The 111628-nt window shown below is 72.3% G+C and carries 108 protein-coding genes and 2 riboswitches (1 of these 110 cut by a window edge); of the genes, 48 read left to right on the top strand and 60 right to left on the bottom strand.

The features are described 5' to 3' along the window. The first annotated feature begins 160 nt into the window (after positions 1 to 160). Complete coding sequence (locus CWN80_RS03375) at positions 161 to 613, top strand: CoA-binding protein (RefSeq protein WP_051987972.1); 453 nt, start codon at positions 161 to 163, stop codon at positions 611 to 613. A 33-nt stretch (positions 614 to 646) separates the two neighbouring features. Here the strand turns inward: CWN80_RS03375 and purE are convergent, their stop codons facing one another. Both purE and CWN80_RS03385 read right to left on the bottom strand, forming a co-directional pair. Then, positions 647 to 1174 (bottom strand): 5-(carboxyamino)imidazole ribonucleotide mutase, encoded by a 528-nt coding sequence (gene purE / locus CWN80_RS03380; RefSeq protein WP_128276889.1) that lies wholly within the window; start codon positions 1172 to 1174, stop codon positions 647 to 649. Beyond that, positions 1171 to 2343 carry a 5-(carboxyamino)imidazole ribonucleotide synthase gene (locus CWN80_RS03385; RefSeq protein ID WP_007927399.1) on the bottom strand — a complete coding sequence of 391 codons (1173 nt, stop codon included), beginning with the start codon at positions 2341 to 2343 and terminating at the stop codon, positions 1171 to 1173. Before CWN80_RS03385 ends, purE begins: the two co-directional genes overlap by 4 nt. Before the next feature lie 54 nt (positions 2344 to 2397). On the opposite strand from CWN80_RS03385, the gene CWN80_RS03390 reads away from it, so the two are divergent. Beyond that, positions 2398 to 2940, top strand: a complete 543-nt coding sequence (locus CWN80_RS03390) for a GtrA family protein (protein ID WP_007927398.1) — start codon at positions 2398 to 2400, stop codon at positions 2938 to 2940. Positions 2941 to 2961: 21 nt separating this feature from the next. Here CWN80_RS03390 and CWN80_RS03395 read toward each other — a convergent pair whose 3' ends face one another. From CWN80_RS03395 to CWN80_RS03410, 4 genes are all read right to left on the bottom strand, one after another. Continuing rightward, positions 2962 to 3969: a sensor histidine kinase gene (locus tag CWN80_RS03395; RefSeq protein ID WP_007927396.1), complete on the bottom strand. Its 1008-nt coding sequence runs from the start codon at positions 3967 to 3969 to the stop codon at positions 2962 to 2964. Continuing rightward, on the bottom strand, positions 3966 to 4634 hold the full coding sequence (locus tag CWN80_RS03400) for a response regulator transcription factor (RefSeq protein WP_007927394.1): 669 nt from the start codon (positions 4632 to 4634) through the stop codon (positions 3966 to 3968). The genes CWN80_RS03395 and CWN80_RS03400 overlap by 4 nt, the downstream gene beginning before the upstream one ends. Before the next feature lie 23 nt (positions 4635 to 4657). Beyond that, on the bottom strand, positions 4658 to 5689 hold the full coding sequence (locus CWN80_RS03405) for an adenylate/guanylate cyclase domain-containing protein (RefSeq protein WP_238148053.1): 1032 nt from the start codon (positions 5687 to 5689) through the stop codon (positions 4658 to 4660). 64 nt (positions 5690 to 5753) lie between these two features. Beyond that, positions 5754 to 6536: a biotin--[acetyl-CoA-carboxylase] ligase gene (locus CWN80_RS03410; RefSeq protein WP_040881235.1), complete on the bottom strand. Its 783-nt coding sequence runs from the start codon at positions 6534 to 6536 to the stop codon at positions 5754 to 5756. A gap of 24 nt (positions 6537 to 6560) precedes the next feature. Here CWN80_RS03410 and CWN80_RS03415 point away from each other — a divergent pair, with 24 nt between their 5' ends. The 4 genes from CWN80_RS03415 (at position 6561) to CWN80_RS03430 (ending at position 10381) form a co-directional block, all read left to right on the top strand. Further along, a complete protein-coding gene (locus CWN80_RS03415; protein WP_007927389.1) occupies positions 6561 to 8201 on the top strand; it encodes an acyl-CoA carboxylase subunit beta in 1641 nt (546 codons plus the stop codon). Then, on the top strand, positions 8201 to 8452 hold the full coding sequence (locus CWN80_RS03420) for an acyl-CoA carboxylase subunit epsilon (RefSeq protein WP_007927388.1): 252 nt from the start codon (positions 8201 to 8203) through the stop codon (positions 8450 to 8452). The genes CWN80_RS03415 and CWN80_RS03420 overlap by 1 nt, the downstream gene beginning before the upstream one ends. Before the next feature lie 103 nt (positions 8453 to 8555). Next, entirely contained in the window at positions 8556 to 9221 is a 666-nt protein-coding gene (locus CWN80_RS03425) for an MOSC domain-containing protein (RefSeq protein WP_007927387.1), read from the top strand. 77 nt (positions 9222 to 9298) lie between these two features. Continuing rightward, complete coding sequence (locus CWN80_RS03430; RefSeq protein ID WP_128276890.1) at positions 9299 to 10381, top strand: hypothetical protein; 1083 nt, start codon at positions 9299 to 9301, stop codon at positions 10379 to 10381. 12 nt (positions 10382 to 10393) lie between these two features. On the opposite strand, the gene CWN80_RS03435 is transcribed toward CWN80_RS03430, so the two are convergent. Next, the gene (locus CWN80_RS03435) at positions 10394 to 10945 is read right to left on the bottom strand and encodes a ribonuclease H family protein (RefSeq protein WP_007927385.1); all 552 of its coding nucleotides are present in this window, start codon (positions 10943 to 10945) and stop codon (positions 10394 to 10396) included. Between the two features lie 13 nt (positions 10946 to 10958). After that, complete coding sequence (locus CWN80_RS03440; RefSeq protein ID WP_007927384.1) at positions 10959 to 11756, bottom strand: methyltransferase domain-containing protein; 798 nt, start codon at positions 11754 to 11756, stop codon at positions 10959 to 10961. 82 nt (positions 11757 to 11838) lie between these two features. Here CWN80_RS03440 and CWN80_RS03445 point away from each other — a divergent pair, with 82 nt between their 5' ends. The 3 genes from CWN80_RS03445 to CWN80_RS03455 are packed head-to-tail and all read left to right on the top strand — an operon-like array spanning position 11839 to position 16376. Continuing rightward, positions 11839 to 13725 (top strand): Na+/H+ antiporter, encoded by a 1887-nt coding sequence (locus CWN80_RS03445; protein ID WP_007927383.1) that lies wholly within the window; start codon positions 11839 to 11841, stop codon positions 13723 to 13725. A 36-nt stretch (positions 13726 to 13761) separates the two neighbouring features. Next, positions 13762 to 15447, top strand: a complete 1686-nt coding sequence (locus CWN80_RS03450) for a DUF885 domain-containing protein (protein WP_128276892.1) — start codon at positions 13762 to 13764, stop codon at positions 15445 to 15447. Positions 15448 to 15494: 47 nt separating this feature from the next. Continuing rightward, on the top strand, positions 15495 to 16376 hold the full coding sequence (locus CWN80_RS03455) for a hypothetical protein (RefSeq protein ID WP_007927382.1): 882 nt from the start codon (positions 15495 to 15497) through the stop codon (positions 16374 to 16376). 69 nt (positions 16377 to 16445) lie between these two features. On the opposite strand, the gene CWN80_RS03460 is transcribed toward CWN80_RS03455, so the two are convergent. Next, entirely contained in the window at positions 16446 to 17717 is a 1272-nt protein-coding gene (locus tag CWN80_RS03460) for a lipase family protein (protein WP_007927380.1), read from the bottom strand. Between the two features lie 135 nt (positions 17718 to 17852). Between CWN80_RS03460 and CWN80_RS03465 the strand changes: the two genes are divergently transcribed. Beyond that, positions 17853 to 18485, top strand: a complete 633-nt coding sequence (locus CWN80_RS03465; protein WP_040881233.1) for a Maf family protein — start codon at positions 17853 to 17855, stop codon at positions 18483 to 18485. Here CWN80_RS03465 and CWN80_RS03470 read toward each other — a convergent pair. The 3 genes from CWN80_RS03470 to CWN80_RS03480 form a co-directional block, all read right to left on the bottom strand. Beyond that, positions 18470 to 19546 carry a S8 family serine peptidase gene (locus CWN80_RS03470; protein WP_007927377.1) on the bottom strand — a complete coding sequence of 359 codons (1077 nt, stop codon included), beginning with the start codon at positions 19544 to 19546 and terminating at the stop codon, positions 18470 to 18472. The genes CWN80_RS03465 and CWN80_RS03470 overlap by 16 nt on opposite strands. Positions 19547 to 19751: 205 nt before the next feature. Beyond that, on the bottom strand, positions 19752 to 21314 hold the full coding sequence (locus CWN80_RS03475; RefSeq protein WP_007927376.1) for an acyl-CoA carboxylase subunit beta: 1563 nt from the start codon (positions 21312 to 21314) through the stop codon (positions 19752 to 19754). A 27-nt stretch (positions 21315 to 21341) separates the two neighbouring features. Continuing rightward, positions 21342 to 22538 carry an acyl-CoA dehydrogenase family protein gene (locus CWN80_RS03480; RefSeq protein ID WP_007927375.1) on the bottom strand — a complete coding sequence of 399 codons (1197 nt, stop codon included), beginning with the start codon at positions 22536 to 22538 and terminating at the stop codon, positions 21342 to 21344. A gap of 82 nt (positions 22539 to 22620) precedes the next feature. Here CWN80_RS03480 and CWN80_RS03485 point away from each other — a divergent pair, with 82 nt between their 5' ends. Then, positions 22621 to 23049 (top strand): MerR family transcriptional regulator, encoded by a 429-nt coding sequence (locus tag CWN80_RS03485; protein WP_007927374.1) that lies wholly within the window; start codon positions 22621 to 22623, stop codon positions 23047 to 23049. 13 nt (positions 23050 to 23062) lie between these two features. Here CWN80_RS03485 and CWN80_RS03490 read toward each other — a convergent pair whose 3' ends face one another. Continuing rightward, positions 23063 to 23986: a PfkB family carbohydrate kinase gene (locus CWN80_RS03490; protein ID WP_128276893.1), complete on the bottom strand. Its 924-nt coding sequence runs from the start codon at positions 23984 to 23986 to the stop codon at positions 23063 to 23065. Positions 23987 to 24030: 44 nt separating this feature from the next. Between CWN80_RS03490 and CWN80_RS03495 the strand changes: the two genes are divergently transcribed. The 6 genes from CWN80_RS03495 (at position 24031) to CWN80_RS03520 (ending at position 33794) form a co-directional block, all read left to right on the top strand. Then, positions 24031 to 24939 carry an AAA family ATPase gene (locus tag CWN80_RS03495; protein WP_007927372.1) on the top strand — a complete coding sequence of 303 codons (909 nt, stop codon included), beginning with the start codon at positions 24031 to 24033 and terminating at the stop codon, positions 24937 to 24939. Then, entirely contained in the window at positions 24926 to 26413 is a 1488-nt protein-coding gene (locus CWN80_RS03500; RefSeq protein WP_007927370.1) for a VWA domain-containing protein, read from the top strand. Before CWN80_RS03495 ends, CWN80_RS03500 begins: the two co-directional genes overlap by 14 nt. 215 nt (positions 26414 to 26628) lie before the next feature. Next, on the top strand, positions 26629 to 27327 hold the full coding sequence (locus CWN80_RS03505; protein WP_040881232.1) for a response regulator transcription factor: 699 nt from the start codon (positions 26629 to 26631) through the stop codon (positions 27325 to 27327). After that, positions 27324 to 29918 (top strand): DUF4153 domain-containing protein, encoded by a 2595-nt coding sequence (locus CWN80_RS03510; protein ID WP_007927366.1) that lies wholly within the window; start codon positions 27324 to 27326, stop codon positions 29916 to 29918. Before CWN80_RS03505 ends, CWN80_RS03510 begins: the two co-directional genes overlap by 4 nt. Positions 29919 to 30021: 103 nt before the next feature. Then, positions 30022 to 31788, top strand: a complete 1767-nt coding sequence (locus CWN80_RS03515; protein ID WP_007927365.1) for an acetyl/propionyl/methylcrotonyl-CoA carboxylase subunit alpha — start codon at positions 30022 to 30024, stop codon at positions 31786 to 31788. Then, entirely contained in the window at positions 31788 to 33794 is a 2007-nt protein-coding gene (locus tag CWN80_RS03520; RefSeq protein ID WP_007927359.1) for an MFS transporter, read from the top strand. The genes CWN80_RS03515 and CWN80_RS03520 overlap by 1 nt, the downstream gene beginning before the upstream one ends. Here CWN80_RS03520 and CWN80_RS03525 read toward each other — a convergent pair. Next, the gene (locus CWN80_RS03525; RefSeq protein WP_007927358.1) at positions 33765 to 34088 is read right to left on the bottom strand and encodes an antitoxin; all 324 of its coding nucleotides are present in this window, start codon (positions 34086 to 34088) and stop codon (positions 33765 to 33767) included. The genes CWN80_RS03520 and CWN80_RS03525 overlap by 30 nt on opposite strands. A 79-nt stretch (positions 34089 to 34167) precedes the next feature. Continuing rightward, the gene (locus tag CWN80_RS03530) at positions 34168 to 35580 is read right to left on the bottom strand and encodes an NAD(P)H-quinone dehydrogenase (protein ID WP_040881239.1); all 1413 of its coding nucleotides are present in this window, start codon (positions 35578 to 35580) and stop codon (positions 34168 to 34170) included. A gap of 25 nt (positions 35581 to 35605) precedes the next feature. On the opposite strand from CWN80_RS03530, the gene CWN80_RS03535 reads away from it, so the two are divergent. From CWN80_RS03535 to deoC, 5 genes are read left to right on the top strand one after another with little or no spacing between them, the layout of a single operon-like run. Next, complete coding sequence (locus tag CWN80_RS03535) at positions 35606 to 36424, top strand: purine-nucleoside phosphorylase (protein WP_007927356.1); 819 nt, start codon at positions 35606 to 35608, stop codon at positions 36422 to 36424. Further along, positions 36424 to 38127 carry a phospho-sugar mutase gene (locus tag CWN80_RS03540; RefSeq protein WP_007927355.1) on the top strand — a complete coding sequence of 568 codons (1704 nt, stop codon included), beginning with the start codon at positions 36424 to 36426 and terminating at the stop codon, positions 38125 to 38127. Before CWN80_RS03535 ends, CWN80_RS03540 begins: the two co-directional genes overlap by 1 nt. An 11-nt stretch (positions 38128 to 38138) precedes the next feature. Further along, positions 38139 to 38756 (top strand): uridine kinase family protein, encoded by a 618-nt coding sequence (locus CWN80_RS03545; protein WP_128276895.1) that lies wholly within the window; start codon positions 38139 to 38141, stop codon positions 38754 to 38756. Positions 38757 to 38761: 5 nt separating this feature from the next. Then, positions 38762 to 39394 carry a YigZ family protein gene (locus CWN80_RS03550; RefSeq protein ID WP_007927353.1) on the top strand — a complete coding sequence of 211 codons (633 nt, stop codon included), beginning with the start codon at positions 38762 to 38764 and terminating at the stop codon, positions 39392 to 39394. 4 nt (positions 39395 to 39398) lie between these two features. Further along, positions 39399 to 40178, top strand: a complete 780-nt coding sequence (gene deoC, locus CWN80_RS03555; RefSeq protein WP_128276896.1) for a deoxyribose-phosphate aldolase — start codon at positions 39399 to 39401, stop codon at positions 40176 to 40178. 41 nt (positions 40179 to 40219) lie between these two features. On the opposite strand, the gene CWN80_RS03560 is transcribed toward deoC, so the two are convergent. From CWN80_RS03560 to CWN80_RS03610, 11 genes are all read right to left on the bottom strand, one after another. Continuing rightward, complete coding sequence (locus CWN80_RS03560) at positions 40220 to 41359, bottom strand: adenosine deaminase (RefSeq protein ID WP_007927349.1); 1140 nt, start codon at positions 41357 to 41359, stop codon at positions 40220 to 40222. Beyond that, positions 41356 to 41715, bottom strand: coding sequence for a cupin domain-containing protein (locus tag CWN80_RS03565; RefSeq protein WP_007927347.1), 360 nt, complete (start codon positions 41713 to 41715; stop codon positions 41356 to 41358). The genes CWN80_RS03560 and CWN80_RS03565 overlap by 4 nt, the downstream gene beginning before the upstream one ends. Position 41716: 1 nt before the next feature. Beyond that, positions 41717 to 43018: a thymidine phosphorylase gene (locus tag CWN80_RS03570; RefSeq protein WP_128276897.1), complete on the bottom strand. Its 1302-nt coding sequence runs from the start codon at positions 43016 to 43018 to the stop codon at positions 41717 to 41719. Then, positions 43015 to 43428 carry a cytidine deaminase gene (locus CWN80_RS03575; protein WP_007924502.1) on the bottom strand — a complete coding sequence of 138 codons (414 nt, stop codon included), beginning with the start codon at positions 43426 to 43428 and terminating at the stop codon, positions 43015 to 43017. Before CWN80_RS03575 ends, CWN80_RS03570 begins: the two co-directional genes overlap by 4 nt. Position 43429: 1 nt before the next feature. Continuing rightward, entirely contained in the window at positions 43430 to 44692 is a 1263-nt protein-coding gene (locus tag CWN80_RS03580; protein WP_007924501.1) for an ABC transporter permease, read from the bottom strand. Further along, the gene (locus tag CWN80_RS03585) at positions 44689 to 45792 is read right to left on the bottom strand and encodes an ABC transporter permease (protein ID WP_007924500.1); all 1104 of its coding nucleotides are present in this window, start codon (positions 45790 to 45792) and stop codon (positions 44689 to 44691) included. Before CWN80_RS03585 ends, CWN80_RS03580 begins: the two co-directional genes overlap by 4 nt. Next, entirely contained in the window at positions 45789 to 47342 is a 1554-nt protein-coding gene (locus CWN80_RS03590; RefSeq protein ID WP_007924499.1) for an ABC transporter ATP-binding protein, read from the bottom strand. The genes CWN80_RS03585 and CWN80_RS03590 overlap by 4 nt, the downstream gene beginning before the upstream one ends. A 116-nt stretch (positions 47343 to 47458) precedes the next feature. Next, the gene (locus tag CWN80_RS03595) at positions 47459 to 48490 is read right to left on the bottom strand and encodes a BMP family lipoprotein (RefSeq protein ID WP_202865220.1); all 1032 of its coding nucleotides are present in this window, start codon (positions 48488 to 48490) and stop codon (positions 47459 to 47461) included. 177 nt (positions 48491 to 48667) lie between these two features. Further along, positions 48668 to 49864, bottom strand: coding sequence for an amidohydrolase (locus CWN80_RS03600; protein ID WP_007924497.1), 1197 nt, complete (start codon positions 49862 to 49864; stop codon positions 48668 to 48670). Positions 49865 to 49931: 67 nt separating this feature from the next. Continuing rightward, entirely contained in the window at positions 49932 to 51023 is a 1092-nt protein-coding gene (locus CWN80_RS03605; RefSeq protein ID WP_007924495.1) for a mannose-1-phosphate guanylyltransferase, read from the bottom strand. Beyond that, a complete protein-coding gene (locus CWN80_RS03610) occupies positions 51007 to 51978 on the bottom strand; it encodes a glycosyltransferase family 2 protein (protein ID WP_128276899.1) in 972 nt (323 codons plus the stop codon). Before CWN80_RS03610 ends, CWN80_RS03605 begins: the two co-directional genes overlap by 17 nt. 183 nt (positions 51979 to 52161) lie before the next feature. Between CWN80_RS03610 and CWN80_RS03615 the strand changes: the two genes are divergently transcribed. Both CWN80_RS03615 and CWN80_RS03620 read left to right on the top strand, forming a co-directional pair. Next, positions 52162 to 53319 (top strand): glycosyltransferase family 4 protein, encoded by a 1158-nt coding sequence (locus tag CWN80_RS03615; RefSeq protein ID WP_040880525.1) that lies wholly within the window; start codon positions 52162 to 52164, stop codon positions 53317 to 53319. A gap of 52 nt (positions 53320 to 53371) precedes the next feature. Beyond that, a complete protein-coding gene (locus CWN80_RS03620) occupies positions 53372 to 53863 on the top strand; it encodes a MarR family winged helix-turn-helix transcriptional regulator (protein ID WP_007924489.1) in 492 nt (163 codons plus the stop codon). On the opposite strand, the gene CWN80_RS03625 is transcribed toward CWN80_RS03620, so the two are convergent. Next, on the bottom strand, positions 53832 to 54365 hold the full coding sequence (locus tag CWN80_RS03625) for a 2'-5' RNA ligase family protein (RefSeq protein WP_007924488.1): 534 nt from the start codon (positions 54363 to 54365) through the stop codon (positions 53832 to 53834). The two genes, CWN80_RS03620 and CWN80_RS03625, sit on opposite strands and share 32 nt — an antisense overlap. 2 nt (positions 54366 to 54367) lie before the next feature. Then, positions 54368 to 55381 carry a tryptophan--tRNA ligase gene (gene trpS, locus CWN80_RS03630; protein WP_007924487.1) on the bottom strand — a complete coding sequence of 338 codons (1014 nt, stop codon included), beginning with the start codon at positions 55379 to 55381 and terminating at the stop codon, positions 54368 to 54370. Positions 55382 to 55627: 246 nt separating this feature from the next. Between trpS and CWN80_RS03635 the strand changes: the two genes are divergently transcribed. From CWN80_RS03635 to CWN80_RS03665, 7 genes are all read left to right on the top strand, one after another. After that, the gene (locus tag CWN80_RS03635; RefSeq protein ID WP_157986902.1) at positions 55628 to 57172 is read left to right on the top strand and encodes a sugar transferase; all 1545 of its coding nucleotides are present in this window, start codon (positions 55628 to 55630) and stop codon (positions 57170 to 57172) included. Between the two features lie 78 nt (positions 57173 to 57250). After that, a complete protein-coding gene (locus tag CWN80_RS03640) occupies positions 57251 to 59470 on the top strand; it encodes an NADP-dependent isocitrate dehydrogenase (RefSeq protein ID WP_128276902.1) in 2220 nt (739 codons plus the stop codon). Between the two features lie 192 nt (positions 59471 to 59662). Next, positions 59663 to 61183 (top strand): molybdopterin-dependent oxidoreductase, encoded by a 1521-nt coding sequence (locus CWN80_RS03645; RefSeq protein ID WP_128276903.1) that lies wholly within the window; start codon positions 59663 to 59665, stop codon positions 61181 to 61183. Positions 61184 to 61255: 72 nt separating this feature from the next. After that, positions 61256 to 61894 (top strand): fasciclin domain-containing protein, encoded by a 639-nt coding sequence (locus tag CWN80_RS03650; protein ID WP_007924484.1) that lies wholly within the window; start codon positions 61256 to 61258, stop codon positions 61892 to 61894. Between the two features lie 14 nt (positions 61895 to 61908). Further along, complete coding sequence (sigK, locus tag CWN80_RS03655; RefSeq protein ID WP_128276904.1) at positions 61909 to 62535, top strand: ECF RNA polymerase sigma factor SigK; 627 nt, start codon at positions 61909 to 61911, stop codon at positions 62533 to 62535. Further along, positions 62532 to 63257: an anti-sigma factor gene (locus CWN80_RS03660; protein ID WP_007924482.1), complete on the top strand. Its 726-nt coding sequence runs from the start codon at positions 62532 to 62534 to the stop codon at positions 63255 to 63257. Before sigK ends, CWN80_RS03660 begins: the two co-directional genes overlap by 4 nt. An 89-nt stretch (positions 63258 to 63346) precedes the next feature. Beyond that, entirely contained in the window at positions 63347 to 64342 is a 996-nt protein-coding gene (locus tag CWN80_RS03665; protein WP_007924481.1) for a malate dehydrogenase, read from the top strand. Between the two features lie 66 nt (positions 64343 to 64408). Here the strand turns inward: CWN80_RS03665 and CWN80_RS03670 are convergent, their stop codons facing one another. The 6 genes from CWN80_RS03670 to CWN80_RS03695 all read right to left on the bottom strand — a co-directional run bounded on the left by CWN80_RS03670 (position 64409) and on the right by CWN80_RS03695 (position 69822). Further along, the gene (locus CWN80_RS03670) at positions 64409 to 64744 is read right to left on the bottom strand and encodes a DUF3017 domain-containing protein (RefSeq protein ID WP_007924480.1); all 336 of its coding nucleotides are present in this window, start codon (positions 64742 to 64744) and stop codon (positions 64409 to 64411) included. After that, a complete protein-coding gene (locus CWN80_RS03675) occupies positions 64741 to 65601 on the bottom strand; it encodes a bifunctional methylenetetrahydrofolate dehydrogenase/methenyltetrahydrofolate cyclohydrolase (protein WP_007924479.1) in 861 nt (286 codons plus the stop codon). The genes CWN80_RS03670 and CWN80_RS03675 overlap by 4 nt, the downstream gene beginning before the upstream one ends. A 30-nt stretch (positions 65602 to 65631) precedes the next feature. Further along, positions 65632 to 67230 carry a bifunctional phosphoribosylaminoimidazolecarboxamide formyltransferase/IMP cyclohydrolase gene (gene purH / locus CWN80_RS03680; RefSeq protein ID WP_007924478.1) on the bottom strand — a complete coding sequence of 533 codons (1599 nt, stop codon included), beginning with the start codon at positions 67228 to 67230 and terminating at the stop codon, positions 65632 to 65634. 30 nt (positions 67231 to 67260) lie between these two features. Continuing rightward, positions 67261 to 67342: riboswitch (ZMP/ZTP riboswitch) on the bottom strand. A gap of 10 nt (positions 67343 to 67352) precedes the next feature. Next, positions 67353 to 67955 (bottom strand): phosphoribosylglycinamide formyltransferase, encoded by a 603-nt coding sequence (gene purN / locus CWN80_RS03685; protein WP_007924465.1) that lies wholly within the window; start codon positions 67953 to 67955, stop codon positions 67353 to 67355. Positions 67956 to 67975: 20 nt separating this feature from the next. Continuing rightward, complete coding sequence (locus CWN80_RS03690; RefSeq protein ID WP_007924464.1) at positions 67976 to 68614, bottom strand: hypothetical protein; 639 nt, start codon at positions 68612 to 68614, stop codon at positions 67976 to 67978. A gap of 53 nt (positions 68615 to 68667) precedes the next feature. Then, complete coding sequence (locus tag CWN80_RS03695) at positions 68668 to 69822, bottom strand: cell division protein PerM (RefSeq protein WP_238148064.1); 1155 nt, start codon at positions 69820 to 69822, stop codon at positions 68668 to 68670. Positions 69823 to 69942: 120 nt separating this feature from the next. On the opposite strand from CWN80_RS03695, the gene CWN80_RS03700 reads away from it, so the two are divergent. Together CWN80_RS03700 and CWN80_RS03705 are read left to right on the top strand one after the other, a co-directional pair. After that, complete coding sequence (locus CWN80_RS03700; protein ID WP_007924460.1) at positions 69943 to 70449, top strand: RNA polymerase sigma factor; 507 nt, start codon at positions 69943 to 69945, stop codon at positions 70447 to 70449. Next, a complete protein-coding gene (locus CWN80_RS03705) occupies positions 70442 to 71230 on the top strand; it encodes a hypothetical protein (RefSeq protein ID WP_007924459.1) in 789 nt (262 codons plus the stop codon). The genes CWN80_RS03700 and CWN80_RS03705 overlap by 8 nt, the downstream gene beginning before the upstream one ends. Before the next feature lie 120 nt (positions 71231 to 71350). Here CWN80_RS03705 and ribH read toward each other — a convergent pair whose 3' ends face one another. From ribH to sucC, 7 genes are all read right to left on the bottom strand, one after another. Next, the gene (gene ribH / locus CWN80_RS03710) at positions 71351 to 71821 is read right to left on the bottom strand and encodes a 6,7-dimethyl-8-ribityllumazine synthase (protein WP_128276906.1); all 471 of its coding nucleotides are present in this window, start codon (positions 71819 to 71821) and stop codon (positions 71351 to 71353) included. Then, positions 71818 to 73065 carry a bifunctional 3,4-dihydroxy-2-butanone-4-phosphate synthase/GTP cyclohydrolase II gene (locus tag CWN80_RS03715; RefSeq protein ID WP_128276907.1) on the bottom strand — a complete coding sequence of 416 codons (1248 nt, stop codon included), beginning with the start codon at positions 73063 to 73065 and terminating at the stop codon, positions 71818 to 71820. Before CWN80_RS03715 ends, ribH begins: the two co-directional genes overlap by 4 nt. Further along, complete coding sequence (locus CWN80_RS03720) at positions 73062 to 73673, bottom strand: riboflavin synthase (protein WP_007924456.1); 612 nt, start codon at positions 73671 to 73673, stop codon at positions 73062 to 73064. The genes CWN80_RS03715 and CWN80_RS03720 overlap by 4 nt, the downstream gene beginning before the upstream one ends. Beyond that, positions 73673 to 74752 carry a bifunctional diaminohydroxyphosphoribosylaminopyrimidine deaminase/5-amino-6-(5-phosphoribosylamino)uracil reductase RibD gene (ribD, locus tag CWN80_RS03725; RefSeq protein WP_238148055.1) on the bottom strand — a complete coding sequence of 360 codons (1080 nt, stop codon included), beginning with the start codon at positions 74750 to 74752 and terminating at the stop codon, positions 73673 to 73675. The genes CWN80_RS03720 and ribD overlap by 1 nt, the downstream gene beginning before the upstream one ends. Before the next feature lie 144 nt (positions 74753 to 74896). Further along, positions 74897 to 75026, bottom strand: a riboswitch (FMN riboswitch). Between the two features lie 91 nt (positions 75027 to 75117). Then, on the bottom strand, positions 75118 to 75936 hold the full coding sequence (locus CWN80_RS03730) for a lysozyme (RefSeq protein ID WP_007924450.1): 819 nt from the start codon (positions 75934 to 75936) through the stop codon (positions 75118 to 75120). 178 nt (positions 75937 to 76114) lie between these two features. After that, positions 76115 to 77005, bottom strand: a complete 891-nt coding sequence (gene sucD / locus CWN80_RS03735; RefSeq protein WP_007924448.1) for a succinate--CoA ligase subunit alpha — start codon at positions 77003 to 77005, stop codon at positions 76115 to 76117. Between the two features lie 18 nt (positions 77006 to 77023). Beyond that, a complete protein-coding gene (gene sucC / locus CWN80_RS03740) occupies positions 77024 to 78205 on the bottom strand; it encodes an ADP-forming succinate--CoA ligase subunit beta (RefSeq protein WP_007924447.1) in 1182 nt (393 codons plus the stop codon). A gap of 167 nt (positions 78206 to 78372) precedes the next feature. On the opposite strand from sucC, the gene CWN80_RS03745 reads away from it, so the two are divergent. After that, entirely contained in the window at positions 78373 to 79299 is a 927-nt protein-coding gene (locus CWN80_RS03745; protein ID WP_128276908.1) for an esterase/lipase family protein, read from the top strand. 118 nt (positions 79300 to 79417) lie between these two features. Next, entirely contained in the window at positions 79418 to 80344 is a 927-nt protein-coding gene (locus tag CWN80_RS03750; RefSeq protein ID WP_128276909.1) for a M23 family metallopeptidase, read from the top strand. Positions 80345 to 80406: 62 nt separating this feature from the next. Here CWN80_RS03750 and pcrA read toward each other — a convergent pair whose 3' ends face one another. Next, complete coding sequence (gene pcrA, locus CWN80_RS03755) at positions 80407 to 82857, bottom strand: DNA helicase PcrA (protein WP_007924443.1); 2451 nt, start codon at positions 82855 to 82857, stop codon at positions 80407 to 80409. 104 nt (positions 82858 to 82961) lie between these two features. Between pcrA and CWN80_RS03760 the strand changes: the two genes are divergently transcribed. After that, positions 82962 to 84122 (top strand): MFS transporter, encoded by a 1161-nt coding sequence (locus CWN80_RS03760; RefSeq protein WP_007924441.1) that lies wholly within the window; start codon positions 82962 to 82964, stop codon positions 84120 to 84122. A gap of 6 nt (positions 84123 to 84128) precedes the next feature. Here the strand turns inward: CWN80_RS03760 and CWN80_RS03765 are convergent, their stop codons facing one another. Continuing rightward, positions 84129 to 84548 carry a rhodanese-like domain-containing protein gene (locus tag CWN80_RS03765; protein WP_371417944.1) on the bottom strand — a complete coding sequence of 140 codons (420 nt, stop codon included), beginning with the start codon at positions 84546 to 84548 and terminating at the stop codon, positions 84129 to 84131. After that, on the bottom strand, positions 84545 to 85048 hold the full coding sequence (locus CWN80_RS03770; RefSeq protein ID WP_007924434.1) for a cysteine dioxygenase: 504 nt from the start codon (positions 85046 to 85048) through the stop codon (positions 84545 to 84547). Before CWN80_RS03770 ends, CWN80_RS03765 begins: the two co-directional genes overlap by 4 nt. A gap of 219 nt (positions 85049 to 85267) precedes the next feature. Here CWN80_RS03770 and CWN80_RS03775 point away from each other — a divergent pair, with 219 nt between their 5' ends. The 3 genes from CWN80_RS03775 (at position 85268) to CWN80_RS15315 (ending at position 87089) form a co-directional block, all read left to right on the top strand. Further along, the gene (locus CWN80_RS03775; RefSeq protein WP_007924431.1) at positions 85268 to 85858 is read left to right on the top strand and encodes a GNAT family N-acetyltransferase; all 591 of its coding nucleotides are present in this window, start codon (positions 85268 to 85270) and stop codon (positions 85856 to 85858) included. 64 nt (positions 85859 to 85922) lie between these two features. Beyond that, on the top strand, positions 85923 to 86891 hold the full coding sequence (gene ligD, locus CWN80_RS03780) for a non-homologous end-joining DNA ligase (protein ID WP_007924425.1): 969 nt from the start codon (positions 85923 to 85925) through the stop codon (positions 86889 to 86891). A gap of 48 nt (positions 86892 to 86939) precedes the next feature. Then, positions 86940 to 87089, top strand: coding sequence for a hypothetical protein (locus tag CWN80_RS15315; RefSeq protein ID WP_156811708.1), 150 nt, complete (start codon positions 86940 to 86942; stop codon positions 87087 to 87089). 59 nt (positions 87090 to 87148) lie between these two features. Here CWN80_RS15315 and CWN80_RS03785 read toward each other — a convergent pair whose 3' ends face one another. Further along, entirely contained in the window at positions 87149 to 87475 is a 327-nt protein-coding gene (locus CWN80_RS03785) for a TfoX/Sxy family protein (protein ID WP_007924422.1), read from the bottom strand. 40 nt (positions 87476 to 87515) lie between these two features. On the opposite strand from CWN80_RS03785, the gene CWN80_RS03790 reads away from it, so the two are divergent. Both CWN80_RS03790 and CWN80_RS03795 read left to right on the top strand, forming a co-directional pair. Beyond that, positions 87516 to 88337: a uracil-DNA glycosylase gene (locus CWN80_RS03790; protein WP_007924420.1), complete on the top strand. Its 822-nt coding sequence runs from the start codon at positions 87516 to 87518 to the stop codon at positions 88335 to 88337. A 103-nt stretch (positions 88338 to 88440) separates the two neighbouring features. After that, on the top strand, positions 88441 to 89430 hold the full coding sequence (locus CWN80_RS03795) for a quinone oxidoreductase family protein (RefSeq protein ID WP_007924418.1): 990 nt from the start codon (positions 88441 to 88443) through the stop codon (positions 89428 to 89430). Here the strand turns inward: CWN80_RS03795 and CWN80_RS03800 are convergent. After that, the gene (locus CWN80_RS03800; RefSeq protein WP_157986903.1) at positions 89376 to 90815 is read right to left on the bottom strand and encodes a DUF2079 domain-containing protein; all 1440 of its coding nucleotides are present in this window, start codon (positions 90813 to 90815) and stop codon (positions 89376 to 89378) included. The genes CWN80_RS03795 and CWN80_RS03800 overlap by 55 nt on opposite strands. A gap of 277 nt (positions 90816 to 91092) precedes the next feature. Between CWN80_RS03800 and CWN80_RS16070 the strand changes: the two genes are divergently transcribed. After that, the gene (locus tag CWN80_RS16070; RefSeq protein WP_420319492.1) at positions 91093 to 91416 is read left to right on the top strand and encodes an RICIN domain-containing protein; all 324 of its coding nucleotides are present in this window, start codon (positions 91093 to 91095) and stop codon (positions 91414 to 91416) included. 73 nt (positions 91417 to 91489) lie between these two features. On the opposite strand, the gene CWN80_RS03810 is transcribed toward CWN80_RS16070, so the two are convergent. From CWN80_RS03810 to CWN80_RS03820, 3 genes are read right to left on the bottom strand one after another with little or no spacing between them, the layout of a single operon-like run. Then, on the bottom strand, positions 91490 to 91828 hold the full coding sequence (locus CWN80_RS03810; RefSeq protein WP_007924413.1) for a hypothetical protein: 339 nt from the start codon (positions 91826 to 91828) through the stop codon (positions 91490 to 91492). 33 nt (positions 91829 to 91861) lie between these two features. After that, a complete protein-coding gene (locus CWN80_RS03815) occupies positions 91862 to 92533 on the bottom strand; it encodes an NUDIX hydrolase (protein ID WP_007924411.1) in 672 nt (223 codons plus the stop codon). Next, on the bottom strand, positions 92530 to 93651 hold the full coding sequence (locus tag CWN80_RS03820) for a glycosyltransferase family 4 protein (protein ID WP_128276912.1): 1122 nt from the start codon (positions 93649 to 93651) through the stop codon (positions 92530 to 92532). Before CWN80_RS03820 ends, CWN80_RS03815 begins: the two co-directional genes overlap by 4 nt. 42 nt (positions 93652 to 93693) lie before the next feature. On the opposite strand from CWN80_RS03820, the gene CWN80_RS03825 reads away from it, so the two are divergent. Together CWN80_RS03825 and CWN80_RS03830 are read left to right on the top strand one after the other, a co-directional pair. Next, on the top strand, positions 93694 to 94536 hold the full coding sequence (locus CWN80_RS03825; protein WP_007924409.1) for a PIG-L deacetylase family protein: 843 nt from the start codon (positions 93694 to 93696) through the stop codon (positions 94534 to 94536). Beyond that, positions 94533 to 95606: a lysylphosphatidylglycerol synthase transmembrane domain-containing protein gene (locus CWN80_RS03830; protein ID WP_128276913.1), complete on the top strand. Its 1074-nt coding sequence runs from the start codon at positions 94533 to 94535 to the stop codon at positions 95604 to 95606. Before CWN80_RS03825 ends, CWN80_RS03830 begins: the two co-directional genes overlap by 4 nt. An 18-nt stretch (positions 95607 to 95624) precedes the next feature. On the opposite strand, the gene CWN80_RS03835 is transcribed toward CWN80_RS03830, so the two are convergent. From CWN80_RS03835 to CWN80_RS03845, 3 genes are read right to left on the bottom strand one after another with little or no spacing between them, the layout of a single operon-like run. Continuing rightward, positions 95625 to 96416, bottom strand: a complete 792-nt coding sequence (locus CWN80_RS03835; protein WP_128276914.1) for a type 1 glutamine amidotransferase — start codon at positions 96414 to 96416, stop codon at positions 95625 to 95627. A 1-nt stretch (position 96417) separates the two neighbouring features. Continuing rightward, positions 96418 to 97755: a Mur ligase family protein gene (locus tag CWN80_RS03840; RefSeq protein WP_128276915.1), complete on the bottom strand. Its 1338-nt coding sequence runs from the start codon at positions 97753 to 97755 to the stop codon at positions 96418 to 96420. 49 nt (positions 97756 to 97804) lie between these two features. Next, complete coding sequence (locus CWN80_RS03845; protein WP_007924388.1) at positions 97805 to 98503, bottom strand: lysophospholipid acyltransferase family protein; 699 nt, start codon at positions 98501 to 98503, stop codon at positions 97805 to 97807. Positions 98504 to 98533: 30 nt separating this feature from the next. Here CWN80_RS03845 and CWN80_RS03850 point away from each other — a divergent pair, with 30 nt between their 5' ends. Continuing rightward, entirely contained in the window at positions 98534 to 98923 is a 390-nt protein-coding gene (locus tag CWN80_RS03850; RefSeq protein ID WP_007924386.1) for a cadherin-like beta sandwich domain-containing protein, read from the top strand. Positions 98924 to 98934: 11 nt separating this feature from the next. Here CWN80_RS03850 and guaA read toward each other — a convergent pair whose 3' ends face one another. From guaA to CWN80_RS03880, 6 genes are all read right to left on the bottom strand, one after another. Beyond that, the gene (guaA, locus tag CWN80_RS03855) at positions 98935 to 100512 is read right to left on the bottom strand and encodes a glutamine-hydrolyzing GMP synthase (RefSeq protein ID WP_128276916.1); all 1578 of its coding nucleotides are present in this window, start codon (positions 100510 to 100512) and stop codon (positions 98935 to 98937) included. A gap of 42 nt (positions 100513 to 100554) precedes the next feature. Then, positions 100555 to 100896 carry a DUF3817 domain-containing protein gene (locus CWN80_RS03860; RefSeq protein ID WP_007924367.1) on the bottom strand — a complete coding sequence of 114 codons (342 nt, stop codon included), beginning with the start codon at positions 100894 to 100896 and terminating at the stop codon, positions 100555 to 100557. After that, positions 100893 to 101639 carry an SURF1 family protein gene (locus CWN80_RS03865; RefSeq protein ID WP_040880516.1) on the bottom strand — a complete coding sequence of 249 codons (747 nt, stop codon included), beginning with the start codon at positions 101637 to 101639 and terminating at the stop codon, positions 100893 to 100895. The genes CWN80_RS03860 and CWN80_RS03865 overlap by 4 nt, the downstream gene beginning before the upstream one ends. 35 nt (positions 101640 to 101674) lie before the next feature. Beyond that, positions 101675 to 103465, bottom strand: coding sequence for an FAD-dependent oxidoreductase (locus CWN80_RS03870; RefSeq protein ID WP_007924363.1), 1791 nt, complete (start codon positions 103463 to 103465; stop codon positions 101675 to 101677). Further along, a complete protein-coding gene (locus CWN80_RS03875) occupies positions 103462 to 105054 on the bottom strand; it encodes a succinic semialdehyde dehydrogenase (RefSeq protein ID WP_007924362.1) in 1593 nt (530 codons plus the stop codon). Before CWN80_RS03875 ends, CWN80_RS03870 begins: the two co-directional genes overlap by 4 nt. Before the next feature lie 241 nt (positions 105055 to 105295). Beyond that, positions 105296 to 106417 (bottom strand): GuaB3 family IMP dehydrogenase-related protein, encoded by a 1122-nt coding sequence (locus CWN80_RS03880; RefSeq protein ID WP_007924359.1) that lies wholly within the window; start codon positions 106415 to 106417, stop codon positions 105296 to 105298. A 136-nt stretch (positions 106418 to 106553) separates the two neighbouring features. Here CWN80_RS03880 and CWN80_RS03885 point away from each other — a divergent pair, with 136 nt between their 5' ends. Next, positions 106554 to 108218, top strand: coding sequence for a DHA2 family efflux MFS transporter permease subunit (locus tag CWN80_RS03885; RefSeq protein ID WP_007924358.1), 1665 nt, complete (start codon positions 106554 to 106556; stop codon positions 108216 to 108218). 95 nt (positions 108219 to 108313) lie between these two features. Beyond that, positions 108314 to 108589, top strand: a complete 276-nt coding sequence (locus CWN80_RS03890) for an antitoxin (RefSeq protein WP_007924356.1) — start codon at positions 108314 to 108316, stop codon at positions 108587 to 108589. Positions 108590 to 108605: 16 nt separating this feature from the next. Here the strand turns inward: CWN80_RS03890 and CWN80_RS03895 are convergent, their stop codons facing one another. Continuing rightward, the gene (locus tag CWN80_RS03895; RefSeq protein ID WP_007924355.1) at positions 108606 to 109628 is read right to left on the bottom strand and encodes a dipeptidase; all 1023 of its coding nucleotides are present in this window, start codon (positions 109626 to 109628) and stop codon (positions 108606 to 108608) included. Between the two features lie 76 nt (positions 109629 to 109704). Here CWN80_RS03895 and CWN80_RS03900 point away from each other — a divergent pair, with 76 nt between their 5' ends. Continuing rightward, a complete protein-coding gene (locus CWN80_RS03900; RefSeq protein ID WP_007924354.1) occupies positions 109705 to 110739 on the top strand; it encodes a P1 family peptidase in 1035 nt (344 codons plus the stop codon). On the opposite strand, the gene CWN80_RS03905 is transcribed toward CWN80_RS03900, so the two are convergent. Then, a protein-coding gene (locus CWN80_RS03905) for a hypothetical protein (protein WP_128276917.1) crosses the window boundary here: on the bottom strand, positions 110723 to 111628 show its 3' portion. 96 nt of this gene lie beyond the right edge of the window; only the last 906 of its 1002 coding nucleotides appear in the window; its start codon lies beyond the right edge, outside the window — the gene reads right to left on this strand; its stop codon occupies positions 110723 to 110725. The genes CWN80_RS03900 and CWN80_RS03905 overlap by 17 nt on opposite strands.

Genomic DNA, 111628 nt, shown 5'->3' on the forward strand with positions numbered 1-111628 from the left:
ATAGCCCGTGCCGACGACGGTGATCTTGCTGGTCACGTGGTCCTCGAGTGATCGGGGGCGGGCTGGCTTCGGCGCATTATGACCAAGCCAAGCAGACATCCGTTGAACAGGTGGGCGTGGACCGTTGATTCCCGACGACAGGGGGCGTTGGATGGGTCACATGAGCCTCACGCACAAGAACGACACGGAGACGATGCGGCGCCTGATCGCCGACCCTGGCACCTGGGTCGTCGTCGGCCTGAGCAACAACACCGACCGCGATGCCCACCGGGTCGCGCGGTGGCTCAAGAACGAGATGCACAAGGCGATCATCCCGGTGCACCACGAGGCCGAGGTCGTCGACGGCGACCAGGGCTACGCGACGATCTCCGACATCCCCGACGGCGACGTCAAGGTCGTCGACCTCTTCGTCAACTCCAGCGAGGTCGGCGCGCTCGTCGACGAGGTCATCGCCAACAAGGACCGGCTGCAGATCGACGCCGTGTGGATGCAGCTCGGGGTCGAAGACCCTGCGGCCGCCGACCGGGCGCGCGAGGCAGGCCTGCTCGTCGTCATGGACACCTGCCCCAAGATCGAGTGGCGCCAGCTGCGCAACGAGGGCGCCTCGCGCTGACCCATCTCCGCTGAGCCACCCGGAGGGGGAGCGTCAGGCGCCGGCCACCTGCTGGCGCAGGCGCTCCCCCTTCGCGTGCGCCTGGGCACCGAGGTCGGCCGCGAAGCGGCCGAGCGCCTCCCGCAGGCGGGCGGCTTCCTCCCCTTCGCCCGCCGCGAGGATCCGCGCGGCCATGAGGCCGGCATTGCGGGCGCCGCCGACGGCCATGGTCGCGACCGGGATGCCGGCCGGCATCTGCACGATCGACAGCAGCGAGTCCATGCCGTCGAGGTGCTTCAGGGGAACGGGCACCCCGACGACCGGCAGCGTCGTCACGGAGGCGAGCATCCCGGGCAGGTGGGCCGCTCCCCCGGCGCCGGCGATGATGACCTGCAGGCCGCGGTCGGCCGCGCCGCGGCCGTACTCGATCATCTCGGTGGGCATCCGGTGGGCCGAGACCACGTCGGCCTCGAAGGGGATGTCGAAGTCCTGCAGCACGGCCGCGGCCGCCTCCATCGTCGGCCAGTCGCTGTCGCTGCCCATGACGAGCCCGACGCGGGGGCCGGTGTCGGTGTTGCTCATTCGTCGATCACTCCCTGGATGTAGTCGGCCGCGTGCCGGGCCCGCTCGCGCAGGTCGGCCAGGTCGCTGCCGCTGACGTTGACGTGGCCGATCTTGCGACCCGGCCGCACGCCCTTGCCGTACAGGTGCACCTTGAGCTCGGGGTCGCGGGCCATGAGGTGCCGGTAGGTCGGGTAGAGGTCGGTCGGCTCGCCCCCGAGGACGTTGCCCATGACGGTCCACGGCTCACGGGCCCGCGGTGAGCCGAGCGGCAGGTCGAGCACGGCCCGCAGGTGCTGCTCGAACTGCCCGGTCACGGCACCGTCCATGCTCCAGTGGCCGGAGTTGTGCGGACGCATCGCCAGCTCGTTGACGACGACGGAGCCGTCGGCCAGCTCGAAGAGCTCGACGGCCATGACCCCGGTGACCTCGAGCGCCGCGGCGATGTCGAGACCGACGAGGGTCGCGGCGCGCGCCGCCTCCGGTTCGAGGTCGGGTGCCGGGGCGATGACCTCGGTGCAGATGCCGTCGGTCTGGACCGTCTCGACGACGGGCCAGGCGGCGGCCTGCCCGGAGGGGCTGCGGGCGAGCAGCACCGACAGCTCGCGGACGAAGGGGACCCGCTCCTCCAGCAGGAGGGTCTCGCCCCGCTCGGCAGCGGCGGACAGCCAGTCGCGGACGTCGTCGACGGTGTCGGCGAGCATGACCCCCTTCCCGTCGTACCCACCCCGGGGGGTCTTGACGACGACGGGCCAGCCGACGGCCTCGGCGAAGGTGGTGACCTCCTCCTCGGTGGCGGCCTGCGTCCAGCGAGGGCAGGGCACCCCGGCCTCGGTGAGCGCCCGCCGCATGACGAGCTTGTCCTGCGCGTGCAGCAGCGCCTCAGGGGTGGGGTGGACGGCGACACCGTCGGCGACGAGCGCCTCGATGACCGGCGCCGGCACGTGCTCGTGGTCGAAGGTGATGACGTCGCAGTGGCGGGCGAAGTCCCGGACCGTCTCGACGTCGGTGTGGTCGCCGACCGGGGCGAAGGGGGTGACGAGCGCCGCCGACGCGTCGGGCGCCTCGGCGAGGACGGCGAGCGTGACGCCGAGCTCGGCTGCGGGACCGGCGCACATGCGGGCCAGCTGGCCGCCACCGATGATGCCGACGACCGGGAAGCCGCCGGGGGAACGAAGGGGAGTCGACACGTGCCGAAGGATACGTTGCGCGAATTGGCGGCCGCCACGATTACGCTGCTCGGGATGCCCGACTCTGCCGACACCACCCAGGACGCGCCTGCCCGCGGCGCGTCGACGACCCGTTGGGGTGGCGTGACGCGCTTCGTCGACACCATCTGGCACGAGATCGCGAAGTTCGGGCTCATCGGCGCCATCTCCTTCGTCATCGACCTCGGCGGGATGAACCTGCTGACCCACACGGTCCTCGAGGGCAAGGTCACGACGGCGCGCATCCTGAGCGGTGTCGCCGCGACCCTCTTCGCGTGGTTCGGCAACCGCAGCTGGACCTTCGCCCACCGCCGCTCGCGACCCGTGCACCACGAGGTCACCCTGTTTTTCGTCGTCAACGGGCTCGCGCTGCTCATCTCGACCCTGTGCCTCGTGCTGTCGCACTACGTGCTGGGCTTCGAGTCGCGGCTCGCGGACAACATCGCCACGGTCATCGGCATCGGGCTGGGCACGCTCTTCCGCTTCTGGACCTACCGCCGCTTCGTCTTCGCCAACGAGCCGATGGACGAGGACACCTCTCCCCTGCACCACGAGGACGGGCCCGCGCCCACCGCCTGACCGACGGGCCGCTCCCCCGGCTCAGCGGCTGCCGGGCCCCGAGAGGAAGACGGCGAAGACGGCCGGCTGCGCCTGCACGAGCTCGAGCCGCCCACCATTGCGCTCCGCGAGCTGACGGGCCAGCCCCAGGCCGAGCCCCGAGCCGTGCGACGTGACCGAGCGCTCGAAGATGTGCGGGGCGATGGCCGACGGCACGCCCTCGCCCTCGTCGCGCACCTCGACGACGACCGAGCTGCCCGAGCTACGGGTTTCGATCTCGACCCGACCGGCTCCGTGGTCCAGGGAGTTTTCGATGAGGATCTGCAGGATCTGCGCCAGGTCGACGGGGGCGGCGCGCACCGCCAGCCCGGGCGGCCCGACGACGCGCATGCTCCGGCGGGCGGCGGTGAAGGCCGGCTGGTACTCGCGCTGGAGCCCGGCGAGCACGGAGTCGAGGGAGATCTCGGGCAGCTGGGTCTTTTCCCCCTTCGAGCGGTGGCGCATCGTGTCGACGACCCCGGTGAGGCGCTCGACCTGGGTGACCGCCACGGCCGCCTCGTCGCGGACGACGTCGAGGTCGTCGGTCTGGCCGATCTCCTCCAGACGCATGAGCAGCGCCGTGAGCGGTGTGCGCAGCTGGTGCGACGCGTCGGCCGCGAAGTCACGGTCCATCGCGCGCTGCTGGGCCAGCTCACCGGCGAGGCGGGCCAGGTCGCCCGTCGCGGCGTCGACGTCGCTGAGGTCGACGACCGATCGAGGGAGCGCGCCGCCCCCTTCGCGGATGGCGGCGATCTGGTCCCCGATGAAGGCCATGCCCTGCTCCCGGCGACGGTCGACCACCCGCAGCACCGCGAGCGTCGCCCCGCCAGCGAGGCCCACGCCGACGGCCGGGGCGATGATGATCCAGGCGAGGAGGTCGAGGCCGAGGACGCGCACCCCCTGCGAGCCGGTCGCGGCGATCGCGACGGTCCCGAGCACGAGGGCCGTGACGATGGCGGCGCCGAGCGTCGCGATCGTCAGCAGTCGACGGACCTGCGCCGAGTAGGTCACGAGTCGAAGCGGAACCCGACACCACGCACCGTGGCGATGTGCCGGGGGTCGGCGACGTCGTCACCGAGCTTGCGACGCAAGACGGAGATGTGCATGTCGAGGGCCTTGGTCGAGCCGTACCACTCGGTCTCCCAGACCTCGCCCATGAGCTGCTCACGGGTGACGACCCGGCCGCTCTCGCGGACGAGGACGCTGAGCACGGCGAACTCCTTGGCGGTGAGCGACAGCTCGTCCCCGTGGAACCACACCCGACGGCTGTCGAGGTCGATCCGGACGGGTCCGCCCGGCTCCGCGCCGTCGTCGCTGCGCCGACGCAGCAGCGCGCGCACGCGCGCCATGAGCTCGGCGAGGCGGAAGGGCTTGGTGACGTAGTCGTCGGCGCCGGCGTCGAGCCCGACGACCGTGTCGACCTCGTCAGCGCGAGCCGTCAGGACGAGCACCGGCACGTCCGACCCCGTGGCCCGCAGCCGGCGGCAGACCTCGAGACCGTCGAGGGTGGGCAGGCCGAGGTCGAGGACCAGCAGGTCAGGCGGCGTACCGAGCGCGGAGTCGAGGGCTTCGCGCCCGTCCTCGTGGACCGTGACCTCGTATCCCTCACGGACGAGGGCCCGGGCCAACGGGTCGGAGATCGCAGCATCGTCCTCGGCCAGCAGCACTCGCGTCATGGTCGGATCATAGGAAGAGATCGTCAGACGTGCGCGGTGACGTCGCTCGAGCGACGCACACCGGTGACTCGCACGAGGCGGCTCGGGACGACCTCACCGATACCCCGCAGGGAGCGGCGCCGCGTCGGGAGCGTCGAAAATCCGCTGAGCGGCTCGAGCAGCCGCGCGAGCGCGTCGTCGACGAAGACCCCGCCGGGTGGCGCCACCGCCGTCAGCCGGCTCGCCCGGTTGACCGTCGTGCCGAAGACATCGCCCAGTCGGCGAACGACCGGCCCGTGGGCCATGCCCACGCGGGCGGAGGGCAGCAGGTCGTCCTCGCTCATCGCCTCGACGAGGTCGAGCGCGATGGCCGCGGCCGGGGCGACGTCGAAGGTCTGGAAGAGCACCTCGTCGCCCACCGTCTTGACGACCCGACCGCCGTGGGCCGTCACGACGTCGGTGCACAGGTCCTCGAAGCGCTGCACCATGCGCGCCAGGTCGCTCTCGGTGAGGCGCCGCACGACCGACGTGAAGTTGACGAGGTCGGCGAAGCCGATGATCGAGGCGCGCGTGCTGTCGTCCTCGACGGTGAGCGAACGCTGGATCGAGGCGGTCAGCTGCCGACGCCACACGTAGAGGACGAGGGGCTCGAGCTCGTCGACGAGCGAGGTCATCCAGGCCGCAGCGGCCTCCGGGTCGCCCTCGGGCACGGCCTCGGACTGCGGGTCGTCCTGCCGCTGCCGGGCGATCTCCTCGTTGACCAGCTGCAGCTGCCACGCGGCGAGTCGGTCCATCGTGCGCGCGATCGCCCGGGTCATCGACAGGGCGAAGTCCTCGGGGGCGATGTCGTCCCGCACCATCTGGGCCACGCGGCTCAGGGCCGCGAGGTCGGCCTCGGTGAACATCGCGTCGCCCTCCTGGACGACGGGGAAGCCCATGGCGTGCCAGAACTTGCGGGCCGAGCGGATGGACACACCGGCCCCGCGGGAGACCTCGCGACGGCCCATCGACGCAGGACGGCCGAGCAGCGCCCGCTCGAAGGCCTCGAGGCCCACCTCGTCGGAGGGCTGCCCCACCGGCTCGGAGGGTCGCCCGTGTGCGGCGTCGTACGGCAACGGCACCTCCGGGGCGGCAAGGGGGTCAGGTCGGCGGGACGCCAGCAGCACGGACGTGCTGCACGTCACCTGCGGCCACGGTAGCCGAGCCCGCAGGCCCGTCGACGACGAGTCGCCCGTCGTCGTCGACACCCGTCGCCGTCACCCGCTCGAGGGTCCCGTCCGGACGGTGCAGGTCGACCTCGAGACCGAGAGTCACGCAGGCCTCGCGATAGGCGCGGCGGACCCCCTTCGCCCCCGCGTCGTCGGACAGCTCACCGTGGAGCCGGCGGAGGTGGCCGAGCACGGAGGCGGCCAGGTCGGTCCGGTCGACGTCGGCGCCGACGAGACGAAGGGAGGTGGCCGTGCCGACCGGCAGGTCGGCCCGCTCGTGGTGGACGTTGATCCCGATGCCGACGACCACCCCGGTGCCCGACGGCTGGAGCTGGCAGAGGATCCCGCAGACCTTGCGGTCGTCGTCACCCGGGACGAGGACGTCGTTGGGCCACTTGAGGCGGGCGGCGACGCCCACCTCCGCCAGCGCGGAGCGGACCGCGAGGCCGGCGACGAGGGGCAGCCAGCCCGGCGAAGGGGTGAGCGGCACGAGCACCGACATGGCCAGCCCGGCGCTCGGGACCTCGTGCCACTCCCGGCCGAGGCGACCGCGCCCGGCGGTCTGCAGCTCGGCGACGACCGGCGACCACACGAGCGCCCGCTCGGCGGCCTCGACATTGGTCGACCCGACGACCGACAGGTGGTGCACCTCGCCCCAGCCCTGTGATGTCGGTAACGCCGTGGCCAGTCGTTGGACGTCGATCGGGGGCAGCATGCCAGCAAGGCTAGGCTGCGCAGCATGTCCCAGAGCACCGAGACCACTGACGCTCAGGCGATCGGTGGCACCGACGTCCCCGACGGCATCGACATCCACACCACGGCCGGCAAGCTCGCCGACCTGAAGCGTCGGGTGGCCGAGGTCGCGAATGCCGGATCCGACCGGGCCATCGAGAAGCAGCACGCGCGCGGCAAGAAGACCGCCCGCGAGCGCATCGCCCTCCTCCTCGACGAGGACAGCTTCGTCGAGATGGACAAGTACGCCCGGCACCGGTCGACCGCCTTCGGCCAGGAGGCCAACCGGCCCTACGGCGACGGCGTCGTCACCGGGTACGGCACGGTCGACGGCCGGCAGGTGGCCGTCTTCGCCCAGGACTTCACCGTCTTCGGCGGGTCACTCGGCGAGGTCTTCGGCGAGAAGATCACCAAGGTCATGGACTTCGCCATGAAAATCGGCTGCCCGGTCATCGGGCTCAACGACTCCGGTGGCGCGCGCATCCAGGAGGGCGTCGTCTCCCTGGGGCTCTACGGCGAGATCTTCAAGCGCAACGTGCACGCCTCGGGTGTCATCCCGCAGATCTCCCTGATCATGGGCCCCTGCGCCGGCGGTGCCGTCTACTCCCCCGCCGTCACCGACTTCACCGTCATGGTCGACCAGACCTCGCACATGTTCATCACCGGTCCCGACGTCATCAAGACGGTCACCGGTGAGGACGTGGAGTTCGAGGACCTCGGTGGTGCCCGCTCGCACAACACCAAGTCCGGTGTCGCGCACTACATGGGCACCGACGAGGAGGACGCCATCGACTACGTCAAGGCGCTCCTGTCCTACCTGCCGAGCAACAACCTCGAGACGGCGCCGGTCTTCGGCGGCGAGCTCGACCTGACGGTCAACGACACCGACAAGGTGCTCGACACGATCATCCCCGACTCGGCCAACATGCCGTACGACATGAAGCAGGTCATCGAGACCATCGTCGACGACGGCGAGTTCCTCGAGGTGCACCCGCTCTTCGCGCCCAACATCATCTGCGGCTTCGCCCGCGTCGAGGGCCAGTCGATCGGCGTCGTCGCCAACAACCCGATGCAGTTCGCCGGGACGCTCGACATCGACGCCTCGGAGAAGGCGGCACGCTTCGTCCGCACCTGCGACGCCTTCAACGTCCCGGTCCTCACGCTCGTCGACGTCCCGGGCTTCCTGCCCGGCACAGACCAGGAGTGGAACGGCATCATCCGCCGCGGCGCCAAGCTCATCTACGCCTACGCCGAGGCGACGGTCCCGCTCGTCACCGTCATCACCCGCAAGGCCTACGGCGGCGCGTACGACGTCATGGGGTCCAAGCACCTGGGCGCCGACATCAACCTCGCGTGGCCGACCGCCCAGATCGCGGTCATGGGCGCCCAGGGCGCGGTCAACATCCTCTACCGCAAGCAGCTCGCCGCGGCCGAGGCGGAGGGTCGCGACCTCGAGGCGGCGCGCCAGGAGTTCATCACCGCCTACGAGGACGCCCTGGCCAACCCGTACGTCGCGGCCGAGCGCGGCTACATCGACACGGTCATCACGCCGAGCAACACGCGGATGAACGTCTCGAAGGCGCTGCGGGCCCTGCGCACCAAGCGCGAGAGCCTGCCGCCGAAGAAGCACGGGAACATTCCGCTGTGATGGCTTCGCAGGCTCAGCCCGAGACCGCGGCGCCCGAGGCCGTGGTGCCCGCCGGCCCGCGCATCGAGGTCCTCGGCGACGCCTCCCCCGAGCAGGTCGCGGCCCTCGTCGCGATCCTCTCCGGGCTCGGCGGCGGCGAGGAGGAAGCCCCGGCGGGTCCCCCTTCGCGCTGGTCCTCCCCCGAGCGCCTCGTCCGGCGCCCGGTGCACCCCTCCCTCGGCGGGTGGGCCGCCTCCGGCCTCCCCCGCTGACCTACAGCCCTCCAGCGGTTGGAATACACCCCGCGTGTTCGGACACGCGGGGTGTATTCCAACCCGCGCGGGCGGAGCGAAGGGGGCGACGTAGGCTCAGCGGGTGCGTGAGCCCCGCGTCCTGAGTGTCAACATCGGCCGCCCCGTGCTGCAGCGAGTGCCGAGGGGGAGGCCCACCGGTATCGCCAAGGGCCCCGTCGACGTCATCAGCGTCGCCGACCCCGGGCCGAAGCGCGTCGAGGACGGCGCCGGCGTCTCCGGGGTCACCGGCGACCACATCGGGGACGGGCGGCACCACGGCGGGAGCGACCAGGCGGTCTACGCCTTCGCCCGCGAGGAGCTCGACGCCTGGGCCACGACCCTGGGCCGAGAGCTGCCCGACGGCATGTTCGGGGAAAACCTCACGACGACCGGGCTCGACGTCGACGCGAGCGAGGTCGGCGACGTCTGGCACGTCGGGACCGCCGTGCTCGAGGTGCGCGGACCCCGGGTGCCGTGCGCGACCTTCGCCGAGCGCCTGGGCGAGCGCGGCTGGGTCAAGCGGTTCGCCGCGCACGGGCGCAGCGGGGTCTACCTCCAGGTCAACCAGCCCGGCCAGATCCGGCCGGGCGACTCCATCACCGTGACACCGTCGGGCTCGGGTCTCGACGTGCCGACCCTGCTGCGCGCCTTCCTCGGGGACCCCGACGCCGCGCGGGCCGCCCTCGACTCCGGCGCGCTCGCCGAGCACCGCGCCGCCGAGCTCGCCGCGACGGCCGGGCGGGGCTGACCCTACTTCGGCCCACTGCGGGGACAGATCCTCGTACTGTGGCCCCACCGACAGGACGACCGGCAGGGGGACGGACGATGAGGACGACGACGATGGCCGGGGCTGCGGCCCTGACGCTGGCGCTGAGCGCGTGCAGCTTGCTGCCCGGCAGCGGGAGTGACGGACTCACCAGCGGTGACGACTACTCGGTGACCGGCGCCCTGGCCGAGGTGCCGCTCGTCACCGGGGACGACATCTCGGTGGCCACCGCAGACCTCGTCCGGGCGACCGAGATCAACGGCGTCGACCGACCCGCCACGTTCAACCCCAAGGCCATCTTCGTGTGGGAGGCCAGCCTTGACGGACGGCCGTTCTCCGGGACGGGTGACGACCGGGACTACGGCACGGTCCACGCCGCACCGCCCCAGGTCGGCCGGAATTCGCTGGGCAGCAAGCACACGGAGTTCGAGGAGCTCGCCGGGTGGACGACCCTCGACGTCGACTCCTACGTCGAGGTCCGCGCTCCGCACGACGTCACCGTCCTGACCGGGGCCTTCGACGACGACACCCTCGCGGACCTGCCCGAGGTGGAGCCCGGCGTGCGGACCATCGGCGAGGGTCCCGACCGGAAGCAGGACCTGGAGAAGGTGACACCGGTCAGCCCCGTGGGCTGGCCGATGCGGACGTCGGTCGAGGACGGCAATCTCGCCATCTCCCCGAGCACCGAGACCGTGCAGAGCTGGCGCGAGGGCCCGGACTCGTCGATGGCCGACCACCCCGCCCTCGGCCCCATCGCGACCGCCCTCGACGAGGAGGACGTCGTCTCGGCCCGCCTCGAGGCGGGCGACTTCAGGTCAGCGGGCCTCCAGGGCTCCGAGGCCGAACCCCTCGCCGACCACCCCTTCGACGGGGTGGGCGTCGGCTGGGGTGCGCAGGACGGCGAGCCGCGCGTCGTCGTCAGCTACCACTTCGCCGACGACGACGCCGCGTCGGCCGCGGTCGAGCCCCTGCGCGAGGTCTTCGACGCTCCTACCGTCGCCGAGGACCTCGTCATCGAGGAGATCTCAGCCGACGGGTCGCTCGTCACCGCGCGCCTGTCGACCGTCAAGGCCAACTCGCAGCACTCGGTGGCCGCACGACTGCAGCGCCGTGACGCGCCCTTCTACCTCCCCGCCCGCTGAGCGAGCACACGTTCAGAAGAGCGACAGCGGCTCGTGCTCCGTCTCGGCGGGGGCGCTGGCGGGCCCGGCCGACGCATCCTGCGTCGCACGACCCGACCCCGCGCCGGGGATGCCGGGGCCGGGGTCGGGGGCGGCGCCCTTCGACCAGGCCACGGCGGCGCTGGTGGCCAGCCGGTCGGCGTGCTCGTTGAGCTCGTGACCCGCGTGCCCCTTGACCCACTCGAAGGTCACCCGGCGCCCCTGCATCGCCGCGTCCAGGGCCTGCATGATCTCGACGTTGAGGACCGGCTTGCCGTCCTTCTTGCGCCAGCCCTTGGCCTTCCACCCCGGCATCCACGCGGTGATCGAGTTGATGACGTACTTGCTGTCGCAGATGACGTGCAGGTCGTCGTCGAGGTGCGCGGTCTGCTGGAGCAGGTCGAGCACGGCGGTCAGCTCGCCCATGTTGTTGGTCCCGTGCAGCCACCCGCCGCGGGCCCAGCGCTCCTCGTCGATGTACCAGCCCCAGCCGGCGGGCCCCGGGTTGCCGAGTGCGGATCCGTCTGCGGCTGCGGTGATCGTCATGCCCGCAGTCCTATCAAATGCGGGCGAGGACCTCGCCGTGCACCACGACGAACCACCCGTCGGGCGCGTCGGTCCACGCCCGCCACCCCTCGACGACCTCGTCGACGTCCGTCTCGCCTCCGAGGCCCTGCCCGAGCACCTCGTCGTGGAAGCGCGACTCGCGAGCCCGCCGCTGCCACTGCCCGCCCCACCACCGACGGGCCTCGTCGTCGGCATAGCACCAGACCGAGGCGCCAGCGGTGACGTCCGTCAGCCCCGCGGCCCGGCACCACCCGAGCAGGTGGCGCCCGGCGTCCGGCTGCGTCCCCGTGCCGCGCGCAGCCGCCCGGTACAGGTCGAGCCACCGGCTCAGCCCGGGGTGCGCCGGCGCCCAGGTCATCGCCTCGTAGTCCGCGTCCCGCGCCGCGACGAGGCCACCTGGGCGGGTCACCCGTGCCATCTCCCGGAGCAGGCCCACCGGGTCGCCGACGTGCTGCAGGACCTGGTGGGCGTGGACGACGTCGAAGGAGTCGTCAGCGAAGGGCAGCGCCATGGCGTCCGCCACCTCGAAGCGGGTCCCGACGTCACCCGCGTCGACCGCCGCCTGCCGCGCCAGCCCCACGACCGCCTCCGAGGCGTCGACGCCGACGACCTCGCCGGGGGCGACCCGCTGCGCGAGGTCGAGCGTGATCGAGCCCGGACCGCACCCGATGTCGAGCACCCGCATGCCGGGTCGCAGGTGGGGGGCGAGGTAGGCCGCTGAGGTCTCGACGGTCCGCGCCGCGTGCGCGGCGACGACGGACTCGGCGTGCCCGTGCAGGTAGCGCGTCATCCACCGATCGTGGCACCGGCCGGGCGGCCCGCCACCCCGGCGACGGATGCCGAGACGGACGAAGGGGGGCGACAATGACCGCGTGGACCTCGCCCTCACCCTCCTCGCCGTGGCCGTCGCCTCGCTGCTCGTCCACGGCATCGCGTCGAGGCTGGGCGCGCTCGCCCCGCTCCTGCTCCTCGCCGCCGGCGCGGCAGCGTCCTTCGTGCCCGTCGTCCCCGACGTCACCCTCTCGCCGGAGGTCGTGCTCGTCGGGCTGCTCCCGCCGCTGCTCTACGCGACGGCGATCTCCACCTCGCTGATCGACCTCAAGGCGCAGCGGGTCGCCATCGCCGGTCTCTCGGTGGGGCTCGTGCTCTTCACGGCGCTCGGCGTCGCCGTCGTCGCGAGCGCGCTGCTGCCGATCGACTTCGCGCTCGCCTTCGCGCTGGGCGCGATCGTCGCCCCGCCGGACGCCGTCGCCGCGACCGCGGTCGCCCGCAGCATCGGGCTCCCCCGCAGGGTCGTCACCCTCCTCGAGGGCGAGTCGCTGCTCAACGACGCCACGGCCCTCGTCTCGCTGCGCACCGCGCTCGCCGCGGCCGGTCTGGCTGCGGGCCACGGCAGCCACGCGGTCATCGACATCTCGGTCGGGTCGGTGACGCTCGACTTCCTGCGGGCTGCGCTCGGCGGCGCGATCATCGGCTTCGTCGCCTACAAGCTCATCGCGCTCGTGCGACGTCGGATCCACGAGCCGGTCGCGGACACGACGGTGAGCTTCGCCGCCCCCTTCGTCGCCTACCTGCCCGCCGAGCTGATGCACTCCTCCGGCGTCATCGCCGTGGTCACCACCGGTCTCCTGCTCGGCCACCGCTCCCCCGTCCTGCAGGACGCACGGTCACGCCTGTCGGAGCGGTCCAACTGGGCGAGCATCCAGTTCATCCTCGAAAACGCGGTCTTCCTCGTCATCGGCCTGCAGCTGGCCAGCCTCGTCGACGACGTCCGCGGGTCCCACCTCGGGCTGGGGCGGACCCTGCTCGTCGGGCTCGCGGTGCTCGTCACCGTGCTCGTGCTGCGCCCGCTGTGGGTCTTCCCCTTCCGGGCCCTGCGCTCGCTCGTCTCGACGCGGGAGCGCGAGGTCCTCTCCCCGCGCAGCGAAGGGGTCGTCGTCAGCTGGGCGGGGATGCGCGGGGTCGTGACGCTGGCCGCTGCACTGCTGCTGCCGCCGGAGACACCGCACCGCCCCACGCTCGTGCTCATCGCCATGGTCGTGACGATCGGGACGCTCCTGCTCCAGGGCACGACGCTGCCGACGCTCTCGCGTGCCCTCGGGGTGCGCGGACCCGACCCGCGGGAGGACGCCCTGCAGGAGGCCACCGTCATCCAGGCCGCGGTCGGGGCCGGGCTGCGACGTCTCGACGAGCTGCCCGACCACGACGACGGCGCCGTCGAGCGGCTGCAGCAGCAGGCCCGGATGCGGGTCAACCGGGTCTGGGAGCGGCTCGGCCGGGGCGACGCGGAGTCGCCGAGCGATGCCTACCGTCGCCTGCGGCTGCCGATGCTCGAGGCCGAGCGCACCGAGCTGCTGCGCATCCGGGACGCCGGCCTCGTCGACCGCGAGGTCCTCGGCGAGGTCCTCGCGGCGCTCGACGTCGAGGAGTCGACACTCGTGTCGATCGGTGACCGGGCCGACGCGGTGCGCGACGCTCCGCTGCGCGCGCCCGAGCGGATCACCGGCGAGTGCGAGCACCAGGCCCGTCTGCCCGAGTGCATCGCGCCGCGCGACGCCGAGGGCTGCGAGGAGTGCCTCGCCGACGGTCTGACCTGGCTGCACCTGCGGGTCTGCCTCAGCTGCGGGCACGTCGGCTGCTGCGACTCCTCGCACGGGCACGCCACCGCGCACTTCGAGCAGAGCGGTCACCCGGTCATGCGGTCGCTCGAGCCCGGCGAGGCGTGGCGGTGGTGCTTCGTCGACGGCACCCTCGTCTGAGCGCGCTCGCCCGGACAGCGAGGTAACGTCGCCTCGGTGACCACCGAGCAGCCCCGCCCGCAGACGACGATCGACCGCATCGCCGAGGCGCACCTCGACGCCGAGGTGGAGCTCTCCCCGCTCACCGCGACCTACCGCGGGCTGCCCGGCCACGAGAGCGAGATCGACGACCTCTCCCCCGACGGTCTCGCCGCCGCATCACGGCTGCGGCGGCGCACCCTCGCCGCGCTCGACGAGGCCGCCCCCGTCGACGACGTCGACCGGGTGACCCTCGAGGCGATGCGCGAGCGCCTCGGACTGGCCGAGGAGGTGCACGCCGCCGGCCTGGACCTGCAGGAGATCAACGTCATCGCGTCGCCGATGCAGGCCGTCCGCGATGTCTTCGACATCATGGCGACCGCGACGCCCGACGACTGGTCGACGATCGCGACCCGACTCACCCGCGTGCCCGCCGCCCTCGAGCAGTGGACCGCCTCGCTCACCGCCGCCGCGACGAAGGGGGACATCGCCCCCCTTCGGCAGTACGAGCGGTGCATCGAGCAGTGCACCGACCTCACGGCACCCGACGGGTACTTCGCCGGCCTCGCCGACGGGGCTCGGCTCGACGGCGGGGCGCCGCTGCCCGAGTCCGTCGCCACCGACCTGCGCCGCGCCGCTGGGAGCGCCGCGGAGGCTTACCGCGACCTCGCCACGCGACTGCAGCCCTTGCGCGACAAGGCTCCCCGGTCCGACGCCTGCGGTCGCGAGACCTACCAGCTCCACTCGAGGTCTTTCCTTGGCGCGACCATCGACCTCGAGGAGACCTACGCCTGGGGCCAGGAGGAGCTCGCCCGGATCACCGCCCACATGGATGATGTCGCCCAGCAGGTCCGCCCCGGCGCGAGCGTCAAGGAGGCCGTCGCCGCCCTCGACGCCGACCCGCGCTACCAGCTCCACGGCACCGCGGCCCTGCAGGCGTGGATGCAGCGCACCGCGGACGAGGCCATCGACCTGCTCGCGCCGCACCTGGACATCCCCGAGCCGGTGCGCACCATCGAGTGCCGCATCGCGCCGACCGAGACCGGGGGCATCTACTACACGGGGCCGAGCGACGACTTCTCCCGCCCCGGCCGCATGTGGTGGTCGGTGCCCAAGGGGGTCACGGACTTCGGCACCTGGCGCGAGCTGACGACCGTCTACCACGAGGGTGTGCCCGGCCACCACCTCCAGGTCGGCCAGACGGTGCACCGCAAGGAGCTGCTCAACCGCTGGCGTCGACTGGCCTCGTGGACCTCCGGTCACGGCGAGGGGTGGGCCCTCTACGCCGAGTGGCTCATGGCCGAGCTCGGGCACATGGACGACCCCGGCAACCGGATGGGTCTGCTTGACGGGCAGTCGCTGCGCGCGGCCCGCGTCGTCCTCGACATCGGCGTGCACTGCGGTTTCGAGGCGCCGGCCGAGGTCGGCGGCGGCGTCTGGACCTACGACAAGGCCTGGGACTTCCTCTCCGCGCACGCCAACATGGACGAGGGCTTCCTGCGCTTCGAGCTGGACCGCTACCTCGGCTGGCCGGGCCAGGCGCCGAGCTACAAGATCGGTGAGCGGCTGTGGCTGCAGCTGCGCGCCGAGACCGAGCGCCGCCAGGGCGCCGACTTCGACCTGCGTGACTTCCACCGCCGCGCGCTCGACGTGGGCAGCGTCGGGCTCGACACCCTGCGCACCGCGCTGCTCGACCTGGGATGAGTACTCGTGCCCGCGCTGCGGGCACCGGGCAGACCTACCATCGGAGGGTGAAGCTCACCAGGGGGTCCCTCGTCGTCGCCGTCTGCGTGGCTGCCACAGCCTGCTCACCGGGTGGGTCCGAGCCCACCGACACCGGCCCCGACACGGTCACCGTCACCTTTTCGAGCTCGACGAGCAATGCGCCGAGCACGACGACGATCACCCCGTCGGGAGGCTCGACGCAGAGCGACACTCCCCCCGCCTCGCCCTCACCCGGCCAACCGGCACCCACGTCCACCCGCGGTGCGCCCGACACGACCGCGGCCCCCGCCACCGACGACGACCGGTCGCTCCCCCGCGGCACGAGGGCCTACGCCGACGGCTTCGTCCGGGCCTGGGGCGCCGGCGACCGGGACAAGGCCGGTCGCTACGCCACCAGTGCGACGGTGTCCGACCTCTTCGGCGTCTCGGCCCTGGGCGGCACGTCGTGGCAGCGGCGCAGCAGCACCGTCGAGGGGGCGCGGACCCGGGTGCGCTACACCAACTCCTCCGGTCGCTCGCTCGCGGTCCTCGTCGACGAGGCCGCGGCCTCATCCGGCAGGGAGCACGCGGTCGTGGGCGCCGACCTCGGCCCGGCACCCACGAGCACGCCCACCGAGACACCCACCGACGCCGTCGGGCTGCCCCGGTCGGTCACCGACTACGCCGACGCCATGATCCGGGCCTGGGGCAAGGACGACCCGAGCGCCTGGGACTACTCGACCGACGAGGTCATGCGCACCCTGTACGACGACTGGGGCACCGGCGGCCCGCGCTGGGCTCGAGTCTCGAGCACCGCGTCGACGGTCACCTACCGCAACAAGGGCGGGGGCACCCTGGTGCTCACGCTCGACGGCGGTCGGGTCGCCGACGGGCTGACCGACGCGATCACCGGTGCCGCCTTCTCCTGACCTCTGCAGGGGATAACGAAGGGGGTGGCACCGGCCGGTGCCACCCCCTTCGTCATCAGGTCCGGTGGATCACAGACGCCAGCAGGAGTTGACCTGGTTGCGCCCGGCGAAGCGGTCCTCGAAGAAGAGCATGGACTTCGCCACGTGCGGCACCATCCCGCCGACGTGGGTCGGGGTCAGGCCGGCGTTGAAGGTCACGCGGGTGCCCTTGTCGCACCAGTCGCTACCGAGTTGCTTGCCCACCGCGTAGGGGATCGTGTCGTCCAGGATGGCGTGGTTGATCTGCACCGGCGCGTTGGGCTTGAGGCGACCGATGCGCTGACGCTCCACGGCAGCCCGGAAGGGCTGCTCGTCGAGCAAGGCAGAGAGCTTCTTGCCACTCGTCGTGTACGTGCCCGAGTCCTTGAAGGCGTAGTTGAAGAGGTCGAAGACGCAGTCGTTCTCGACCTGCGAGGCCAACTCCTTGCCCGCGGCGTTGAGGTGCGGGTTGGGGTCGATCCCCTCGGACTGGGCCACCCCGAGGAGGGCGAAGGTCGCGAAGGCGAAGTAGAGCGAGCCGTCGATGTTCTTGCCGACCTTGCCCAGGTCGGCCGGGGGCGCACCGATGGCCGAGCCCTTGATGTTCAGCTCGGGTGCGTAGCTGCCGGCCAGCTCCGCGGCCGCACCGGCCGCGCCGCCACCCTGCGAGTAGCCCATGAGGCCGATCGGGTTGCTGGCCGTGATGCCGCTGCCCTTGAGGTTCTTGGTGGCGCGCGCCATGTCGAGCACGGCGCGGCCCTGGGCCTCACGGACCATGTAGGTGTGGGTGCCGGCGGTGCCGAGCCCCTGGTAGTCGGTGATCGAGACGGCGTACCCGCGGGCGACCGCGGGGGTGATCCCGATGCCCTCGTACTCGACGAGGCTCTCCATCTGCCGCGACGGGGCGCAGGAGTCGCCCATGCCCTGCGTCCCGGGGGCGTAGGAGATCAGCGGGCGGGCGGAGGAGCCGCGGTAGGTGGTCTTGGGCACGAAGACGGTGCCGGTCACCGCGATCGGGCGGCCCTGGCCGTCGGTCGAGGAGTACATGACCCGCGTGGCGGTGACCACGCTCGAGGACAGCCCCAGCGGGTCGAGCAGGAGCGGGGCGGGCTCGCTGCGGATGAGCGTCCCGGGCGTCGAGGGGATGGTGGCGGGCGGCTCGTAGAAGGCCGGGCGCGTCGGCTCCGGCGTGTTGGTGAGGGTGCGCGCGCCTAGGGTGCCCGGGACGTCCCGGTGGTCGGCGGAGGCGGTCCCGGCCAGCGGAAGGGTGACGGCGACGGCGAGGGCCGCGGCCGCGACGGCGCGCTTGGTCATGGAGGTCATGCAGGTCCTGTCTGTCAGGGAGGGTGCGGTCCTCCGGACAGGTGTGGTGCCCCCTGGCGGACGACGTCGTCGGTGTGGCGGTGGGTCTCATGGTTACCTACCGGTCAGTTACTGGCAAGGGGCGATGATGTGGCCATGACCTCCGTCGTCCTCGCCTCCGCCTCACCCGCTCGTCTGGCATTGCTGCGTGCGTGCGGGCTCGACCCGCAGGTCGTCGTGAGCCACGTCGACGAGCCGGCCGTCGAGGCGGCGGCCCGCCAACGCGACCCCCACGTCTCCCCCGGCACGCTGGCGCAGCTGCTGGCCGAGGCGAAGGGAGAGTCCGTCGCCTCTCGCCTACCCGCCGGGACCGACCTCGTCATCGCCTGCGACTCCGTCCTCGAGCTCGACGGGCGGGTCCACGGCAAGCCCGGCACGGCCGAGGTCGCCCGCGAGCGCTGGTCGGCGATGCGCGGCCGGACCGGTGTGCTGCACACCGGTCACCACGTGGTCCACCTGCCCACCGGCAGGAGCGCCGGCGCCCCGGCGAGTGCACGGGTGCACTTCGCTGGGGCGTCGGATGCGGAGATCGACGGCTACGTCGCGACCGGTGAGCCGCTGCACGTCGCGGGCGGCTTCACGCTCGACGGGCTGGCCGCCCCCTTCGTCGACGCGATCGAGGGGCACCCGAGCACGGTCATCGGGCTGTGCCTGCCGCTGCTGCGCCGCCTGCTCGCCGACCTCGGGGTCGACTGGTGGACGGTGGCGTCGGCTCAGTCGCGCGGGTAGGCGACCGCCGCCCGGGCGTCGACGATGCCGCGACCGTAGAGCGCGCTGAAGCCGCCGCGGGTGCCGAAGAGCGGGTGCCTCGAGGTCGAGAGGATCGCCTGCTCGACGTTGTCGAGGCTGCGGCCCTGGCCGAAGAGGATCGCGGCCACACCGGCGACGTGCGGCGTCGCCATCGACGTGCCGGCGAAGGCGGCGTAGTCCTTGCCCTCGCCGCACTCGTCGGTGCCGGTGCCCCGCGGGACGGTGGAGATGATGTCGTCGGAGCAGGGCCCGCCGAGGAGTCGCCCGGAGCCACCGGGACCCGCGACGCCCTTGCCCCGGAAGGTGACCGGCAGCTCGGAGAAGTAGGACTTCAGCTCGTTGCGGTCCGTGGCACCGACGCAGATCGAGTCGCTGCTGAAGGCGGGGTCGTTGCACAGCAGCGTCGAGGTGTTGCCGGCAGCGGCGACCGTGAGCGTGCCCTTGTCGCGGGCGTACTGGATCGCGTCCTTCATCGTCGTGTCGAGACCGAAGATGGAGAAGATCTGGGTGCCGGGCAGGCCGCCGAGGCTGAGGTTGATGACGTCGGCACCGTGGTCGGCGGCGTAGCGGATGCCCTCCGCGATGTCCTCGTTGGCCCCGGAGCCGTCCTCGAGGACCTTGATCGGCATGACCTTGGCGTCGGGGGCCACGCCGGCGACCCCGATGCCGTTGTCGGCGCTGCCGACGATGGTCCCGGCGACGTGGGTGCCGTGGACGTCGGACTCCTGGCCCACACCGTCCTGGCCCTTCCAACCACCGTCGCCGCAGGAACCCTTGACCTCGCCGCACACGAAGTCGGCACCGGGCACGAGGCGGCCGGCGAGGTCGGGGTGACCGAGGTCGACACCGGTGTCGACGACCGCGACGACGACGCCCTCACCGCGGCTCGAGGACCAGGCCTGCTCGGCCCTGACCTGGTCGAGACCCCACAGGTCGGAGCGGAGCGGGTCGTTGGTGGCGGCTCCGGCGGAGCCGGCCGAGGCGACGAGGCCGATCGCGCAGGCGACGGCCGCGACGGATGAGGTCCAGCACTTCTTCATGGGGCGTCCTTCGTCAGGGGGAACGTTGGTTACCCAACGGTAACTACGAAGTCGGGGTCGTGCAGCGTGTGCACGGTGGGACGACCGTCACGCACACCTCGCCCACCCCGCGCTTTCCGGGTGACCCGGAAAACCTCCCCTTCGCAAGAGTTTGAAACCCTTGCGAAGGGGAGGTTTCTCGGGTGACCCGAGAATCGTCGCGGGGTCAGACGGGCGGGATCCCCCGCCGGCGCTCCGAGAAGGTCCGGTCGCGGCCGCGGGCGTGCCGCAGACGCGCGAGCAGCTCGTCGCGCAGCTGCTCGGGCTCGATGACCTGGTCGAGCACCAGGTCGGCGGCCAGTCGCTCGAGGTCGACATCCTCCTCGTACTCGGCCCGACGGGCGGCGATGAAGTCGTCGCGGGCGGCCTCCCCTTCGTCGGCCTCGATCTGCGCGATCTTGTTGGCGTACACCGCGTTGACCGCTGCCTCGGGGCCCATGACGGCGATGCGGGCGGTGGGCAGCGCGATCGTCGCGTCGGGGGCGAAGCCCGGCCCGCCCATCGCGTAGAGGCCGGCACCGTAGGCCTTGCGGACGATGACGCAGAACTGCGGGACGGTGGCCGACGCCACGGCCGAGACCATCTTGGCGCCGTGCCGGATGATGCCGCCGCGCTCGACCTCGGAGCCGATCATGAAGCCGGGGACGTCCGCGAGGTAGATCAGCGGGATCGAGTAGGCGTCGCACAGCCAGATGAAGCGCGCCGCCTTGTCGGCGCTGTCGGTGAAGAGCACGCCGCCCTTGGCTATCGAGTTGTTGGCGACGATGCCGACGGTCTCGCCGGCCATGCGGCCGAGGCCGACGACCAGCTCCGGCGCGAAGAGCTCCTTGACCTCGAAGAAGGAGTCGTCGTCGACGAGGCCGTCGATGACGTCGTGGATGTCGAAGGGCTGCGACTCGCGCTCGGGGATCGTCGCGGCCGTCAGGGGTGCCGCGGGCGCCTCCGGCTCGTACGAAGGGAGGTCACCGCGCCAGTTGAGCGGGAGGTAGCTCAGCCACAGGCGAGCGGCCTCGATCGCCTCCGCGTCGTCGGCGACGAGCACGTCGCCGACGCCACTCACGGTGCAGTGCATGCGCGCCCCGCCCATCTCCTCGAGGGAGACCCGCTCGCCGACGACCATCTCGGCCATGCGCGGGCTGCCGAGGTACATCGACGCATTGCCCTCGACCATGATGACGAGGTCGGTGAAGGAGGGGATGTAGGCGCCGCCCGCGGCGCTCGGGCCGAAGAGGCAGCAGATCTGCGGGACCTTGCCCGACAGGGCGACCTGGTTGTGGAAGATGTGGCCGGCCCCGCGACGGCCGGGGAACATCTCGACCTGATCGGTGATCCGCGCGCCCGCGGAGTCGACGAGCCAGAAGACCGGCAGCTCCTCGCGCAGCGCGGTCTCGGTGGCGCGCACGATCTTTTCCACCGTGCGGGCACCCCACGAGCCCGCCTTGACGGTCGGGTCGTTGGCGATGACGATGACCGGCCGCTCGTCGACGAGGCCGCGGCCGGTGACGACGCCGTCGGCCGGCAGACCGGCGGCCAGCGCGTTGGCATAGCGCCCGTCCTCGACGAAGGAGCCCTCGTCGACGAGCAGCGCGATGCGGTCGCGGACGTAGAGCTTGCCCTGGGCCTCGAGCTTGGCCGCGGCCTTGTCGGTGGGCCGCTCGGAGGCGTCGTGCGCGGCGCGGATGCGACGACGGACGTCCTCGACCTTGGGGTCGGTGGGGTAGCTGCTCACGGGGTGACTCCCTCCGTCCGGGCCGGCTCAGACCGGCAGGCCGAGGTGGCGGGCGATGACCATGCGCTGCACCTCGGAGGTGCCCTCGCCGATCTCGAGGATCTTGGCGTCGCGGTAGAAGCGGGCGACGGGGTACTCCTCCATGAATCCGTTGCCGCCGAAGACCTGCGTCGCGATGCGCGTGGCGCTCACCGCGGCCTCCGACGTGTAGAGCTTGGCGATCGAGGCGGCGCGGGCGACCTCCCTGGCCGAGCGGCGACCGCGGTCGGCCTCGTCCTTGAGCCAGGCCGCCTTGTAGGTGAGCACGCGCGAGGTCTCGGCCATGACGGCGAGGTCGGAGATCTGGAAGCTCACGCCCTGGTTGGCGCCGATCGGCCGGCCGAAGGAGGTGCGGGTCCGGGCGTAGTCGGTGGCCAGCTCGAGCATCCGCTGGGTCAGTCCGGTGGCGAGCGCGGAGATAGCGATCCGGCCGTCGTCGAGGGTCTTGAGGAACTGCCGGAAGCCCTGCCCCTCCTCCCCGACGATGTGGTCGGCGGGCACGCGGCAACCGTCGAAGCTCAGCCCGTGGGTGTCGGAGATGTGCCAGCCGAGCTTGTCGTAGGGCTCCTCGACGGTGAAGCCGGGGGTGCCGCTCGGGACGATGATCGCCGAGATCTGGGCACGCCCCTCGGCGGTCGTGCCGGTGCGCGCGGTGACGGTGACGAGGGAGGTGATGTCGGTGCCGGAGTTGGTGATGAAGGACTTGGCACCGTTGATGACCCACTCGTCGCCGTCGCGGGTGGCCGTGGTGCGGGTGCCACCGGCGTCGGAGCCGGCGTCGGGCTCGGTGAGGCCGAAGCCGGCCAGGGCGCGGCCGGCGACGAGGTCGGGGAGCCAGCGGTCACGCTGCTCGTCGGTGCCGTAGGTGAGGATCGGGTTGATGCCCAGGCCCACGCCGGCGGAGAGCGTGATGCCGATGGACTGGTCGATGCGGCCGAGCTCCTCGATCGCGACGCACAGCGCGGTGAAGTCGGACTGGACGACGCCGTCGTCGGTCTCGGCGGAGCCACCCCAGCGCTCGGGGACGACGAGGCCGAAGAGGCCGAGGTCGCCCATGCGGTGCACGACCTCGAGCGGCAGGTGGTGGTCCTTGTCCCACTGGGCCACGTGCGGCTCCACCTCGCGCTCGGCGAAGTCGCGCACGCTCGCGCGGAAGTCCTCGTGGTCCTGCGACAGCTCGAACATGCCCGACCTCTCCCGGCACCCCGGGGTCACCGGCAGCACCATTGCTTGACGTTGACGTCAACGTAAAGCATCATCTCGGGTCATGACAAGCCGGACGAAGGGGGCCACTCCCCCGGGCGCGGATGCTCCCGACGAGCACGCGCGGACCTGGACGATCCGCGAGGTCGCCGACGAGTTCGGCATCACCACGCGCACGGTCCGGCACTACGAGGACATCGGCCTCGTCTCGCCCGAGCGGCAGGGCACGACCCGCCTCTTCCACCGGCGCGACCGCACGCGGTTGGGCCTGGTGCTGCGCGGCAAGCGGCTCGGTTTCCCCCTCGACGAGATCGCCAAGATCATCAACCTCTACGACGCACCGCGCGGGCGCCGCAGCCAGCTCGAGTACGTGCTCGGCCAGATCGACGAGCGCCGCGCGGACCTGGAGCAGCGGCGGCGCGACCTCGACGACGCACTCGCCGAGCTCGACACCTTCGAGCAGCGCTGCCGCACCGAGCTCGACGCCCGCTGAGGCAGGGTCGAGGTCAGGAGCGAGCGGCGAGATAGGCGTCGATCTCCGCGGCCGTCGGCGCGGACGTCGGCCCCTTGCGGGTCACCTTGATGGCCCCGGCGGCGTTGGCGCGGCGGCAGGCGTCGGGCCAGGTAGCCCCCTTCGCCCGCTCCGCGAGGAGCACGCCGGTGTGGGTGTCGCCCGCGCCGTTGGTGTCGACGGGGGTCTCGGGGTAGCCGGGCACGACGCTCGTCACGCCGTCGGCGTGCACGGCGCACCCCTGCTCGCCGTCGCGGACGACGGCGACGGCACCGGGCTCCAGCAGTGCGGCGACGGCCTCGGCCGCCGGCGCCATCCCCTTCGCGCCACCGAAGTCCTCGGACTCCTCGGCATTGCCGGTCCAGACGTCGGTGAGCGCGACGACCCGGGCGCGAAGGGAGGGCTCCAGCTCCGCGAAGACCGCTCCGGGGTCGAGGACGACGAGGACGTCGTCTGGCAGGGACTCCAGCCAGGTCACCAGCGGGTCGCAGGTGCGGCCGACGAGGCTGTAGCCGCTGACGCACACGAGGTCCCCCGCGACCGGCGCACTCGTCGCGAGCGACTCGACGCTGATGTGCCGCTCGGCCTCCTGCGTCGTGACGAAGGTCCGCTCCGCGGAGGGCTCGACCATGACGATGCAGACACCGGTGTCGAGGTCCTCGACGACGGGAGCCGAGAGCGTGACGCCGTCGGCAGTGAGGGTCTCGCGGACGAGGTCGCCGTTCGGGCCGCGACCGTGGGCCCCTGCGTGGACGGCCGCGGCGCCGGAGCGCACGGCGGCGACCAGGATCGTCGTCGCTCCCCCGGCGTAGCGCGCCACGGATGTGGCCATCGAGTTGCCGCCGCGGCGAGGCAGGTCGGGCACCTCGACGACGACGTCGACGAGCGCCTGTGCGGTGTGGATCACCCTCGGGCTCATGGGGGCACACGCTACCGACGGACGCGGTCGGGCAGACTGCGAGCATGACGCACACCCCCCGCTTCACCTCGGTCGACGACGTCACGGCGCGCCTGGCCGAGCACGGCTACCTTGCCTCCGACGAGATCGCGACGACCGTCTACCTCGCCGACCAGCTCGGCAAACCGCTGCTCATCGAGGGGCCTGCCGGTGTCGGCAAGACCGCGCTGTCCGCCGCCGTGTCGGCAGCGACAGACGGCGAGCTCGTGCGCCTGCAGTGCTACGAGGGCGTCGACGAGGCGCGCGCCCTCTACGAGTGGAACCACGCCAAGCAGCTGCTGCGCATCACCGCAGCCGGCGCCCACCACGACTCCGCGGGCGCCGACGAGGCGGACTGGACCTCGGTCAAGGAGGACATCTTCACCGACGAGTTCCTCCTCTCCCGCCCGCTGCTCACCGCGATCCGCAACGAGCACCCGACGGTCCTGCTCATCGACGAGCTCGACAAGGCCGACGTCGAGATCGAGGGTCTGCTGCTCGAGGTGCTCTCCGACTTCCAGGTGACCGTGCCCGAGCTCGGCACGATCAGGGCGAGCCAGACCCCCTTCGTCGTCCTGACCTCCAACGCGACCCGTGAGCTGTCCGAGGCCCTGCGCCGCCGCTGCCTCTACCTGCACATCGACTACCCCGAGTCCGACCTCGAGCTGCGGATCGTGCGTCTGACGGTGCCCGACCTCGACGAGACGCTCGCTGCCTCCGTCGTGCGGCTCGTCGGCGCGCTGCGCGATATGCGGCTGCGCAAGTCGCCCTCGGTCGCCGAGACCATCGACTGGGCCCGCACGCTCGTCAGCCTGGGCACCGACGGCGAGCTGCAGCCGGAGCTCGTGCGCTCGACCCTCGGCGTCGTCCTCAAGCACCGCGAGGACATCGAGCTCGCGGTGCAGACCCTGGACCTGGACCGTGCCCTCGCCTGACCCGCTCGGCGAGCGGCTCGTCGACCTCGCCCGGGCGCTGCGCCGGCACGGCGTGACGGTCGGGACCTCAGAGGTGGCCGACGCCGCCTCTGCCGCAAGGGCGCTCGGCCTCGACGACCGCGAGCGCCTGCGCACCGGACTCGCCGCGACGATGATGCGCCGCTCGGCCGACCGGACGGTCTTCGACCAGCTCTTCGACATCCACTTCCCCGCCGCCGTCGGCGGTCGCGTCGGTGAGGCCGAGGACCCGGCGCCGACCGACACGAAGGGGGCCCGCGAGCGCGCCGCCCGTCTGCGTGACGACCTCGTCGACGCCCTCGCCCGCGGCGACGAGCGTGAGCTCGATCGGCTCGCGGCCCGTGCCGTGGCCGAGCTGGGCCGGCTGGCCAACGAGTCGTCGACCGGTGGGTGGTCGGCCAACCAGACGATCGAGCGTCTCGCCCCGCAGACCGCGATCGCGGCGGCCCTGCAGCGGGCCCGCGACGCCGGCGACGTCACCGGCGGGTCCGGCGAGGGCTCGGGCGGATCGGGCGAAGGGAGCGGCGGCGCCACCGGCAGCGGCGGCGGGGGCGCGGGCAGCGCCTGGCGGCCCGAGCAGCTGAGCGACCGCTACGACCGCGACGAGATCCGCCACCGCGTCGGCGCCTTCCGGCGCAAGGTCGAGACCGAGTCGGCGCGGCGCAACGCCGAGGTCCGCGGACGCGACCGCATCTCGCGCTACGGCGTGCGAGACCCCTTGGAGCGCAAGGACTTCCTGCTCACCGGCAAGACCGAGGCGGCCGAGCTGCACGCGGTCATCGCGCCCCTGTCGCGCAAGCTCGCGGCCAAGCTCGCCGCCCGCCAGCGGCGGCAGTCGCGGGGCACCATCGACATCCGGCGCACGCTGCGCGCGGCGATGTCGACCGGTGGGGTGCCGGTGCGCCCGGCCTACAAGCGCCGCACCCGCAGCCGGGCCGACATCGTCCTGCTGTGCGACATGTCCGGGTCGGTGGCGGGCTTCTCGCGCTTCACGATGCTGCTCCTGCAGTCACTCGCCGGAGTCTTCCGCCGGGTGCGGTTCATCGGCTTCGTCAACACGTGCGACGACATCACCGAGCTGGTCCGCGAGGCGCAGGTCGGCGAGGACATCAGCGAGCGGGTGGCTCGCGAGGCACAGATGACCCGCTGGCACGGGTCGAGCGACTACGGCGCGGCCTTCGAGGACGCCGTCGAGCACCACCTCGACGCCATCGGGCCGCGCTCGACGGTGCTGATCCTCGGTGACGCGCGGACCAACGGCACCGACCCGCGCATCGACCGCCTGCGCATCCTCGTCTCCCAGGCCCGCTACGCCGCCTGGCTCAACCCGGAGGCGGAGCGCATGTGGGACACGGGCGACTCCGTGGCCAGTCGCTACGCCGAGGTCGTCGACATGCACGAGGTGCGCAACATCGAGCAGCTGCGGCAGTTCGTCTCCCGCCTGCCGGTGGGCTGATTCCCCCTTCGTCCACCGCATCTCCCTAGGGAAATCACCACCCCTGCCGTCATCTCCCTAGGGAAATGCGCACCCTCCACCGCATCTCCCTAGGGAAATCACCACCCCTGCCGTCATTTCCCTAGGGAAATGCGGGTCCGGGGGCGGGCGGATCTGCAGAGGATCTCCAGATCTCGTCCCGGGGATCCACCGGTGCGGCTGCCTAGCCTGATCCCATGACCGCTCCCGCACCGTGCGTGCTCGTCGTCGAGGACGACCCGACGATCAACCAGACCCTGGCCGACCGCTTCACGGCGGAGGGTTTCGAGGTGGTGCGGGCGCACGACGGCCCGGGGGCGGTCGCCGCCCACGCCGAGCACGACCCCGCGGTCGTCGTGCTCGACCTCATGCTGCCCGGGTTCGACGGACTCGAGGTGTGCCGCCGGATCCAGGCCGACCGCCCCGTGCCGGTGCTCATGCTCACCGCCCGCGACGACGAGAGCGACATCATCGTCGGGCTCGGGGTCGGCGCCGACGACTACCTCACCAAGCCATTTCGCATGCGCGAGGTCGTCGCCCGGGTCCGGGCCCTGCTGCGCCGCGTCGAGCGCGCCGCCGAGCTCGGGCGCCCCGACGAGACGATCACCCACCACGCCGGGCTCACCCTCGACGAGCGCACCCGGCGGTGCACCGTCGACGGCCACGCCGTCCACCTCACGCCGACGGAGTTCGACCTGCTCGCCCTGCTCGCCCGCGAGCTCGGCGCGGTGCTTCGCCGCGAGCGGATCGTCGCCGACCTGTGGGGCTGGGACGACGGCCTGGGCCGCGGCAGCCTCGACAGCCACGTCAAGTCGCTGCGGGCCAAGGTCGGCAGCCACCGGATCCGTACGGTCCACGGCGTCGGCTACGCCCTCGACGACGGGAGCGACCGATGAACCGCTCCGCTCCCCTGCTCGAGCTCACCTCGATCCGCACCCGGCTCGCCGTCCTCGTCGGCGTGAGCGTCGTCGTCGCGGCCGTCGTCGGCACGGTCGGCACCGATGCCGGGGTCCCCCTGTGGATCGGCCTGCCCGCGACGATCGGCCTCGCCCTCGTCGTCACCCGCTGGCTGGCGACCGGCATGACGACCCCGCTCACCCAGATGACCGATGCCGCACGGCGGATGGCGAAGGGGGACTACGGCGCCCGGATCACGACGTCGAGCCAGGACGAGATCGGCGAGCTGGCGCGTGCCTTCGCGAGCATGGCCGCCGAGCTGGAGCAGGGCGAGGAGCACCGGCGACGTCTCGTCGCCACCGTCGCCCACGAGCTGCGCACGCCCTTGTCGGCCCAGCAGGCCCTGCTCGAAAATCTCGCCGACGGCGTCACCACCCCCGACGAGGCGACCCTGCGCGCCGCCCTCGCCCAGTCAGAGCGCCTCGGCTCGCTCGTCACCGACCTGCTCGACCTCTCCCGGCCCGACGGCAGGGGAATCCCCCTCTCCCCCAGCCGGATCCGCGTCGGTGACCTGCTCGACGACGCCATCGGCGAGACCACACTCCAGGGCCGGGACGTCGCGCTCGTCGCCGACGTCGAGCCCGGCGACCTCGTCGTCACCGGCGACCGTGCCCGCCTCGCCCAGGTCACCGCCAACCTCCTCGACAACGCGGTGCGGCACAGCCCGAGCGGCGGCACCGTCACCCTCACCGCCCGCGCCGCCGGCGACGCGTGGACCCTCACCGTCGCCGACGACGGACCCGGCCTGACCCCGGAGCGGGCGGAGCGGCTCTTCCACCGCTTCGGTCCCGGAGAGGACGAAGGGGGTGGCACCGGCCTCGGCCTGGCCATCGCCGCGTGGGTCGCCTCGATGCACGGCGGCACGATCCGCGCCCTGGGCGCCGACGCGGGGGCCCGGCTCGAGCTCCACCTCCCGCTCACCCCGCCGGCCTTCCCTTCGCCGGCACCGCTCACCACGACCACCACTCAGGAGCCCACGATGACTGCAGGATCCGCGCCCTCCCTTCGAGGCTCGGCCGCGAACGGCCTCGCACCGGGTCCTGAGGAGGCGCGCCAGCGCCGTCTCGAAGGGCAGGGAACGGGGCTCTCGTTGTCGCGGTGGTGGCCCGAGCGGGTCACGCAGGGGCAGCCGCGGCTGCTGCTCGCCGCCCTCGCCGTCGGCCTGCTCGCCGCGATCCTGCTGCCGGGCAATGCGATCGGGCTCGGGCTGCTCGTCGTGCTCACCGCCGGTGGTGCCGCCTTGTGGCTCGCCTCGCCCCGCCGGGCGAAGCCGTGGTCGTGGGTCACCGCAGCGCTGGCCCTTCCCCTCGGCCTGACGACGATCCTGCGCGACGACCCGGTGATGAGCTTCTTCGCCGTCGCCGTCGCCGGGGTGCTCGCCGCGACCGCGTGCACCGATGCGCGCACGGTCGGCGGGATCGCCGCGTCGGTCATCGCCTGGCCGCTCTCCGCGCTGCGCGGGCTCCCCCTGCTCGACAGGACGATCCGCGTCCTCGCCCGCCGGGGCAGCGCCTGGTCCATCTTGCGCACGGCCGTCGTGAGCCTCGCCCTGCTGCTCGTCTTCGGCGGGCTGCTCGCCTCCGCCGACGCCGTCCTCGGCTCGTGGGCGTCGGCCCTCGTGCCCGACATCAGCGACATGGCGATCTTCCGGGTCTTCGTGCTCGTCTTCTTCGCCGGCGTCACGCTCGCCGGTCTCTACCTCGCGATCAACCCGCCGACCGTCGACGGGGCACGCCTGTCGCCGCGCATCCCGGAGCGCGAGTGGCAGGTCCCGCTCGGCGTCGTCATCGCCATCTTCGTCGCCTTCGTCATCGCCCAGGCCGCGGCGGTCGTCGGCGGGCACGACTACGTCGTGCGCACCGCGGGCGTGACCTATGCCGAGTCGGCCCGGCAGGGCTTCGGCCAGCTCACCGTCGCCACCGCGCTCGCCCTGCTGCTCGTCGCCGGGGTTCGAGCGCTCGGCCGCGCGAGCACCCAGCGCGACCGTCGGGTCATGACCGCCATGAACGCGACCCTGTGCGTCCTCACCCTGCTCGTCGTCGCCTCCGCGCTGCGCCGCATGGCGCTCTACCAGGACGCCTACGGTTACACGACGCTGCGGATCAACGCCGACCTCTTCGAGATCTGGCTCGGGCTCGTCGTCCTCGCGGTGCTCGTCTCCCTCTTCACCCCGACGCGGCGCTGGCTCGGCCGCACGGGCCTCGTCGCGGCCGCCGTGCTCACCATCGTCGGCACCGTCGGCAACACGAATGCCTGGGTCGCCGACCGCAACATCGAGCGGTGGCAGGCCACGGGCAAGATCGACACCTGGTACCTCAGCAGCCTGCCCGCCGACGCCGTGCCCACCATCGAGTCGAGCGCCCTGCCCGCGCACATCAAGCAGTGCGCGCTGTCGATGCACCAGGTGTACGGCGCGGGCGACGAGGACACCCTCGCCGGATGGAACCTCGCCCGCTCCCGCGCCGACGAGATCCGGCAGCGCTACGACGACCCGACCCAGTGCACCGACTCCCGCGGCTGGTCGAGGTGACGGGCGCCCCCTTCGCCTCCGCAGGGGGTGGGCGAAGGGGGTGTGCGGCGCCACGATGCGGGCGACCCGCCGGGGGTGGCAGGCACGCAGTAGTCTGCGGCCCATGGCCATCAGCAAAGTCCTCATCGCGAACCGCGGCGAGATCGCCGTCCGCATCGCCCGTGCCTGCGCCGACGCCGGCATCGGCTCCGTCGCCGTCTACGCCGAGCCCGACCGTGACGCCCTGCACGTCAAGGTCGCCGACGAGGCGTACGCCCTCGGCGGTCAGACGCCCGCCGACAGCTACCTGCTCCAGGACAAGCTCCTGCAGGTCGCCCGGGACGCCGGCGCCGACGCGGTCCACCCCGGCTACGGCTTCCTCGCGGAGAACGCCGACTTCGCCCAGGCCGTCCTCGACGCCGGCCTGATCTGGATCGGCCCGAGCCCGCAGGCCATCGACGCGCTCGGTGACAAGGCCAAGGCCAAGCACATCGCGGTCAAGGCCAACGCGCCCCTGGCCCCCGGCACCAATGACCCGGTCAAGGACGCCGACGAGGTCGTCGCCCTCGCCGAGGAGTTCGGCCTGCCGATCGCCATCAAGGCCGTCTACGGCGGTGGCGGTCGCGGGCTCAAGGTCGCCTACACGATGGAGGAGATCCCCGAGCTGTACGAGTCGGCCGTCCGCGAGGCCGTCACGGCCTTCGGCCGGGGCGAGTGCCTCGTCGAGAAGTTCCTCGACAAGCCGCGCCACGTCGAGACCCAGTGCCTCGCCGACCAGCACGGCAACGTCGTCGTCGTCTCGACCCGCGACTGCTCGCTCCAGCGCCGCAACCAGAAGCTCGTCGAGGAGGCCCCCGCGCCCTTCCTCACCGAGGAGCAGCACGCCGAGCTCGTCCGCGCCTCCAAGGCGATCCTCAAGGGGGCCGGCTACGTCGGCGCCGGCACCTGCGAGTACCTCGTCGCCCAGGACGGCACGATCTCCTTCCTCGAGGTCAACACCCGCCTGCAGGTCGAGCACCCCGTGACCGAGGAGGTCACCGGCATCGACCTCGTCCGCGAGATGCTCCGCATCGCCGACGGCGAGGAGCTCGGCTACGACGACCCGGTCGCCCGCGGCCACTCCTTCGAGTTCCGCATCAACGGCGAGGACGCCGGGCGCAACTTCATGCCGGCCCCCGGCACCGTGACCAAGATGCGCGTCCCCCAGGGCCCCGGTGTCCGCTGGGACGCCGGCATCGAGGAGGGCGACACCGTCGCCGGTGCCTTCGACTCGATGATCGCCAAGCTCATCGTCACCGGCGCGACCCGCCAGCAGGCTCTCGAGCGCTCTCGCCGCGCCCTCGACGAGCTCGTCGTCGACGGCATGCCGACGGTCGTACCCTTCCACCAGGCGATCGTCCGCGACCCGGCCTTCGCGCCGGAGGGTGACGCGCCCTTCTCCGTCTACACCCGCTGGATCGAGACCGAGTTCGACAACCAGATCGCGCCCTACGGCGGCGAGGTCGGCGAGGCGGCCGAGGAGGACGGCGAGCGGCAGAAGATCACCGTCGAGGTCGGCGGCAAGCGCCTCGAGGTCGTCCTGCCCGGCGGCCTCTCGCTCGGTGGCGGTGGCGGCGCCGCCAAGAAGAAGGCGCCCAAGCGCTCCGGCGGCAGCGGCGGCGGCGCGGCGGCCTCCGGTGACAGCCTCACCGCCCCGATGCAGGGCACGATCGTCAAGGTCGCCGTCGAGGAGGGCCAGGAGGTCGCCGAGGGTGACCTCGTCGTCGTCCTCGAGGCGATGAAGATGGAGCAGCCCATCAACGCGCACAAGGCCGGCACGATCAGCGGCCTGCAGGCCGAGGTCGGCGCCACGGTGAGCAACGGCGCGGTCCTCGCCGAGATCAAGGACTGATGACGACTCCTCCCGCGAGCACCGACGCCGCCCCCGGCACGCCCTCCCGGCGTGCCGGGGGCGGCGTCGTCATCGCCGTGCTCGCCCTGTGCGGCACCGTCGTCTCGCTCCAGCAGACGATGGTCCTGCCGCTCGTCCCCGACCTGCCCGACCTCATCGGGACCACCCCCGGCAATGCCTCGTGGATGGTGACCGCGACCCTCGTGGCCGGCGCCGTCGCCACCCCCGTCATCTCCCGCATGGCCGACATGTACGGCAAGCGGCGGATGATCCTCGTGACCCTGGCGATCGTCGCGCTCGGCGCCGCCATCGGGGGTATCGCCCCCTCCCTGCCCTTCCTCATCGTCGCCCGCGCGCTCCAGGGCATGGGCATGGCCCTCGTCCCCGTCGGCATCGCGACGATGCGCGACGAGCTCGACCCGGACCAGGTGCCGCTGGCCGTCGCCCTGATGAGCGCGACCCTGGCCATCGGCGCCGGCGTGGGGCTGCCCCTCGGCGGCTTCCTCGCCCAGACCTACGACTGGCACGTCGTGCTGTGGCTCCCTGGGGTGCTCGCCCTGCTCATGGTCCTGCTCGTGCGCGCGACGGTCGCCGAGTCCACCGTCCGCTCCCCCGGTGCCTTCGACATGCGCGGGGCGGTCCTGCTGAGCGTCGCCCTCGTCCTGCTGCTCCTCGCCGTGTCGAAGGGAGCGGAGTGGGGCTGGCTCGACACCCGCACCCTCGCCGCCTTCGGCGTCGGCAGCGCCCTGCTCGCGGTCTTCGTACCGCTCGAGCTGCGCATCCCCAACCCGCTCGTCGACATCCGCACCGCCGCCCAGCCGATCGTCGTCTCGGCCAACACGATCTCGCTCTTCATGGGCTTCGGGCTCTTCGTCAACATGCTCGTGTCGACCCAGCTCCTGCAGACACCGGAGGACTCCGGCTACGGCATGGGGCTGGACGGCCTGCACGCCGGTCTGTGGATGGCCCCGTCAGCGGTCGCCTTCGGTCTGCTCGCCCCCTTCGCCGGGTGGGTGACGCGACGCTTCGGCCCGGAGCTGGCGATCGCCGTCGGCGGCTCGATCATGGCCGCGTCGTACCTCGTCCGCGTGCCCCTGAGCGGCTCGATCGGGGCCATCGTCGTCGGCTCCGTCGTCGTCACGGTCGGCACGGCCCTGGCCTACTCCGCGCTGCCGACGCTCATCATGCGCTCGGTGCCCGTGACCGAGACGGCCGCGGCCAACGGGCTCAACACCCTGCTGCGCTCGGTCGGGACCTCGACCGCGAGCGCGGTCACCGCGGCGATCTTCGCCGCCGGGGCCTCCACCGCGACGGGCGGCCACGCCGGCTACGGCTCGATCGCCCTCGTCTACGTCCTCGCCGCGATCGCCTCGGCGATCAGCGCAGCCCTCATCGTGCCCTTCCTGCGCCAGCGGGCTGCCGAGGTCGAGGCCCGGCCCGACGTCGAGGAGCAGCGCGCCGACCACGTCGTGCACGGCCGGGTCACCGACGTCGCCGGCGACGCCGTCGGCGGCGCGGTCGTCACCGTCCTCGGCGGCCAGGGGTCCCACGTCGACTGGGCGCACACGGACTCCGCGGGCGACTACTCCGTGGCGACGGGCGGCCCGATCCGGCACCTCTTCGTCGTCACGGCGCCCGGGTGGGCGCCGGCGAGCGGCTACGTCGACCTGGCAGAAGGGCGGCGGGTCCCTCCCTTCGTCCTGCGGGAGCGCACGAGCGTCACGGGCACGGTGACCGCCGTCGACGGCGGACCGGCCGCGGACGTGTCCGTCGTCCTCACCCGTCGCACGGGCGGGTCGGTCGACTGGATGCGCACCGACGCCGACGGACGCTACGACCTCCCGGTGCCCAAGGAGGGCACCTACGTGCTCACGGCCCTGGACCGCGGCACCGGCGACATCACGACCCGCATGCTCACGGTGGGTGGCGGGACGGTCCGCGCCGACCTGCAGCTCACCGCGGGGGCGAGCCCGACCTCAGCCGGGCAGGGCCCCGCCGTCGGTTGACCCCTCCGGCTTCGGCTCGGCCGGAGTCTGGCTCCTCGGCGACTCGGCGGTCGCCTCGTCCTCGGGCTGGGCGTCGCCCTTCGGCTCGGCCTTGTCCTCAGGCAGACCGAGCTTGTCCTCGACGAAGTCGCCCGCCTTGTCGATGATCGACGTGAACTTGCCGCCGGTGCGCTTGTCGACGGCCTCCTGGACCTTGTCGATCGCACCGCGCGCCTGGTCCGGGTGGTCCCGGGCCGCGTCGCGCGCCTTGTCGACGTACTCGCCACCGTTGAACTGCTGCGGGCTGTTGCTCATCCTCGGCTCCTTCGTCGCGGGCCGCGGATCGGCCCCCTGCGACCCTAGCGGCGGGACCGCACCCGCGCGCCCGCCGAGCTCACTCCCCGTGGAGGGGGTGCAGCCGACGAGCCGCCTCCGCGAGAGTGCCCGTCAGCGAGGGGTACACGGTGAAGGTCGAGGCGACCTGGTCGACCGACAGCCGGTTGGTGACTGCGAGGGCCACCGGGAAGATCAGCTCGGAGGCCCGGGGCGCGACGATGACGCCGCCGAGCACCGTGCCCGTCCCGCGGTAGGCGAAGAGCTTGACGAAGCCCTCGGTGATGCCGAGCATCTTGGCCCGCGGGTTGCGCGAGAGCGGCATCATCACGGCCTCGACGTCCGCATTGTCCGCCGCCTCGGCGGCGCTGATGCCGACCGTCGCGATCTCGGGGTCGGTGAAGACGTTGGCGGAGACGCCCGACAGCCGAAGGGGGGTCACCGCGTCTCCCAGAGCGTGCGCCATCGCGGTGCGACCCTGCATCGCGGCCACCGAGGCGAGCGCGAAGACCCCGGTGCAGTCGCCCGCGGCGTAGATGCCGCGCACCGACGTCCGCGAGACGCGGTCGGTGACGATGTGCCCCGACTCGCTGAGCTCGACCCCGACCTCCTCGAGCCCGAGGTCGCGCGTGTTGGGCACCGCACCCACGGCGATGAGCACGTGGCTGCCCTCGACCTCGCGACCGTCTTCGAGCGTGACGACGACGCCGTCGCCGCGGCGCTCGGCCGAGGCCATGCGGGAGCGGTTGAGCACCGTCATGCCCCGGCGACGGAAGACGTCCTCGATGACGGCGGCGGCGTCCTGGTCCTCGCCCGGCAGGACGAGCTCGCGGGAGGAGACGAGGGTGACGTCGGCGCCCAGGCCGAGGTAGGCCTGGGCGAGCTCGGCGCCGGTGACACCCGAGCCGACGACGACGAGCCGCTCCGGCACATCGGGCAGGGCGTAGATCTGCTGCCAGGTGAGGATCCGCTCGCCGTCGGGCTGCGCGGTCGGCAGCACCCGCGGGGTGGCACCCGTGCTGACGAGCACGACATCGGCCTCGATGTCCTCGCTGCCGGCGTCGGTCTCGACGGTCACCGTGCTCGGCGAGGTGAACCGCCCCGTGCCGGAGACGACCCGCACCCCGACCTCCTCGAGGCGGGCGGTGATGTCCGCGGACTGCGCCGCCGCGAGGTTGAGCACGCGCGCGTTGATCGCCGCCAGCTCCGCGACGGTCTCGGTCGCGACATCACCCTCGTGGTCCTCGAGGTGCACCCCGAGGTCGGCGGCGATCTCGATGCCGCCGAGGTAGTCGGCGGTCGCGATGAGGGTCTTGCTGGGGACGCAGTCGGTGAGCACGGCGGCCCCGCCGATGCCGTCCCGGTCGACGACGGTGACGGCCGCCCCGAGGTGGGCGGCCACGAGAGCCGCCTCGTATCCGCCGGGACCTCCGCCGAGGATGACAACTGAGCTGGTTCGGGTCACACCACCCATCCAACCACCCTTGTAGATTGCGCCTGTGACCGAGCACACCGACAGCCAGGACCCCTTCGACCTCGCCCGCGACGCGGCCGCCGTCATCGCCGAGCGCACGGGCGTCGCGCAGCACGACGTCGCCCTCGTCCTCGGCTCCGGCTGGGGACAGACCGCCGACCTCGTCGGCGAGACGCTCGCGACGATCGACCAGGCCGAGGTGCCCGGCTTCGCGGCCGCGGCCGTCGCCGGCCACTCAGGGCAGATGCGCTCGGTCGACATCGCCGGGTCCGGCCGGCGGGCCCTCGTCTTCGGCACCCGCACCCACTACTACGAAGGGCGCGGCGTGCGAGCCGTCGTGCACGCCGTGCGGACCGCGGCCGCGGCCGGCTGCCGCGCGATCGTCCTCACCAACGGCTGCGGCGGGCTGCGCCCCGAGTGGGGCCCCGGCACTCCGGTCCTCATCAGCGACCACATCAACCTCACGGCGACCTCGCCGGTCGAGGGCGCCAACTTCGTCGACCTCACCGATCTCTACTCCCCCCGGCTGCGGGAGCTGGCCCGCGAGGTCGACCCCGACCTCGACGAAGGGGTGTACGCGCAGTTCCGCGGCCCCCACTACGAGACGCCCGCGGAGGTGCGCATGGCGGGGGTCCTCGGCGCCGACCTCGTCGGCATGAGCACGACGCTCGAGGCGATCGCCGCCCGCGAGGTCGGCCTCGAGGTGCTCGGCGTCTCGCTCGTCACCAATGCCGCCGCCGGCATCAGCGAGACCCCGCTCGCGCACGACGAGGTCGTCGCCGCCGGGCAGGCCGCCGCCGAGCGCTGCGGTACCCTCCTGGCCAACATCGTCGGGCGCATCTGATGAGCGGGTACGCCGGCCGCCACTCGACGAGCGAGCTGGCCGACGACCTGCTCGTCGCCGCGGCAGAGTGGGCCGCCGACGACCCCGACCCCGCCACCCGGGCCGAGCTCGAGCAGCTCGTCGACGCGGCCTCGGGCGGCACCGACCCGGCCGCCGCAGCGGACCTGGCCGACCGCTTCAGCGGGCTGCTGCAGTTCGGCACCGCCGGCCTCCGCGGCGCCCTCGGCGCCGGCCCCCACCGGATGAACCGCGCCGTCGTCATCCGCGCCGCCGCAGGTCTCGTGGCCCACCTGCGCGAGGCGAGCGACTCCCCCTTCGTCGTCATCGGGCGGGACGCCCGGCACAACTCCGATGCCTTCGCGCTCGACACGGCCGCGGTCGTCGTCGCCGCCGGTGGCCGGGCCGCCGTGCTGCCCGAGCCGCTGCCCACGCCGGTCCTCGCCTTCGCGATCCGGCACCTGGGCGCCGACGCCGGCGTCATGGTCACCGCGAGCCACAACCCGCCGCAGGACAACGGCTACAAGGTCTACCTCGGCACCGGCAGCCAGATCGTGCCGCCGAGCGACGCGCAGATCGCCGAGCAGATCTCCCGCGTCACGAGCGTCGCGTCGGTGCCGCGCGCAGAGTCCGGCTGGCAGGTGCTCGGCGACGAGGTGCTCGAGGCCTACCTCGACGCGGTCGCCGGTGTCGTCGCGCCCGACAGCCCGCGTGACCTGCAGGTGCTGCACACCTCCCTGCACGGCGTGGGCGACGCGACGGTGCGGCGGGCCTTCGAGCGGGCCGGTTTCGCCGCCCCTGCCACGGTGGCGACCCAGGCCGCCCCCGACCCGGACTTCCCGACCGTCGCCTTCCCCAACCCCGAGGAGGACGGCGCGCTCGACGAGGCCCTCGCCACCGCCCGGGCCACCTCCCCCGACCTCGTCATCGCCAACGACCCCGATGCCGACCGGTGCGCGGTCGCCGTGCCCGACGCGGGCGCCGACGGTGGCTGGCGGTTGCTGGGCGGCGACGACGTCGGCGCGCTGCTCGCCTCGCACCTCATCATGCGCGGCATCCCCGAGGGCGGCCGCATGGCCAACTCCATCGTCTCCTCCCGGCTGCTCGCCGCGATGTGCCGGCAGTCCGGGGTGGCGCACGAGGACACCCTCACCGGCTTCAAGTGGATCGCCCGCGTCGACGGCCTGGCGTACGGCTACGAGGAGGCCCTCGGCTACTGCGTCGCCCCCGACCTCGTCCTCGACAAGGACGGCGTCTCCGCGGCCCTGCTCGTCGCCGAGCTCGCCGCGATCCTCAAGGCCGAGGAGCGCACCCTGCTCGACGTCCTCGACGACCTGCACCGCCAGCTCGGCGTCCACGACACGGATGCCTTCTCCATCCGCGTCGACGACCTCGCCGACATCGACGTCGTCATGGCCCGGCTGCGCCAGACGCCGCCGACGGAGATCGCCGGGTCGGCCGTGACGAGCGCCGAGGACCTCGCCGAGGGCGCCGGCGGCCTGCAGCCCACCGACGGGCTGCGCTACCTGCTCGACGACGCCTCCCGCATCATCGTGCGACCCTCCGGCACCGAGCCCAAGCTCAAGGTCTACCTCGAGGCCATCGAGCCCGTGGCCGGGGACGACGACCTGCTCCCGGCACGGGGGCGGGCCGCCGAGCGGCTCACCCGGGTGCGGGCGGCGATGGAGTCGCTCACGGCGCTCTAGACTCTCCCTTCGTGCCGACGCCAGCCCAGCCCCCTTCGCCCGGACGGGTCGTCGTGCTCGCCGGGCCCAGCGGATCCGGCAAGTCACGGCTCGCCGGCCGGCTCCACCGTGACCACGGGTGGCCGGTCGTGCGCCTCGACGACTTCTACAAGGACCTCGACGCCCCCGACCTGCCCCGCAGCGCGGAGCTCGGCATGGTCGACTGGGACCACCCCGACAGCTGGGACGAGGCCGCGGCCGTCGCGGCCCTGCGCACTCTCCTCGCCACCGGTGAGGCCGCGATGCCCGTCTACGACATCAGCGTCTCCCGCGCCACCGGCGAGCACACCGTGACGGCGCGACCCGACGACCTCGTCGTCGCCGAAGGGATCTTCGCCGCCGAGGCGATCCCCGCCCTGCGCGAGGCCGGCCTGCTCCACTCGGCCTGGTGCATCCGCCACCACCGGGCCAAGACCTTCGTGCTGCGCCTGGCCCGCGACCTCGCCGAGCGCCGCAAGCCGCCGCTCACCCTCGTCCGCCGTGACCTGGTCCTCATGCGGGACGAGCCGCGGGTCGTCGCCCGGCACGTCGAGCTCGGCGCCCGCTGCGCCACCCCCACGCAGGCCGAGCGCGAGCTCGCCGGCGCCTGAGTGCCGTGGGCCCGACGTCGTACCGCACCATCGCCCGTGACGGCGAGGTCGAGATCGAGGTCAAGCGGTCACGCTTCCGGTGCACCCTCGAGCGCGTCGAGGACGAAGGGAGTGCCCGTGCCGTCGTCGAGCGCCTGCGCAAGCAGCACTGGGACGCACGGCACCACTGCTCCGCCTTCGTCCTCGGGCCGGATGCGGCAGTGGCCCGCTCGTCCGACGACGGCGAACCGTCCGGCACCGCAGGTGCACCCATGCTCGAGGTGCTCACCGGCCACGAGGTGAGCGATGTCGTCGCCGTGGTGACCCGGTGGTTCGGCGGGGTGCTGCTCGGCACCGGCGGGCTCGTCCGGGCCTACGGCGACGCGGTGCGCATCGGTCTCGACACGGTCGGCACGCTGCGCCGCGAGCTCGTCGTCGAGCACGCGCTGACCGTCTCGCACGCCGACGCCGGGCGCATCGACAACGAGCTGCGGGCCCGTGGCGTCCACGTCGACGCCGACTACGGCGCCGAGGTCACCCTGACGCTCGGGGTCCCGGCCACCGAGGTCGCTGCCCTCGGCCCCCTCGTGGCCGAGCTGACCGCCGGGTCCGGTCGGCTGCGCGAGGTGGGGTCGCGCTGGGTCGACGCCCTAGGCTGAGAGCATGACCCGTCGTCCCCCCTTCGCCCCCGGCACGACCCTGACCGTCCAGGACGTCGCCGACCTCATCGACCACGCCCTGCTCAAGCCCGAGCTGACGCCCGACGAGGTCGCCGGGTCCGTCCGTGAGCTCGCCGGGCAGCGCATCTGGAGCGTGTGCGTGCGGCCGAGCGACGTCTCGCTGGCGGCCGAGTCCGTCGCCTCCGTCGAGGGCAGCCCGACCCGGGTGTGCACGGTCATCGGCTTCCCCCACGGCACGACGTCGACGGCGGCCAAGGTCGCCGAGGCGCAGCAGGCCCTGGCCGACGGCGCCACCGAGCTCGACATGGTGCTCAACATCGGTCGCCTCCGCGGGGGCGACGTCACCGCCGTGCGCGACGACATCGCCGCCGTCGTCGAGGTGGGCCACGCGGCCGGGGTGGTCGTCAAGGTGATCTTCGAGACCGCGCTGCTCGACGAGCGGGCCAAGATCGACGCCTGCCGGGCCAGCGTCGACGCGGGCGCCGACTTCACCAAGACCTCGACGGGCTTCGCCGGCGGCGGTGCGACCCTCGCCGATGTCGCCCTCATGCGGGCCAACACCCCCGAGCAGATGGAGGTCAAGGCCTCCGGCGGCGTCCGCGACATCGCGACGCTGCTCGCGATGCTCGCCGAGGGCGTCACCCGCATCGGCACCTCGAGCACCGCGGGTCTGCTCGCCGAGGCCGAGCAGGTCGGCCCGGCCGGTCTCGTGGTCCCCGAGCCGGGCCAGTCCGCCGACGCGGGTCCGAGCGACACCTACTGAGTCGTGGTGGGTGGCGCTGAGCGCACCGGGCGAGAGCGACCTCAGGCCAGGGCTGCGTAGGCGGGCTTGATCGTCCCCTCGATGAGCTCCAGCCGCTCGTCGAAGGGGAGGAAGGCCGACTTCATCGCATTGGTCGTCACCCACCGCAGGTCCTCGGCCGTCCAGCCGGCCTCGGTGACGAGCGCGAGCATCTCCCGGGTCATCGACGTGTCCGACATGAGTCGGTTGTCGGTGTTGAGCGTCACCCGGTAGCGCAGCAGGGCGAGGAGCGTGATCGGGTGCGCGGCGATCGAGGGCGCAGCACCGGTCTGGACGTTGCTGTGGGGGCACATCTCCAGGGGCACGCGGGTGTCGCGCACGAAGTCGGCCAGCCGCCCCAGCCGCAGCTGCGAGGGGTCCTCGCGGGCGGCCTGGTTCGCCGCGAGCGGGTCATCGGTCACCGTCCCGTCGCCGAAGCCGATGTCGTCGACGATCCGCACCCCGTGCCCGAGACGATCGGCACCGCACCACTGGAGCGCCTCCCAGATGCTCGGCAGCCCGAAGGCCTCACCCGCGTGGATCGTGAAGTGCGCATTTTCGCGCCGCAGGTACTCGAAGGCGTCGAGGTGCCGGCTCGGCGGGTGCCCTGCCTCTGCCCCCGCGATGTCGAAGCCACCCACGCCGCGATCGCGATAGCGCACCGCGAGCTCGGCGATCTCCCGGGACTTGGCGGCGTGCCGCATCGCGGTGAGCAGGCCGCGCACGACGATCGGGTGGCCCTCGGCGGCGGCGGCCTCCTCCCCTTCGCGGAAGCCGGCGTCGACCTCCTCGACGACCTGCTCGAGGGTCAGCCCACCCTCCAGGTGCTGCTCGGGCGCGTACCGCGACTCGGCGTAGACGACGCCGTCACGAGCGAGGTCGAGCACCGACTCACGGGCCACCCTGCGCAGGGCGGGAGCGGTCTGCATGACGCCGACGGTGTGGGCGAAGGTCTCGAGGTAGCGCACGAGCGAGCCCGAGTCGGCCGACTCGCGAAACCACCGCGCCAGCCCGTCGGTCGTGCGGTCGGCCCCGCTGACCGGGAGGTCGTGCCCGACCGCGTCGGCGAGCTCGAGGACCGTCGCCGGCCGCACGCCCCCGTCGAGGTGGTCGTGCAGCACCACCTTGGGCAGGGCGCGGATCGTGGCCTCGTCGAGGCTCACTCCGCGTCCTCGCGGTGCACGGTGTCGGGGGCGAAGGCCGGGGTGCAGATCGCGACGTACTCCGCGCCCTCGGGGCCGGTCGAGTAGCGCACCCGCTCCCCCGCGCGGGTGACGATGCTCTGGCCGGTCGACACCGAGGTCGTGCCGCCGTCGTGCTCGACGAGGACGGTCCCGGAGACGACGAGGGTCACCTCGTCGAAGTCGGGCCGCTGGGCCGGCTCCGACCAGCCGGGCGGCGCCTGCATGTGCGCGACGGACATGGCCTCGTCGCCGGTGGCGACCCGCCCGACGTGCTCGGCGATGACCTTGCCGCCGGGCACGTCGATGATCGACGGGGTGGCGTTGAGCTCGGGCACGTCAGCCCTCCCGTGCGGTGATGCGGTCGATGACGACCGGCGACGAAGGGGGCGCCTCCCCCGACACCTGCCACCCGCCGTCGAGCGCCTCACGGGCTCGGGCGAAGCGCTCCGGGGTGTCGGTGTGCAGCGTCATGAGCGGCTGGCCGGCGACCACGCGGTCACCGGGACGGGCGTGCAGCTCGACCCCGGCGCCGGCCTGGACCGGGTCCTCCTTGCGCGCGCGGCCCGCTCCGAGGCGCCAGGCGGCGACTCCGACGGCCATGGCGTCGAGCGACGTCAGGTACCCGTCGGTGTCGGCGGTGATCGTCTCGGTCTCGCGGGCCGTGGGCAGCGCCGCGTCGGGGTCGCCCCCCTGGGCGGCGATCATCCGGCGCCACACGTCCATGGCCCGACCGTCGGCGAGGGCGGCGCGCAGCTCGTCCTCACCGACCTCTCGGCCGGCGGCCCGGGTCATCTCGTCGGCGAGGGCGACGGTGAGGTCGACGACGTCGCTCGGGCCGCCCCCGGAGAGGACCTCGACCGACTCGCGGACCTCGAGGGCGTTACCGGCCGTGAGGCCGAGGGGCACCGACATGTCGGTGAGCAGGGCGACCGTCCGCACGCCGGCGTCGGTGCCGAGGTCGACCATCGTGCGGGCGAGCTCGGTCGCGTCGTCGCGGGTCTTCATGAAGGCTCCGGACCCGACCTTGACGTCGAGGACGAGCGCCCCGGTGCCCTCGGCGATCTTCTTGCTCATGATCGAGCTGGCGATGAGCGGGATCGCCTCGACGGTGCCGGTGACGTCGCGCAGGGCGTAGAGCTTCTTGTCGGCGGGCGCCAGCCCGGACCCGGCGGCGCAGATGACGGCACCGACGTCGTCGAGCTGGGCGAGCATCGCGTCGTTGGACAGGTCGGCGCGCCACCCGGTGATGGACTCGAGCTTGTCGAGCGTGCCGCCGGTGTGGCCGAGCCCGCGGCCGGACAGCTGCGGCACGGCGACGTCGAAGACCGAGACGAGCGGCGCGAGCGGCAGCGTGATCTTGTCGCCGACGCCCCCGGTCGAGTGCTTGTCGGAGGTCGGCCGGCTCAGCGACGAGAAGTCCATCCGCTCGCCACTGGCGATCATCGCGCCCGTCCAGCGCGAGATCTCCGCGCGGGACATGCCGTTGATGAGGATGGCCATCGCCAGGGCCGCCATCTGCTCGTCGGCGACGACGCCGCGCGTGTAGGCGTCGATGACCCAGTCGATCTGCTCCGGGGTGAGCTCACCCCGGTCCCGCTTGGTCCGGATGACGTCGACGACGTCGTGCCGCTCGGTCACGGTGCTCCCTTCGCCAGGTCGTGGGCTCCGAAGGCCTGCGGGAGGATCTCGGCGAGCGAGCGCTCCCCCTCCGGTGTCTGGATACGGCACTGCGGGCCGCCGTGCTCCCACAGCAGCTGGCGGCACCGGCCGCAGGGCATGAGGGTGTCGCCGTGGGCGTCGACGCACCACACGGCGACGAGGAGGCCGCCACCCGTGCGGACGAGGTCGCTGACGAGCCCGCACTCGGCGCACAGGCCGACGGCGTACGACGCGTTTTCGACATTGCAGCCGCTGAGCAGCCGGCCGTCGTCGGCGAGGCCGGCGACGCCGACCGGGAAGCTGGAGTAGGGCGCGTAGGCCCGCTCCATCGCCTCGACCGCGGTGACCCGCAGCCGCTCCCAGTCCGCGTCGCTCAGTGCGGCAGACACCTCAGTGGCCCTCGCCGCGGCGGTAGATCTTGCCGTTGGCCGCCGGCATCCGCAGGCGTTGGCTGGCGAAGGCGAGGACGAGCAGGGTCGTCAGGTGCGGCGCAAACCGGGTGACGTCGCCGGGGACGGTCTCGGTGATCACGAAGATCACGCCGACGGCGACACCGATGGCGACGGCGATGGTGCCCTGGACGTAGCGCTGGCGGCGCAGCACCTGCCACAGGCCGAGACCGACGAGCAGCACCGCGATGAGCAGGAGCAGCGCGTGGATCGCGTCGCCGCCACCGCGCAGCTGCAGGGCGTCCATGAAGCCGAAGAGCCCGGAGCCCATGAGCACCCCGCCGGGGCGCCAGTTGCCGAAGATCATCGCCGCGAGACCGATGTAGCCGCGGCCGTCGGTCTGGCTCTCGCGGTAGGCGTTGGACGCGACCATGGCGAGGAAGCCGCCGCCGAGACCGGCGAGTGCGCCGGAGGCCGTCACCGCGACGTACTTGTAGAGGTAGACGTTGACGCCGAGGGTCTCGGCGGCGACCGGCGACTCACCGCACGAGCGGACCCGCAGGCCGAAGGGGGTGCGCCACAGCAGCCACCACGTGCCCACGATGAGCAGCAGGGCGATGATGGTGAGGATCGACAGGTTGGTCGTGGCGGCGCGCAGCAGCGCGGCGAGCTCGGAGACGAAGAACCACCCCTTGTCCTCGACGGACTTCAGCGGGTCGGAGATGCCGGGGATGCCCACCCGCGGGAGCGAAGGGAGTGGCGGCGACTGCACGTCGCTGCCGCCCTCGAGCTCGCCGAAGAAGCGGGCGGCGAGGTAGCTCGCGACGCCCAAGGCGACGATGTTGAGCGCGACACCGGAGACGATGTGGTCGACACCGAAGGTCACGGTCGCCAGGGCGTGGACGAGCCCGCCGACCGCGCCGCAGACCATGGCACCGACGATGCCCATCCACGGGCCGCCGTGGATCGCGCCGAAGGCGGCCCCCCACGTACCGAGGATCATCATGCCCTCGAGGCCGATGTTGATGACCCCGGCCCGCTCGGACCACAGGCCACCGAGACCCGCGAGGGCGAGGGGCATGGCGAGCGCCAGGGTGGCACCGAGGGTGCCGGAGGAGGAGATGTCGCTGATCCCCGTGACCAGACGGATCGCGGAGAGCGCGACGAGCACGCCGGCGAGGGCGAGCGGCCAGGCCCAGAAGGGGATGCGGCGGGCAGGCGTGGACGGAGCGATCTGGGTCTCGGTGCCGACACTCAGGCTCATGCCGTGGCTCCTTCCGTGGTGACGCCGGCATCGAGCTGGCGGGTGACCTGCTTCTGCTCGAGGCGCCGCTCGAATCGGGCGACGACCTCGTAGGCGATGACGACGGCCAGCAGGATGACGCCCTGGATGATGTAGACGAGCGCCGGGGAGACGCCGGCCTGCAGCTGAAGGCCGTCGCTCGCCTTTTCCAGCCACGACCACAGGAGCGCGGCGAAGGCGATGCCGACCGGGTGGTTGCGACCCAGCAGGGCGATGCCGATGCCGATGAAGCCGACGCCCTCCTGGAAGTTCAGCCCGTAGCTGTGGTCGGCCCCGAAGAAGGCCGGCATGCTGATGAGGCCGGCGACGGCGCCGGAGGCGATCATCGCGATGAGCACCATGCGCGGCACCTTGACACCGCTCGCGACGGCGGCCGACTCGGACTCACCCGTGGCGCGCACGTCGAAGCCGAACCGGGTGCGGTTGATGACGAACCAGTAGGCGATGCCGATCGCGATCGCGAGCACGAGCAGCGTGTAGACCCGGTTGGGTGCGTCGGCGAAGACCGCGAAGCCCTCGAGCTGGCTCGACTCGGGGATCTCCTGCGTGTTGCGGGTGTTGCTCCCCTCGGCGCGCTGGCCCCAGGTCCGCAGCCCCCAGCCGACGAGTCCGGCGGAGATCGTGTTGAGCATGATCGTCGAGATGACCTCGGAGACTCCGCGGCGGACCTTGAGCCAGCCGGCGATGCCTGCCCAGAAGCCACCGACGAGCATCGCGACGAGCATCGCGAGCACGATGTTGAGCACCCCGGGCAGCCAGCCCTGACCGGCGATGAGCGCTGCGGCGAAGGCGGCGATCCGGTACTGACCGTCGACGCCGATGTTGAAGAGCTTCATCTTGAAGCCGACGGCGACGGCGACGGCCGCGATGTAGTACGTGATCCCGCTGTTGATGATGTTGACCATCGTGCGCGGGCGCGGCTCGGACAGGAGCGTCGACCACACCTTGCCGACGGGGTCACCGACGAGCACGAGGACGAGCGAGGTCACGACGAAGGCGACGAGGATGGCGAGCACGGGTGCGGCCAACGTCAGCAGGAGGCGACGGAGGCTGAGCTTCATGAGGCGTCCTTCCCGGCGCCGGTCATGGCGCTGCCGAGCTCCTGGCTCGTGACCTTGTCGGGGTCGAACTCCCCGGTGATGCGCCCGCGCAGGATGACCTTGATCGTGTCGGAGAGGCCGATGAGCTCCTCAAGGTCGGCGCTGATGAGCAGCACCGCCAGGCCCTCGCGACGGGCCTCCCGGATGAGGTCCCAGATCGCGGCCTGGGCGCCGACGTCGACGCCACGGGTCGGGTGCGAGGCGATGAGCACCTTGGGCGCATGGCTCATCTCGCGCCCGATGATGAGCTTTTGCTGGTTGCCGCCGGAGAGCGAGCCGACGGTGACGTGGATGCCGGGTGTGCGCACGTCGTACTCGGCGACGATCCGCTCGGTGTCCGCGCGCGCGTCCGACGGCGTGAGGATCCCGCGGCGGGAGGCAGGGGCCTGGGTCTGGTGACCGAGCATCCGGTTTTCCCACAGCGGGGCGTCGAGCAGCAGGCCCTGACGGTGGCGGTCCTCGGGGATGTAGCCGACGCCAGCCTCGCGGATGCGGCGCACGTCCCAGTCGGAGATGTCGGTGCCCTCGAGCTCGATGCGGCCGCTGACCGGCTCGCGCATGCCCATGAGCACCTCGACGAGCTCGGCCTGACCGTTGCCCTCGACGCCCGCGATGCCGACGACCTCGCCGGCGTGGATGTCGAGCGTGACGTCCTCGAGGGCATTGCGCCCGGTGCCGGGGAGGGTGATGTCCCGTACGGAGAGCACGACGCGGTCGGTGACCGTCGACTCCTCGGTCTCCGGGGTGGGCAGCTCGGACCCGACCATGAGCTCGGCGAGCTGGCGGGCCGTGACGTCCTGGGGCAGGACGGTGTCGACGGTAGTGCCGCGGCGGATGACGGTGACCCGGTCGGCGACGGACAGCACCTCGTCGAGCTTGTGCGAGATGAAGAGCACCGTGATGCCCTCGCGCTTGAGCTCACGCAGGTTGCCGAAGAGCTCGTCGACCTCCTGCGGCACGAGCACCGCGGTGGGCTCGTCGAGGATGATCGTGCGCGCACCCCGGTAGAGCACCTTGAGGATCTCGACGCGCTGCCGGGCTCCGACGCCGAGATCGGCGACGAGCTCGCGGGGGTCGACCCCGAGGCCGTACTCGTCGGAGATCCGGGTGATCTCGGCGCGGGCCGCGGCACCGATGCCATGCAGCTTTTCGGCGCCGAGCACGACGTTTTCGGCAACGGTGAGGTTGTCGGCGAGCATGAAGTGCTGGAAGACCATGCCGATGCCGTGCTTGATCGCGTCGGCCGGGCTGTGCAGGGTGACGGGCTCGCCTCCGACGGAGATGGTCCCCTCGTCCGGCCGCTGGACCCCGTAGAGGATCTTCATCAGCGTCGACTTGCCGGCACCGTTCTCACCGACGATCGCGTGGACCGTGCCCCGCTCGACGCCGAAGGAGATGTCCCGGTTGGCGACGACGCCCGGGAAGCGCTTGGTGATGCCCTCGACCGCGACCGCGAGGTCACCGGTGGGTGGGCTCGGGGCCGAAGGGGGGTCTGGGACGGTCGTGCTCATGGTGCCTCCGTGGGACGTCCGCGGGATCGTGCCGCAGGCGAAGGGTAGCGCTCCGGACGGGCCGGGGCCCGGTCACACGCAGTGCGTGCGAACGGGCCCCGGGGTGCCGGTCGGCGTCACTTGGACGGGACGGTGATCTTCCCGTCGACGATCTGCTGCTTGTAGTCGTCGAGGTCCTTGGTGATGTCGTCGATCTTGCCGCCGGTGGTGGCATACGAGACACCGCCGTCCTTGAGGTCGAACTCCTGGAGGCCGGAGAGCGGCTCACCCTCGGTCGAGGCCTTGATGTAGTCGAAGACCGCGACGTTCACGTTCTTGACCATCGAGGTGATGATGACGTCTTGGACGTCCTTCTCCGCGGTCTTGGCCTGGTCGGAGTCGACGCCGATGGCCATCTTCTTGTTGGCCTTGGCCGCCTCGAAGAGACCCGAGCCGGAGCCGCCGGCCGCGTGGTAGATGACGTCGGCGCCCTTGTCGTACATGCCCTCGGCGGCGGTCTTGCCCTTCGCCGGGTCGGCGAAGCCCGAGCCGTCCTCGGCCAGGTACTTGGTCTGGATGTCGATCTTGGGGTCGACGGCCTGGGCGCCGGCCTTGAAGCCCGCCTCGAACTTGTTGATCAGGGGCACGTCGGTGCCACCGATGAAGCCGACCTTGCCGCTCTTGGACTTCAGCGCCGCGGCCGCGCCGACGAGGAAGGAGCCCTCGTGCTCGGCGAAGACGAGCTGGGCGACGTTATCGCCCTCGGAGTCGGCCGAGGCGTCGTCGATGATCGCGAAGGAGACGTCCGGGTTGTCCTTGGCCGCGCCGCCGATCGCCTTGGCGTAGATGTAGCCGACACCGATGATGTTGGTGCAGCCGGCGTCGACGAGCTGGTTGAGGCGGTCCTCGCGGGCCGCGTCGTTCTCGCCCTGGCTGGCCTCGACCTCCTCGACCTCGACGCCGAGCTCCTCCTTGGCCTGGTCCAGGCCCTTGGCCGCCGAGTCGTTGAACGACTGGTCGCCGCGGCCACCCACGTCGTACGCGAGGCAGGCCTTGACGTCGGAGCCCTCCCCGGAGGTGGCGTCGCCGCCAGAATCGCTGCCGCCACATGCGGTCAGGGCCAGCGCGGCCACGGACATGATCGATGCGGCCTTCACGGTGTGACGCAAGGCGCTCTCCTTCTCGAGCAGGGGTACTCGGCAGACGTCGGCGCCTACCATCTGAGGGATGCTACGTCCCGGTAGGCGCTGTGGTGCAGGCCCGTGTGGCCCGTGGGACCAACTGTTATGAGACCGCGACCAGACCGCCACGACGTCGCCGAGGACGCGGGGAGAACCCTCGGTCGATCAGTCGCGCTCGACGCGCGTCCACTCCCCCGCCGCAGCGAGGGTGAGCAGGGTGGCGCCGTTGCGGACCGCGCCCTCGTCGACGACGAGATCACCCTGGTGCAGGTCGAAGGTACGACCGCCGTGGGTGCGCGTGCCGAGGCGGGCCATGGCGCCCTCGGCCTCGTGGAGCATCCACGCGAAGTCCTCTCCCCCGAGGCTGTGCGGGGTGGGGACCGGCCGCATGCCGGCCGCCATCGTCGCGCGGCCGAGCGCCGCCACCGCGCCGGTGTCGTTGACGACGGGGGGCACGCCCCGGATGTGCTCGATCGCCGCGTCGACGCCGTAGGGGCGCACGACGTCGTCGACCACCTCGTGCAGGAGCGGGCCGATCTTTTCCCACAGCTCGATGTCGAGCATCCGCAGGGTGCCCTGGGCGACCCCCGTCGACGGGATGACGTTGATCGCCTCGCCGGCGGACACCCGGCCCCAGACGACGACGAGCCCCGACCGTGGGTCGACCCGGCGGCTGAGCACGGCCGGGACGTCGGTGACGACCTTGGCGAGCGCGTAGGTGAGGTCCTCGGTGAGGAAGGGCCGCGAGGTGTGGCCGCCGCGCCCGCGCAGGGTCACCGTCACCTGGTCGGCCGCCGCGGTGAGCGGCCCCTCGCGCAGACCGATCTCGCCCACGTCGAGCGAGGGGTCGCAGTGCACCGCGTAGACGGTGTCGACCCCCTGCATGACCCCCTCCCTGACGAACTTGAGCGCTCCACCGGGCATCTGCTCCTCGGCGGGCTGGAAGAGCAGGCGGACGGCGACGTGGCGGGCGGCCAGCTCGTCGGCGACCTCGGCGAGGGCCAGGCCCGCCCCGAGCAGCGCAGTGGCGTGGACGTCGTGACCGCACGCGTGGCAGGCACCGTCGACGGTGGAGCTCCAGTCGAGGCCGGTGCGCTCGCGCACCGGCAGCGCGTCGATGTCGCCGCGCAGGGCGACCCGACGCCGGGGCTCGCTCGCCCCGAGGTCGACGACGAGCCCGGTCTCGCTCACCGACCGTGGCTCCAGACCCGCTGCCTCGAGACGCTCCCGGAGCCGGGCGGTCGTGCGGTGCTCCTGGAAGGAGAGCTCGGGGTGGGCGTGCAGGTCCCGCCGGAAGGCGACGAGCTCGGGCACGAGTCCGTCGATGACGCGCAGGAGCGTCGGGGCGAGAGGAGCAGTCATGGCGTGGTGACTCTACCGACGCCGCGGTCGGCAGCGGTGCAGGCGCCACGTCGTGAGCGCGCGTGCCTCAGACGAGGTCGGTGCGCCCGGCGGCCTTGAGGGCCTCGACGACGAGCTTGACGTCCTGGGCGCGCTCGCGGCTGGCGACGAGCAGGGCGTCGTCGGTCTCGACGATGACGACGTCCTCGAGGCCGACGACGGCGACCATGCGTCCCGACTCGGAGACCACCAGGCCGCCGGAGTCGACGGCCTGCACCTGCGCGGGGTCGCCGACGACGGTCATCGCGCCCTCCCCCTGCGGCAGCAGCCCGGTCAACGACTTGAAGTCGCCGACGTCGTCCCAGTCGAAGTCGCCGGGCACGACGGCCACGAGGCCCTCGTCGGCGGCGGGCTCGGCCACGGCGTGGTCGATGGCGATCTTTTCCAGGCCCTCCCAGCGCTCCTCGAGCAGCGTGGGGTCGGCCGCGATCTCGCGCAGCCCGTCGGCCAGCTCGGGGTGCCAGCGGCCCAGCAGGTCCAGCAGTGTCGTGGCCCGCACGACGAACATGCCGGCATTCCACCGGAACTCGCCGGTGGCCAGGTACGACGCGGCCCGGCGGGCGTCAGGCTTCTCGACGAACTGACGCACCCGCGCCGCGCTCGGGTGGGCCCGCAGCCGCGGACCCATCTGGATGTACCCGAAGCCGGTCGAGGGGAAGGTCGGCTCGATGCCGATGGTCACGAGCCGGTCGTCGCGCTGGGCGACGCCGACGGCCTCGGTCACGGCCCGGTCGAAGACGGCCTGGTCACCGATGACGTGGTCGGCCGCGAAGGACCCGATGATCGCCTCGGGGTCCCGCAGCTCGAGCACGGCCGCGGCCAGCCCGATCGCGGCCATCGAGTCCCGCGGGGAGGGCTCGGCGATGAGCAGGTCCGACGGGAGGTCGGGCACCTGCTCGCGCACCGCGTCGGCGTGCGCGGCCCCGGTGACCACGAGCACCCGCTCGCCCGCCAGGACCCGCAGGCGGTCGACGGTCGCCTGGATGAGGGTGCGGCCGCTGCCGGTCAGGTCGTGCAGGAACTTCGGCGACGAGGCCCGCGAGACCGGCCACAGGCGCGTGCCCGCGCCTCCCGCCGGCACCACGGCCCAGAAGCGATCGAGATCAGGCGTCGTCGTCACGGAGGTCCCCCCTCTGGTCGCCGAAGCGCAGGAGGCGCAGCTGCTCGAGCGTCTCCTCCATGAGCACCCGGTTGGTGCGCTGCAGGTCGGCGATGATGAGCAGAGCGTACGAGAAGAGCGCGCCGACGAGCAGGGCGGTGCCGAAGATCAACGACTGGACGTGCCCGCCGCCGTCACCCATCGCGAGCAGGACGAGGAAGCGCACGAAGGGGATGAGTCCCAGGAGCAGCAGGACCGTCCCGAGCAGGCCGAAGAAGGCGTGCGGCTTGAACATGATGAAGGAGCGCATGATCGCCGAGCCGGACTTGGCCATGTGCTGCCAGATGCTCGTGAAGAGGCGTGACTCGCGCGTCTTCTCGTTGGTGGTCACGGGGATGGAGACGATCGACATCCGCTTGTGCCCCGCCTGGATGATCGTCTCCATGCAGTAGGAGAACTCGGTGACGATGTTCAGCCGCATGAGGGACGCGGCCGAGTAGGCCCGGAAGCCGCTCGCCGCGTCGGGCAGGTCGGTGTCCGCGGCCCGGTTGACCACCGCCGACCCGACGGCCTGCATCCGCCGCTTGAAGGGCGAGAAGTGCGCGATGGTCTGCGTCTGCCGGTCGGCGACGACGACATCGGCCTCGCCGCGCAGGATGGGCTGGACGAGGTCGCCGATGCGCTCCTGGGGGTACTGGTTGTCGCCGTCGGTGTTGACGAGGATGTCGGCGCCGTGGGCGAGGGCGAAGTCGGCGCCGTCTCGGAAGGACCGGGCCAGCCCACGGGGGCTGGTGTGCCGGATGATGTGCGTGACGCCGAGCTTGCGCGCGACCTCCGAGGTGCGGTCGCTCGACCCGTCGTCGATGACGAGTGTCTCGATGACGTCGACACCGGGGATCTGCTCGGGGATGGTCGCCAGCACGAGAGGAAGGGTCGTCTCCTCGTTGAGGCAGGGGATCTGGACGATCACCTTCATGGGTCAGGAGCCTTCCGGGACAGCAGGTGGACGGGCAGCCTCAGGCTAGTCGGCGGCGAAGGGAGGTGCCGCACGCCCCGCGGAGCGCGAGCACGACGGGCGAGGTCAAGTCGTCACCTGATGCTCACCGGACACCCACCTCACGGTCACCGGCGAAGGGCGGCGCCGCGCCACATTGGTCACGTGCGAGTTGCCATTGCGACCGAGTCCTTCCTGCCCAGCCTCAACGGCGTGACCACGAGCGTCTGCCGGGTGGCCGAAAACCTGCGGGAGCAGGGCCACAAGGCGATGATCATCGCCCCGGGCCCGGCACCCTCGACGTACGCCGGGCACGTCGTGCGCACGCTCCCGGCAGTCCCCGTCCGCGGCTTCCGCGCGGGGCTGCCCACGGGTGCCGTCCGCCGGGCGCTGCGCGACTTCCGCCCCGACGTCGTCCACCTCGCCTCCCCCTTCCTCGTCGGTGCCCGGGGGCTGCACAATGCGGCGGCCTTCGACCTGCCGACCGTCGCGATCTACCAGACCGACATGCCCAACTACGTCAAGCAGCACGGGCCCGGGGCCATCGGTCGCGGCGCCTCGTCCCTGACGTGGGAGTGGGTCCGGCGGATCCACGAGCGGGCCGACCTGACGCTCGCCCCGAGCCGGCCGACGCTCGAGGAGCTGCGAGCCCACCGCATCCCGCGCACGGGGCTGTGGGGGCGTGGGGTCGACACCCGGCTCTTCACGCCGGCGTGGAAGGAGGACCCGGAGACCCTCGCGCTCAAGCAGGCGCTGGCGCCGGGCGGCGAGGTCCTGCTCGGCTACGTGGGGCGCCTCGCCCCGGAGAAGGAGCTGCACCGCCTGGCCGAGCTGGCCCAGATCCCCGGGACGCGCCTCGTGCTCGTCGGCGAGGGCCCGAGCCGCAACGAGCTCGGCGCCCGGCTCGCCGAGGCGGTCTCGACGAGCCCCGGCCGCCCCAACCTGCCCCCCGCCTTCCTCGGCCCGCGCACCGGCGAGGACCTCGCCCGCGCCTACGCGACCTTCGACGTCTTCGTGCACACGGGCACCAAGGAGACCTTCGGCCAGACCCTCCAGGAGGCCGCAGCCGCGGGTCTGCCCGTCGTCGCACCCGCGGTGGGCGGCCCCCTCGACCTCGTCGACCACGGTCGCTCCGGCTACCTCTTCGCCCCCGACGTGCGCGGTGATCTGGCTCGCTGGGTCGCCGAGCTCGTCGACTCGCCCGCGCTGCGCGAGTCCATGGGCGACCACGGCCCCGCGATGGTGGCGGACCGCTCGTGGAGCAGCCTCACCGAGCAGCTCGTCGGCCACTACGAGGCCGCCGCCTCGGCGCACGCCGCCTGACCGCCGCGCCGCACCACCCGGGCGGGCCGGGCTGTCTGGGATGATCACGGGCATGGAACCTCGCTGGCTCGACGACGACGAGATGCGCACCTGGCTGCAGGTCGTGGCCCTGGCCGAGGTCCTGCCGTCGCGTCTCGACACGCAGGTGCGTCAGGACTCGGGCCTGACGCACTTCGAGTACCAGGTGCTCGCGATGCTCTCGGAGGCGCCCGAGCGGACGCTGCGCATGTCGTGGCTGGCCCGACGGACCAATGCGACGCTGCCCCGCCTCTCCCACGTCGTCCGCCGGCTCGAGGAGCGCGGACTCGTGGCGCGCGAGCGCAGCGGGACCGACGCCCGGGCCACCGACGCGGTCCTGACCGACGCCGGCTGGGAGCAGATCGTGGCCGCAGCCCCGGCTCACGTCACCTATGTCCGCGAGCGGATCCTCGACCGGCTGAGCCGCGACCAGGTGCAGGCGCTCGGCGAGATCGCCGGGACCCTGCTCGAGAGCCTCGACCCCTCGGGGGACCTCACGATGCGGGCTGCAGACGCTCCCCGCTGAGGGTGAACTCGGCCATCGGCCGCCAGACCCCGTCGGCCCCGTGCTCGTACAGGTGGAAGGCGTCGACCTGGTAGACCGCGTCGAGGTCGGAGGCCTCGTCGAAGGCCCGGTCGAGCCCGTCGTCGTCGATGGCGTGGGCCACGGTCACGTGGGGGTGGTACGGGAACTCCAGGTCACGGCTGACCGGCCCCCGGCGCACGGCCTGCTCGAGCCGTTCGCACATCGGGATGCCCTGGGCCACCTGGACGAAGACGACCGGGCTCACGGGGCGGAAGGTGCCGGTACCGCGCAGACGCATGATGAAGGGTCCGTGCTGACGTGCCACCGACGCCAGGTGGGCGGTGAAGCCCTCGAGCTGGGCCGGCGAGATCTCGGTCGGCGGCATCAGGGTGACGTGGGGCGGGATCGCCCGGGCGAAGGGGTCACCGACGTCCTCGCGCAACTGCTGCAGGCGGGAACCCCACGGCTCGGGCACCGCGATCGACACCCCGTGCACGGCCACTGTCAGCCCCTCGCCGCCAGCAGGCCGACCCGGTCGTAGACGCGGTCACGGGTCGCGGCGGCGACCTCGGAGGCGCGGGCGGCCCCCTTCGCCAGGATGCGGTCGAGCTCACCGGGGTCGGCCATGAGCTCGTCCATGCGCCGCTGGTAGGGCTCGACGGCAGCGACGACGACGTCGGCGACCTCCTGCTTGAGGTCGCCGTAGCCCCGTCCGGCGAAGGAGCTCTCGAGGTCGGCCACCGCGGTGCCCGAGAGGGCCGAGTGGATCGACAGGAGGTTGGACACGCCCGGCTTGGACTCGACGTCGTAGCGCACCTCTCCCTCGGTGTCGGTGACGGCGGAGCGGATCTTCTTGGCGATGCGCTTGGGGTCGTCGAGCAGGGAGATCAGGCCCTTGTCCGTCGACGAGGACTTGCTCATCTTGGCCGTCGGCTCCTGCAGGTCCATGATCCGCGCCGACTCCTTGAGGATGTGCGGCTCGGGGACGACGAGCGTGTCGCCGAAGCGCGCGTTGAAGCGCTCGGCGAGGTCGCGGGTGATCTCGAGGTGCTGGCGCTGGTCTTCGCCGACGGGCACGCGGGCCGCGTCGTAGACGAGGATGTCGGCTGCCATGAGGATCGGGTAGGTGAAGAGGCCGACGTTGGCGCCCAGCCCCTTGGCCGTCTTGTCCTTGAACTGCGTCATGCGGCTCGCCTCGCCGAATGCGGTCTGGCAGGACAGCACCCACATCAGCTCGGTGTGCTCGCGCACGTGGCTCTGGCAGAAGATCGCCGAGCGCTCGGGGTCGACGCCGCCGGCGATGTACTGGGCGGCGGTGACACGGCTGCGACGGGTGACATCGGCCGGGTCGGTCGGCACGGTGAGCGCATGCAGGTCGGCGACGAAGTAGTAGGCGTCGAAGTCCTCCTGCAGACCGACCCAGTTGACGAGCGCCCCGAGGTAGTTGCCGAGATGGAGGGAATCGCTCGTGGGCTGCATCCCGGAGAGGATGCGTGGCAGGGCGGATGCCGTCGTCATGCCCACCATTCTGTCAGGCCGGTGTGCGTGGGCCTCGCGGGGTGGGCCACCCGGCGGCATGGCCAAGGTCACGCTGACCGCTGCTCTGGAGGCATTGCCCAAGCCGACGTGGCCTCGCTAGCCTTTAGCCGTTGTGGACAGCGGCCGTGGTGGAGCGCGGCCCTACGGCGTTTTGGCAGACCACTGCTCCGACCGCCTCCTGCCACACTCCGGTGGAGGATCACGATGAAACGTCAGAGCGACGACGTGGGACCCGAACGAACCCTCGCGGCCGGCTCGGCCGGCGATGCCGGCCCGGCGGGTGCGGCCGATCAGGCAGCGCACAGCACGGTGTCGCCCCCGTCTGCTGTCCCGGCCAAGGCCACCCGCTCGGTCCCCGTGTGGTTTCACCGGGCCGTGCTGGCCCTGGACGCCGTCATCCTCGCCGGGGTCATCGTCTTCGCCGCCTGGGGCCGGGCCAACCTGCCGATCCTCGGCTTCACGGAGGACCGCACCGAGCAGATCACCTACGCGTCCGTCCGACTGACCGGTGCCTACGTCCTGATCGGCTGGCTCCTCGCCATCGCCGCCCTCGGCGGCTACAGCCGGCGCAACATCGGGGCCGGCTCGAGCGAGTTCTCCCGGCTCCTGCGGGCCAGCCTCGTCACCGCCGCCGCCATCGGGATCGGCTGCTACCTCGCGAAGTTTCCCCTCTCCCGCGGCTTCTTCGTCATCCTCTTCGTCACCGGCGTCCCGGCGCTCATGGTCGGCCGGATCGCCGTGCGGCAGTTCGTGCACGGGATGCACGCGAGGGGCCACTGGGCCACGCGGGTCCTCGTCGCCGGCACCCCCATGACGATCGACGACGTGGCCAAGGTGCTGGCCCGCGAGACCACCCTCGGGTACTCCGTCGTCGGTGCCGTCACGCCCCGCTTCTGGCGGGACCGCGTCACCCCGGCCGGTCACGAGATCATCGGCCACTCCGACGACCTCGTCCGCCTGGTCACCGAGCACGGCGCCTCGTCCGTCATCCTCGCGGCGGGCGCCTTCCCCCGGGCGGCCGACTACCGCCGCGTCACCTGGGAGCTCGCCAACCACGACATCGAGATGATCGTCGTCCCGGCACTCACCGACATCGCGAGCGACCGGATCCGGGTCCAGCCCCTCGCCGGCCTCCCCTTCGTCTTCGTCGACCCTCCGGAGCGGGGCTCGCTCGACCACCTGCTCAAGCGAGGCTTCGACATCATCGGGGCCGCGACCGCGCTCCTCCTCGCCGCACCCCTCATGCTCCTGGCGGCCTGGCAGGTGCGGCGGCACGACGGCGGCCCGGTCTTCTTCGCCCAAGAGCGCGTCGGGCAGGGCGGGAGCACCTTCGACTGCCTGAAGTTCCGCAGCATGGTGACCGACGCCGACGAGGTCCTCGAGCGGATCCGCCACCTCGACGAGGGCAACGGGCTGCTCTTCAAGATGGAGGAGGACCCGCGCATCACCCCACCCGGCCGGTGGCTGCGGCGCTACTCCGTCGACGAGCTGCCGCAGCTGATCAACGTCCTGCGCGGCGAGATGTCGCTGGTCGGCCCACGCCCCCCCCTCCCCCGCGAGGTCGCGGAGTACCAGGAGGATGTCCACCGACGGCTCAACGTGCGCCCGGGCATCACCGGCCTGTGGCAGGTCTCTGGCCGCAGCGACCTGTCGTGGGAGGACACCGTCCGCCTCGACCTCTACTACGTCGACAACTGGTCGCTCGTGCAGGACCTGCTCATCCTCGGGCGCACGGTCAACGCCGTCGTCGGCGGCCGCGGCGCCTACTGACGGGCAGTCTGGGGCGCCCTCCACGGCTCGTGGGACAATCACGGCGAGACCCACCCCACACCCCACGGAGGGACACACATGACCGCGAAGATCATCTGGACCAAGATCGACGAGGCGCCGGCACTCGCCACCTACTCGCTGCTGCCGATCGTCCAGGCCTTCACCTCGGGCACCGGGGTGGAGCTCGAGACCAGCGACATCTCGCTCGCCGGCCGCATCCTCGCCCAGTTCCCCGACCGTCTCACCGCCGAGCAGCGGGTCGACGACAACCTCGCCGGTCTCGGCCGCCTCGCGACCACCCCCGAGGCCAACATCATCAAGCTGCCCAACATCTCGGCTTCCGTGCCGCAGCTCAAGGCGGCCATCGCCGAGCTGCAGGGCCAGGGCTACGACCTGCCGGCCTACCCCGACTCCCCCGAGACCGACGAGGAGCGCGAGGTCGCCGCGGCCTACGCCAACGTCCTCGGCTCGGCCGTCAACCCCGTCCTGCGCGAGGGCAACTCAGACCGGCGCGCCCCGCTCGCCGTGAAGAACTTCGCCAAGAAGCACCCCCACCGCCTCGGCCCGTGGTCTGCCGACGTCCGCGCGCGCGTCGCCTCGATGACCGAGGGCGACTTCTACGGCAACGAGAAGTCCATCGTCTCCCCCACGGACGACACCCTGAAGATCACCCTGACGGCCACGGACGGCACCGAGACCGTCCTCAAGGACGCCGTGCCGGTGACGAAGGGGGAGATCGTCGACGCGACCTTCATGTCGGCCGCCGCGCTGCGCGCCTTCTACGCCGAGCAGATCGAGACCGCCCGCGCCGAGGGTCTGCTCCTCTCGCTGCACCTCAAGGCCACGATGATGAAGGTCTCGGACCCGATCCTCTTCGGCCACGCCGTCGCCGCCTGGCTCGGCGACCTCGTCGACACGCACGCCGAGGCCTTCGCCGAGGCCGAGGTCGACCTGCGCTACGGCCTCGCCTCGCTCTACACGCAGCTCGACACGCTGCCGGCGCAGACGCGTGACGCGATCCGCGCCGACATCGACGCCCTCGCCGAGCAGCGCCCCGCGCTGGCGATGGTCGACTCCGACAAGGGCATCACCAACCTCCACGTCCCGAGCGACGTCATCATCGACGCCTCGATGCCGGTCGTCATCCGCGACTCCGGTCAGATGTGGAACGCCGAGGGCGGCCAGTCCGAGACCCTCGCGCTCATCCCCGACCGCTCGTACGGCCCGATGTACGCCGCCGTCTTCGAGGAGCACAAGCGCAACGGCGCCCTCGACCCGGCGACAATCGGCACCGTCCCCAACGTCGGCCTCATGGCGCAGAAGGCCGAGGAGTACGGCTCGCACCCGACGACCTTCGAGATCCCGGCCGACGGCACCGTCCGCGTCACCACCTCCGCCGGTGACGTCGTCCTCGAGCACACCGTCGAGGCCGGCGACATCTGGCGGATGAGCCGGGTCAAGGACATCCCGATCCAGGACTGGGTCAAGCTCGCCGTCACCCGCGCCCGCGCGACCGGCGCCCCGGCCGTCTTCTTCCTCGACGAGCAGCGCGCCCACGACGCGCAGATCATCGCGAAGGTCAATGAGTACCTGCCGCAGCACGACACCGAGGGCCTGGAGATCAAGATCCTCCCGCCCGTCGAGGCCATCACCTACTGCCTCGAGCAGATCCGCGCCGGCAAGGACGCGATCTCGGTGACGGGCAACGTCCTGCGCGACTACCTCACCGACCTCTTCCCGATCCTCGAGCTCGGCACGAGCGCCAAGATGCTCTCGATCGTGCCGCTGCTCGCTGGCGGTGGCCTCTTCGAGACCGGCGCGGGTGGCTCGGCCCCCAAGCACGTCCAGCAGTTCGTCAAGGAAAACTACCTGCGCTGGGACTCCCTCGGTGAGTTCTCCGCGCTCGGCGCCTCGCTGGAGCACCTCGCGACGAACTTCGACAACGCCAAGGCCCAGGTCCTCGCGGACACCCTCGACACGGCCATCGCGACCTTCCTCGAGGAAAACAAGAGCCCGGCCCGCAAGCTCGGCTCGATCGACAACCGCGGCAGCCACTTCTACCTCGCCCTCTACTGGGCGCAGGCCCTAGCGGCCCAGGACACCGACGCCGAGCTCAAGGAGCGCTTCACCTCCGTCGCCGAGCAGCTGGCGGCCAACGAGGCGAAGATCAACGACGAGCTCATCGGCGCGCAGGGCTCGCCGGTCGACCTCGGTGGCTACTACAAGCCGGACGCCGACAAGGCCGCGGCCGCGATGCGCCCGAGCGCGACGCTCAACGCGATCATCGACGCCCTCTGACCGATGACCCCGCACGAAGGGGGGACGGACCGGCACCCGCCGGACCGTCCCCCCTTCGTGACGGCCGCGGGGCGTCCTCCTCAGGGCAGCGCCATTCGTGACGGCCGCGGGGCGTCCTCCTCAGGGCAGCGCCATTCGTCGTGCTCGACGCAGCGCCCCATCCGTCCGGGCCGGCGGCTGCGAACCACCACCATGAGCTCTCGGACCGCACTCCCGGCCGTCTGCGGTGTCGTCGCGACCGCGCTCGGCACCGCCGCCGCGCACCTCGTGGCCGCCCTGACCGACCCGGCCGCCTCCCCCGCGCTCGCCGTCGGCAGCCAGGTCATCGACGCGACGCCGACACCGGTCAAGGAGTGGGCGGTCGGCACCTTCGGCACCGCGGACAAGCCGATCCTCATCGGGTCGGTCGCGGTCGCCACCCTGCTGCTGGCCGCCCTCGCCGGGGCGGTCCGGCCGCGGTCACGGCTCGTCTCGACGGGGCTGCTCCTGCTGCTCACCGCACTCGCTGGCGCCGCCGCCGTGCTGCGCCCCACGGCCGGCGACCTCGCCTGGCTGCCCGCCCTCGTCGCCGCCGTCGTCGGGGTACTCGCCCTCGACGCCCTCGTCGGCCGACTCGTCCCCACCGGCACCCGCGGCCGACCCGACCGGCCGACCCGACGACGGGTCCTCGCCCTCGGCGGCACGGGTGCCGTGGCCGCCGCGCTCGGCGGGACCGGCCAGACGCTCATCGCCCGGTCGCGACCACCGACCCTCGAGCTGCCCGCCGCGGCCAATCCGCTGCCGCCCCTGGCGAAGGGGGTGGACCTCGGGCGACCGGGGATCTCCCCCTTCGTCACACCCACCCGGGACTTCTACCGGATCGACACCGCGCTGATCGCCCCGCGCGTCGACCCCGGCGACTGGTCGCTGACGATCGACGGCGACGTGCCCGAGGAGCTGACGCTCGACATCGACGAGCTGCTCGCCCTGACCATGGTCGAGCGCGACATCACCCTCAACTGCGTCTCCAACGAGGTCGGCGGCCCCTACATCGGCCACGCACGCTGGCTCGGCGTGCCCACTCGCGAGCTGCTCGCCCGCGCCGGACTCGACACCGACCCACGCGACCCCGACCTGCAGGTGCTCTCGACCTCGACCGACGGCATGACGATCTCGACACCGCTCTCGGCCCTGCTCGACGGCCGTGACGCGCTCGTCGCCGTCGGGATGAACGGCGCTCCGCTCCCCCGCGAGCACGGGTTCCCCGCCCGCCTCGTCACGCCCGGGCTCTACGGATTCGTCGGCGCGACGAAGTGGCTGACCCGGATGACCGTCACCCGCTACGACGCGGCGAGTGCGTACTGGACAGACCGCGACTGGGCGACCGACGGGCGCGTGCGCACCCAGGCCCGGATCGACACCCCGCGCGCGCTGCGCCGCATCCCGCCCGGGCGCACCGTCATCGGGGGCGTCGCCTGGGCGCAGCGCCGCGGCATCGAGCGGGTCGAGGTGCGCGTCGACGACGGCGAGTGGCGCCGGGCGACGCTCGGCACCGAGGCGGGCGTCGACTGCTGGCGGCAGTGGTTCCTCCCGTGGGACGCGACGCCGGGTCGTCACGACCTCACGGTCCGGGCGACCGACGGCGACGGCGAGCTGCAGACGCAGCAGGAGGCCACCCCCTTCCCCGCCGGCGCCACGGGCTGGCACTCGGTCGCGGTGACCGTCACCGACTGACCGACCCATCCGGATGCGCGCGCGCTCCGAACCCTTCCTGCACAGCCCCCCACGACGCCCCTGGAGGCAGACATGTACCGCAGGACCACCCCCCGCACCGTCGCCGCGATCGCGGCCCTCACCCTCCCCCTCGCCCTCGCCGCGTGCGGCAGCGACACCGACAGCACCTCGAGCGGCTCGTCGAGCACGTCCGACGCGATGTCCTCCTCCTCGTCGAAGGCGACGGAGGCCGCGGCCCCCTTCGGGGACGGCTGTGCCGACGTCCCCACGGACGGCAAGGGCTCCTTCGACGGCATGTCGACCGACCCGGTCGCGACCGCCGCGAGCAACAACCCGCTCCTCAAGACCCTCGTCAAGGCGGTGACCGAGGCCGACCTGGCCAAGACACTCAACTCCTCCGAGGACATCACCGTCTTCGCCCCGACCGACGACGCCTTCGCCGCCATGGACCAGGCCACGCTCGACAAGGCGATGGGTGACCCCAAGGGCCTGCTGACGACCGTGCTCACCCACCACGTCGTCGAAGGCCGCCTCGCTCCCGAGGATCTCGCCGGCACCCACGAGACCCTCGCCGGCGACAAGATCACCGTCAAGGGTTCGGGCGAGGACTTCACCGTCGGTGACGCCACCGTCGTCTGCGGCGACGTGCAGACCGCCAACGCCACGGTCTACATCGTCGACTCGGTCCTCATGCCGACCGCCAAGAAGTGACCTGATCCGTCACCATGGACCTCGTGCCCCCTCCCCGTGAGCAGGACCCGCCGGATGCCCCCACGGGCTCCGAGCGGGAGCCTGCCCACGGGGGCCACGACCGGCTCGCCCACCGCCTCAAGCAGGTGGCGAAGGGGGACGAGGTCGCCTTCGCCGCCGTCTACGACGAGACGGCTCCCCGACTGCACGGTCTCATCCTGCGGGTCCTGCGCAACCCGGCGCAGTCCGAGGAGGTGACCCAGGAGGTCTACCTCGAGGTGTGGCGCCGGGCCAGCCACTTCGACCCGCGGCGCGGGTCGGCGATCGGCTGGCTGCTCACGATGGCCCACCACCGCGCCATCGACCGGGTGCGCTCGAGCCAGGCCGCCGCGGTCCGAGACGACGGCTGGCACGCCCGCTCCCGGGAGGTCGACTTCGACACCACCGCGGAGACGGCCACGGCCCGGATCGAGGCCGCACGGGTGCGCTCGGCCCTCGACGGGCTGACCGCCAACCAGCGCGAGGCCGTGAGCCTGGCCTACCTGGGCGGCTACACCCACACGGAGGTCGCCAGCCTCCTCGACCTACCACTCGGCACCGCCAAGACACGCATCCGCGACGGACTCATCCGTCTGAGGGACCAGCTGGGAGTGACCCCATGAGCGACGACCTGCACAGCCTCTCCGGGGCCTATGCCCTCGACGCTCTCGACGACGACGAGCGCGCCGACTTCGAGGAGCACCTCGCGCGCTGTGCGACCTGCCGCGACGAGGTCGACTCCTTCGGCGCGGTCACCCCGCTGCTCGCCGAGACGGTCGCGGTCACCCCGCCGCCCTCGCTGCGGGACGACATCCTGGCCCGCGCCGCCCAGACCCGTCAGGACCCGCCGCCCGCCGCGCACCCCACGCCCACCCACGCCGAGGACGAGGCGGAGGTGCTCCCCCTTCGCCGGCGGGCGCGGCGCCGCTGGGTCGCCCTCGCCGCGGCCGCCGGTCTCGTCGTCGGTGGGGGTGTCACCTGGCAGGTCGTCGACCGCGCCACCACGAGCATCTCCGAGGAGGTCGTGGCGGCACCGGACGCCCGGACCCAGGAGGTCGCCACCGCCGACGGCGGCACGGTCCGGGTCGTGCGCTCCGAGCGCATGGGCAAGGCCGTGCTGCGCGTCGAGGGGCTCGCCGACCCCGGCGACGGGCACGCCTACCAGGCCTGGCTGCAGGCCCCATCCGGCGCCATGACCTCCGCCGGGATGGTGCCCGGCACCGACGGCGAGATGGTGCTCGAGGGTGATGTCACCGCAGCCGAGGGCGTCGGCCTGAGCGTCGAGCCCACTGGAGGGTCCCGGCAGCCGACGACCGACCCCGTGGCACTCGTTGCGCTGGGCTGACGGACGCCGGTGACACCGGCACCCCGCCTCGGAGTAGGGTCGAGACCGTATCTGCTCCCCAATCACCGCACGAAGGGGTACGACTTCTCGTGAGCACCACTCCCGTCAAGGTCGCTGTCACCGGCGCCGCCGGCCAGATCGGCTACAGCCTTCTCTTCCGCATCGCCAGCGGGTCGCTCTTCGGCCCCGACACCCCGGTCGAGCTGCGTCTGCTCGAGATCACCCCGGCTCTCAAGGCTCTCGAGGGCGTCGTCATGGAGCTCGACGACTGCGCCTTCCCGACCCTCGCCGGTGTCGAGATCGGCGACGACCCCGAAAAGGTCTTCGAAGGCGTCAACCACGCCCTCCTCGTCGGCGCCCGCCCCCGTGGCCCGGGCATGGAGCGCGGTGACCTCCTCGAGGCCAACGGCGGCATCTTCGCCCCGCAGGGTGCGGCCCTCAACAAGGTGGCCGCTGACGACGTCCGCGTGACGATCACCGGCAACCCGGCCAACACCAACGCGCTCATCGCGATGAACAACGCGCCCGACATCCCCAACGAGCGCTTCTCCGCGCTGACCCGTCTGGACCACAACCGCGCCATCAGCCAGCTGTCGGCCAAGCTCGGCGTGCCGGTCACCGAGATCAAGAAGATGACGATCTGGGGCAACCACTCGGCCACCCAGTACCCCGACCTCTTCCACGCCGAGGTCTCCGGCAAGAACGCCGCCGAGGCCGTCGGCGACCAGGAGTGGCTGGAGAGCACCTTCATCCCGACCGTCGCCAAGCGCGGCGCAGCGATCATCGAGGCCCGTGGCGCCTCCTCGGCCGCCTCCGCCGCTTCGGCCACGGTTGACCACGCGCGTGACTGGGCGCTCGGCACCCCCGATGGCGACTGGGTCTCGATGTCGGTCTGCTCCGACGGCTCCTACGGCGTCCCCGAGGGCCTCATCTCCTCCTTCCCCGTCACCGTCAAGGACGGCACGTGGGAGATCGTCCAGGGCCTCGAGATCGACGACTTCTCCCGCGCCAAGATCGACGCCTCGGTCGCCGAGCTCGCCGAGGAGCGCGAGGCCGTCACCAAGCTCGGGCTCATCAAGGCCTAACGCCCCCGCCCCGGCAGCGCGAAGGGGGCCGACCGCACGTCGTGCGGTCGGCCCCCTTCGTCGTGCTCAGCGGGCGGTGAGGTCGAGGGTGAAGCCGGCGACGAGCACCGCGACGCCGAGCCCGATGAGGATGACGAGGTCGACGAGCGGGCCACGCACGGCAATGCCGCCCGCCTTGGACCCGGGCAGGGTCACCCGCAGGACCGCAGCCAGCAGGAGCGACCCCCCGAAGCACAGGGTCGCCCGCAGGACGTGGTCGGTGAGGATGAAGAGCAGCGCGGTGACGATGCCCGCAAAGATCAGCCACCAAGCGGCGAGCGGACGGACGTCGAGGGCAGGGCGCCCGGTCGCCGACGTCTCGTCGGGCGGGCCACCCGCCGTGCTACACCCCGCCTCGCTCATGCCAGCCCGCGCTCCGCGGCCTCGACGACATTGGTCAGCAGCATCGCCCGGGTCATCGGGCCGACCCCGCCGGGGTTGGGGCTGACCCAGCCGGCGACCTCCGCGACGTCGGCCGCGACGTCACCGGCCACCTTGGAGGTGCCGTCCTCGGCGACGATCCGGCTCACGCCGACGTCGAGCACGGCCGCACCGGGCTTGACCATGTCAGCCGTGATGATGCCGGGCACTCCGGCCGCGGCGACGACGATGTCGGCCTGCCGCACCTCCGCCGCGAGGTCACGCGTGCCGGTGTGGCACGAGACCGTCGTCGCGTTTTCGCTCCGCCGGGTGAGGATGAGGCTGAGGGGCCGCCCGACGGTGATGCCGCGGCCGACGATCGCCACGTGGGCACCCTCGATCGGGACGTCGTGCCGGCGGAGCAGCTCGATGCAGCCCATCGGCGTGCACGGCAGCGGAGCCGGCTCGCCCAGGACGAGCCACCCGAGGTTGACCGGGTGCAGCCCGTCGACGTCCTTGGCCGGGTCGACGGCGGAGAGGATCGCGTTTTCGTCCAGCCCGGTCGGCTGCTGCACGAGAAAGCCGGTGCACGTCGGGTCCTCGTTGAGCTCGCGCACGACGGCGAGGACCTCGTCGAGCGTCGAGCTGCCCGGCAGGTCGCGCCGGATGCTCGTGATACCGATCTCCGCGCAGTCCTTGTGCTTGGCGCCGACGTACCAGCGGCTGCCGGGGTCGTCGCCGACGAGGACCGTGCCCAGGCCCGGGGTGATGCCCGCCTCCTTGAGCGCGGCCACCCGCACCCTGAGCTCGTCCTTGATCGACGCGAGCGCCGCCTTGCCGTCGAGGATCTGTGCCGTCACGTGGTCATCCTTCCGTATCGTCGTCGGCGATCAGTGGGCGAAGTGCCGCGTGCCGGTGAAGTACATGGTGATGCCGGCCGCCTCGGCGGCCGCGACGACCTCGTCGTCGCGGACGGAGCCGCCGGGGGCGACGACCGCGCTGACGCCGGCGTCGAGCAGCACCTGCAGCCCGTCGGCGAAGGGGAAGAAGGCGTCCGAGGCCGCGACGGCCCCCTTCGCCCGCTCCTTGCCGGCCCGGCTCACCGCGAGGTGGCAGGAGTCGACGCGGTTGACCTGGCCCATGCCGATGCCGACCGAGCCCTGGTCCTTGGCGAGGAGGATGGCGTTGGACTTCGTCGCGCGCACCGCGCGCCAGGCGAAGGCGAGGTCGGCGAGGGTCGCCGCGTCGGCCGCCTCACCCGTCACGAGCGCCCAGGCGCTCGGGTCGTCGCCGTGGCCCTGGGTGGGCTTGTCGTCCCCCGTCGGCTCGACGACGCCGTCGATCGCATCGCGCTGCTGGACGAGCAGGCCGCCGGAGACCGGCCGGGTCTCGACGCCGCCCGGGGCGGGCTTCGCGACCTTGAGCAGGCGGCGGTTCTTCTTCTCCTTGAGGATCTCCAGGGCGTCCGGCTCGAAGTCGGGCGCGACGACGACCTCGGAGAAGGTGTCGTTGAGGGCCGTGGCCATCGCCGCGGTCACCGGGCGGTTGGTCGCGACGATGCCGCCGTAGGCGGAGACGGGGTCGCACGCGTGCGCGCGCTCGTAGGCGACCTCGATGCTCTCCCCCACGGCGATGCCGCACGGGTTGGCGTGCTTGATGATCGCGACGGTCGGCAGGCCGGCGTGGTCGTGGGCGGCGCGCAGCGCGGCGTCACCGTCGATGTAGTTGTTGTACGACATCTCCTTGCCGTGCAGCTGCTCGGCACCGGCGATACCGCCCCCGCCGTCGGTGACGTAGAGCGCGGCGGCCTGGTGCGGGTTCTCGCCGTACCGCAGGCCGGACTTCTTGGCGTAGGTGCCACCGATCCAGCCGGGGAAGGGGGTCTCGTCGCTCGGGCTGACGACCGATCCCATCCACGAGGCGACGGCCACGTCGTAGGTCGCCGTGTGGACGAAGGCGTCGGTCGCCAGCCGCTGCCGCTGGGCAAGGGTGAAGCCGCCGCCGCGCACGGCCTCGAGGACGTCACCGTAGGTCGTGGGGTCGGTGACGATGGCGACGGAGGCGTGGTTCTTGGCCGCGGCGCGCACCATCGTCGGGCCGCCGATGTCGATCTTCTCGATGCAGTCCTGCACGCCCGCGCCGGAGGCGACGGTGTCGGCGAAGGGGTAGAGGTTGACGACGACGAGGTCGAAGGGGGCGACCTCCAGCTCGTCGAGCTGCCGCACGTGGTCCTCGAGCCGGGTGTCGGCGAGGATGCCCGCGTGGACCCGCGGGTGCAGGGTCTTGACCCGGCCGTCGAGGCACTCGGGGAAGCCGGTGAGGTCCTCGACCTTGGTCACCGGCAGGCCGAGCCCGGCGATCGTCGCGGCGGAGCCGCCGGTCGAGACCAGCTCGACCCCGGCGTCGGCGAGGCCGCGCACGAGGTCCTCGAGACCGGTCTTGTCGTAGACGGAGACGAGGGCACGGCGGACGGGACGACGGTCTGACACGAGTACTCCTGGAGGGTCGCTGCGGTGCGGTGGGTGCACCCAGGCGGGCGATGCACCTCGACTTGTCTCACTCCCCGGTGGTGATCCACCTTCGCCAGTCGTGTGGCCCCGAGTCTAGATGCTCAGCCGACGTGGACCCGACGTCCCTCGACCCGCCACCCACCGGTGGCCATCGCCGTGACGACGTCGACGAGCATCTCGCGCTCGACGACCTTGATCCGCTCGTGCAGGCTCGCCTCGGTGTCGTCGGGCGCGATCGGGACGGTGCGCTGCTCGATGATCGGCCCGGTGTCGACACCGGAGTCGACGAGGTGGACGGTGGAACCGGTGACGGTCACGCCGTACGCGAGGGCATCGCGCACCCCGTGGGCGCCGGGGAAGGCGGGCAGCAGCGCCGGGTGGGTGTTGACGAAGGTGGCGGCGGCCAGGGCCTGCGGTCCGAGGATCTTCATGAAGCCCGCGGTGACGACGAGGCCCGGCGCCTGCTCGGCGATGCGGGCAGCCAGTGCCGCGTCCCACGCGGCCCGGTCGGCGTGGTCACCGACCGCCTCGACGAAGGTCGCCACCCCCGCGGCCTCCGCGCGCTCCAGACCGGTGCAGGCCCGGTCCGCCCCGACGGCGACGACCTGTGCGGGCAGCGTGCCCGCTGCCTGTGCGTCGAGCAGCGCCTGCAGGAGGGAGCCGGAGCCGGAGACGAGGACGACGAGACGAAGGGGGGCGCTCACCCCGCGAGTCTAGGAGGCGGTCACCACGTGGTGTACGCCGTGTCGTTGATCGTGAAGCCGTGCTCCCCGACCCGGCAGGTCATGCCGGTGGTCCGGCTCTCGCAGCCGACGCCGTCGCCGACGTCGAGGGCACGGGAGTACGGCAGCACCGCCTCGCCGAGGCTGCCCTCGCCGAAGTCCTCGCGCCACCAGCCCGCGGCCCGGGCCTCGGTCGTCGACTGCCCCTGCACGGCGTCGCTGACGCACCCCGGCCGGGCTCCGTCACCGTCGACGACCATGCTCGTGCCGCTGTCGTGGATGCACTCGCCGCGGACCTCCGGGGGTACCGGCAGGCTGCCGGAGCGCAGGTCGCAGCGGGCGAAGGGGGTCTCCCCCGCCGACAGCGTGCAGGCGATCTTGCCGCTCGGCGAGACGAAGCCGGCGGTCGACGTCGACGCCCGCAGCCGCCCTGGGGCGGGGATGGTCGCCGGCCCGGAGCGGGCCGTCGTCGGGTCGGTCGTGGAGCTCGTCGCCGCCGTCTCGGTGCGGGTGGTCGTCGGGTCGGTCGTGGGACTCGCCGTCACCGTCTCGGTGCGGGCGGGGGGCTCGTGCCAGTCCGTGCGGGTGCAGCCGGCGATCACGACAGCCGTCAGGGCGAGGGCCAGCGCTGGACGGACCACGAGCCCACCTCCCCGACGACGTGCTGATCACGCTACCGCTCGGTGGGTGGTGCTCAGCGCCGCAGGAGCCACCAGTCGCGGGCGAGCACGACGAGCGCACCGGCAGCGAGCTCGAGGACGAGCACCAGGGCGAGGCTGACGGCCGGCGCGCCGAGGTGGGCCAGCCGCATCGCGCCGAGCGACCCTCCGGCGAGCCCGTCGAGCAGCGCGACACCCAGTGCCGCCACGACCACGGCCGCGAGGACTGCCGCCAGCTTGGACTGCGTGGGCGCCAGGCGCGGGACCCGCGAGAGGGTCTCGCGACCGATCCAGGCTCCGGCGACGAGCGGGAGCAGGACGAGCAGGTGGGCGACCCACGGCATGGGCCCGGGCTGCGGCTGGGCGGCGAGCACCGGCACCATGGGCAGCAGCCCGGCCTCCGCGCTCGACCACGTCGTCATGGCCCCGCCCGCCGTCGAGAAGCCCGGGCCGGCAGCGAGCGAGAGCGCCCAGATGCCGAGGTTGGGCAGCAGCATCACCTGGAGCAGCACGAGGGCGAGCCCGCCGAGGAGCCCGGTCTCGAGCTCGGCGTGGATGTGGGTGACCCGGCCGATGTGGACGAGGGTCGCGACGACGACGAGGAGCGAGCCCAGCCCGAGGAGGAGGGCCGCTCCCTTCGCGCCCGGCAGCAGGCCGCGCCGCACGGAGACCGGCGCGCGGTCCCACAGCTCCCCGACCCTCGAGGGGGCGCCTTGCGCCAGGAGGAGGCCGAGCGCGGGGACGGCGAGCACGGGCAGCACGAGGCTGACGAGGACGGGCCCGGCGGGCGAGAGCAGCCCGAGGAGTGCCGTGAGCACCCCGACCCCGGCGTAGCCGGCCAGCCAGCTGCCCTGCTCCACGCCGTCGGCGTCGTCGGCCAGGCCGCGTCGGGCGCCGGCGCGTGCGAGCAGGACGAGCAGCAACGGCCCGAGGAGAGGGGTGAGCGCGAGCGTGCCCTCCCCCAGGTGGAGGCGGGCGCCACCGAGCACGAGCCAGAGCAGACTGCCCGAGCCGAGCGCGTCACCGATGCCGGCGGTGGCACGGGGCACGGCGAGGGCACCGAGCAGGACGACGATGACGACGACGAACCATCCGGCGAGGGCGGTGAGCGCACCAGCGGCTGCTGCCCGCAGGTCAGGTCGTCTGCGGGTAGCGTCGTCCCCGGTCGTGGCCGACCGGATGAGTTCCATCACCGTCACACCCCCATCGTCACCGACGGGGCCGGGTGTGTGGTGGAGGCCAGCCGTGGGTCACGAAAAGATTTCTTCCGGGGGGCAACCGAGGTGCCCCGACGTGCGTCTGGAGGGGTGATGAAGGGAGGCGATGCTTCGGCGGAGGCCGAGTTCGACGACTTCTACCGCTCCACGGCGCAACGCGTCGTCCATCTCGTGTACGCCTCCACGGGCGACCTCGAGCTGGCGCGGGACTCCACCCAGGAGGCCTTCGCCCGGGCATGGCAGCGGTGGGACCAGGTACGAGCCGCGGACGAGCCGGGCGCCTGGGTGCGGACCGTGGCCCGACGCATAGCGATCTCCGCATGGCGCAAGGACACCAACCGGACCACCGCGATGGAGCGGCACGGCGAGCCGAGCACCCCCCGCGAGCCCAGCGAGGACCGGGTCGCGATCGTCGCGGCCCTGCGCACCCTCGGCCCGGAGGTGCGCGAGACCCTCGCCCTGCACTACCTCGCCGACCTGTCCGTCGACGAGATCTCCCGACAGACCGGGTCACCACCCGGCACGATCAAGGCCCGTCTGCACCGCGGTAGGGCCCAGTTGACCACCGCACTCGGCGACAAGGAGGAGCCCGATGAGTGACGCGCACGACGACACCCCGTGGGGCCCCGAGGACGACGCGCGCGTGCGCGGCGCCCTCATGTCGCTCATGGACGACGTGGCGGCCGAGCCGCTGCCCGAGCCCGCCTTCGTCCGGGCTCGGTCGACGGCGGGCGGAGCACCCCGCGACCTGCGCCGGCGGCGTCGCCGGTCCTTCACCGTCATCGCGGGGCTCGCGGCCTCGGCCCTCGTCGCCACCGGCGCCACCCTCCTCGTCCGCGAGGGCGTCGGCAGCACCCCGCCGGCTGCGACCTCGACGGCGACCGGGGACCCGGCCCTGCAGATGCTCGACTCCGACGAGTGGTCCGCCGCCCTCGGCCTGCCGGTCGCGAGCACCCAGGGCAGCACCGAGCCCGACGGGCAGTGCTTCCAGACCCCGCAGTCGGACTCCTGGGACCGTCGCGTCTCGACGCTCGACGACGGCAGGGTCGTCTCCGGGCAGTGGATCGGGACGACGACCTCCGGCGCCTCGACGCCGCCCACCGAGGCGATCGATCAGGCCGTGGCCCTGTGCGAGGAGAGTTACTCGGTGACCCAGCGGGTCACCGAGGACCTGCCCGGAGGGGCGACCTTCCGCTCGTGGCACGCCCGTGGGGAGGACGGCGCGACCTACTGGTGGGTCGAGGCGACGCGGGGCAGCTCGACCTCGTACCTCACGGTGGCCGAGCTCGACGGCAAGAGCTACACGTCGGAGGAGATGCGCCAGGTCGCGCAGTCGGCGCTCGGCGACGTCGACCTGCTCGCGACGAGCAACGCCTCCTGACCGTCGGCAGGCGCGGACAGCGCCGACCCGGGAGCAGGGGGATCGACCGGGTCGGCGCTGCAGCGCAAGGCTAGCCCCGCGGTGTGTGCGCCGTCAGCACCTGCACCGACGTGGCGTGCGTCACGCCCGCAGGCGGCGCAGCGTCACCGCGGTCGCCAGCGCGGCCTCGGCCGCCTCACGCCCCTTGTCCTCCGTGGACCCCGGCAGACCGGCCCGGTCGAGTGCCTGCTGGTCGTCGTCGCAGGTGAGCAGCCCGAAGCCGACCGGGGTCCCGCTGTCGAGGGCCACCCGCGAGAGCCCGTCGGTCGCAGCCTGGCAGACGTAGTCGAAGTGCGGGGTCCCGCCCCGGATGATCACCCCGAGGGCCACGACCAGGTCGTGGGTGCGGGCGAGCTGGGCCGCGACGACGGGCAGCTCGAAGCTCCCCGCGACCCGGACGACCTCCGCCTCGAGGCCCGCCTCGGCGAGGGTGGTGACCGCCCCCGCGAGCAGCCCGTCCATCACCTGGGTGTGCCAGCTCGACGCGACGACGGCTGCCCGCAGCCCGTCCGCGCCCTCGATCGCCATCGTCGGTGCTCCGTGCCCGCTCATCGCGTGCTCCCTTCGTCGTGGTGGTCCGGCAGACACGGCAGGTCGTGTCCCATCCGGTCGCGCTTGGTGCGCAGGTAGTGCAGGTTGTCGCTCGTGACGCTCGGCGGCAGCGGCACCCGCTCGACGACCTCGACCCCGAGCGCGGTGAGCGCCGCGACCTTCGCCGGGTTGTTGCTCAGCAGGCGCGCGCGCGTGATGCCCAGGTCGCGCAGGACCTGCGCGGCGTGCGTGTAGTCGCGGGCGTCGACCGGCAGACCCAGGTCGGCATTGGCGTCGACGGTGTCGGCCCCCTCGTCCTGGGCGGCGTAGGCCCGTAGCTTGTCGACGAGGCCGATGCCGCGCCCTTCGTGCCCGCGGACGTAGACGACGACCCCCGCGCCGGCCTCGACGACGGCCGCCTGGGCCGCCTCGAGCTGCGGCCCGCAGTCGCACCGCAGCGACCCGAAGACGTCCCCCGTCAGGCACTCGCTGTGCACCCGCACGAGCGGGACGTCCGCGGAGACGTGGCCGCGGACGAGGGCGACGTGCTCGCTGCCGTCGACCTGGCTGCGGTAGCCGTGGGCGGTGAACTCGCCTGCGGCCGTGGGCAGTCGGGTCGAGACGACCCTGTCGACGAGGGCCTCGGAGCGGCGCCGCAGGTCGACGAGGTCGGCGATGCTCACGAGGGGCCAGCACCGCTCGTCGGCGAGGCGGCGCAGCTGCGGCAGGCGCGACATCGAGCCGTCCTCCTCGACGACTTCGCAGATGACGCCGGCCGGGGTCCGACCGGCCAGCCGGCACAGGTCGACTGCCGCCTCGGTGTGGCCGCGCCGCACGAGCACGCCGCCGTCCCGGGCACGCAGGGGGAAGACGTGCCCCGGACGGGCGAGGTCCTCCCGCCCCGTCGCCGGGTCGGCGAGCAGGCGGGCGGTCCGCGCGCGGTCGGCGGCGCTGATGCCCGTCGTCACTCCCTCGCGGGCGTCGACCGAGACGGAGTAGGCGGTGCCCTTGGCGTCCTCGTTGATGGCCGTCATCGGGGGCAGCGCGAGCCGGTCGAGGTCACCGCCGGTCATCGCCACGCAGATGACCCCGCTGCCCAGGCGCACCGTCAGGCCCATGAGCTCGTCGGTGGCCGCGTCGGCGGCGAAGATGATGTCGCCCTCGTTTTCCCGGTCGGCGTCGTCGACGACGAGCACGGGCCGACCGTCGGCGATCGCCTCGATCGCGCTCTCGATCGGGTCGAGCAGGGTCTCGTCGTGGGTCATCGCGGGTCCTTGGTGTCGAGGGTGAACAGACGCTGCACGTACTTGCCGAGGACGTCGACCTCGACGTTGACCCGGTCACCGACGCCCTTGCGCCCCAGGGTGGTCAGCTGCAGCGTCGTGGGGATGAGGGCGACCTCGACGTGGTCGTCGCCGACCCGGGTCAGGGTCAGGCTCACCCCGTCGAGGCAGATCGAGCCCTTGTCCACGACGAAGGGAGCCAGCTCCGGCGCGAGGGAGAGGCGCACCTCCTCCCAGGCATCGCCCGGCCGCCGCTCGAGGATCGTCGCCGTGCCGTCGACGTGCCCCTGCACGAGGTGCCCGTCCAGACGGGCACCGAGGACCATGGCGCGCTCGAGGTTGACCGCGTCGCCGACGACCAGATCGCCCAGGGCGGAGCGCCGCAGGCTCTCCGCCATGACGTCGAAGGTGACCTCGCCCCCCTGCGGCTCGTGGTCGGTGACGGTGAGGCACGCGCCGTTGACGGCGATCGACGCCCCGTGGGCGGCCTCGTTGGTGGTGACGGCGCCGCGCACCGTGATCCGGCTGGACTCCTCCCCCGGCACGATGGCGACCACCTCCCCGAGCTCCTCGACGATCCCGGTGAACATCAGTGCTCCCTCCTCACGGCGGCCGTGACGGCGATGTCGTCGCCGAGCCGCGTGACGTCGGTGGTGGTGAGGCGCAGCGCCTCGGTCATGGTGGTGATGCCGGCGTCCCCGAGGACCGGCGCGCCGGCCCCGAGCAGTGCCGGCGCGAAGTGGGCGACGACCTCGTCGACGAGGTCGGCCGCGACGAAGGAGGCGGCGAGACGGGCGCCGCCCTCGAGCAGCACGGAGCGCACGCCCCGCGCGTGGAGCCCGGCGAGGAGCGCCGCGGGGTCGATGCCGCGCTCCCCCACGGGTAGAGCGAGCACGTCGACCCCCGCGTCGGTCAGTCGCGCCGTGTCGGCTCCCTCGGCGACCGCGACGAGGGTCGGGGCCGCGTCGTCGAGGACACGGGCGGTCGGCTCGATCTCGGCGCGGGTGTCGACGACGACCCGCAGCGGCTGGGTCGCGCCCTCGACCCCGCGCACGGCCAGGTGCGGGTCGTCGGCACGCAGGGTGCCGGCCCCCACGAGGACCGCGTCACGCTCCGCGCGCAGCCGGTGCACCGCCTCGCGGGCCGTGGGCCCGGTGATCCAGCGACTCGTCCCGTCGGCGGCGGCGGTGCGCCCGTCGAGGGTGCTCGCGAGCTTCCACGTGACGTACGGACGTCCGGTCCTCACGGCGTGCAGCCAGGCCCGGTTGACGTGGGTGGCGGCCTCTCGCCCGACACCTTCGACGACCTCGATCCCGTGGTCCCGCAGCACGTCCGCTCCCCCACCAGCAGCGGCGGTGGGGTCCGGCACCGCGACGACCACCCGGGCGATGCCGGCGTCGAGCAGGGCTGTGGTGCACGGGCCGGTCCGGCCGGCGTGGCGGCAGGGCTCGAGGGTGACGACCGCCGTGCCCCCGCGCGCGGCCTCTCCCGCGGCGGCCAGCGCGACGACCTCGGCGTGGGGGCCGCCGGCCCGGGCGTGCCACCCTTCGCCGACCGGTGCGCCGTCGGCGTCGAGCACGACGCACCCGACGACGGGGTTGGGGGCCGTGTGGCCCAGACCGCGGGCCGCCAGGTCGACGGCACGCGCCATCGCCTGCTCGGTGGTCATCGGTCCCTGCATCTGCCTCTCCGTGGTCCGACGCGGACCACGGGTGCAGGGAGGCACGCCAAGGGCGTGACGGCGTGCGCGAAGCACCGGGAGACCCGGTGACGTCGGCCGCGATGGGTCACCACGCACGGCACGACCGCGCCGCCGCGTGCTGCCTCCCATCCGGACTTTCACCGTCGGTGCTGGAGTCCCACCAGCTCAACCCGACCTCGAGAGGACGGGCTCGCGGACTGTCACCGCCGGCTCGGAATTACACCGACCCCGGAGCACGCGTACGACTGACTCGTACGCCCCCGAGCGTACTCGCACGCGAGCGGGGCGGCACCGTGCGTCTCGCCACACGGCACCGCCCCGCCCGTCGGTGATCAGTTCGCGGCGAAGTACCGCAGGCGCTCGAGGGTGCCGTTCCACACGTTCTGGTCGATCGGGGTGTCGCTGTACTGCCAGAAGGTGTGCGTGGGCCAACCGGTCGGCAACGTGCCCCGCGTCGACGAGTAGCGAGCGATCCACAGCGGTGACTTCGTCGGGATCGTCGTGTCGCTGCCGACGCACTGCGTCCACCAGCTCGTCGCCGTGTAGATGACCGGGTAGCGGCCCGTGCGCGACCTGTACTGGGTGAGGAAGTCGTTGATCCAGGTGCGCAACTGCGTCTGCGTCTTGCCGTAGCAGGTGGCGCCGTAGGGGTTCCACTCCATGTCGAGGGCGCCGGGCAGGGTCTTGCCGTCGGCGCTCCAGCCGCCACCGTGGTCGACGAAGTGGTTGGCCTGGGTGGTCCCGCTCGAGCTGTCGGGCAGCGCGAAGTGGTAGGCGCCGCGGATGAAGCCCTGGGCGTAGGAGCCGGTGTACTGGTGGCCGAAGGAGGGGCTCGTGTACGTCGTGCCCTCCGTCGCCTTGACGTAGGCGAAGCGCTTGCCGGCACCCCACTGACCGGCCCAGTCGACCTGGCCCTGCCAGTTGGAGACGTCGATGCCCGGGACCCCGGCGGGCACGGCGGCCGCGACCTGGGAGCGGGTCCGGACGTCGCGCTGCCGCCAGCCCATCGCCGCCTCGCCCGGCTCGGTGATGCCGGCCGCCTCGGCCTGCGGGGTGGGCTCGGGCGTGGCGGGCGCCGCCTGGGCACCCGTCGACAGGAGCAGGCCGGCGGCGGCGAGCGCACCGGCGGCCAGCATCGTGGTCCGGGACATGCGAGATCTCCTCGTGCAGGGGTGGTGGCCCCGGGGCAGGGCCTTTGGCACGCTAGGAGGTCAAGATGACGAGGACCCCACGGGCATCTCCCGACTTCGTCAGGTCTTCGTCAGGACATGGCGAAGGGGGACGACGACCCGTGGTCGTCGTCCCCCTTCACGCGTGGGATGTCCGGGACTACTTGGACAGGCCCTGCATGATCTCGCGCATGAGGTCGGCCGTCTCGGACGGCGTCTTGCCGACCTTGACGCCAGCGGCCTCGAGGGCCTCCTTCTTGGCCGCGGCCGTACCGGAGGAGCCGGAGACGATGGCGCCGGCGTGGCCCATGGTCTTGCCCTCCGGGGCGGTGAAGCCCGCGACGTAGCCGACGACCGGCTTGGTGACGTGCTCCTTGATGTAGGCCGCCGCACGCTCCTCTGCGTCGCCACCGATCTCGCCGATCATGACGATCGCGTCGGTCTCGGGGTCGGCCTCGAAGGCCTCGAGGCAGTCGATGTGCGTCGTCCCGATGATCGGGTCGCCGCCGATGCCGACACCGGTGGAGAAGCCGAACTCACGCAGCTCGTACATCATCTGGTAGGTCAGCGTGCCCGACTTGGACACGAGGCCGATCCGGCCGGAGCCGGCGATGTCGGCCGGGATGATGCCGGCATTGGACTTGCCGGGGCTGATGAGGCCGGGGCAGTTGGGGCCGATGATCCGCGTGGCCTTGCCGACGGAGTAGTTGTAGAACTCCGCGGTGTCCTTGACGGGGATGCCCTCGGTGATGACGACGGCGAGACCGATCTCGGCGTCGATGGCCTCGATGACGGCGGACTTGGCGAAGGCCGGCGGCACGAAGACGACGGACACGTCGGCGCCCGTCTTCTTGATCGCGTCGGCGACGGAGCCGAAGACGGGGACGGACTGGCCGTCGGGGAAGTCGACGCTCTGGCCGGCCTTCTTGGGGTTGACGCCGCCCACGACGTTGGTGCCCGAGGCGAGCATGCGCGTCGTGTGCTTCATGCCCTCCGAGCCGGTCATGCCCTGGACGATGACCTTGGAGTCAGCGGTGAGGAAGATTGCCATGTCTGTTTCAGTCGTCCTTTACTTCGCGGCCAGCTCGGCGGCCTTGCGGGCGGCGCCGTCCATGGTGGCCTCGACGGTCACGAGCGGGTGGTTGAACTCGGCGAGGATGCGACGGCCCTCGTCGACGTTGTTGCCGTCCAGTCGCACGACCAGCGGCTTGCTCGCCGAGTCGCCGAGGGTCTTCAGGGCGCCGACGATGCCGTCCGCGACCGCGTCGCACGCGGTGATGCCACCGAAGACGTTGACGAAGACGGACTTGACCTGCTCGTCGCCGAGGATGACGTCGAGGCCGTTGGCCATGACCTCGGCCGAGGCGCCACCACCGATGTCGAGGAAGTTGGCCGGCTTGGCCGCGCCACCGGTGAAGTCCTCACCGGCGTAGGCGACGACGTCGAGGGTACTCATGACGAGTCCGGCGCCGTTGCCGATGATGCCGACGTTGCCGTCGAGCTTGACGTAGTTGAGGCCCAGGCCCTTGGCCTTGGCCTCGAGCGGGTCGGCCGCGGCCTTGTCCTCGAGCGCGGCGTGACCGGGCTGGCGGAAATCCGCGTTGCCGTCGAGGGTCACCTTGCCGTCGAGGGCGACGATGTCGCCCTGCTCGGTCTTGACGAGCGGGTTGACCTCGACGAGCGTGGCGTCCTCGTCGCGGTAGACGACCCAGAGGGTCTTGAGGACGTCGGCGATCTTGGCCTGGTCGGCCTCGTCGAAGCCAGCAGCCTGGACGATCTCGGTGGCCTTGGCGTCGTCGATGCCGACGTTGGGGTCGACCGCGATGCGGGCGAGGGCCTCGGGGCGCTCGACGGCGAGCTGCTCGATGTCCATGCCGCCCTCCTTGGAGCACATGGCGAGGTAGGTCCGGTTGGCCCGGTCGAGCAGGATGGAGAAGTAGTACTCCTCGGCGATCTGGGCGCCCTGGGCGATCATGACCTGGTGGACCGTGTGGCCCTTGATGTCCATGCCCAAGATGGCCTCGGCGTGCGCCTCGGCCTCCTCCGGGGCCTTGGCGACCTTGACGCCGCCGGCCTTGCCGCGGCCACCCGTCTTGACCTGGGCCTTGACGACGGTGACACCGCCGCTCTTCTGGCCGATGGTCTCGGCGGCTGCTCGAGCCTCCTGCGGGGTGGTGGCGACGGCGCCGGCAAGAACCGGGACACCGTGCTTCTCGAACACGTCGCGTGCTTGGTACTCGAAGAGATCCACGAGGTTGATTCCGTCCTCTGCTGTGGTAACGGGGTGCGGGTCGAGACTATCCCCCGCGCCGGCACCGAGCACGTCCGGTCCACCGGGGGGCTCGCCGGCCGGCGTCATCACAGTGTCGTCACGGCCCTTCCCCCACGCTCCCCCTTCGGAGTTACTCTCGGGTCACCATGTCTCCTCAGACCAGCTCCGCGGCGACGAGCGCCCCGGCCGAGGCTCCGGCCACGGTGGCGCCGAGCCTGCGTGCCGGAGTCTGCGACCACGTGCGCAGCATGGCCTCCGTCCAGGCGGCGGTCTTCGCCGCGGTCGAGGTCGTCTGGGCGACGACACACATCTCGCTCTACCCCTTCGGTGCCCGGGCCCCGCGGCGTGGCAGCCCCCGGCACGGCTATCGCGTCGAGCACCTCAACCCCGTGCAGCGGGGCATGCTCGTCAACGCCGTCACGGAGGTCGGGACGCCGATCCTGCTGCTGCACGGCCTGGCCGACAACCACTCGATCTTCACGCTCATGCGACGCGGACTGCTGCGGCGCGGCTTCAGCCGCGTCTTCGCCATGAACTACTCGGTGCGCACCCGCGACGTGCGGACCGCCGCGGCGCAGCTCGCCGAGGAGGTCGAGGCGATCGTCGAGGAGACGGGCTACGAGCGGATCCACATCGTCGCCCACAGCCTCGGTGGCGTCGTCGCCCGCTACTACGTCACCCGCCTCGGTGGTGACGAGCGGGTCCACACGCTCGCGACGCTCGGCTCGCCGCACACCGGCACCCTCGCCGCCTACCTGCTGCCGACGTCGCTCACCCGACAGCTGCGGCCCGGCAGCGGGCTCATGCAGGAGCTCAACCAACCCGCGCCCGGCTGCCGCACCCGGGTCATCGCCATCTGGTCGGACACCGACGAGGCGGTCGTGCCCGCGGTCAACGCCTCGCTCCACCAGGACGGGGTGACGACGACCAACATCCGCATGCACGGCGTGGGCCACCTGTCCCTGCCGATCCTGCCGAGCGTCGTGCACGAGATCGCGACCCGCCTGACGCAGATCGACAGCGAGGGCGCACCGACCGCCTCGGTGACCGACATCACCTCGCGTCAGGCCTGACCTCCCCACGGCCCGGCGGTCGTGCGGCCGCCGGACGCCACCTCGGTTTTGCATAACGAAACGGTCACGCTAGGGTTTCGGGGATTTGTCCGCGATCCCCTGCGAGGACGTCCCCTTCATGAGTGACTACACCGGGCGGCACCGGCCGCCCACGCGCGCCGAGCGACGCGCTCTCGAGCGCCGTTCCCGCCTCCCCAAGAGCTTCAGCCCGGCCTACGCGCTGCCCACCGCAGCCGCGGCGACGCTGGTGCTGACGGCTGCCGGGGCGACGGCTGCGCAGTCGTCCCCCTTCACCGAAGAGGCCGTCTCCCAGGCCAACGCCGCCTTCATCACCCCCGCGGCGGACCGCGAGGCCGGCGACCTGCTCGCCGACCCGCAGCTCGGCGAGAGCGCCCGCACCGAGGTCGCCGCCTCCGCCCAGGAGACGAGCGGGCTCGCCACCCGCCGCCAGGCCGCGTCGACCTCCGTCGCCGAGGACCAGGGCCGCACCCAGGAGCGCAAGCGCGCCGCCCGCGCCGAGGCCCGCAAGGACCTCGCCGCCAAGAAGCGCGAGCAGGCCCGTGCCGCCCGCAGCAGCGCCGGCACCACCGGCACCGACGCTGCGGGGACGAGCGAGACCAGCGACAGCACGTCCGGCGCGACGGCGCCCGCCGGTGCGCAGAGCTGGGTCAAGCCGCTCGACAACGCCGTCTTCACCTCCCCCTTCGGCCACCGCTGGGGTCGCCTCCACGCGGGCCAGGACTACGCCGCCGCGGTCGGCACCCCGCTCAAGGCGATGAGCAGCGGCACCGTCGTCGGAGCCGGCCCGATGAGCGGCTACGGCAACTACATCGACATCAAGTACTGGGACGGCACCGTCTCCCGTTACGGCCACCTGAGCTCGATCAGCGCCACCGTCGGCCAGCAGGTCGCCCCCGGTGACGTCGTCGCCCTCTCCGGCAACACGGGCCGCTCGACCGGCCCGCACCTGCACATGGAGATCCACCCCGGTGGCGGATCGCCGATCGACCCGGCCGGATGGCTCGCGGAGCGCGGCATCAACTGACGCCGCCCAGCCAGCCCGAAGGGGGCCGACGACCAGTGGTCGTCGGCCCCCTTCGGTCGTCCTCAGAGCTTTTCGAGCGGGGCGTAGCGCAGCAGGAGCCGCTTGACGCCGTCCTCTCCCCCGAAGTCGACGTGCGCCATCGCCTTGTCCCCCTCGCCCTCGACCCGGATCACCGTGCCGAGACCGAAGCTGTCGTGCGTGACCTTGTCACCATCGGAGAGCAAGATGACCGGCCGGTTGCCCGGTGAGCGCACGCCCGGTCGGGCGGCGAGCCGGGCGACCGCGGGCTCCCGCCCGGAGCCGCGGCCCAGCCCGACGGGCGGGCCGGTCCGCTCCCAGCGCACGAGGTGCTCGGGGATCTCGTCGAGGAACCGGGAGGCGGGGTTGTACTGCGGCGCCCCGAAGGCACTGCGCACCGCCGCGCGCGAGAGGTGCAGCCGCTCACGGGCCCGCGTGATGCCGACATAGGCCAGCCGCCGCTCCTCCTCGAGCTCGGTGGCATTGCCCAGGCTGCGCTGGTGGGGGAAGGTCCCGTCCTCCATGCCCGTGAGGAAGACGACCGGGAACTCCAGGCCCTTGGCCGTGTGCAGCGTCATGAGGGTGACGACCCCCTGGTCGGCTGCCTCACCGCCCTCGCCCGGGTCGTCGGGGATCTCGTCGGCGTCGGCGACGAGACTCACCTGCTCGAGGAAGTCGTCGAGGCTGATGACCTCGCCCGTCGCCTCACGGGTGGCGTCGAACTCGCGCGCGACGCCGACGAGCTCGGCGAGGTTTTCGAGCCGGGTCTCGTCCTGCGGGTCACGGCTGGCCTGGAGCTCGGCGGTGTACCCGGTGCGCTCGAGGACCGCCTCGAGCAGCTCGCCGACCCCGGCACCGCTGTCGCGCTGCTCGCGCAACGACTCCAGCAGCGCGGTGAAGCCCTGCACCGCCATGAGCGAGCGGGTGGCGATGCCCGGCGCGTCCTCGGCCCGGCCCAGTGCCGCGACGAAGGGGATCCGCTCCCGCTCCGCGAGCTGCGCCACGGCCAGCTGGGCCCGGTCGCCGATGCCCCGCTTGGGCACGTTGATGATCCGCCGCAGGTTGACCGTGTCGGCGGGGTTGGCGACGACCCGCAGGTAGGCCAGGGCGTCCTTGACCTCGCGCCGCTCGTAGAAGCGGGTACCACCGACGACCTTGTAGGGCAGGCCGACGCGGACGAAGACCTCTTCGATCGCGCGGGACTGGGCATTGGTCCGGTAGAAGACGGCCACGTCGCCGGGCCGGACCCCGTGCTCGTCGTGCAGCTCGTCGATGGTCTTGGCGATGAAGGAGGCCTCGTCGTGCTCGTTGTCGCCGACGTAGCCGACGATCTGCTCGCCGGCACCGGCCTGCGTCCACAGGTTCTTCTTGCGCCGGGACTCGTTGCGCTCGATGACCGCGTTGGCCGCGGTGAGGATCGTCTGCGTGGAGCGGTAGTTCTGCTCGAGGAGGATGGAGCGCGCGTCCGGGTAGTCCTCCTCGAACTCGACGATGTTGCGGATCGAGGCGCCGCGGAAGGCGTAGATCGACTGGTCGGCGTCACCGACGACGACCAGCTCGCTCGGCTCGACGGCGTGCTCGCCCTGCGTCGCGTCCTTGTCACCACCCACGAGCTCCTTGACGAGCATGTACTGCGCGTGGTTGGTGTCCTGGTACTCGTCGACGAGCACGTGACGGAAGCGGCGACGGTAGTGCTCGGCCACGTCGGGGAAGGCCTGGAGGATGTGCACCGTCGTCATGATGATGTCGTCGAAGTCGAGCGCATTGGCCTGGCGCAGCCGCCGCTGGTACTCGGTGTAGACCTGCGCCAGCGTCTGCTCCTGGTGCGTGCCCCCCGGCCGCTCGGCGTCCTCGTCAGCCGAGACCCGCCGGGCGAACTCCTCCTCGTCGACGAGCTCGTTCTTGAGGTTGCTGATCCGGTGCCCCATGCCGCGCGGGGGGAATCGCTTGGGGTCGAGGTCGAGGTCGCGCATGACGAGCGCGATGAGCCGCTGGCTGTCGGCCGCGTCGTAGATCGAGAAGCTGCTCTTCATCCCGACCTTGGTCGCCTCGCGGCGCAGCATGCGCACGCACGCGGAGTGGAAGGTCATGACCCACATCGCCCGGGCCCGCGGCCCGACGAGCTCCTCGACCCGCTCGCGCATCTCGGCGGCGGCCTTGTTGGTGAAGGTGATGGCCAGGATCTGCCCCGGCTGGGCCCCCCGGGCGGCGAGCAGGTGCGCGATGCGGTGGGTGAGCACCCTCGTCTTGCCCGACCCGGCGCCGGCGATGATGAGCAGGGGGCCACCGTGGTGCAGTACGGCCTCGCGCTGGGCGGGGTTGAGGCCGGCGACGAGCTCCTCGGGGTCCTGCTGCTGCCGGGCCGGGTGCGCGCTGTGGGCGGCCCGGGTGGGCCCCTCCTCGGACATCGCCCACGCCGGTACCCCGGCATCGGTCACGTCCGCGGTCCAGTCACCGGGCAGGGCATCAGGGAGGTCGTCGAAGAGGCTGCTCATCTCGCTCTCCAGCCTACGTCGCCGAGGTGACAGGCCCCGCGGACGGGCAGGTCGGGTGACGCGGAGTATCTTGCGCCGGTGAGCGGGATGCGCGAGGACCTGGGGTGCTGCGGCTGCCGGGCGCGGACGCCGGGACCCTCTCGCTCGTCGTCGCGGCCGAGGCGATCCCCCACGTCCTGGGTCTGCTGCTCGGCGGTGTCGTCGCCGACCGCTACCCGCGCCGGTTCGTGATGTTCACCGGCGAGTGCCTCTCGCTCGTGGCCTGGCTCGGCATCGGGACGATGCTGCTGCTCGGGTGGGCACCGATCCCGCTCGTGTGCGCCTTCGCCGTCCTCACCGGTATCGCGGGCGCCGTCGTCTGGCCGGTCCTGTCGGGGATCATCCCCGAGGTCGCGCCCCCGGACCGGCTGCAGCCGGCCAATGCGCTGCTCGCGGTGGGGGCCAACGTCGCCCGCATCGGCGGGCTCGTCGCCGCCGGTGCGGTCGTCGTCCTCATCGGGCCGGGGTGGGCCCTCGTCACCGCCGCGGGCGTGTACGCCGCTGCCGCCACCTTCGCCTGGCGCATCGGCTCGACCCCACGCCCCGGCGGCGAAGGGGGGACCTCCGTCCTCGCCGAGCTGCGGGAGGGCTGGGTCGAGTTCGCCTCACGGCAGTGGCTCTGGGTCGTCGTCGCGCAGTTCGCCCTGCTGATCCTCGCCTGGCAGGGCGCGCACACGGTGCTGGGCCCGGTGGTCGCCGAGGCCGAGCTCGGCGGGGCGGGAGCGTGGTCGGCGATCCTCACGGGCGAGGCGGTCGGGATGCTCGTGGGTGTCGTGATCGCGCTGCGCATCCGCCCCCGGCGCCCGATCCTCCTCGGCGTGCTGCTCACCCCGCTCACCGCCCTGCCGTACCTGCTGCTCGGGCTCGGGGCGCCGCTGGCGCTCATCGTCCTCGGGGGTTTCGTCATGGGTCTGGGCATGGACACCTTCACCGTCCTGTGGCAGACGACGATGCAGCGCGAGGTGCCGCCGCACGCCCTGTCGCGGGTCGCGTCGTACGACGCCTTCGGGTCGATGCTCTTCGGCCCCGTCGGGGTGCTGCTCGCCGGTCCGGCAGCGGTCCACCTCGGCGCGCACACCGCGCTGCTCGTCTGCGCCGCCATCATCGTCAGCTCCGCCGTGCTCGCCCTGCTCTCCCCGGAGGTGCGCACCCTGCGGGCACCGGAGGTGGCCGCCCCGGTGCCCGAGGGCTCGTACCCGACGCCGGTCGACCCGGCGGCGCCCTGACCGTCGTCAGGCCGCGCGGAGGCGGGCGACCGGCAGGCCGAGCTCACGCCACGCGGCGAAGCCGCCGACGACGTCGGTCGCCCGCTCGATGCCGATGGAGCGCAGGGAGTCCGCCGCGAGCGACGAGGTGTAGCCCTCCTGGCAGAGGACGATGACGCGGTCGCCGAGTGCGACGCCGGGCAGTGCGGCTCCCTGCCGCGGGTCGAGCCGCCACTCGAGGACATTGCGCTCGATGACCCAGGGGTCGAGGACACCGGCGACCTCCCCTTCGGCGGCCCGCTGCGCTGCCGGGCGGATGTCGACGAGGCGGGCCGTGCCGTCGCGCACCTCCCGCCAGGCCTGCACCGGCGTGACGCGGCTCAGCCGGGAGCGGGCGTCGGCGAGGAGTGCGTCGACGCCGTCGTGGTGGCCGGTCACGCGGCTCACCACGCCTGCCGCTGCTCGACGCCCGAGGGGCGCAGCACGCCGTCGGCGAGGTCGTAGTGCGTCATCTGCGCGAGCGTCGGGCTGTAGGCGTGGACCGACACGGCGGCCTCGCGACCGAGGTTGACGACGTCGTGGAGGTGGCTGCCCCCGAAGGCACGGCCCTCCCCTTCGTCGAGCTCGGTCGCGACGACGGACCGCTCGCGGGTGCGCTCGGTCAGGGTGCCGCGCACGACGGTGAAGCCGCCGCGCGCACCGCCGTGGTCGTGCCAGCCGGTGCTCGTGCCGACGGGCCAGCGGATGAGCCAGACCTGCAGCCGGGGGCTGTCGGCGAGCAGCCGCCAGCTGCGCTCCCCCGGTCGGTCGGGGTCGGGTCCGAGGGTGTCGGCCAGTGCCGGGTCGCTCGCGAAGAGCTGCGTCAGGCGCAGCAGCTGGACGGGGGTGAAGGCCTCGACGCCGGGTGTCGGTCGGGCGAGGGCAGGTGTGGACGAAGTCGTGTACATGGGTGGGCTCCTGTGCGGTGGGGTCTGCGGGCTGCGGTCAGGCGCAGCGACGACAGAGGGCACCGAGGTGGAGCGCGAGGTCCAGGTGCAGACGACGCACCCCGGCGAAGGGGGTCCCGGCGCGCGTCGTGTGGTCCATGCGAGCAGCCCACCACAGGTGACACCACCCGAGCAAATTCCTATTCACATGGTGGGATATGAGCGACATAGGGTGCCGGCATGGCCCAGATCGTGCGACCCGACGCCCGCTACCAGCGCTCCTACCTCGAGGCTCTCGACGAGTTCGACGGGGCGCACCGTGACGGGGACGGCGACCTGCAGCTGGCGACCGACCCGACGACGGGCTTCGCCGGGCTGGACTTCACCCGCGAGGGGCTCGAGGACCCCGACACCTTCCGGCGCCTGGTGCAGGCTCGCCGCGCCGACGAGCTGCCCGAGACGCCGCGGCCGGCGCACTTCGTTCCGTGCACCTATCTGTGGATCGCCGAGGGCGACACCTATCTCGGGTCGATCTCCTTCCGCCACGAGCTGACCGACTTCCTCCTCGAGCAGGGCGGGCACATCGGCTACTCGGTCCGCCCCTCGGCGCGGCGGCAGGGGCACGCGAGCACCGCCCTTCGTCAGGTCCTGGAGCTCGCCGCCGAGATGGGCCACGAGCGGGTGCTCATCACCTGCGACGAGGACAACGCCGCCTCGCGGGCCACGATCGAGGGCGCCGGCGGGGTCTACGAGGACTCGCGGGTCGGCAAGCGGCGCTACTGGGTGCCGACGGTCACCACGGATCGGCCGGCGGGCGCGCTCATCGGGTAGGCGGGTCCCTTCGAGACGGTCGCTGCGCGACCTCCTCAGGGACCGTCGTGAGTACTGTCGGGGCATGGCCCGCGGCGAGCACGGCGACGACGTCCACCTCGACGTCGGGGGGCGCGACGTGCGCATCTCCTCCCCCGACCGGGTCTACTTCCCCGAGCGCGGTGAGACCAAGCTCGACCTCGCGCACTACTACCTCGCCGTCGGCGACGGGATCCTGCGGGCGCTGCGCGAGCGGCCGACGATGCTGCACCGGTTCCCCAAGGGCGTGAGCGGCGCCAAGGTCCACCAGAAGCGGCTGCCGAAGGGCGCACCCGACTGGGTCGAGACGGTGCGGCTGCACTTCCCGCGGTACGACCTGCACGCCGACGAGCTGTGCCCGACGGAGCTCGGCGCCATCATCTGGGCCGTGCAGATGAGCACCGTCGAGCTGCACCCGTGGAATGTCCGCCGCGCCGACGTCAACCGGCCCGACGAGTGGCGGATCGACCTCGACCCCATGCCGGATGCTCCCTTCGACCGGGTGCGGCGGGTGGCCGGCGTCGTCCACGAGGTCCTCGACGAGCTCGGGGTCGTCGGCTACCCCAAGACGAGCGGTGGGTCCGGGCTGCACGTCTACGTACGGGTCGAGCCGCGGTGGGAGTTCGCCGACGTGCGAAGGGCGGCGCTCGCCTTCGCCCGTGAGGTCGAGCGGCGTGCGCCGCAGGACGTGACGACGACGTGGTGGCGCAAGGACCGCGACCCGGCGACGGTCTTCGTCGACTACAACCAAAATGCCCGCGACCACACGATCGCGGCCGCCTACTCCGTGCGGGGCAATGCACGCGGGACGGTGTCGACGCCGATCACCTGGGACGAGATCGCCGACGTCGAGCCGCAGGACTGCACGATCGCGACGGTGCCAGCGCGCTTCGCGCGGGTCGGCGACCTGCACGCGAGCATCGACGACGTCGCGCACGACCTGACGCCGCTGCTCGAGTGGGCCGAGCGTGACGAGGCTGCCGGGCACGAGGGCCCGGCGGACCCCGGCGACTGATCGCTCACGCTGACGACGCAGATTTCCAGGAGGTTGAGCATGGTGCACATGGAGGAACTGCGCCCCCACTTCGGCGAACCCGTCTACCACCCCACCGAGCTGGAACGCCGGCAGCTGGTCGAGGGGCTCGATGCCACCGACCCCGACTCCACGCTCGACTGGGGCGACGTGCGCCAGCAACTCCGCTCGCGCACGTGACCGTCGGTCTCACCGCTTGGCGGCCGACGACCTGACGATCACGCAAGCCCGCGCCCGGCTCAACGGCGTAGGGCTGCGTCGACCCAATGGGTCAGTCCCGCCTCGTCGGCGACCGCGTCCGGGTGGACGTCGAGCCAGCTCGGACCCATGTCCTTGCCACCCATGTCGGCGACCTGCGCGTAGAGCGGGCCGGCATCGGCGAGCAGGTCCGTGCTCTCGGCCGGGTCGACCCGCGCGAGCAGCCCTCCCCCGCCGCGCACCCCGACGAGGATCGACCCGCCGACCATGAAGATCAGGGAGCCGAACATCCTCCTCTCCTCCCACTCGATGCCGCGCTCGGCAAGGTCGGCGCGGACGCGGGCGGCGAGAGTCTCGTCGATGGCCACGGCTCGAGTCTGCCCCACACGGTGGCCCTATGTTGGGTGCATGAGCGAGCTGCTGCCGCACCCGGTGACAGGGGCTCCCTTCGCCTCGCCGGTGGAGCCCGGGACCGGCTGGCCGGATGACCTCGCGAGCGCGGAGACGCCCGTGGCCCGCACGGCTGCTCAGGTGCGACGACTGGCGAAGGGAGCGGCCGACCAGGAGCTCGACGCGCGGATCTCGGTCTGCCGCGCCTGCCCCCGTCTCGTCGCGTGGCGCGAGGAGGTGGCGACGAGCAAGCGCGCGGCCTTCGCCGACCAGCCCTACTGGGGGCGACCGGTGCCGGCGCTCGGCCCGCCTGATGCCCCGGTCGTGATCGTGGGACTCGCGCCTGCGGCGCACGGAGCCAACCGGACGGGCCGCAACTTCACCGGTGACCGGTCGGGCGACTGGCTCTTCGCCGCGCTGCACCGGGCCGGCTACGCCAGCCAGCCCGAGTCGTGGGCGGCCGGGGACGGCCTGACCCTCGACGGCGTGCGGATCATCGCGCCGGTCCGGTGCGCTCCCCCGCAGAACAAGCCAACGACCGCTGAGAAGCAGACGTGCGCACCGTGGCTCGACGCCGATCTGGCGAGGAGCGCTCCCTTCGTCCGCTCGATCATGTGCCTGGGTGCGATCGGGTGGGACGCGACCATCGCCGGGGTGCGGCATGCCGGGTGGGAGGTGCCGCGGCCGAAGCCGCAGTTCGGCCACGGCTCCCGCGCGGTGCTGCGCACGCCCGAGGGACGCGAGGTGGAGCTCGTCGGCTGCTACCACGTGAGCCAGCACAACACCCAGACCGGCCGGCTCACCGAGGCGATGCTCGACGAGGTCATCGGGTCGCTGTGACCCGTCGAGACGGTCACAGAGCGACCCGGGTCCTGAGGAGCGAGTCCGCGCAGCGGGCGAGCGTCTCGAAGGGCAGGGACCGGGGCGGTCCTACGCTGGGGTCATGGCCACCATGCGCGCACTCGTCGTCACCCGCCACGGAGGACCCGAGGTCCTCGCCCTCGAGGAGCGGGAGGTGCCCGAGCCGGGGCCGGGTGAAGCGCTCGTCGAGGTGGCCGCCGGCGGCGTCAACTTCATCGACGTCTACCAGCGCGAGGGGATCTACCCGACCGAGCCGCCGTACGTCGCGGGCTTCGAGGCTGCGGGCACGGTGCGGGCGATCGGCGAGGGCGCATCGGTGGCCGTCGGCGACCGGGTCGCCTGGTCGATGACCTCGGGCCTGCACGCCGAGCTCGTCCTCGCCGACTCCACACGACTGCTCCCCGTGCCCGACGACGTCGACCTCGAGACCGCTTGTGCCGCAACGCTGCAGGGCATGACCGCGCACGCGCTCGTCACCGACTGCGTGCGCGTCGTGGAGGGCGCCGTCGCCGTCGTGCACGCTGCCGCCGGTGGCGTCGGCCAGCTGCTGACGCAGATGATCACCAACCGCGGCGGCACCGTCATCGCGACCGCAGGGTCGGACGCCAAGCTCGAGATCGCTCGCTCCCGGGGCGCCTCCGAGGTCATCAACTACGCCCGGAGCGAGGACCTCTCCGCCGACATCGCCGCCGCCGCACGCCGGCTCGGGGCCGACGCCGGTGTCGACGTCGTCTACGACGGGGTGGGCCAGGCGACCTTCGACGCGTCGCTGGCCTCCTTGCGCCTCCGGGGCACGCTCGTGCTCTTCGGCGCGGCGTCGGGGCAGGTACCCCCTGTCGACCTGCAGCGGCTCAACTCGGGCGGCTCGCTCTTCGTCACCCGACCGACGCTGGCCCACTACATCGTCGAGCGCGACGAGCTGATGATGCGCGGGCGTGAGGTCTTCGCCGACATCGCCGCCGGGCGACTCGACATCGCGATCCACCACGCCTACCCCTTCGCCGAGGCCGCCGAGGCCTACCGCGCGCTCGAGGGACGACAGACGACGGGCAAGGTCATCCTCGTCCCCTGACGCGGCTCGGCCGCGCGGCGCTCCGCCTCCTCGTGGCAGGCCGGGAGCCGGAAGCGCCGCGGCTCCCCGAGATCGACCAGCACGACGTCTGCGCGACGCCCCACCACGTCGTGGTCCGCGATGAAGAGTCGCTTGGCACACGAGGGCGCCGCCAACGTGTCGCGCTCTGGCTGGAGCAGGACGAATCGCCCTGTGGCGTCGTGCGTCTGGCTGAGCATCCGCACGGAATGGCTGTCGACGAGAGTCGGCCCGAGGTACTGATCAGCGACGATCACTGTGCCGGAGGGCACCTCGCGGGCCAGCTGCTCAGCGGCGACCTGGTGGGGACTCATCCCCCCTCGCCATGTCCACGGCGTCTGTGACGACACCACGCGGGAGGCACCCCACAGGACGGACAGGGCCATGGCGGCGATGAGGATCCGTCGTCCAACCCGCTGACTCCTGGACGGCCCGATCGCGCAGATGAGCACGGTCAGAGCCACCGGAGCGGTGATGACGTCGTAGTGCAGGTGCACGGACCAGTAGAGCTCGTTGGACGAGACGGCACGCCACGCGAGGCCGGGCAGGGCCATCAGGTGCAGCGGAGACCAGCGCAACCCCGCCAGCAGCGCGTAGAGCACGAAGGGGACGAGGCGTGGTCCGATCTCCTCCAGAGTCAGACCCCCCCCGCTCGTGTCCCCGCTGGTGAAGTAGCGGAGATAGGGGTTCTGATGACCCGGGTTGACCCACAGGATCACGGCGTTGCTCACGATGAACCCCACCGCACCCAGACCTGCGAGTCCTGCTGCCATCCTGCGCTCGCGATGGATGAGGAACCACGCCGCGCCGGCACCGGCGACCATGAGGCCGGCGTCCTCCTTGATGGTCAGGACGGCCAGGGTCAGGACGAGTGCTGGCCGGCGTGCACCGGTGACCACCGACATGGCAAGGAGCAGGACGAAGGGAGCCCCCAGCGCCGTCTCGTGGACCTGGAACCCGGCCGCACTCACCTGCGGGAGCGCGAGCAGAGCCACCAGGGCCACGCCACCGACCTTCACGGACCGGGCACCCGCCCTCGCGACGCTCCACGTGCTGATCGCCACCACCAGGGCCAGTGCCAACGACTGGGCGACGATCAGGGCACGAGGATCGGCCCACATCTGGTATGCGAGCGCGAAGAGCACCGTGATGGGGCTGAAGTGGTCACCCAGGAGATTGATGCCCTTGATGTCCGAGTAGGGCCGGCCCAACGTCAGCCACGAGTGCGCCGCCTGCACGAAGATGCCGAGGTCGTAGTTGCCGTACTCGCCCCGCGAGTACCGGGCGACGCCGATCCACGTGTAGAAGGCCCATGCCACGGCACCCGCGCCGCCGGCGCTCCAGAGCCTCTGCCTCGTGGTCGTCATGACAGCATCATGACGAGCATGGACAGGGGGCACGAGCTGCGACATGCTCTGTGGACCACGTCACATTCTGGGGAGGAATCTGTGAATACCGTCAAGTCAATCGCCTGTGCATCCCTGCTTGGCTTGTGCATCGTCGCGACGCCCGCAGCGTCCGCCGTTGGACAAACCAAGACCAGCGCATCCGCTCCGGATGCCGCCACCAAGGACGCAACAGCATCCGCCACCGAGTACATCTGGAAGAATCGAAACACCCTCAAGTACCTGTACGGCCAAACTGATGGGGACGTTGTCGCCATCAGGCAAATCGTCAGAGTCTCAGGTGACGTCCTACGGACGTTGGTTCGCCACCTACAACGGCAGCTACAGGCTCTATAGGAACAAGGCGACAAACCGGTGTCTGGACTCCAATTCGAACGGGAACGTCTACATGAACGCCTGCTCGACGGGCAACAACTTCCAGAACTGGCTCCTCGTGAACGAAGGAGGCGGGTACTACCGGCTCAAGAACCGTGCGACCGGCCTGTGCTTGGACTCGTCAGCGGGTGGCAGCGTCTACACCAATCCGTGTAGTTCGAGCAACGCCTACCAACACTGGTCATAGTCGAGATCGCGTCGACGGGGTCCGTCCGAGTCTCGGGCGGACCCCGTCGCGCTGTGGCGACGTGCGACCTGGACTACCAGAGGAAGGCGATGGCGGCGTTGACGACCGCAAGACCGGCGGCGGCCCAGGCGAGCTTGCTCGCTGCAGCCTCGCCACGCTTGGCCTTGGCATTGCCGATCTCGGCGCAGGCGAGGACGGCGATCATGATGACGAGCTTGGTGCCGATCTTCGCGTGGTTGACCGGGTCGTCGCCCGCCTCGGCGAGGCCGGTGAGGCCCAGCCCGATGAGCAGCTGGAGGCGCGCACCCCACACCTGGACGAGGTGACCGCGCCCGGGGACGGCAGGGCCGACGACGATCGCCAGCATCGCGAGCATGTGGAGGATGTAGAGGATGAGGTGCAGGGCGTCCATGGCCGACAGCGTAGGCGACCGACCGGCCATCTCCTACAGCGGGTAGGAGTCGCCACCCGGCACGTGTGGCCAGGCCAACCGGACCATCTCGGCCAGCGGCAGTCGCCCCACCTCGCCCAGCGGGACCCATGCCGCAGCACCCGTCGAGCCGTCGACCTCGACGACGTGCGCGGGCGTCGGTCGCGGACACGTCGCCCGGTGGATCAGTCGCACGGCGTGGAAGTCCTCGTGCCGCTCCCCCGCCGTCACGTCGCCCACCCAGTGACGCGACTGCACCTGCACGAGCTCGTCGACGACGACGTGCTGCCCGGCCTCCTCGTGCACCTCGCGCACGACGCCGTCGACCGGGGACTCACCCGGGTCGACGCCACCGCCTGGCAGCGTCCACAGCCCGCCGGCGCCGCCCACCCAGTCGGCGAGCTGCGACATGAGCAGCCGCCCCCCGTCGACGACAAGGGCATAAGCGGCGAGCCGCTGCAGGACTGTGGCGCCGGGGCGGCCCGTCACGACGGCTGGTGACGGTACGCGCCTGTCCAGCGCGGCCACCCTCCAGTGCACCTCGACGTCGTCACCCACGAGCCCGCTGCCCGTCGGCTCCCCCGCCCAGCCGTGCGCGGCGAGCAGGTCGGCGGGGTCCTGCCCGTGCCCGAGCGGCCAGCGCCCGACCTCGCCGTGCGGGCCGTCTGCCACGACCACGACGCTCATGCGCCGGCCCGTCGGTACTCGTCGACCGCGAGCGCGACGACGCGGTCCCAGGTCTGGGCTGGCGGCACGCGCCGGTTGTGCGCGGCGATCCGGGTGCGCAGGGTGTCGTCGGCGACGATCCGCACGAGCGCGTCGGCGAGCCCGGCGTCGTCGGGGGCGAGCAGCCCCGAGACCCCGTCGGTGACGACCTCACGGACCCCGGAGTCGGCGCGCGCGATGACCGGCAGTCCCGCCGTGCGGGCTTCGAGCGCGGCGATCCCGAAGGCCTCGAGGCGGGTCGGGGACAGGTAGCCGTCGGCGCGAGCCCAGGCGGCCGCGAGCTCCGTGCGGGTGACGCGGCCACGCAGGCGCACGACGTCGTCGAGCCCGAGCGCGCTCACCCGAGCCTCCAGCCACGGCCGCAGCGGTCCTTCGCCGTAGACGTCGAGGGTCATGGCTCCCGGACCGAGTCGACCACGGGCGGCGGCGACGACGACGAGGAGTGCGCCGACCCGCTTGCGGGGGGCGAGGCGGGTGGCGGTGACGAGGCGGACGGGGCGGGTGGGGGTGGTGGCTTCGAGACGGCGCTGGCGCGCCTCCTCAGCCATCGGTGGTGTGGAAGCGCGCCACAGGCTCGGGTCGATGCCGTTGGGGAGCACGGCGACGGGTTCCCCCTTCGCCGCCCGTCGCACACCCTCCGCAGCGAAGCCGGACACCGCCGAGAGCACCGCTCCGCGGTCTACCCAGCGCCGGATCATCGGGCCGAGCGGCCGCGCGGCCCGGTCGAGGACGCAGTGCCAGGTCAGGGCCGTCGGCAGCCCGAGGTCGGTGGTCAGGTCGGCCATGTCCCAGGCGAAGGGAGAGACCACCCCCATGTGCACGTGCGCCACGTCGAAGCCCCCTGCGGCGAGCACCCGGCGAGCCTCCGGTGGCGCGAGCGGGTTGACCGGCAGGCCCAGCGCGAGCGGGGTGTCCAGCCGGTGCACCCGCGCCCCACCAGCGCCCGGCCCACCCGCCGTCGCGGTGAAGACCTCGACCTCGTGCCCGGCCGCCACCAGCTGCGTCGCGAGGTCCCCGACCTGGGACTCGATGCCGCCGGTGCGCGGCGGGTAGCAGTCGGAGAGCAGGGCCACCTTCACGCGTCCAAGGGTGCCACGGCGGAGTGTGGGAGGGTTTCACCGATGGACTCCGCAGCCCGCACTCTCGTCGTCTTCCACGCGCACCCTGACGACGAGGCTCTGCTCACGGCGGGGACGATGGCCCGCGCCGCGGCCGAGGGGCACCGCGTGGTCCTCGTCGTCGCGACCGACGGGGCGCTCGGCGAGACCGACGAGACCGCCTACGGCGCGAAGGGAGATGCCCTCGCCTCCACCCGCAGCCGCGAGCTCGCCGCGAGTGCGCGAGCGCTCGGTGTCGCCCGCACCGTGGAGCTCGGGCACGCCGACAGCGGCAGCGGACCCGAGGTGTGGCCGGACCCGCCCGGAGGACGCCGCTTCGTCCGGGTGCCGATCGACGACGCGGCCAGCGCGCTGGCCGACGTGCTCGTCGAGGAGCGGGCCGACGTCCTGACGACCTACGACCCCCACGGCGGCTACGGCCACCGCGACCACGTGCGCGTGCACGAGGTCGGGGCGCGCGCCGCCGAGCTGGCGCGCGAGCGCGGGCTCGACGTGCGGGTCCTGTGGGCGACCGTCCCCCGCGACCTCATCTGCCGGGCGATCGACCTGGTGGCCAAGGTCTACCGCTTCCCGCCCGAGTTCGACCGGGCCAGCTTCGACCGGGCCTTCGCCGCGAAGGCCGAGATCACCCACCGCATCCCGGTGCGGCGCTTCGCGGCCGCCAAGCGCGCCTCGATGCGCGCCCACGCGAGCCAGGCCGCCGCCGACGGCGGGGGCGACCGCACGCTCGGGATGCTCGTGCGCATCCCCCGGCCGCTCTACGACCTCGTCTTCGGGCGCGAGTGGTTCGTCGACCCGGAGGCCCCGGGCACGGCGGCCACCGACGTCTTCGAGGGGCGGGCATGACGGGCGCGAGCTCGCCGGTCGGCGACGCGGACCCGCAGCAGAGGCGGGGCGCCCCCTTCGTCCGGGTGCTGCAGGTGACGGTCGGTCTCGGGCTGGCCGTCGGGATGCTGTGGTGGGGCCTGCCGCACTTCGCCAAGACGTCGTGGAGCGAGGTCTGGCACGTGCTCGGCACCGTGCCGCTCTGGAAGGCCGCGCTCTTCGCGGGCCTCGTCGTCGGGGGGCTGTACTGCTACACCTTCGTCATGACGGGCGCCATGCAGGGGCTCGGGCACGTGCGGGCGCTGATCCTCAACGTCTGCGGGTCCTCCGTCTCCAACCTGCTGCCGGGCGGTGGCGCCATCGGCTTGGCAGCGACGTACTCGATCGCAAAGTCCTGGGGATTTTCGGCAGCGAGCGTGACGACGATGGCGGTCGTCACCGGGGTGTGGAATGTCCTGGCCCGCGCCGCCCTCCCGATCATCGCCGTGGTCGGCCTGGCCTGGGGTGCCACCGACCTGCCCCCCGCCATGCGCGAGGCCGCCTGGGCGGCGGTCCTGTCGGGCGCGGCGATCGTCGTCCTCTTCGCGCTGGCCATAGGTACCGACCGTGGTGCCCGGCAGCTGGGGCGCGGCCTCGACCGGCTCGTGCGGCTCGTGCGCCGCGGGCACGGCGGCACCATCGAGCGCGGCCTGACGGACCTGCGGGGGCGGATCGCCGAGACCGTCCGCACCGGGTGGCTGCAGATGTCGCTCGGCATGCTCGGCTTCTTCGGCCTCTACTACGTCCTCTTCCTGCTGTGCACGCAGACGACGGGCATCGAGCTGCCCTTCGGCCAGCTCTTCGCGGCCTATGCGATCGGGCGGCTGCTCACGGCGGTCGGCGTGACGCCGGGCGGCCTCGGCGTCACCGAGACCGGCACGGCAGCCGCGCTCGTCGCCTGGGGCGCCGACCCTGCGTCGGCGATGGCCGGGGTCGTGCTCTTCTCGATCTTCACGCACTTCCTCGAGATCCCCCTGGGGGCGCTCGGGTGGGTCGCGTGGAGCCTCATGCCGCGCGCCACCAACGACGAGCTGGCCGAAGCGGACAGCTGAGAGGCGCCGCCCGGTCCGTCAGCCGACGAGGCGACGCACCTGACGGGTGTGCGCCTGGCGCGCGACCTCGTCGTCGAGCTGCTCCGGCTCGAAGGCCCGCCCGGTCGCCCGCTCCGCCGCCCACCCGATGAGGGTGTCGGCGAGCCGCGGGTTGGCCGGCAGGATCGGGCCGTGCAGGTAGGAGCCGATGACGTGCCCGGTGACCGCGCCCTCGGTGCCGTCGGTGCCGTTGTTGCCCATGCCGTGCCGCACCCGGCCGAAGGGGGCCTGCCCCGCCCCGAGCGTGGTGGAGCCCGAGTGGTTTTCGTAGCCGACGACGTCGCCGTGGTCGGTGCTCAGCACGATCGGGCCGATCATCCGCTTTTCGTTGCCCTGGGTGGTCACGTCGAGGATGCCCAGGCCCGGCAGCCGCTCCCCCTGCACGGTGACGAAGGCCTTGCCGAAGAGCTGGTACATGCCGCAGATCATGAGCATCGGGGTGCCGTCGGCCGCGAGGTCGCGCAGCCGGTCCGCCTGGCGCTCGAGGTCGTCCTCGACCTTGGACTGCCCCGAGTCCTGCCCCCCGCCGCCGACGACGAGGTGGACCTGCTCGGGCAGCTCCTGTCCGGGGTGGTGCTGGTGGACGACCGGCACGTAGCCGTGACGGCGGATGCGCGCGGCGAGGCAGCGGGTGTTGCCGAGGTCGCCGTAGATGCTCATCTCGCGGGGGTAGAGGTGGACGAGGTGGATCTCGCCCTTGCCCTCGTGGCCGGGGTCCGCGGGCAGTGCCGAGCCGGTGGGCTCACCGAGGATGGGGATGTCGCGGGTCATGTCAGGCTCCCTGGGTCTCGGGGGCGTCCACGCCCATCTCGGGCAGGTCGTACCGCTCGCCGAGCATGCGGCGCAGCGCGAGCATCGCGGTGTAGGTGCAGAAGATCCGCTTGGGCTCCCCGGCGTGGTCGGCGAGGAAGGCGTCGAGGGCCCGGCCGAGGTCGACCTCCGTCGAGGCCACCGGCACGTCGTCGTACTGGAGGCGCAGCGCCATGTCCCAGCCCCGCACACCGCTGGTGATCGCGACCCCCTTGTCCCGCAGCGACTCGAAGCTCACGTCGTAGAGCCAGGAGACGTCGCGGCCGTCGGCGTAGTCGTCGTTGATCGCGACCATCGTGGCGACGGGGGTCGAGCCGTAGGTGCCGAGGGCGACGGTGAAGCCAGCCGGGTTCTTGACGAGGACGAGCTCGAGCGGGGTCCCGTCGACGTCGACGACCTCGCCACGGCCGAAGGGAGGGGCCACCGTCCGCAGCGCCTGCTCCGCGGCCGCGGGGTCGAAGGCCTCGCCGAGCAGGGTCCGCGCCGTGGCCGTGGCTGCGGTCGCGTTGATCATCGCGGCGAGCCCGCGCTGACGCAGCTCGACGGGGCCGAGCCGCCCCCCTTCGCCGGCCTCGCCGAAGAGCACGCTGAGCCGCTGCTCGTCCTGGGGCTGGAGCAGGCAGTCGCGGGCGCGGGCGGCGGGCGGCGACCAGGCGTCGTGGCCGCGGGCGTCGTGCTCCTGCAGCTCGCCGAGACGGTCGGCGATCGAGGCGTCGAGGCCGAACCACGTGACGTCGACGTCGGCGCCGACCGTCGTCGCGATGCGGTTGACGAAGGGGTCGTCGCGGTTGAGCACGACCCCGGTCGTCGTCATGCCGGCGAGCTGGGTCAGCAGGCCCGCGGTGTGGTCGATCTCGGCGAAGCGGTCGAGCTGGTCGCGGGCGACGTTGAGCAGCAGCGCGTACGTCGGGGCGACGGCGCGGGCGAAGTGCAGGGCGTGCGCCTCGTCGAGCTCGAGGACGGCGATGTCGGCCTGCAGCCGCCCCCGGTGGAGTCGCTCGCTGAGCATGGCGGAGATGACGCCGCGGGTGAAGTTGCTGCCCGTGGGGTTGGTGAAGACCGTCCGGCCGTGGGCCCGCAGGAGCGCGACGAGCATCTTGGTCGTCGTCGTCTTGCCGTTGGTGCCGGAGACGACGACGATCCCTCCGGGGACGTCGGCGAGCGCGTGGGCGAGGAAGCCCGGGTCGATCTTCTCCGCGACGAGGCCGGGGAGTGCAGAGCCTCCGGTGCCACCGCCCCGGAGACGGGCGGCGCGGCGGGCGGCCTTGCCGGCGAGGGCGGCGATCGTCGTCTTCAGCACCGCGCCATCGTACTGAGCCGGCCGCGCCGGTCGGCGGGGGCGCGCGCGGTCAGGCGACGTCGGGTCGGTCGGCGTAGCCGTCGGAGCGCTGCTGCGGCGACCGCTGCGCGATGGCGTCCATGACCTCGTCGGTGACGGCGCGCAGGAGCGCGCCCTTGACGTGCCGCTGCTCGAGGGCGGCGACGTCGACGGGCGGGGCGAAGCGCACGGTGACCCTGTGCGGCCGGATGCCGCGGGCATCGACGGGCTGCGCCTTGTCGGTGCCGATGAGGGCGCAGGGCACCACGGGTGCGCCGGAGGCGATGGCGAGCCGGCCGACGCCGGTGCGCCCCTTGTGCAGGCGGCCGTCCCGGCTGCGGGTGCCCTCGGGGTAGATGCCGAAGGCTCCTCCACCGGCCAGGTGCTCCTGCGCGAGCTCGAGGGAGCGGGCAGCAGCGCGGGCATCGGACCGGTCGACGGGGATCATCCCGCCGAACTCGCCGAACCACAGTCGCCCGAGCCACCCGGAGACGCCGGTGCCGGTGACGTACTCGGCCTTGCCGAGGAAGCCCACCTTGCGCCCTGCGGCGAGCGGGATGACCATCGAGTCGAGGAAGCTCAGGTGGTTGCTCGCGATGATCACCGGGCCGGTGGCGGGCACGTGCTCGGCCCCTTCCACCTCGAGCCGGAGGTAGGCGCGAAGGGGAGGCCCCACGAGCACTCGCCGCAGGAGCCACTCCATGACGCGCATCGTCGGGTGGGTGCTCACGCGGCCAGAGTAGTCAGTAGCGTCGGGGCCATGATCAGCACGGGTCGGGTCCGGGTCGTCGTCGCCGGGAGGGCGTCGATGGTCCGCCTCCGCGTCGACGGTCAGCCGTACCCGGTGGCCGGCGAGACCACGCTCGTCGACCTGTCGCCGGGTCGCCACCGCGTGGACGTCGAGTCGAGCGACGGGACGACCACCTACGGGGAGGCCACGAGCGAGGTCGACGTCCACCCCGGGCAGCAGGTCGACCTGCACTACGCGCAGCCGCGGTGGCTGTGGGGCCGTGGGCACCTCGGCCCGGCCCCGACGACACGCAGCTGGGCACCCGACTGGCGGCACATCGCCATCGGCTGCGGTGGCGCGGTCGCCCTCATCTGCTGCTGCGGCTCCGCCGGGGTGCTCTGGGAGCGGCTCGCCGGCTGATGCGGCTCAGCTCACTCCCACTCGATGGTGCCCGGCGGCTTGCTCGTCACGTCGAGCACGACCCGGTTGACCTCTTCGACCTCGTTGGTGATGCGGGTGGAGATCTGCGCGAGGACGTCGCCGGGCACGCGCGTCCAGTCGGCGGTCATCGCGTCCTCGGAGGAGACGGGGCGCAGGACGATCGGGTGGCCGTAGGTGCGGCCGTCGCCCTGGACCCCGACGGAGCGCACGTCGGCGAGCAGGACGACCGGGCACTGCCAGATCTCCTTGTCGAGGCCGGCGGCGGTCAGCTCCTCGCGGGCGATGGCGTCGGCCCGGCGGAGGATGTCGAGGTTGGTCTCGGTGACCTCGCCGATGATCCGGATGCCCAGGCCCGGGCCGGGGAAGGGCTGGCGGTCGACGATCGGGTCGGGGACGCCGAGCTCACGGCCGACCTGACGCACCTCGTCCTTGAAGAGGGCGCGCAGCGGCTCGATGAGCTTGAACTGCAGGTCGTCGGGCAGGCCGCCGACGTTGTGGTGGCTCTTGATGTTGGCCGCGCCGGTGCCGCCGCCGGACTCGACGACGTCCGGGTAGAGCGTGCCCTGGACGAGCCACTTGACGGGGTGACCGGACTCGTCGCCCTCGCCGACGACGTCGCGCGCCGCCTGCTCGAAGACGCGGATGAACTCGCGGCCGATGATCTTGCGCTTCTCCTCGGGGTCGGTGACCCCGGCCAGCGCGCCGAGGAAGCGCTCCTTGGCGTCGACGACGACGAGCTTGACGCCCGTGGCCGCGACGAACTCCTGCTCGACCTGCTCGGCCTCGCCCTGCCGCAGCAGGCCGTGGTCGACGAAGACGCAGGTCAGCTGCTCGCCGACGGCGCGCTGCACGAGCGCCGCCGCGACGGAGGAGTCGACGCCCCCGGAGAGGGCGCACAGGACCCGGTCCTCGCCGACGGTCTCGCGGATGAGGTCGACCTGCTCGTCGATGACGTTGTCCGCGGTCCAGTCGGGGCTGAGCCCGGCGCCGCGCAGCAGGAAGTTTTCCAGCACTGGCTGGCCGAAGGTCGAGTGCAGCACCTCGGGGTGCCACTGGACGCCGTACAGGCGACGCTCGTCGTCCTCGAAGGCCGCGACGGGTGCGCCGGAGGTGCTCGCGGTGACCCGCATGCCCTCGGGGGCCTCGGTCACCGAGTCGCCGTGGCTCATCCACACCGACTGCTCCGCGGGCTGGCCGTTGAAGAGGGTGGACTCGCGGTCGCTCACCTGCGCGCGGGTCGATCCGTACTCCCGCAGGCCGGTGCGCTCGACGGTGCCGCCGAGCGCCTGGACCATCGCCTGGAAGCCGTAGCACATACCGAAGACGGGGACCCCGGCCTCGAGCAGCGTCACGTCGAGCGAGGGGGCGTCCTCGGCGTAGACCGACGAGGGTCCTCCGGAGAGGATCACCGCGGCCGGCTCCTTCGCGAGGATCTCGGCGACCGGCATCGTGTGCGGCACGACCTCGCTGTAGATCTTCGCCTCACGCACGCGACGCGCGATGAGCTGGGCGTACTGGGCGCCGTAGTCGACGACGAGGACCGGGCGGGTCTTGAGCGATTCCGTCACTTGCACAGGCTACCGGGCGGCGGGGGCTCCCCCTTCGCCACGTCAGGAGATGAGCGGACTGACCTCGCGGACGACCCGACGCTCCTCGACGAAGGCGACGAAGGGGATGCAGGCGAGCAGCAGCGTGAGGAGCATGCGGCCCACGGACCAGCCGACCTTGAAGCCCAGGTTGGCGGTCGCGACGGCGAAGACCATGAAGATCAGGCCGTGCACGGGCGACCACCAGGCGAGCACGTCATTGTCCATCCCGTACTTGAGGACCATCTCGACGATGAGGACAAACATGGCCAGACCGGCGATGACCGCGGTGATGCGGAAGAAGGTCAGCGCACTGGCGATGGCCCTCGGGTCGGCGGCCTGGCCGCCCTGCGTCTCGTTGCTCACGTCGACTCCTCCACCTCTCGAGCGGGCTCCCCCGCCTCGTCCTGGCGCGCCGCCTGGCGCACGACCTTCAACCACATCCACACCGCAAAGGCGGCGAACATCCACCACTGGACGGCGTACATGACGTTGCGAAACTGCAGCGAGGTGTCCGGCAGCGGCGGCGGGACCCGCTGCGGCGCCGCCGTCACACCGTCCTCGCTGACGGCGAAGACGAAGCCGTTGTAGATGTCACCCTCCCAGAGGTTGACCAGCTGGGCGATGTCCACCGACGTCAGCTCGCCGTCGTCGATGCCCCCGGTCTCGTCGGGGGCCTCCGGAGGGGCCAACGAGCCGACGATCTCGAGGGTTCCCCCAGGCGGCGAAGGGGGGTCCTCCCCCGCGGGCACGTAGCCGCGGACGACGGCCAGGTTGGCGCCCGTCTCCTCGACGACGAAGCGGTCGAGGACCCAGCTGACGGGCTGCCCCTCGAAGCGCCGGTCGACGACGAGGAGCGGCTCACCCGCGTACCTGCCGCGCATGCTGATCCGCTGCCCCGACCCGTCGTCGGGGAAGCCCTCGTGCGGGGCGATGACGTCGGCGACGGGCCGCACCGGGCGCTCCTGGACCTCGCGGACGGCCTCGGCACGGGCGACGTCGTGGGCGACTGACCACTGCCAGCGACCGGCGATGATGCCGAGCGCGACGAGCGCGAGCGCCACGACGAGCAACCCGAGGTATCGGGGTCGACAGGCGGTCCGCAGCACCGCCTCAGGCTACGTGAGCGCTCTGGGTGCTCCGCTCACGCACCCCGCACGGCCGGCATCGGCAGCGACACCTTCGAGCTGGTGTGGGTGAACTCGCGGACCGCCGGCGTCCTCGGCGCGATCGGGTCGAGCCGGCGGTAGGCATCACCCTGGGCGGGCCGCACGTCGGCGTCACCGACGTTGGGCCACAGCGAGAAGGCCCGCTCGGCCTGCGCGGTGATCGTCAGCGAAGGATTGACGCCGAGGTTGGCCGAGACGGCCGAGCCGTCGACGACGCTGATACCCGGGTGGCCCCACAGGCGGTGGTACGGGTCGATGACGCCGGTGGCCGGCGAGTCGCTGATGGGGGCCCCACCGAGGAAGTGCGCGGTGAGCGGGATGTCGAAGGCCTCGCTCCACGTGCCGCCGGGGTAGACGGGTTGACCGAGCCGTGCCGAGAGCTTGTCCGCGAGGACCCGGATGCCCTCGTGCCCGGCCTCGATGTAGGTCGGGTTCTCCTCGCCGTGGCCCTGCTTCGAGGTCAGCCGCCGGCGCCCACCCGGCCCGGTCGTCAGGTAGGTCGTCAGCGAGTTGTCGAGCGACTGCATGACCAGGCCGATGACCGTGCTGTCGGCGAAGTGCGTGCCCGGGGGGAACCACGCGATGAGCGCCGGGATGTTCTTCGGCAGGTCCGCGATGAGCTTGAGGAAGCGCGGGGTGCGCCCTGTCCGCGGCGGCGCGAGCAGCGTGGTGAGCATGCCCATCGCGTCCGACCCGCGCCCGTACCGGACGTTTTCGATGTGGGTCGACTCGTCCGGGTGGAAGGAGGAGGTGATGGCCACCCCCTTCGTCAGGTCGTGCTCGCCCTCCGGCGGCGACGATGCGAGGGCACCGACGAGGGCCTCCGAGTTGGTCCGCGTCAGCTCGCCGAGGCGGTCGCTGATCGCCGGCAGCTCCCCGTCCGCCTTCATCTCGTGGAGCAGGTGCTGGCTCCCCCACGTGCCCGCGGCGACGACGACCTTGCGCGCCGTCGTGACACGAGCGGTCTTGTCCCCCAAGGCATCCGTCGCCTCGTGACGCACCCGGTAGACCTCGTCGGGGCCGTCGGTGCCGGGGACGACCCCGACCCGGGTGACCGTGCGCATCGGCACGATCTGCACGCCCAGGCCCTCGGCAAGCGCGAGGTAGTTCTTCACGAGCGTGTTCTTGGCGCCCACCCGGCAGCCGACCATGCAGTTGCCGCACTCGGTGCACGTCGTGCGCGTGGGACCCGCCCCACCGAAGTAGGGGTCGGCGACCGTGCGGCCCTGCTGCTCCGGGGAGTCGTCGTCGCCGAAGAGCACGCCGACGGGGGTCTTGCGGAAGGTGTCGGCCACACCCATCTCGTCGGCGGCCTCGCGCATGGCCTGCTCGACGACGGACTCGCACCGGTTGGTGACGACACCGAGCATCGTGCTCGCCATGTCGTAGTGCGGCAGCAGCTCGGCCTGCCAGTCGGTGATGTGGCCCCACTGGCGGTCCCGGAAGAAGACCTCCGGCGGCACGTAGAGCGTGTTGGCGTAGTTGAGCGAGCCACCGCCGACACCTGCGCCGGCGAGGATCATCACGTCCTTGAGCATGTGGATGCGCTGGATGCCGTACATCCCCACCTTGGGCGCCCACAGGAAGTTCTTCAGGTCCCAGCTGGTCTCGGCGAAGTCCTCGTCGGCGAAGCGCCGACCGGCCTCGAGGACCGTCACGCGATAGCCCTTCTCCGCCAGGCGAAGGGCGGCGACCGAGCCCCCGAAGCCGGAGCCGATGACGAGGACGTCGGTGTCGACCGCGGTGTCGACGTCAGCCGGGGTCACCGCATGCCCGCCGTCTTCATCGCGCGCAGCCCGAGGGTGAGCACCTTGGCGTGGAGCGCGTCGCTCATGCCGAAGGCGGGGGCGATCGGGACCAGGTGCTGCACGGCGACCGTCTGGGCCTCCGTGTACTTGAGGATGCCCTCCGCGCCGTGGCGGCGACCCATGCCGGAGTCCTTCATCCCACCCATCGGGGCACCCATCGAGGCCCACGCCGCGGCGTAGGCCTCGTTGATGTTGACCGTCCCCGTCTCGAACCGGGCGGCCAGACGCCGGCCGCGAGCGATGTCGCGGGTCCACACCGAGGAGTTGAGCCCGTACTCGGTGTCGTTGACGAGCGCGATCGCGGCAGCGTCGTCGGCGACCCGGTAGATCGACACGAGCGGACCGAATGTCTCCTCGTCGCGACAGGTCATCGCCGAGGTGACGCCCTCGAGCACCGTCGGCTCGAAGACGTAGGGCCCGAGGTCGGGGCGGTGCCTGCCACCGGTGAGGACCTTCGCCCCCTTCGCCGTGGCGTCCTCGATGTGGGCGGTGACCGTGTCGAGCTGCGCTTGGCTGACCAGCGAGCCCATGTCGTAGCCGTACTCGAGGGCGGTGCCGATCGTCATGGCGTCGACGGCGGCGACGAAGCGGGCGATGAAGTCATCGGCGATCGCCTCGTGCACGACGACCCGCTCGGTCGAGATGCACAGCTGGCCGGCGCTGGAGAAGCACGCACGGACCGCACCCTCGACGGCGCGGTCGAGGTCGGCGTCGTCGGCGATGTACACCGAGTTCTTGCCACCGAGCTCCATGCTGAAGGAGACCAGTCGCGATGCCGCGGACTGGGCGACGCGACGGCCGGTCGCGGTCGAGCCGGTGTAGCAGACGTAGTCCGTCGAGTCGACGACCGCCTGCCCCGTCTCGGAGCCGGGGCCCAGCACCACCTGGAGGACGCCCTCGGGCAGACCGGCCTCGTGGAGCAGCTCGACGCCCGCGAGGGCCGTGACCGAGCCCTGCTGGTCGGGGCGCAGGACGACGGCGTTGCCGGCCATGAGCGCGGGCAGCGCGTCGGTGATGGCCAGGCTCAGCGGGTAGTTCCACGGCGAGACGATGCCGACGACGCCCTTGGGCCGGTGGTGGACGCGGGTCTGGGTGAGGAGCGGGTAGGCGCCGGCCACCTTGCGCGGCCGCAGGTGCGACTCGGCCGTGCGGCCGTAGTAGCGCGCCGCGAGGGCGGTGTCGAGCACCTCCTCGAAGGCCTGCTTGCGCACCTTGCCCGACTCGATCTGGACCAGGTCGAGCAGCTCGACCTGGTGGGAGAGGACGAGGTCGTGGAAGCGCAGGAGCACCCGACGGCGCTCGTCGAAGGAGGTCGCGGCCCAGCGCGCCTGGGCGGCGCGGGCTCCGGCCACGGCACGACGCACGTCGCCCTCCCCGGAGAGCGGCAGGGCGGCGATCGGGCCGCCCGTGAGCGGCGAGGTGCGCGTGAAGGTCTGCGCCGTCGGCGAGGCGACGACGCGGCCGGCGTAGCGCCGGGCACGAGCGGGGTCGACCGCGTAGGTCGCCGTGGGGTCCAGCTCTGGGTCAGCGATGATCTCCGAGGTCATTACCTCACGGTAACCGGGGGTCCCCGGACGCGCCAGAGGACGTCCGTGAATCGGCCCATGAAGGCGGCCCCTCCCCCTTCGCCCCGGGCCCTCCACCCGCATTTCCCTAGGGAAATACCACCCCCAGTGCGCATCTGCCTAGGGAAATGCGCCACCCCTTCCGCATCTGCCTAGGGAAATGCGCACCCCCTCCCGCACGTGCCGAGGCAGATGCGGAAGGGGGGTGGCGAGGTGGGGTGGGTCAGCTCGGCTGGTGTGGCGCGACGACGACCTCGATGCGCTGCAGCTCCTTGACCTCGGTGTAGCCGGTCGTGGCCATGGCCCGGCGCAGCGCACCGATGAGGTTGGTCGTGCCGTCGGCCACCTTGCTCGGGCCGAAGAGCACCTCCTGCAGCGGCGCGACAGAGCCGACTTCGACGCGCGCCCCACGAGGCAGCTCGGGGTGGTGCGCCTCGGCGCCCCAGTGGAAGCCGCGACCGGGGGCATCGGCCGCGCGGGCCAGCGCCGCACCCAGCATCACGGCGTCGGCGCCGCAGGCGACCGCCTTGACGATGTCGCCACTCGTCCCGAGGCCACCGTCGGCGATGACGTGGACGTAGCGGCCACCGGACTCGTCGAGGTAGTCGCGGCGGGCGGCAGCGACGTCGGCCACGGCGCTGGCCATCGGCGCGTGGATCCCCAGCGCTTGGCGGGTCGTGTGGGCCGCTCCCCCGCCGAAACCGACGAGGACACCCGCCGCACCGGTCCGCATGAGGTGCAGGGCGGCGGTGTAGCTCGCCGCGCCACCGACGATGACCGGCACGTCGAGCTCGTAGATGAATCGCTTGAGGTTGAGCGGCTCGGACCGGCTGCTCACGTGCTCGGCGGAGACCGTCGTGCCGCGGATGACGAAGAGGTCCACCCCCGCGTCGACGACGGTCTTCCAGTGCTGCTGCGTGTTTTGCGGGCTGAGCGCACCGGCGACCGTGACGCCGGCCGACCGCAGCTCGCGCAGCCGCTCGCTGATCAGGTCGGGCTGGATCGGGGCCGCGTAGATCTCCTGCATCCGCGCCGTCGCGAGGGCCGGGTCGAGCGAGGCGATCTCCGCGAGCAGCGGCTCGGGGTCGGAGTAGCGCGTCCACAGGCCCTCGAGGTCGAGGACCGGCAGACCGCCGGCCTCGCCGAAGGCGACGGCCGTCGCCGGCGACATCACCGAGTCCATCGGGGCCGCGATGACCGGCATCTCGAAGTGGTAGGCGTCGATCTGCCAGTCGAGCGACACCTCCTCGGGGTCGCGCGTGCGTCGACTCGGCAGCACCGCGATGTCGTCGAAGGAGTAGGCCCTGCGGCCACGCTTGCCCCGGCCGATCTCGATCTCGTTCACCCGCCCAGCCTAAAGGGCTTGGCCCCTCGTGGGTGACGGCGCATACTTGCATGGCCGACGCATGTATCTCTCCCGCCGGCCAGGGTGGCGACGAGGCCGCCGCCTCCCCCCTTCGCACCCCTGACAGGAGACCCCTGTGTCTGCACCTGCGCACGATCCCACGCTGCCCACGGAGTATCCGGACAAGATCGACGCGGCCGTCCTCAAGATCGCCGGCGTCGTCGTCCTCGGCTCGATCATGTCGATCCTCGACATCACGGTCGTCAACGTCGCGCTCCCGCACTTCCAGACCGACCTGGCCACGGGCCCCGAGCCGCTGCACTACTCGACCGTCGCCTGGACCGTCACCGCCTACACGCTGGCCTTGGCCACCGTCATCCCGCTGACCGGCTGGGCCGCTGACCGCTTCGGCACCAAGCGGCTCTACCTCGCCGCGATCGCCTTCTTCGTCGCCGGCTCCGTCCTGTGCGCCTTCGCGCCCTCCATCGAGATGCTCATCGGCGCCCGCGTCGTCCAGGGCCTCGGCGGCGGCATGCTCATGCCGCTCGGCATGACGATCATGACGCGCGCGGCCGGCCCGGACCGCATCGGTCGCCTCATGGCGATCCTCGGCATCCCGATGCTCCTCGGCCCGATCGGTGGCCCGATCCTCGGTGGCTGGCTCATCGACAACGCCCACTGGCTGGGCCGCCCGAGCTGGACCTGGATCTTCCTCATCAACCTGCCCCTCGGCATCGTCGCCCTCGTCTACGCCGCGCTCGTCCTGCCCAAGGACCACACCGAGCCCACCGAGTCGCTCGACATCATCGGCCTGCTCCTCATGTCGCCCGGCCTGGCGCTCTTCCTCTACGGCGTCTCGTCGATCCCCGAGGAGGGCACGGTCAACTCGCCCAAGGTCTACGGCACCGCCCTGGCCGGGCTCGTCCTCATCCTCGCCTTCGGCTGGTGGTCGATGCGCCCGAAGCACCCGCTGCTCGACCTGCGTCTGCTCGGCAACCGGCAGTTCTCGATCGCCGCGCTGACGATGTTCCTCTTCGCCGCGGCCTTCTTCGGCGGCCTGCTCCTCATGCCGACCTACTTCCAGCAGGTGCGGGGCGAGACGACGACCATGGCGGGCGTCCTGATGATCCCGCAGGGCCTCGGCGCCCTGGTCACCATGCCGATCGCCGGCATGCTGGTCGACAAGTACCCCGTCGGCCGGATCGTGCCCGTCGGCATCGCCCTGATCACCGGCGGCATGTTCGCCTTCACCCAGCTCTCCGCGGACTCGAGCTACTGGGGCTTCGTCATCCCGGCGCTCTTCGTCATGGGTCTGGGCATGGGCGCAACGATGATGCCGCTCATGACGAGCTCGCTCAAGGCGCTCACCGCCCACCAGGTGGCCCGCGGCTCGACGCTGCTCAACATCACCCAGCAGGTCGCGAGCTCCTTCGGCGTGGCCATCGCATCGGTCGTCCTGACCCGTGGCTTCGAGGACCGTCCCCTCATCGGTCAGGCGCAGGCCTTCGGCGAGGAGAGCGCCGAGGTCACCGACCCGGGCGCGATGCAGCAGCTCCTCGCGAAGTTCCCCGAGGTCGCCCAGGTCATGGCGCAGTACGCGAGCGACCCGCAGGCCGGTGCCGCCGCGCTCGTGCACGCAGTGCGCGTCGACATGGCCGAGGCCTTCGCCGCGACCTACTGGGTCTCGGCCTTCATGTGCCTCGCGACCCTCGTCGTCGCGGCCTTCCTCCCGCGCAAGCACGAGGAGAGCCACATGCTCGACGAGGAGCCCGGCGAGGCCGCTCCGGTGCTCATGCACTGACTCCACCCGACCAAGGAGGGGGGCCACGCGCGGAATCCTGCGTGGTCCCCCTTCGTTGTCCGTGGCGAGTACATCCCCGACCGAAGGACCGCCCCATGGCCAAGTTCAAGAACGCCGCTGTCGTCCTGACCGCCACCGAGACCGCGCGCCAGTGGGCGCGCAACAACCCCGACAAGGCGGGCGACTACATCGACAAGGCGACCGGCTTCGTCGACCGGCGCACCAAGGGCAAGTACCACAAGCAGCTGAGCGGGCTCTCCCGGACGGTGAAGAAGAACGTCACCGGCGTGGACACCGTGCGCGGGTCGGCGGTGCACGACGCCCCGCCGGCGCCGAAGGGTGACACGCCCTTCCCCGACCTGCGGATGTGAGCCGGCGCCCGCCCCGCTAGACCTCCGTGGCCTCGAGGACCCGCAGCACGTTGCCGTGCGCGAGGGCCTCGAGGTCGCTGCGGCTCCAGCCCCGCTCCCCCAGCGCGCCAAGCAGCCGCGGGTAGCTCGCGACGTCCTCGAGCCCGACCGGCGTCTCGTCGACGCCGTCGTAGTCCGCGCCGATGCCGACGTGCTCGATGCCGACGACCTCACGCAGGTGCTCGAAGTGCGCGACGACGTGGTCGAGCGTCGCCACCGGGTCGGGCACGACGCAGGTGCGTCCGAGGACCTCGTCGGCCCGGGCCGGGTTGACGAACTTCGGCACGACGTTGGCCATGACGATCCCGCCGTTGCCCGGGATGCGCTCGAGGACGTCATCCGGGACATTGCGCGGGTGGTCGCACACCGCTCGCGCGCCGGAGTGGCTGAACATCACGGGTAGACGCGTCGCGTCGAGGGCGTCGTGCATCGTCTCCGCGCTCACGTGCGACAGGTCGACGACGACCCCGAGGTCGTTCATCCGGGCGACGACCTCACGACCGAAGTCGGTCAGTCCGCCGTGCACGCGCTCGTCGGTCGCCGAGTCGGCCCAGGGCGTGTTGTCGTTGTGCGTGAGCGTCATGTAGCGGGCACCCCGGTCGGCGAAGCCCTCGAGGGTCTCGAGCGACTCGTTGATGCTGTGGCCGCCCTCCATCCCGACGAGCGCGGCGTGCCGGCCCTGCGCCCACGCCGCGTGCACGTCGGCCGCGGTCCGCGCCGAGACCATCTCCTCGTAGCGGGCGCACATGGCCGCGACGAAGTCGATCTGCTCGTGCGTCGCGGCGACGGCCGCCTCGCCCTGGAGCTCGCAGGGCACCCACACCGACCACAGCTGGGCGGCCAGGCCCCCTGCGCGCATCCGCGGCAGGTCCGTGTGCAGGTGCGGCTGCGGCTGGGCGATGTCGCAGGCGTCGAGGTCGTAGCCGGCCACCTCGCGGTGGTGCCACGGCAGGTCGTTGTGGCCGTCGAGGACGCGGATCGGGTCGCTGCTCGTCGTCATCGCTCCAGTCAACCACCGACGCAGAGGGCTATCCCCACCCCTCCCGGGCGGCCGGCTCCGCGGGCATGCTGGTGCCATGCACCCCGGAGCGCACAACGCCATCACCGACGTCCCGGGCATCCGGGTCGGCCATGCCACCCGTGACGAGCCCGGCTGGCTCACCGGGACGAGCGTCGTCGTGCCGCCCGTCGGCACGACCGGTGGGGTGGACGTGCGCGGCGGCGGCCCCGGCACCCGCGAGACCGACCTGCTCGACCCCCTCAACCTCGTCGACGCCGTCGACGCCGTCGTCCTGTCGGGCGGCAGCGCCTACGGCCTGTCCGCCGCGGACGGCGTCGTCGCGGCGCTCGCCGACGAGGGGCGTGGCTGGCCGGCCGGCCCAGGAGCCGGTGAGGTCGTGCCGATCGTCCCGGCCGCGATCCTCTTCGACCTCGGGCGGGCCGGGTCGTGGCGTCACCACCCCGGCCCGGACGAGGGCCGGGCCGCCTACCTCGCGGCGAGCGACGGCCCGGTGGACGAAGGGGGTGTCGGCGCCGGGACCGGAGCCCGCGCCGGCGGGCTGCGCGGCGGCATCGGGTCGGCGAGCGCCGTGCTCCCTTCGGGGGTGACGGTGGGCGCCCTCGTCGCGGTCAACGCGGTCGGCTCGCCGCTCTCCCCCGACGGTCGGCTGCTCGCCGAGCGCCTGCTGGTACCGGGTGAGGTCGACGTGCCCGAGCCCGATCCCGTTGCGGTGCAGGCCCACTGGGAGCGTCAGGCCGCCGAGGCGCAGGCGCTGCGGGCCGGGACGGCGACGACCCTGGCCGTGGTGGCCACGGATGCCGCGCTCGACAAGGCGGGCTGCGCGAAGCTCGCGGGTGTCGCGCACGACGGCTTCGCCCGGGCGCTCTCGCCGGTGCACACCGGGTTCGACGGCGACACGGTCTTCGCCCTGTCGACACCCGGCGGGCCGGCCGTGGACCCCTTCGCCTTCGTGGAGCTGCAGACCGCTGCCGCCGACTGCGTCAGCCGCGCCATCGTCCGGGCGGTCCTCGCGGCCGAGTCGGTCGACCGTAGGGCCACCGGTGGGGCCGAGATGCGCTCGTACCGTGCGGCGGTCAGTCGAAGGGAGTGATGTCGACGGGGGTGTCGGAGCCGTCGCTGCTGCTCGTGCGCTCGGGGACGTGGTGCCGCATCTCGCGCTTGGCCACCCAGCCGCACAGGACGGCGAGCGGGAAGCTGATGAGCGCGACACCGAGGAACTCGTCACGCATGATCAGGCCGGTCAGGGCGACGAGCACGAGCACGACGGCGAGGACGAAGGCCGTCATCCCGTGCAGGCCGGCCAGGTCGCTGCGGGTCTCGCGGGTGCGCAGCCACCGGTGCCGCAGCAGGTGGTGCACCCACAGCAGCACCCAGCCGATCGGCAGCAGCGCCATCGGCAGCAGCCCCCACTCCGAGGCGACGGAGTCCTGCAGCTCGGCGAAGACGATCACCGCGACGAGCAGCAGCGGCAGCCAGCCGACGAGGCAGACCATGCCGGCCAGCTCGAGCCAGCGAAGGGGGGCCGACCACCGGCCGTCGGGTCCCACCGACGGCCCCGCCGGCTCGACCGCGGCTGCGGTCTCCCGCGCGGCCTGCCGCTGCGGTCGCTCACGTGCCCGCTCTTGCGCGACGACCGGCTCGTCGGCCGCGGCCCGGTCGTCGGCATCGCGGTCGTCGGCATCTGTCTGCGGGGCGGCGACTCCCCGGTCGACGGCACCGACCAGCGCCGCGAAGCGCTCGCGCTCCTCGGCCGGCGACCACCGGTCGATGCGCAGCTCGTTGCCGGCCGCGTCGACGTGGACCTGCTCGGAGGCCAGCTCCTGCCAGGTCTGACGCAGCATCGGCACGAGGAGCGCTCCGGTGCACAGGAGCCACCAGACGCCGACCGTCGGCGGGTGGAGCGGCGGGTCGGTGCGGCCCTCGACGACCATCCGGGTGAGCATCGACAGCGCGGCGGCCAGCACGAGCATGAGCACGAG

It is taken from the genome of Janibacter hoylei PVAS-1, from assembly GCF_004025845.1.
GTDB lineage: Bacteria > Actinomycetota > Actinomycetes > Actinomycetales > Dermatophilaceae > Janibacter > Janibacter hoylei.

What these genes read in the sequence shown, in the direction of transcription:
- CWN80_RS03745 (WP_128276908.1), top strand. Translation starts at nt 78,373, where the DNA reads ATGTCTCCTCAGACCAGCTCCGCGGCGACGAGCGCCCCGGCCGAGGCT.
- CWN80_RS03730 (WP_007924450.1), bottom strand. Translation starts at nt 75,936, where the DNA reads ATGTCCCGGACCACGATGCTGGCCGCCGGTGCGCTCGCCGCCGCCGGC.
- CWN80_RS03525 (WP_007927358.1), bottom strand. Translation starts at nt 34,088, where the DNA reads ATGAGCAACAGCCCGCAGCAGTTCAACGGTGGCGAGTACGTCGACAAG.
- ribH (WP_128276906.1), bottom strand. Translation starts at nt 71,821, where the DNA reads ATGAGCGGGCACGGAGCACCGACGATGGCGATCGAGGGCGCGGACGGG.
- CWN80_RS03715 (WP_128276907.1), bottom strand. Translation starts at nt 73,065, where the DNA reads ATGACCCACGACGAGACCCTGCTCGACCCGATCGAGAGCGCGATCGAG.
- CWN80_RS03850 (WP_007924386.1), top strand. Translation starts at nt 98,534, where the DNA reads ATGATCAGCACGGGTCGGGTCCGGGTCGTCGTCGCCGGGAGGGCGTCG.
- ribD (WP_238148055.1), bottom strand. Translation starts at nt 74,752, where the DNA reads ATGACCACCGAGCAGGCGATGGCGCGTGCCGTCGACCTGGCGGCCCGC.
- CWN80_RS03750 (WP_128276909.1), top strand. Translation starts at nt 79,418, where the DNA reads ATGAGTGACTACACCGGGCGGCACCGGCCGCCCACGCGCGCCGAGCGA.
- CWN80_RS03460 (WP_007927380.1), bottom strand. Translation starts at nt 17,717, where the DNA reads ATGACCTCCATGACCAAGCGCGCCGTCGCGGCCGCGGCCCTCGCCGTC.
- CWN80_RS03610 (WP_128276899.1), bottom strand. Translation starts at nt 51,978, where the DNA reads ATGAAGGTGATCGTCCAGATCCCCTGCCTCAACGAGGAGACGACCCTT.
- CWN80_RS03900 (WP_007924354.1), top strand. Translation starts at nt 109,705, where the DNA reads ATGCACCCCGGAGCGCACAACGCCATCACCGACGTCCCGGGCATCCGG.
- CWN80_RS03720 (WP_007924456.1), bottom strand. Translation starts at nt 73,673, where the DNA reads ATGTTCACCGGGATCGTCGAGGAGCTCGGGGAGGTGGTCGCCATCGTG.
- pcrA (WP_007924443.1), bottom strand. Translation starts at nt 82,857, where the DNA reads ATGAGCAGCCTCTTCGACGACCTCCCTGATGCCCTGCCCGGTGACTGG.
- CWN80_RS03770 (WP_007924434.1), bottom strand. Translation starts at nt 85,048, where the DNA reads ATGTACACGACTTCGTCCACACCTGCCCTCGCCCGACCGACACCCGGC.
- CWN80_RS03510 (WP_007927366.1), top strand. Translation starts at nt 27,324, where the DNA reads ATGAACCGCTCCGCTCCCCTGCTCGAGCTCACCTCGATCCGCACCCGG.
- CWN80_RS03585 (WP_007924500.1), bottom strand. Translation starts at nt 45,792, where the DNA reads ATGAAGCTCAGCCTCCGTCGCCTCCTGCTGACGTTGGCCGCACCCGTG.
- CWN80_RS03670 (WP_007924480.1), bottom strand. Translation starts at nt 64,744, where the DNA reads ATGAGCGAGGCGGGGTGTAGCACGGCGGGTGGCCCGCCCGACGAGACG.
- CWN80_RS03495 (WP_007927372.1), top strand. Translation starts at nt 24,031, where the DNA reads ATGACGCACACCCCCCGCTTCACCTCGGTCGACGACGTCACGGCGCGC.
- CWN80_RS15315 (WP_156811708.1), top strand. Translation starts at nt 86,940, where the DNA reads ATGGAGGAACTGCGCCCCCACTTCGGCGAACCCGTCTACCACCCCACC.
- CWN80_RS03505 (WP_040881232.1), top strand. Translation starts at nt 26,629, where the DNA reads ATGACCGCTCCCGCACCGTGCGTGCTCGTCGTCGAGGACGACCCGACG.
- CWN80_RS03825 (WP_007924409.1), top strand. Translation starts at nt 93,694, where the DNA reads ATGGACTCCGCAGCCCGCACTCTCGTCGTCTTCCACGCGCACCCTGAC.
- CWN80_RS03600 (WP_007924497.1), bottom strand. Translation starts at nt 49,864, where the DNA reads ATGACTGCTCCTCTCGCCCCGACGCTCCTGCGCGTCATCGACGGACTC.
- CWN80_RS03640 (WP_128276902.1), top strand. Translation starts at nt 57,251, where the DNA reads ATGACCGCGAAGATCATCTGGACCAAGATCGACGAGGCGCCGGCACTC.
- CWN80_RS03435 (WP_007927385.1), bottom strand. Translation starts at nt 10,945, where the DNA reads ATGACGATCACCGCAGCCGCAGACGGATCCGCACTCGGCAACCCGGGG.
- CWN80_RS03815 (WP_007924411.1), bottom strand. Translation starts at nt 92,533, where the DNA reads ATGAGCGTCGTGGTCGTGGCAGACGGCCCGCACGGCGAGGTCGGGCGC.
- CWN80_RS03390 (WP_007927398.1), top strand. Translation starts at nt 2,398, where the DNA reads ATGCCCGACTCTGCCGACACCACCCAGGACGCGCCTGCCCGCGGCGCG.
- CWN80_RS03470 (WP_007927377.1), bottom strand. Translation starts at nt 19,546, where the DNA reads ATGAAGAAGTGCTGGACCTCATCCGTCGCGGCCGTCGCCTGCGCGATC.
- CWN80_RS03620 (WP_007924489.1), top strand. Translation starts at nt 53,372, where the DNA reads ATGGAACCTCGCTGGCTCGACGACGACGAGATGCGCACCTGGCTGCAG.
- CWN80_RS03890 (WP_007924356.1), top strand. Translation starts at nt 108,314, where the DNA reads ATGGCCAAGTTCAAGAACGCCGCTGTCGTCCTGACCGCCACCGAGACC.
- CWN80_RS03420 (WP_007927388.1), top strand. Translation starts at nt 8,201, where the DNA reads ATGGCTTCGCAGGCTCAGCCCGAGACCGCGGCGCCCGAGGCCGTGGTG.
- CWN80_RS03790 (WP_007924420.1), top strand. Translation starts at nt 87,516, where the DNA reads ATGAGCGAGCTGCTGCCGCACCCGGTGACAGGGGCTCCCTTCGCCTCG.
- CWN80_RS03590 (WP_007924499.1), bottom strand. Translation starts at nt 47,342, where the DNA reads ATGAGCACGACCGTCCCAGACCCCCCTTCGGCCCCGAGCCCACCCACC.
- sigK (WP_128276904.1), top strand. Translation starts at nt 61,909, where the DNA reads ATGGACCTCGTGCCCCCTCCCCGTGAGCAGGACCCGCCGGATGCCCCC.
- CWN80_RS03795 (WP_007924418.1), top strand. Translation starts at nt 88,441, where the DNA reads ATGGCCACCATGCGCGCACTCGTCGTCACCCGCCACGGAGGACCCGAG.
- CWN80_RS03400 (WP_007927394.1), bottom strand. Translation starts at nt 4,634, where the DNA reads ATGACGCGAGTGCTGCTGGCCGAGGACGATGCTGCGATCTCCGACCCG.
- CWN80_RS03810 (WP_007924413.1), bottom strand. Translation starts at nt 91,828, where the DNA reads ATGGACGCCCTGCACCTCATCCTCTACATCCTCCACATGCTCGCGATG.
- CWN80_RS03490 (WP_128276893.1), bottom strand. Translation starts at nt 23,986, where the DNA reads ATGAGCCCGAGGGTGATCCACACCGCACAGGCGCTCGTCGACGTCGTC.
- CWN80_RS03410 (WP_040881235.1), bottom strand. Translation starts at nt 6,536, where the DNA reads ATGCTGCCCCCGATCGACGTCCAACGACTGGCCACGGCGTTACCGACA.
- purE (WP_128276889.1), bottom strand. Translation starts at nt 1,174, where the DNA reads ATGAGCAACACCGACACCGGCCCCCGCGTCGGGCTCGTCATGGGCAGC.
- CWN80_RS03650 (WP_007924484.1), top strand. Translation starts at nt 61,256, where the DNA reads ATGTACCGCAGGACCACCCCCCGCACCGTCGCCGCGATCGCGGCCCTC.
- CWN80_RS03835 (WP_128276914.1), bottom strand. Translation starts at nt 96,416, where the DNA reads ATGACCCGCGACATCCCCATCCTCGGTGAGCCCACCGGCTCGGCACTG.
- CWN80_RS03895 (WP_007924355.1), bottom strand. Translation starts at nt 109,628, where the DNA reads ATGACGACGAGCAGCGACCCGATCCGCGTCCTCGACGGCCACAACGAC.
- CWN80_RS03705 (WP_007924459.1), top strand. Translation starts at nt 70,442, where the DNA reads ATGAGTGACGCGCACGACGACACCCCGTGGGGCCCCGAGGACGACGCG.
- CWN80_RS03415 (WP_007927389.1), top strand. Translation starts at nt 6,561, where the DNA reads ATGTCCCAGAGCACCGAGACCACTGACGCTCAGGCGATCGGTGGCACC.
- CWN80_RS03645 (WP_128276903.1), top strand. Translation starts at nt 59,663, where the DNA reads ATGAGCTCTCGGACCGCACTCCCGGCCGTCTGCGGTGTCGTCGCGACC.
- trpS (WP_007924487.1), bottom strand. Translation starts at nt 55,381, where the DNA reads ATGACGACGGCATCCGCCCTGCCACGCATCCTCTCCGGGATGCAGCCC.
- CWN80_RS03530 (WP_040881239.1), bottom strand. Translation starts at nt 35,580, where the DNA reads ATGGGTGGTGTGACCCGAACCAGCTCAGTTGTCATCCTCGGCGGAGGT.
- CWN80_RS16070 (WP_420319492.1), top strand. Translation starts at nt 91,093, where the DNA reads ATGGGGACGTTGTCGCCATCAGGCAAATCGTCAGAGTCTCAGGTGACG.
- CWN80_RS03480 (WP_007927375.1), bottom strand. Translation starts at nt 22,538, where the DNA reads ATGTTCGAGCTGTCGCAGGACCACGAGGACTTCCGCGCGAGCGTGCGC.
- CWN80_RS03695 (WP_238148064.1), bottom strand. Translation starts at nt 69,822, where the DNA reads ATGGAACTCATCCGGTCGGCCACGACCGGGGACGACGCTACCCGCAGA.
- CWN80_RS03700 (WP_007924460.1), top strand. Translation starts at nt 69,943, where the DNA reads ATGAAGGGAGGCGATGCTTCGGCGGAGGCCGAGTTCGACGACTTCTAC.
- deoC (WP_128276896.1), top strand. Translation starts at nt 39,399, where the DNA reads ATGACCCGTCGTCCCCCCTTCGCCCCCGGCACGACCCTGACCGTCCAG.
- CWN80_RS03580 (WP_007924501.1), bottom strand. Translation starts at nt 44,692, where the DNA reads ATGAGCCTGAGTGTCGGCACCGAGACCCAGATCGCTCCGTCCACGCCT.
- CWN80_RS03485 (WP_007927374.1), top strand. Translation starts at nt 22,621, where the DNA reads ATGACAAGCCGGACGAAGGGGGCCACTCCCCCGGGCGCGGATGCTCCC.
- CWN80_RS03515 (WP_007927365.1), top strand. Translation starts at nt 30,022, where the DNA reads ATGGCCATCAGCAAAGTCCTCATCGCGAACCGCGGCGAGATCGCCGTC.
- CWN80_RS03830 (WP_128276913.1), top strand. Translation starts at nt 94,533, where the DNA reads ATGACGGGCGCGAGCTCGCCGGTCGGCGACGCGGACCCGCAGCAGAGG.
- CWN80_RS03800 (WP_157986903.1), bottom strand. Translation starts at nt 90,815, where the DNA reads ATGACGACCACGAGGCAGAGGCTCTGGAGCGCCGGCGGCGCGGGTGCC.
- CWN80_RS03465 (WP_040881233.1), top strand. Translation starts at nt 17,853, where the DNA reads ATGACCTCCGTCGTCCTCGCCTCCGCCTCACCCGCTCGTCTGGCATTG.
- ligD (WP_007924425.1), top strand. Translation starts at nt 85,923, where the DNA reads ATGGCCCGCGGCGAGCACGGCGACGACGTCCACCTCGACGTCGGGGGG.
- CWN80_RS03775 (WP_007924431.1), top strand. Translation starts at nt 85,268, where the DNA reads ATGGCCCAGATCGTGCGACCCGACGCCCGCTACCAGCGCTCCTACCTC.
- CWN80_RS03430 (WP_128276890.1), top strand. Translation starts at nt 9,299, where the DNA reads ATGAGGACGACGACGATGGCCGGGGCTGCGGCCCTGACGCTGGCGCTG.
- CWN80_RS03375 (WP_051987972.1), top strand. Translation starts at nt 161, where the DNA reads ATGAGCCTCACGCACAAGAACGACACGGAGACGATGCGGCGCCTGATC.
- sucD (WP_007924448.1), bottom strand. Translation starts at nt 77,005, where the DNA reads ATGGCAATCTTCCTCACCGCTGACTCCAAGGTCATCGTCCAGGGCATG.
- CWN80_RS03440 (WP_007927384.1), bottom strand. Translation starts at nt 11,756, where the DNA reads ATGACGCGCTACCTGCACGGGCACGCCGAGTCCGTCGTCGCCGCGCAC.
- CWN80_RS03875 (WP_007924362.1), bottom strand. Translation starts at nt 105,054, where the DNA reads ATGACCTCGGAGATCATCGCTGACCCAGAGCTGGACCCCACGGCGACC.
- CWN80_RS03540 (WP_007927355.1), top strand. Translation starts at nt 36,424, where the DNA reads ATGAGCGGGTACGCCGGCCGCCACTCGACGAGCGAGCTGGCCGACGAC.
- CWN80_RS03520 (WP_007927359.1), top strand. Translation starts at nt 31,788, where the DNA reads ATGACGACTCCTCCCGCGAGCACCGACGCCGCCCCCGGCACGCCCTCC.
- CWN80_RS03660 (WP_007924482.1), top strand. Translation starts at nt 62,532, where the DNA reads ATGAGCGACGACCTGCACAGCCTCTCCGGGGCCTATGCCCTCGACGCT.